This is a genomic window from Streptomyces laurentii (genome assembly GCF_040635425.1).
In the GTDB taxonomy this organism is placed as follows: domain Bacteria; phylum Actinomycetota; class Actinomycetes; order Streptomycetales; family Streptomycetaceae; genus Streptomyces; species Streptomyces laurentii.
Genome location: NZ_JBEYHT010000032.1, coordinates 1 through 84,221, shown reverse-complemented (window position 1 = coordinate 84,221; position 84,221 = coordinate 1). Strand labels below are relative to the sequence as shown.

The 84,221-nt window shown below is 72.8% G+C and carries 65 protein-coding genes and 2 pseudogenes; 32 read left to right on the top strand and 35 right to left on the bottom strand.

The genetic code is table 11. From position 1 onward, the window contains the following. Window positions 1-356 precede the first annotated feature (356 nt). Window positions 357-2,297: an N-acetylmuramoyl-L-alanine amidase gene (locus ABZ693_RS20645; protein ID WP_435842485.1), complete on the top strand. Its 1,941-nt coding sequence runs from the start codon at window positions 357-359 to the stop codon at window positions 2,295-2,297. A 171-nt stretch (window positions 2,298-2,468) separates the two neighbouring features. Next, entirely contained in the window at window positions 2,469-4,667 is a 2,199-nt protein-coding gene (locus tag ABZ693_RS20640; protein WP_359879129.1) for a terpene synthase family protein, read from the top strand. Between the two features lie 59 nt (window positions 4,668-4,726). Here ABZ693_RS20640 and ABZ693_RS20635 read toward each other — a convergent pair whose 3' ends face one another. The 8 genes from ABZ693_RS20635 to ABZ693_RS20600 all read right to left on the bottom strand — a co-directional run bounded on the left by ABZ693_RS20635 (window position 4,727) and on the right by ABZ693_RS20600 (window position 13,765). After that, window positions 4,727-5,095: an RNA-binding S4 domain-containing protein gene (locus ABZ693_RS20635; protein WP_359879126.1), complete on the bottom strand. Its 369-nt coding sequence runs from the start codon at window positions 5,093-5,095 to the stop codon at window positions 4,727-4,729. Between the two features lie 19 nt (window positions 5,096-5,114). Next, window positions 5,115-5,615 carry a hypothetical protein gene (locus ABZ693_RS20630; RefSeq protein WP_359879123.1) on the bottom strand — a complete coding sequence of 167 codons (501 nt, stop codon included), beginning with the start codon at window positions 5,613-5,615 and terminating at the stop codon, window positions 5,115-5,117. Window positions 5,616-5,688: 73 nt separating this feature from the next. Next, window positions 5,689-8,949, bottom strand: a complete 3,261-nt coding sequence (locus ABZ693_RS20625) for an ATP-binding protein (protein WP_359879121.1) — start codon at window positions 8,947-8,949, stop codon at window positions 5,689-5,691. 96 nt (window positions 8,950-9,045) lie between these two features. Next, window positions 9,046-9,501: an ACT domain-containing protein gene (locus ABZ693_RS20620; protein WP_359879118.1), complete on the bottom strand. Its 456-nt coding sequence runs from the start codon at window positions 9,499-9,501 to the stop codon at window positions 9,046-9,048. Between the two features lie 92 nt (window positions 9,502-9,593). Then, complete coding sequence (locus tag ABZ693_RS20615; protein ID WP_359879116.1) at window positions 9,594-10,760, bottom strand: thiolase family protein; 1,167 nt, start codon at window positions 10,758-10,760, stop codon at window positions 9,594-9,596. Between the two features lie 130 nt (window positions 10,761-10,890). Next, entirely contained in the window at window positions 10,891-11,964 is a 1,074-nt protein-coding gene (locus tag ABZ693_RS20610) for a thiolase family protein (RefSeq protein ID WP_359879114.1), read from the bottom strand. Beyond that, window positions 11,961-12,926 (bottom strand): OB-fold nucleic acid binding domain-containing protein, encoded by a 966-nt coding sequence (locus ABZ693_RS20605; RefSeq protein WP_359879111.1) that lies wholly within the window; start codon window positions 12,924-12,926, stop codon window positions 11,961-11,963. The genes ABZ693_RS20610 and ABZ693_RS20605 overlap by 4 nt, the downstream gene beginning before the upstream one ends. 38 nt (window positions 12,927-12,964) lie before the next feature. Further along, entirely contained in the window at window positions 12,965-13,765 is an 801-nt protein-coding gene (locus ABZ693_RS20600; RefSeq protein WP_359879108.1) for a crotonase/enoyl-CoA hydratase family protein, read from the bottom strand. Between the two features lie 167 nt (window positions 13,766-13,932). Between ABZ693_RS20600 and ABZ693_RS20595 the strand changes: the two genes are divergently transcribed. Both ABZ693_RS20595 and ABZ693_RS20590 read left to right on the top strand, forming a co-directional pair. After that, window positions 13,933-15,579, top strand: coding sequence for an acyl-CoA synthetase (locus ABZ693_RS20595; protein WP_359879106.1), 1,647 nt, complete (start codon window positions 13,933-13,935; stop codon window positions 15,577-15,579). Between the two features lie 251 nt (window positions 15,580-15,830). Next, the gene (locus ABZ693_RS20590; RefSeq protein WP_359879105.1) at window positions 15,831-16,343 is read left to right on the top strand and encodes a DinB family protein; all 513 of its coding nucleotides are present in this window, start codon (window positions 15,831-15,833) and stop codon (window positions 16,341-16,343) included. A gap of 420 nt (window positions 16,344-16,763) precedes the next feature. Here ABZ693_RS20590 and ABZ693_RS20585 read toward each other — a convergent pair whose 3' ends face one another. Beyond that, window positions 16,764-18,284, bottom strand: a complete 1,521-nt coding sequence (locus ABZ693_RS20585; protein WP_359879102.1) for an alpha/beta fold hydrolase — start codon at window positions 18,282-18,284, stop codon at window positions 16,764-16,766. Between the two features lie 101 nt (window positions 18,285-18,385). Here ABZ693_RS20585 and ABZ693_RS20580 point away from each other — a divergent pair, with 101 nt between their 5' ends. Then, window positions 18,386-19,216, top strand: a complete 831-nt coding sequence (locus ABZ693_RS20580; protein WP_359879099.1) for a pentapeptide repeat-containing protein — start codon at window positions 18,386-18,388, stop codon at window positions 19,214-19,216. Window positions 19,217-19,244: 28 nt separating this feature from the next. On the opposite strand, the gene ABZ693_RS20575 is transcribed toward ABZ693_RS20580, so the two are convergent. The 3 genes and pseudogenes from ABZ693_RS20575 to ABZ693_RS20565 all read right to left on the bottom strand — a co-directional run bounded on the left by ABZ693_RS20575 (window position 19,245) and on the right by ABZ693_RS20565 (window position 22,095). Then, window positions 19,245-20,039 carry a GNAT family N-acetyltransferase gene (locus ABZ693_RS20575; protein ID WP_359879096.1) on the bottom strand — a complete coding sequence of 265 codons (795 nt, stop codon included), beginning with the start codon at window positions 20,037-20,039 and terminating at the stop codon, window positions 19,245-19,247. A 285-nt stretch (window positions 20,040-20,324) separates the two neighbouring features. Continuing rightward, window positions 20,325-20,855 (bottom strand): annotated as a pseudogene (locus ABZ693_RS20570) (cupin domain-containing protein); the annotation flags it as partial. Between the two features lie 16 nt (window positions 20,856-20,871). Next, entirely contained in the window at window positions 20,872-22,095 is a 1,224-nt protein-coding gene (locus ABZ693_RS20565; protein ID WP_359879094.1) for a cytochrome P450, read from the bottom strand. A gap of 482 nt (window positions 22,096-22,577) precedes the next feature. On the opposite strand from ABZ693_RS20565, the gene paaK reads away from it, so the two are divergent. Further along, window positions 22,578-23,867, top strand: a complete 1,290-nt coding sequence (paaK, locus tag ABZ693_RS20560) for a phenylacetate--CoA ligase PaaK (RefSeq protein WP_359879091.1) — start codon at window positions 22,578-22,580, stop codon at window positions 23,865-23,867. Then, entirely contained in the window at window positions 23,864-24,253 is a 390-nt protein-coding gene (locus ABZ693_RS20555) for a DUF817 family protein (protein ID WP_435842483.1), read from the top strand. Before paaK ends, ABZ693_RS20555 begins: the two co-directional genes overlap by 4 nt. Before the next feature lie 33 nt (window positions 24,254-24,286). Here the strand turns inward: ABZ693_RS20555 and ABZ693_RS20550 are convergent, their stop codons facing one another. Then, window positions 24,287-25,798, bottom strand: a complete 1,512-nt coding sequence (locus tag ABZ693_RS20550; protein ID WP_359879088.1) for a fatty acyl-CoA synthetase — start codon at window positions 25,796-25,798, stop codon at window positions 24,287-24,289. A gap of 197 nt (window positions 25,799-25,995) precedes the next feature. Between ABZ693_RS20550 and ABZ693_RS20545 the strand changes: the two are divergent. Next, a pseudogene (locus ABZ693_RS20545) lies at window positions 25,996-27,231 on the top strand (penicillin acylase family protein). A 78-nt stretch (window positions 27,232-27,309) separates the two neighbouring features. Here the strand turns inward: ABZ693_RS20545 and ABZ693_RS20540 are convergent. The 3 genes from ABZ693_RS20540 to ABZ693_RS20530 form a co-directional block, all read right to left on the bottom strand. Further along, window positions 27,310-28,410 carry a calcium:cation antiporter gene (locus ABZ693_RS20540; RefSeq protein WP_359879085.1) on the bottom strand — a complete coding sequence of 367 codons (1,101 nt, stop codon included), beginning with the start codon at window positions 28,408-28,410 and terminating at the stop codon, window positions 27,310-27,312. Window positions 28,411-28,640: 230 nt separating this feature from the next. Then, window positions 28,641-30,215, bottom strand: coding sequence for an acyl-CoA synthetase (locus ABZ693_RS20535; RefSeq protein WP_359879082.1), 1,575 nt, complete (start codon window positions 30,213-30,215; stop codon window positions 28,641-28,643). After that, window positions 30,212-31,321 carry an NAD(P)H-dependent flavin oxidoreductase gene (locus tag ABZ693_RS20530; protein ID WP_359879079.1) on the bottom strand — a complete coding sequence of 370 codons (1,110 nt, stop codon included), beginning with the start codon at window positions 31,319-31,321 and terminating at the stop codon, window positions 30,212-30,214. Before ABZ693_RS20530 ends, ABZ693_RS20535 begins: the two co-directional genes overlap by 4 nt. Before the next feature lie 236 nt (window positions 31,322-31,557). Between ABZ693_RS20530 and ABZ693_RS20525 the strand changes: the two genes are divergently transcribed. From ABZ693_RS20525 to ABZ693_RS20475, 11 genes are all read left to right on the top strand, one after another. Beyond that, the gene (locus ABZ693_RS20525; protein WP_359879077.1) at window positions 31,558-33,327 is read left to right on the top strand and encodes a serine hydrolase domain-containing protein; all 1,770 of its coding nucleotides are present in this window, start codon (window positions 31,558-31,560) and stop codon (window positions 33,325-33,327) included. 416 nt (window positions 33,328-33,743) lie between these two features. Further along, complete coding sequence (locus tag ABZ693_RS20520) at window positions 33,744-34,358, top strand: helix-turn-helix domain-containing protein (RefSeq protein WP_359879074.1); 615 nt, start codon at window positions 33,744-33,746, stop codon at window positions 34,356-34,358. Window positions 34,359-34,466: 108 nt separating this feature from the next. Beyond that, on the top strand, window positions 34,467-35,666 hold the full coding sequence (locus tag ABZ693_RS20515) for an NAD(P)/FAD-dependent oxidoreductase (RefSeq protein ID WP_359879072.1): 1,200 nt from the start codon (window positions 34,467-34,469) through the stop codon (window positions 35,664-35,666). Then, window positions 35,663-36,079, top strand: coding sequence for a (2Fe-2S)-binding protein (locus ABZ693_RS20510; RefSeq protein WP_359879069.1), 417 nt, complete (start codon window positions 35,663-35,665; stop codon window positions 36,077-36,079). The genes ABZ693_RS20515 and ABZ693_RS20510 overlap by 4 nt, the downstream gene beginning before the upstream one ends. After that, window positions 36,076-37,557, top strand: coding sequence for an FAD-dependent oxidoreductase (locus tag ABZ693_RS20505; protein WP_359879067.1), 1,482 nt, complete (start codon window positions 36,076-36,078; stop codon window positions 37,555-37,557). The genes ABZ693_RS20510 and ABZ693_RS20505 overlap by 4 nt, the downstream gene beginning before the upstream one ends. A 50-nt stretch (window positions 37,558-37,607) precedes the next feature. Further along, the gene (locus tag ABZ693_RS20500) at window positions 37,608-38,540 is read left to right on the top strand and encodes a dihydrodipicolinate synthase family protein (RefSeq protein WP_359879065.1); all 933 of its coding nucleotides are present in this window, start codon (window positions 37,608-37,610) and stop codon (window positions 38,538-38,540) included. After that, window positions 38,540-39,541 carry a proline racemase family protein gene (locus ABZ693_RS20495; protein ID WP_359879062.1) on the top strand — a complete coding sequence of 334 codons (1,002 nt, stop codon included), beginning with the start codon at window positions 38,540-38,542 and terminating at the stop codon, window positions 39,539-39,541. The genes ABZ693_RS20500 and ABZ693_RS20495 overlap by 1 nt, the downstream gene beginning before the upstream one ends. Before the next feature lie 80 nt (window positions 39,542-39,621). Continuing rightward, entirely contained in the window at window positions 39,622-41,121 is a 1,500-nt protein-coding gene (locus ABZ693_RS20490; protein ID WP_359879060.1) for an amino acid permease, read from the top strand. Between the two features lie 87 nt (window positions 41,122-41,208). Further along, window positions 41,209-41,598 (top strand): MFS transporter, encoded by a 390-nt coding sequence (locus tag ABZ693_RS20485; RefSeq protein ID WP_359879057.1) that lies wholly within the window; start codon window positions 41,209-41,211, stop codon window positions 41,596-41,598. After that, window positions 41,595-43,031, top strand: coding sequence for an aldehyde dehydrogenase (NADP(+)) (locus ABZ693_RS20480; protein WP_359879055.1), 1,437 nt, complete (start codon window positions 41,595-41,597; stop codon window positions 43,029-43,031). Before ABZ693_RS20485 ends, ABZ693_RS20480 begins: the two co-directional genes overlap by 4 nt. A 418-nt stretch (window positions 43,032-43,449) precedes the next feature. Beyond that, window positions 43,450-43,854, top strand: a complete 405-nt coding sequence (locus ABZ693_RS20475) for an SgcJ/EcaC family oxidoreductase (protein ID WP_359879053.1) — start codon at window positions 43,450-43,452, stop codon at window positions 43,852-43,854. Window positions 43,855-43,902: 48 nt separating this feature from the next. Here ABZ693_RS20475 and ABZ693_RS20470 read toward each other — a convergent pair whose 3' ends face one another. Beyond that, a complete protein-coding gene (locus ABZ693_RS20470; RefSeq protein ID WP_359879050.1) occupies window positions 43,903-47,397 on the bottom strand; it encodes a hypothetical protein in 3,495 nt (1,164 codons plus the stop codon). A gap of 282 nt (window positions 47,398-47,679) precedes the next feature. On the opposite strand from ABZ693_RS20470, the gene ABZ693_RS20465 reads away from it, so the two are divergent. Then, a complete protein-coding gene (locus ABZ693_RS20465) occupies window positions 47,680-48,744 on the top strand; it encodes a 2,3-butanediol dehydrogenase (protein WP_359879047.1) in 1,065 nt (354 codons plus the stop codon). 94 nt (window positions 48,745-48,838) lie between these two features. Here the strand turns inward: ABZ693_RS20465 and ABZ693_RS20460 are convergent, their stop codons facing one another. From ABZ693_RS20460 to ABZ693_RS20435, 6 genes are all read right to left on the bottom strand, one after another. Further along, entirely contained in the window at window positions 48,839-49,759 is a 921-nt protein-coding gene (locus ABZ693_RS20460; protein ID WP_359879046.1) for a LysR family transcriptional regulator, read from the bottom strand. 4 nt (window positions 49,760-49,763) lie between these two features. Then, complete coding sequence (locus tag ABZ693_RS20455; protein ID WP_359879043.1) at window positions 49,764-50,963, bottom strand: glycine C-acetyltransferase; 1,200 nt, start codon at window positions 50,961-50,963, stop codon at window positions 49,764-49,766. A gap of 23 nt (window positions 50,964-50,986) precedes the next feature. Continuing rightward, window positions 50,987-52,018 carry an L-threonine 3-dehydrogenase gene (gene tdh, locus ABZ693_RS20450; protein ID WP_359879134.1) on the bottom strand — a complete coding sequence of 344 codons (1,032 nt, stop codon included), beginning with the start codon at window positions 52,016-52,018 and terminating at the stop codon, window positions 50,987-50,989. A 167-nt stretch (window positions 52,019-52,185) separates the two neighbouring features. Beyond that, window positions 52,186-53,769 (bottom strand): phytoene desaturase family protein, encoded by a 1,584-nt coding sequence (locus ABZ693_RS20445; RefSeq protein WP_435842482.1) that lies wholly within the window; start codon window positions 53,767-53,769, stop codon window positions 52,186-52,188. Window positions 53,770-53,855: 86 nt separating this feature from the next. Next, window positions 53,856-54,473 carry a hypothetical protein gene (locus ABZ693_RS20440; RefSeq protein WP_359879041.1) on the bottom strand — a complete coding sequence of 206 codons (618 nt, stop codon included), beginning with the start codon at window positions 54,471-54,473 and terminating at the stop codon, window positions 53,856-53,858. Between the two features lie 31 nt (window positions 54,474-54,504). Continuing rightward, window positions 54,505-56,658 carry a serine/threonine-protein kinase gene (locus tag ABZ693_RS20435; protein WP_359879039.1) on the bottom strand — a complete coding sequence of 718 codons (2,154 nt, stop codon included), beginning with the start codon at window positions 56,656-56,658 and terminating at the stop codon, window positions 54,505-54,507. Between the two features lie 503 nt (window positions 56,659-57,161). On the opposite strand from ABZ693_RS20435, the gene ABZ693_RS20430 reads away from it, so the two are divergent. Next, window positions 57,162-58,010: a S1 family peptidase gene (locus ABZ693_RS20430; RefSeq protein WP_359879038.1), complete on the top strand. Its 849-nt coding sequence runs from the start codon at window positions 57,162-57,164 to the stop codon at window positions 58,008-58,010. 331 nt (window positions 58,011-58,341) lie between these two features. On the opposite strand, the gene ABZ693_RS20420 is transcribed toward ABZ693_RS20430, so the two are convergent. The 11 genes from ABZ693_RS20420 to ABZ693_RS20370 form a co-directional block, all read right to left on the bottom strand. After that, a complete protein-coding gene (locus tag ABZ693_RS20420) occupies window positions 58,342-58,725 on the bottom strand; it encodes a VOC family protein (RefSeq protein WP_359879035.1) in 384 nt (127 codons plus the stop codon). Between the two features lie 90 nt (window positions 58,726-58,815). Then, window positions 58,816-61,575: an FAD/NAD(P)-binding protein gene (locus ABZ693_RS20415; protein WP_359879033.1), complete on the bottom strand. Its 2,760-nt coding sequence runs from the start codon at window positions 61,573-61,575 to the stop codon at window positions 58,816-58,818. A 76-nt stretch (window positions 61,576-61,651) separates the two neighbouring features. Beyond that, a complete protein-coding gene (locus tag ABZ693_RS20410) occupies window positions 61,652-62,890 on the bottom strand; it encodes an MFS transporter (protein WP_359879031.1) in 1,239 nt (412 codons plus the stop codon). A gap of 57 nt (window positions 62,891-62,947) precedes the next feature. Continuing rightward, a complete protein-coding gene (locus tag ABZ693_RS20405) occupies window positions 62,948-63,484 on the bottom strand; it encodes an NUDIX hydrolase (RefSeq protein WP_359879028.1) in 537 nt (178 codons plus the stop codon). A gap of 34 nt (window positions 63,485-63,518) precedes the next feature. Next, window positions 63,519-64,823, bottom strand: a complete 1,305-nt coding sequence (locus ABZ693_RS20400; protein ID WP_359879026.1) for a UbiD family decarboxylase — start codon at window positions 64,821-64,823, stop codon at window positions 63,519-63,521. Beyond that, complete coding sequence (locus tag ABZ693_RS20395) at window positions 64,820-65,404, bottom strand: phosphoribosyltransferase (protein ID WP_359879023.1); 585 nt, start codon at window positions 65,402-65,404, stop codon at window positions 64,820-64,822. The genes ABZ693_RS20400 and ABZ693_RS20395 overlap by 4 nt, the downstream gene beginning before the upstream one ends. A gap of 2 nt (window positions 65,405-65,406) precedes the next feature. Further along, a complete protein-coding gene (gene guaB, locus ABZ693_RS20390) occupies window positions 65,407-66,573 on the bottom strand; it encodes an IMP dehydrogenase (protein ID WP_359879020.1) in 1,167 nt (388 codons plus the stop codon). 38 nt (window positions 66,574-66,611) lie between these two features. Beyond that, a complete protein-coding gene (folE, locus tag ABZ693_RS20385; RefSeq protein ID WP_359879017.1) occupies window positions 66,612-67,172 on the bottom strand; it encodes a GTP cyclohydrolase I in 561 nt (186 codons plus the stop codon). After that, window positions 67,173-67,844: a 7-carboxy-7-deazaguanine synthase QueE gene (locus tag ABZ693_RS20380; RefSeq protein ID WP_359879015.1), complete on the bottom strand. Its 672-nt coding sequence runs from the start codon at window positions 67,842-67,844 to the stop codon at window positions 67,173-67,175. A gap of 132 nt (window positions 67,845-67,976) precedes the next feature. Then, window positions 67,977-68,345, bottom strand: a complete 369-nt coding sequence (locus ABZ693_RS20375; protein WP_359879012.1) for a 6-pyruvoyl trahydropterin synthase family protein — start codon at window positions 68,343-68,345, stop codon at window positions 67,977-67,979. 2 nt (window positions 68,346-68,347) lie between these two features. Further along, complete coding sequence (locus ABZ693_RS20370; protein ID WP_359879010.1) at window positions 68,348-69,652, bottom strand: MFS transporter; 1,305 nt, start codon at window positions 69,650-69,652, stop codon at window positions 68,348-68,350. Between the two features lie 312 nt (window positions 69,653-69,964). Between ABZ693_RS20370 and ABZ693_RS20365 the strand changes: the two genes are divergently transcribed. From ABZ693_RS20365 to ABZ693_RS20355, 3 genes are all read left to right on the top strand, one after another. Then, window positions 69,965-70,468 (top strand): DUF6027 family protein, encoded by a 504-nt coding sequence (locus ABZ693_RS20365; RefSeq protein ID WP_359879008.1) that lies wholly within the window; start codon window positions 69,965-69,967, stop codon window positions 70,466-70,468. A 143-nt stretch (window positions 70,469-70,611) separates the two neighbouring features. Then, window positions 70,612-72,033, top strand: coding sequence for a sulfatase-like hydrolase/transferase (locus ABZ693_RS20360; RefSeq protein WP_359879006.1), 1,422 nt, complete (start codon window positions 70,612-70,614; stop codon window positions 72,031-72,033). A gap of 14 nt (window positions 72,034-72,047) precedes the next feature. Further along, window positions 72,048-73,034 (top strand): dimethylarginine dimethylaminohydrolase family protein, encoded by a 987-nt coding sequence (locus ABZ693_RS20355; RefSeq protein ID WP_359879004.1) that lies wholly within the window; start codon window positions 72,048-72,050, stop codon window positions 73,032-73,034. A gap of 20 nt (window positions 73,035-73,054) precedes the next feature. On the opposite strand, the gene ABZ693_RS20350 is transcribed toward ABZ693_RS20355, so the two are convergent. After that, window positions 73,055-74,197: a sulfatase gene (locus tag ABZ693_RS20350; RefSeq protein WP_359879002.1), complete on the bottom strand. Its 1,143-nt coding sequence runs from the start codon at window positions 74,195-74,197 to the stop codon at window positions 73,055-73,057. A 379-nt stretch (window positions 74,198-74,576) separates the two neighbouring features. Between ABZ693_RS20350 and ABZ693_RS20345 the strand changes: the two genes are divergently transcribed. From ABZ693_RS20345 to cysD, 8 genes are all read left to right on the top strand, one after another. Beyond that, window positions 74,577-75,512 (top strand): ParB/RepB/Spo0J family partition protein, encoded by a 936-nt coding sequence (locus ABZ693_RS20345; protein ID WP_359879000.1) that lies wholly within the window; start codon window positions 74,577-74,579, stop codon window positions 75,510-75,512. A 254-nt stretch (window positions 75,513-75,766) separates the two neighbouring features. Next, window positions 75,767-77,368 carry a B12-binding domain-containing radical SAM protein gene (locus ABZ693_RS20340; RefSeq protein WP_359878997.1) on the top strand — a complete coding sequence of 534 codons (1,602 nt, stop codon included), beginning with the start codon at window positions 75,767-75,769 and terminating at the stop codon, window positions 77,366-77,368. Next, window positions 77,365-78,417: a sulfotransferase family protein gene (locus ABZ693_RS20335; protein ID WP_359878994.1), complete on the top strand. Its 1,053-nt coding sequence runs from the start codon at window positions 77,365-77,367 to the stop codon at window positions 78,415-78,417. The genes ABZ693_RS20340 and ABZ693_RS20335 overlap by 4 nt, the downstream gene beginning before the upstream one ends. A gap of 10 nt (window positions 78,418-78,427) precedes the next feature. After that, window positions 78,428-79,180 (top strand): class I SAM-dependent methyltransferase, encoded by a 753-nt coding sequence (locus tag ABZ693_RS20330; protein ID WP_359878991.1) that lies wholly within the window; start codon window positions 78,428-78,430, stop codon window positions 79,178-79,180. A 58-nt stretch (window positions 79,181-79,238) separates the two neighbouring features. Then, entirely contained in the window at window positions 79,239-79,712 is a 474-nt protein-coding gene (locus tag ABZ693_RS20325; protein WP_359878989.1) for a rubrerythrin family protein, read from the top strand. After that, window positions 79,705-81,696: a methyltransferase domain-containing protein gene (locus ABZ693_RS20320; RefSeq protein WP_359878985.1), complete on the top strand. Its 1,992-nt coding sequence runs from the start codon at window positions 79,705-79,707 to the stop codon at window positions 81,694-81,696. The genes ABZ693_RS20325 and ABZ693_RS20320 overlap by 8 nt, the downstream gene beginning before the upstream one ends. Window positions 81,697-81,702: 6 nt before the next feature. Next, window positions 81,703-83,073 (top strand): sulfotransferase family protein, encoded by a 1,371-nt coding sequence (locus ABZ693_RS20315; RefSeq protein ID WP_359878982.1) that lies wholly within the window; start codon window positions 81,703-81,705, stop codon window positions 83,071-83,073. Between the two features lie 6 nt (window positions 83,074-83,079). Then, window positions 83,080-84,021, top strand: coding sequence for a sulfate adenylyltransferase subunit CysD (gene cysD / locus ABZ693_RS20310; protein ID WP_359878979.1), 942 nt, complete (start codon window positions 83,080-83,082; stop codon window positions 84,019-84,021). Window positions 84,022-84,221 lie beyond the last annotated feature (200 nt).

Sequence of the window (84,221 nt, the reverse complement as noted above, 5' to 3'; positions counted from 1 at the left end):
GTCCGGAACGCCCCCGCCTACGCCCCTTCCCGTCCGCCTCACGGCCGTGCGACAGTCCCCGCATGAGTGATCAAGGCAGACGCAAGCTGGGCGGTGCCGACACACCGGGAGCGCGGCGCCGCTGTTCTCCCCGGCCTCACTCGCTCCTCATCGCCCTCTCATTGGTCCACTCCACTGACGCGGCGCAGGCGGGCGCGCCACCCGCGCGAAACTCCTGCCGCCTCGCCCTTCAAACCCCTCTGACGTGGCACATCGCCGCCAGGAACGGATGATTGACGGATCGTTCGGAAGCCGCTACCCCTGTACGGGTTCGGTTCCGCACGCCCCCGTCCTCTCCCCCATCCCTGGAGGCTGCCTTGCTCCGTTCCACGTCACTGAGACGTGTCGCGCCGGCCGTCCTGCTCCTTCCGCTGCTGTCCCTGTCCGGTACGCCGTCCGCCACCGCCGACGTGCCCGTGCCGGGCTCGCTGCAGCAGCAGTTCGCGGTGGCGGCCGAGCACCACGGTGTGCCGCAGAGCGTGCTGCTCGCCGTGTCGTACCTCCAGTCCCGCTGGGACACGCACGGCGGCGCGCCGAGTGTGACCGGCGGCTACGGCCCCATGCATCTGACCGACGCCGCGACGGCGCTCGCCGAGGCGCCGCATCACTCGGACGCCACGGAGGACGCGCGGGGCGACGAGTCCCGGCCGGCCCGGACCGGGGCCGGCGCGCGGCTGCCGGAGCCGAAGACGCTGCCGGCGAGTCTGCGGACCCTGGAGCGGGCCGCCGCGCTGTCGGGGCTGCCGGCCGAGGAACTGCGTACGAGTACGGCGGCGAACATCGAGGGCGGTGCGGCGCTCCTTGCCGCGGCGCAGCGCGACGCGGGGCTGCCGGCGAGTCCGGATCCCGCGGACTGGTACGGGGCGGTGGCGCGCTACTCGGGCGCGGACGACAGCGAGACGGCGGCGCGCTACGCCGACGACGTCTTCGACGTGATCCGCACCGGCGAGTCGCGGACCACGGACAGCGGGCAGTCGGTCGGCCTCGCGGCCGATCCGGCGGTCGCGCCGGCCACCGGGCAGGTGGCGCAGCTGGGGCTGCGGGCGCCCGCGAAGGGTCCGGTGGAGTGCCCGCCGACGGTGGCGTGCTCGTGGATCCCTGCCCCGTACGAGGAGTTCGGGGACGGCGACTACGGCAATCACGACAAGGGGGACCGGCCGGAGTCGCAGTCGGTCGACTACATCGTGATCCACGACACCGAGGCGAGCTGGGACACCACCCTGCAGCTGGTGCAGGATCCGACGTACGTGTCGTGGCAGTACTCGCTGCGTTCCTCGGACGGCAAGATCGCGCAGCACCTGGCGCTGAAGGACGTGGGGTGGCACGCGGGCAACTGGTATGTGAACGCCAAGTCGGTGGGTCTGGAGCACGAGGGGTTCCTGACCTCGCCGGACTCCTGGTACACGGAGGCGATGTACCGTTCGTCGGCGCGTCTGGTGCGGTATCTGGCGAAGCGGTTCGACATCCCGCTGGACCGTCAGCACATCCTCGGGCACGACACGGTGCCGGCGACGACCACGTCCGGCATCCCGGGCATGCACACGGACCCGGGCCCGTACTGGGACTGGGCGCATTACTTCCGGTTGCTCGGCCGGCCGATCACGCCGAGCGCGGGCCCGCACGCGGGTGTGGTGACGATCCGTCCGGACTACGCGGCGAACCAGCCGGTCTACACGGGGTGCGAGAAGGCCGGCCAGGCCTGCGCGCCGCACGGGAGCGGGGCGGTGCGGCTGTACACGGCGCCGAGCGCCGACGCGCCGCTGGTGAAGGACATCGGTCTGCGGCCGGGCGGTCAGCCGTCGACCATCGACGTGAACGACGTGGGTGCGCGGGCCTCCACCGGCCAGAGCTTCGCGGTGGCGGAGCGGCGGGGCGACTGGACGGCGGTCTGGTACCTCGGCCAGAAGGCGTGGTTCCACAACCCCGCGGCGGAGCCGACGGCGGTGAACGCGCGCGGCCGGGTGCTGACCCCGCGGGAGGGTCTGGCCTCGGTGCCGGTGTACGGGCGGGCCTATCCGGAGGCCGCGGCCTATCCGGCGGGGGTGCCGGTGCAGGCGGTCTCGCCGCTGCCGTACAAGCTGCTCGCCGGGCAGCGGTACGTGGTGGGCGGGCGTACCCCGGGCGAGTACTTCTTCGCTCCGACGTTCGACACCACGGGTCACACAGTGGTGCGCGGCCAAGAGGAGTACTACGAGATCCAGTTCGGCCACCGAGTGGCCTATGTGAAGGCCGCTGACGTGCGGGTTTCCGAGTCCTGAGTCAGGGCTCGCCGCAGGACGGAAGGTGTCGCGGGACCGGGGCGCGGGCCCTGACTCGACGACACCTTTCGTCGTTCATATGACTATTCCGGTGCCTCCGTGGATTCCGGGCTTGACGGGTCATGCTGGCCGGACGACCGCCGCCCCCGCTCACCGAGAGGCCACCCTGGCATGGCTCAGCCCTTCGTTCTGCCGGAGTTCTACGTTCCGTACCCGGCACGGCTCAATCCCCATGTGGAGGCGGCCCGCACGCACACCCGCGACTGGGCGCGGGCCATGGGCATGCTGGAGGGCTCCGGCATCTGGGAGGAGGCGGACCTCCAGGCGCACGACTACGCGCTGCTGTGCGCGTACACCCACCCGGACTGCGACGCGGAGACGCTGTCCCTGGTCACCGACTGGTACACCTGGGTGTTCTTCTTCGACGACCACTTCCTGGAGGTCTTCAAGCGGTCCCGGGACCGGGCGGACGGGAAGGCCTACCTGGACCGGCTGCCGGCGTTCATGCCGGCCGATCCGGCGGCCGGGATGCCCGAGCCGGTCCAGCCGGTCGAAGCGGGGCTCGCCGACCTGTGGCGGCGGACCGTGCCCGCGATGTCGCCGGCGTGGCGGGCGCGGTTCGCCGAGGCGACCGGACATCTGCTGTACGCGTCGCTGTGGGAGCTGGACAACATCGACGAGGGCCGGATCGCGAATCCGGTCGAGTACATCGAGATGCGCCGCAAGGTGGGCGGCGCGCCCTGGTCGGCCGGGCTCGTCGAGTACGCGGCGGGCGCCGAGGTGCCGGAGCGGGTGGCGGCGACGCGGCCGCTGCGCGTGCTGCGGGACTCCTTCTCCGACGCCGTCCATCTGCGCAACGACCTCTTCTCGTACCAGCGCGAGGTGGAGGAGGAGGGCGAGCACAGCAACGGCGTGCTGGTCCTGGAGACCTTCCTCCGCTGCTCCACACAGGAGGCGGCGGAGGCCGTCAACGACCTGCTGACCTCACGGCTCCAGCAGTTCGAGAACACGGCACTGACCGAGGTGCCCGGCATCTGCCTGGAGCAGGGGCTCGGCCCGGCCGAGGCGGCGGCCGTCGCCGCCTACACCAAGGGCCTGCAGGACTGGCAGTCCGGCGGCCACGAGTGGCATCTGCGCTCCAGCCGCTACATGAACGAGGGCCTGGTGAGCGGGACTTCACGGCCTGGTGGGTTCGGGGCCCCCGCCCTCGGCGTCCGCGGCCTGTTCGGGCGCGCCGCCACGGGCCGGCTGCGCACGCTCACCCACGTCCCGCGCGAGCCGGTGGCCCCGTCGCCGCTGCCGGAGTTCGACCTGCCCTATCCGCTGACACTCAACCCCCACCACGCGGAGGCCAAGCGCCGTTCGGAGGAGTGGGCGGAGCGGATGGGCCTGCTCGACGGCCTCTGGGACCGGCCGCTGCTGGACGGGTTCGACCTGGCGCTGCTCTCCGCGGGGACCGACCCGGACGCCTCCCTGGAGGAACTGGAGACGAGTGCCCGGTGGACACTCTGGGGCACCTACGCGGACGACTACTATCCGGCCTTCTTCGGGCGGCCGCGCGATCTGATCGGCGCGAAGGCGCAGACCGACCGGCTCAAGTCCCTCATGTCACCTGACGATCCGGCCGCGAGCACACCGCGGCCCGCGGGCAATCCGCTGGAGCGGGGCCTCGCCGACCTGTGGGCGCGTACGGCGGGTCCGCTGACCGGCGAGGCCCGGCAGGAGCTGCGGCAGGCCGTCGACGCGCTCCTCGACGCCTGGCTGTGGGAGCTGCACGGCACCGTCCAGCACCGGGTGCCCGACCCGGTCGACTACCTCGAGATGCGCCGCGGCACCTACGGCTCCGAGCTGACCATGCTGCTGCCCCGGCTGGGCCGCGACACGGGGTTGCCGCCCGAGCTGTTCCACAGCGAGACGGTGCGGGCGCTCCAGGGCACACTGGCGGACTTCGCCGGTCTGCTCAACGACCTGTTCTCGCACCGCAAGGAGGTCGAAGTCGACGGCGAGCTGCACAACGGGCTGCTGGTGCTGCGGACGTTCTTCGACTGCGACCATCCGACGGCGGTGTCGCTGGCCGAGGGGCTGATGCGCAGTCGGCTGCGCCAGTACGAGCATCTGAAGAAGCACGAAGTGCCGCTGCTGTACGCGGACTTCGGGCTCGGCCCGCGGGGCCGGGCGGCCTTCGCGCGGTATCTGCGGGAGCTGGAGGACTGGCTCGCGAGCACCCTCAACTGGCACCGGAGCACGCGGCGTTACGGGGCGGAGGACCTGCCCGCGGGGACGGGGGCGGCCGTGTGGCGGCGGGGGCCGAGGGGCCTGGGCACCTCGGCGGCGCGGCTCGCGGCGGCCTACGGCCCGTCGGCCGGATAAAGGCGACCGCCCCCGGAGCCTCGGCTCCGGGGGCGGTCGGTGCGGTCGTCGTTCCGTCGTCAGGCGCGGGGCCCGCGCAGGGCGTCCAGTTCGCGGCGGTCGCGTTTGGTGGGACGGCCCGTGCCCCGGTCGCGGATCGCGGCGACGGCGACGTGCTCCTGCGGCGGCGGGGGCGGGCTGTTGTCGACGTACGCCTCGGCGGCGGCCGGCGGTCCGACGCGCTTGACGAGCAGCTGCTTCACCTCGACGATCCGCTGCCGGCCGCCGTGGAAGACGCGCACCTCGTCGCCGGCCTTCACGGGCTGGGCGGGCTTGGCCCGCTCACCGTTGACCTTGACGTGCCCGGCCCGGCAGGCCGCGGCGGCCTGGGAGCGGGTCTTGGTGAGCCGCACGGCCCAGATCCAGCTGTCGACGCGTACCGCGCTCATCGGCCCCGCCTCTCCCCGCTCAGCCCTGCTGGAACAGCTCGGCGGGCAGCGGCTTCAGCAGCGCGTACAGATCGTCGGTGATGGGCCGGTCCCAACTGGCGATGGTCACCAGGACGTTGTCGCTGCGGTCGAACTGCACGCAGGAGATCCGGCTCTCGGAGAGCTTGAGGCGGCGCACGATCAGCAGGTTGTCACCCTGCATCACGGGCACGTCCTCGCGGTCCCGCACCTCGACCGGCTCGTCGTTGCCGAGAGCGGCGAGCAGCTGCGCCACCTCGAAGGGGACCTGGCCGTCGGCCAGCTCGCGGGCCGGGGAGCCCTCCGGCAGATTGCCGATGATCATCGCGGGGCCGCGGCCGCCGAACAGGTCGTAGCGCAGGAACACGCCCTGACAGCTGCCGTCGGGAGCCGGGAGGAGGCCGGCGCCGAGATTGCCGGGCCAGTCCCCGGGGTCCATGGCCAGGACGTCGAAGTCCGGGCCCGCGGGTGTGGCGGCGCTGCGGCGGCGGAGGAAGGACATACCGCCATGGTACGTGCCCCGGCGCACGCGGCGGCGCGCCGGGGCGGCTGTGGGCCGTGCGCTCCGGAGCGTGTCAGGACCGAGCGCCGGTGAGGGCCTCGGCGAGTCCGGCGGGGTCGGTGCCGAGCTTGCGGTACGCGGCGGACAGCAGCCGGGTGACGGTGGCCTGGTCGGTGCCGAGGACCTCGGCCGGGTCCGCGCCGCGGACGGTCAGCTCGGCGGCGGCCCGCTCACGCGCGGTGAGCGTGTCGGAGCCGGCCGGGGTCAGCGTACGGGGGCGCAGACCGGCGGTGGCGAGTTCGGCCCGGGCCTCCTCGACGAGTCGGTCGGCACCGCAGTCCTGGGCGGTCTCCAGGCCCCGGTAGAGATGCGCCGCGGCCTCGTCGGTGCGGCCGGTGCGGCGCAGCTCGGCCCCGAGGGCGACCAGGGAGCGGGCCAGCTCGTAGGCGGCGGGCGAGCGGTCGAGCCAGTCGACGGACTCTTCCAGAAGCTTCACCCGATCGGTATCGCCGCCGACCTCGGCGGTGACGCGGAGCGCCTGGCCGATCGCGGAGGGCGCACCGTACTGCCGGGCGCGGGCGACGGCTTCCAGGGCGGTGTCGCGGGCCCGCTCCGGGGCCGTGCGGGACTCGGCGAGGGCGAGATGGACCTGCCAGGGGCACCAGGCGGGATTGCGGATGCCGCGCGGGTCGAGCCGGCGTCCGACGGCCGCGAGCTCGGCGGCGGCCTCGTCGGCGCGGCCGAGCGCGAGGAGCAGTTCGGCGTGGACGGTCTGCGAGTCGGGGAAGGTGACGGCGGCGGGGAAGGGCTCACCGAAGTCGTGGGCGAGGGCGACCCGCTCGGCCTCCTCGGTGCGGCCCCGGGCCAGCAGCACCTCGATCATCACGCTGACGGCGTACCACTGGGCGGGGGCGCGCGGCCCGAGGCGTTCGGCGAGCCGGAACCCGGCCCGGACGAAGTCCTCGGCCTCGACCAGCCGGCCGCGGCGGTAGCGGATGTAGCCGAGCAGGGTGTACGCGAACGAGAGGTGGCCGCCCCGCCAGCCCTGGGTCTCGAACTCGGCGGTTCCGGCGGCGAACAGTTCCTCGGCGCGGCCGGGCCGGTCGGCATAGAGGAAGGTGAGCGCGGTCAGCACCGGGACCTCGAAGCCGCGGCTCTCGTCGGCCCAGCTCAGACCGCCGCGCAGGGCTTGTTCGGCGTGGCCGACGGCGATGCCGGAGGGTTCGCCGCGCAGGGTGGCGTCCCAGGCGCGCAGGCCGATGATGTAGCGCTCGGTGAGGTCGCGGCCGGTGAGGCGGTCGGCGAGCCGGGCGAGGCGCCGGGAGCGGGCGGGCGATTCGGGTTCGTCGGCGCGGAAGGCGTCCCACATGAACTTCTCGGACTGCATGCGGAGCCGGCTGCGGGCGTCGGTGGTGAGCCGGGCCTCGCGGGCGAGGAGTTCGGACGCCTCGACGAGGCGGTCGCTGTGCGCGAGGACCTGGGAGAGCCGGTAGACGATGCCGTGCCGCAGGGCCGGGTCGGCGATCGGCTCCTCCAGGGCGGCCCGCAGGTGGTTGACGGTGGTGGCGGGTTCGGTGAGCAGGGAGGCACTGCCGAGTTCGAAGAGGACGGCGGCGCGTTCGTCCTGGTTCGGGGGTTCGCGCAGGGCGCGCGCGAGATAGCTGCGGGCGGCGTCGGGGGCGCCGGCCCGCAGGGTCTGCCGGGCGGCGGCCCGCAGCTGCTGGACGACCCAGGGGTCGCCCTCGGGGTGGGTCTCGATGAGGTGCCGGGCCGCGACGGTGGGGCCGAGGCCCGCGTCGACGACGCACCAGGCGGCCTGGCCGTGCAGGGCGACACGGGTGGCGGCGGGGATGGCGTCGTAGACGGCGGTGGCGATGAGCGGGTGGACGAACTCCAGGGTATCCACGGCGGGTTCGGAGCCGGAGGAGCCGTCGCGGCGGGAGGAGCCTTCGGAGCCGGGCTCGGCCAGGACCCGGGCGCGGCGCAGCAGGGCGGCGCTGCGGGCGACGTCCTCGCCGCCGAGTCCGGCGACGGCGCCCGCGAGCTGCGGGGAGATCTCGGTGCCGAGGACGGCGCAGGCCCAGGCGAGACGGACGGTGGCGGGGCCGAGGCGTTCGATCCGGGAGATGAGGCCGCTGCCCTTGACGGCGGCCGCCAGGTCGCGCAGGGCGGGGGCGCGGGCGGCGGTGGGTTCGAGGCCGCGGTCGTGGATCCGGGCGGCGAGTTCGACGGCTTCGAAGGGGTTGCCGGAGGTGACGGTCCAGCAGGCGTGGCAGAAGGCGTCGTCGGCGTGGGCGCCGACGCGGTCGCGGACGAGGCGGGCGATGGCGTCGGAGGTGAGGGGCTCCAGGCCGAGCGGGCGCTGCCCGGACCTGCGTCCGGTGAACTCCTCGCCGTCGCGGGGCAGTTCGTCGGGCCGGTAGGCGACGACGAGCAGCATGGGGAGGTCCTCGGCGCGGGGTGCGAACGCGGAGAGCCAGCCGAGGGATTCGGGGTCGGCCCAGTGGGCGTCGTCGAGGACGACGACGAGCGGGGCACGGCGGACGGCGAGGTGGGTGAGGACCCAGTCGAGGCCGTCGCGCAGTCCCTGGGGGTCGGGCGGCGAGCCTTCGGCGGCGGTGCACAGACCGAGGGCGGGGGCGACGATGTCGTACCAGCCGCCGAGCCGTTCGCGCAGTTCGGCCGGGGACGCGCCGGCCAGCTGGGGCTGGAGGAGCTGGCGGGCCACGTGGAAGGCGACGCGCTGTTCCTGGTCGCCGCCGCGGGCCGACAGCACGGTGCATCCCTTGAGGGCGGCGCGGCGGCGGATCTCGGCGAGGAGGGTGGTCTTGCCGAGCCCGGCGGGGGCGGCGAACGCCAGCACCCCGCCGCGCAGGGGCGGGGGTCCGGGGTGGCGGGGCGCGACGGCGGGTATGCGGTCGGCGGACCGTCCGGGGATGGAGACGAGGCGCAGCCGCCGGGCGTTGCGCGGTTCGGGGACGCGGTCGGGGCGGCCGGGCCGGGTGGCCGTGGCGCGCGCGGCGCCCGGGGTGTCGGGGTCCGCCGCGGCCGTGGCCGTCTCGTCGGGCTGGGGCGGCTTGGTGAGGCCGGCCCGCTCGTGGCCGAAGGCGTGGACCGGGCCGGTGGGGGCGGCGTGGTCGGGCTCCGGAGCGGAGGCGGGGGCGTCGGTGGGCGTGGCGCTGACGGCGGGGGCGAGGGTGGAGGGCACGTCGGGGACGGCCGGGTCGAGGCCGGCGAGGAGGTTCAGGGCCTCCTCGGCCGCCGCGAGCTCGGCCTCGCGTTCGAAGAGGCCGAAGCCTCGTCCGGCTGGTGTGCCGGCGCGCGGTGCTGCCATCGTCTACCCCCACAACGGGGGCGCACGCCCGGCGCACAGGGTGGTGCACCGGGGCGGTCGCCCCGCGAAAACCTCAGCGTACGCCGGGACGCGCCCTCAGGGAGTAGCTTCGCGTCCACCGTGTGAAAGCGCTTCGAGAACGGCCAACGCCCGCTCCGCCTCATCGCGTTCCACGAAGAGGTGATCATGGTGGAATCCGGCGACGACGTTGCAGCTCAGCCCGGCGTCGGCCAGCGCGGTCGCGACCGCCGCCGTCAGTCCGACCGCGTCGAGCGCGGAGTGCACGCGCAGGGTGATCCAGCCCGCCACGTAGTCGTAGGCGAGCGAGGCCGCGTCGGCGTCCTCCTGCCGTACGACCAGGGTCAGGCCCTCGGGCTCGGCGACCATGACGACCGGCTCGATCCCGGCGGGCGGCGTGCCGGGGCCGGGCAGGGTGGTGAAGACGTAGCGGCCGGGGTGCAGTTCCGGCCGCATGCCGGCGAGCAGCCGGGACAGATTCCGTTCGGGCACCGGGTTTCCGGCTGTCGTCGTGGCGGGCTTCTCGGACGTCATGGCAGGTCGGGCTCCCCATCGCGGGTGGATCACGGAACCCCGCCGGTCGGCGGCGGTCCCACGGGGGACGGTACCTTCGGCCGCCGACGGCCTCACGTTCCGGGCGGGCGGTCGCCGACCAGCCACATGGAGAAGAACTGCGCGCCCCCGCCGTACGCGTGCCCGAGCGCCGTGCGCGCCCCCTCGATCTGATGCTCGCCGGCCTGGCCGCGGACCTGCAGCGCCGCCTCCGCGAACCGCAGCATGCCGGACGCGCCGATGGGGTTGCTGGACAGCACTCCCCCGGACGGGTTCACGGGCAGGTCTCCGCCGATCTCGGTGACCCCGGCCTCGGTGAGCTTCCAGCCCTCGCCCTCCTCGGCGAAGCCCAGGTTCTCCAGCCACATCGGCTCGTACCAGGAGAACGGCACGTACATCTCGACGGCGTCGATCTGGCGGCGCGGATCCGTGATCCCGGCCTGCCGGTAGACGTCGGCGGCGCAGTCCCGGCCGGCGCGCGGGGACACGAAGTCCTTGCCCGCGAAGAGCGTCGGCTCGCTGCGCATCGCGCCGCCGAGCATCCAGGCCGGCGGGCGGGGCGCGCGGGAGGCTCCCGTCCGGCCGGTGAGGACCATCGCGCAGGCGCCGTCGGAGGACGGGCAGGTCTCCGAGTAGCGGATCGGGTCCCACAGCATCGGCGACGACCGCACCTTCTCCAGGGTGAGGTCGTGCTCGTGGAGGTGGGCGAAGGGGTTCCGCAGCGCGTTGCGCCGGTCCTTGTACGCGACGAGCGAGCCGATCGTGTCGGGCGCGCCGGTGCGCCGCATGTAGGCGCGTACATGCGGGGCGAAGAAGCCGCCGGCCCCGGCGAGCAGCGGCTGCTGGAAGGGCACCGGCAGCGACAGGCCCCACATGGCGTTGGACTCGGACTGCTTCTCGAACGCGACGGTGAGCACGGTGCCGTGGACCCGGGCCGCCACCAGCTGGGCGGCGACCAGCGCCGTCGAGCCGCCGACCGAGCCCGCTGTGTGCACCCGCAGCATCGGTTTTCCGACCGCGCCGAGCGCGTCGGCCAGATACAGCTCCGGCATCATCACGCCCTCGAAGAAGTCGGGCGCCTTGCCGATCACCACCGCGTCGATGTCCGCCCATGTCAGCTCGGCGTCGTCCAGGGCGCGCCGGGCCGCCTCGCGGACCAGTCCGGCGATCGAGACGTCGCGGCGGGCGGCGGCGTGCCGGGTCTGGCCGATGCCGACGACGGCGACGGGTTCCTTGCTCACGTCGACTCCTTTGGTTCGCTTCTCCGGCCGGGCGGCGCACCGCCACGGATCCGCGGGCACGGGTACACGGTCACGGGCTCGGGTTCAGGGGCACGGGCCAGGGGCACGGGCCAGGGGCACGGGCGCGGCTTCACGCGCACGGGTCGGCTTCGAGGACGGCGACCAGGTTCTGCTGGAGGCAGGGCCCGGACGTGGCGTGGGCGAGGGCGCGGTGGGACTCGCCGCGGTGGATGCGGGCGGCCGCCTCGCCGAGCCGGATCAGGCCGGCGGCCATCAGCGGGTTGGCGGCCAGCGCGCCGCCCGACGGGTTGATCCGGACGTCGTCGCCGAGGCCGAGCGCCTTGCGGAGTACGACCTCCTGGGAGGTGAACGGCGCGTGCAGTTCGGCGGTGTCGAGCGGCCGGGCGGCGGTGGGGTCGAAGGCGCCGGCGCGTTCGGCGGCGAGCCGGGTGGAGGGCGAGTCGGTGAGGTCGCGCACGCCCAGCGCGTGGGCTTCGACACGGTGGTCCATGCCGGTGATCCAGGCGGGCCGGGCGCACAGTTCACGGGCCCGGTCGCCCGCGGCGAGGACCACGGCCGCGGCGCCGTCGCCGATCGGCGGGCAGTCGCCGGTGCGCAGGGGCGCGACGACGTGGTCGCCCTGCGGGCGCGCGCCCGGGAGCTGGGCGTGCGGGTTGGCGGCGGCGTCCTTCCGGCTGCGGCCGGCGATGGCCGCGAGGGCGGTCTCGTCGGTGTCGCCCGCGTCGATCAGGGCCTGGGCCTGCAGGGCGGCGAGCGCGACGGAGTCGGGCCACAGGGGGGCCGTGTAGTACGGGTCGAGCTGGCGGGTGAGCACGTCGCGTACGGAGCCGGGCGAGGACTTCCCGTACGCGTAGACGAGCGCCGTGTCCACCTCGCCGGTGAGGAGCTTGACCCACGCCTCGTACAGCGCCCAGGCGCCGTCCGTCTCGACATGGGACTCGGAGATCGGCGGCCAGGCGCCGACGCCGTCCAGGGTCATGGTGAAGGAGAAGGCCCGCCCGGCGAGATAGTCGGAGGAGCCGGAGCAGGTGAAGCCGATGTCCGCCGTCGTGAGGCCCGCCGCGTCCAGCACCTCGTGCAGGACCGGCATCACCATCTCGACCTCGGACAGTTCGTCGGTGCGGCGGCGGTGGTCGCTCTGCGCGAAGGCGACGATCGCGACGTCCCGGGGGCCTTCGCTCACAGCAGCTCCTTGTACGTGTCGTAGTCGGCGTCCGGTTCGCCGCTGGGCCGGTAGTGGTCGGGGTAGCGGGCGCCGTCGGTCCACACCGGCTCGACCCGCAGGCCCATGCGGACCTGGTCGTACGGGATGCCGGCGATCCGGCCGTGCAGCGCGAGCCCGGCGCCGTCGAGGGCGATGTGGGCGTAGACGTACGGCACGTCGATGTCGAGGTTCTTCGCCTTGATGTTCACGACGCAGTACGTGGTGACGGTGCCGCGCGGGCCGACCTCGACGCGTTCGGTCGTCGCGACCCCGCAGGTGGGGCAGGCGCCGCGGGGCGGCACGTACACCTGTGTGCAGGAGGGGCAGCGTTCGCCGACGGTGCGGCGTTCGGCGAGGGCGTCCAGCCAGGCGGTCTGGGCCCGTCCGGGGGTGTACGTGTAGTCGAGGCGGGCGGGGGCGACGATGCCGGTGACGGGATCGGTGAACACCCCGTCGTGCGCGCGGGGCTCAGGGTTCTCCGCGCCGTCCGCCGTGTCGTCGCAGGGTTCGAAGCAGGCGATGTCGGTGATGGCGCCGTGCCGTTCGGCGGCCCAGCGGATCCGGACGCGCAGGCCCGTGCGGACGTGGTCCGGTCCGGGGGCGTCGAGGGCGTGCAGCAGGGCGGTGCCGGCGCCGTCGAGGCGGACCAGGACCCAGGCGAACGGGGTGGTCAGCGGCTGTCCGGGGCGGGGCTCCGGATTCCAGGCCCAGGTCGTGACGGTGCCGGTGGTGCCGACCTCGACGAGGCCGCGCAGTTCGGCCGCGGTCTCGGGGTCGTACTCGACGGGCGGGACGAGCACCGTCCCGGCCTCGGTGCGCACCCCGAGCACGGTGCGTTCGCGCAGTCCGGTGAGGAACGCGGACTGGACGGGGCCGAGGGAGCGGGTGAAGGGGAAGGAGACGACGAGGGGGGCGCGCAGCACGTCGGGGTCGGCGGGCATAAGGGCTCCTTGGCGTGGGAGGGGCGGTGCCGCTTCGCTCACCGGCGGCGGTAGTCCGGGGCGCGTTTCTCCGCGAAGGCGCGGGCTCCCTCCTTCGCGTCCTCGGTCGCGAACACGGGCCAGCCGCGCTTGAGTTCGGCGGCGAGGCCGTCCTCCTCGGTCATGGCGGCGGTCTCGTAGACGGACGCCTTGACGGCCTCGACGGCGAGCGGGCCGCAGGCGTTGATCCGGTCGGCGATCTCCAGGGCCGTCTCCAGGGCCGTTCCGTCGGGGACGACGCGGCCGACGAGCCCGATGCGGGCGGCTTCCTCGGCGGGGTAGGGGCGGCCGGTGAGGAGCATTTCGAGGGCGTGGGTGCGGGGGATCTGGCGGGGCAGCCGGACGGTGGAGCCGCCGATGGGGAACAGGCCGCGGCGGACCTCGTACAGGCCGAAGGTGGCGGACGCGCCGGCCACGCGGATGTCGGTGCCCTGCAGGATCTCGGTGCCGCCCGCCACGCAGTGGCCCTCGACCGCCGCGATGACCGGTTTGCGGGGGCGATAGTGGCGCAGCATGGCCTTCCAGTGCAGGTCGGGGTCGGCGGCCATCCGGTCGCGGTACTCCTGTCCGGCCATGCCGTCGCCGGCGAGCGCCTTGAGGTCCATGCCCGCGCAGAAGGTGCCGCCGGCGCCGGTGAGGACGACGGACCGGATGCCGTCGTCGGCGTCGGCGGCGAGCCAGCCGTCGTACAGGCCGACCAGCATCGGCAGCGAGAGGGCGTTCTTGGCCTCGGGCCGGTCGAGGGTGAGGACGAGTGTGGCGCCTTCGCGCCGTACGGTGAGGTGTTCGGTGCCGCTCATCGGCGTCTCCCGTCTCCGTGTCCGGAACAGGTTGCAGCAGTCCCGTGGGCACTTCAAGGGTTTTCTGACTCTCAGTCAGATTCTTCTGCACGATCCCTTCCGACCTCCCCCCATCGGTGCTCTGATGGCCGCCGAGTCCGTGGCGGGCCACAGGATCAGGAGGAACGGTGGAGTTCAACCTTGCCGACCTTTTCGAATCGGTCGTCGACGCGGTCCCCGGCCGCGAGGCACTGGTGTACGTCGACCATCCCGGCACCGGAGCCGAGCGCCGGCTCACCTACGCGGACCTCGACACGGCCGCCAACCGGGTCGCCCACCATCTGATCGACGCGGGTCTCGGCCCGGGCGACCATGTCGGGCTCCAGTTGTACAACGGCGTGGAGTATCTGCAGACGGTGCTCGCCTGCCTCAAGTCCCGGACCGTGCCCGTCAACGTCAACTACCGTTACGTCGAGGACGAGTTGGTCTACCTCTACCGGGACGCCGACCTGGCCGCGCTGGTCTTCGACGCCGAGTTCACCGAGCGGGTCGCGGCCGCGGCACCGCAGGCGAAGACCCTGCGGCATCTGGTACGGGTCGGGGCACCGCCCGCCGGCCATCCGGCCGCGCCGCCGCACTGCGTGGAGTTCGCGGAGGCCGAGGCGGCGGGCTCTCCCGAGCGCGGTTTCGCGCCGCGTACGGCCGACGATCTGTTCATCATCTACACCGGCGGCACCACGGGCATGCCGAAGGGGGTGCTGTGGCGGCAGGAGGACCTGTTCTTCGCCGGACTGTTCGGCGGCGACCCGAGCGGCACCCCCGTCACCCGTCCGGAGGAGCTGGCGGAGCGGGTGGCCGCGGGCGGCGCGGGGCTCACCTTCTTCCCCGCTCCCCCGCTGATGCACGGCACGTCCACGCTCACCGCGTTCATCGCCCTCAACTACGGGCAGCGGGTGGCGCTCCACCGCAAGTACGTGCCCGAGGAAGTGCTGCGCACCATCGAGAAGGAGAAGGTGTCCAGCGTGTCGCTGGTCGGCGACGCGATGCTGCGCCCTCTCGTGGACGCGCTGCGCGGCCCGTTACAGGGCACCAACCTGTCGTCCCTGTTCACCCTGTCGTCCTCCGGCGCGATCATGTCGGACACCGTGCGCGCGGATCTGCGCGACCTGATGCCGAACGTCGTGCTGCTGAACAACTTCGGCTCGTCCGAGTCCGGCTCCAACGGCCGGGCGACCGACGACTCGGGCCCGGCGAAGGGCTTTCGGCTGCACGTCAACTCCCGTACGCAGGTGGTCGATCCGGGCACCCTGGAGCCCGTGACCGTCGGGACCATCGGCCGTCTCGCGCAGTGCGGCCATGTGCCGCTCGGCTACTACAACGACCCGGCGAAGACCGCCGAGACCTTCTTCCAGCGCGGCGGTCAACGCTGGGTGCTGCTCGGCGACATGGCGACCGTCGACGACGAGGGCATCGTGACCGTCCTCGGGCGCGGCTCGCAGTGCATCAACACCGGGGGCGAGAAGGTCTATCCGGAGGAGGTCGAGCAGGCGCTCAAGTCCCACCCGGACGTGTACGACGCGCTGGTCGCCGGGGTGCCCGACCCGACCTGGGGCAGCCATGTGGCGGCCGTCCTCCAACTCCGGGAGGGAGCCGAGCCGTTGGACCTGGAGGCCGTGCAGGCGCACTGCCGGAGCCGGCTCGCCGGCTACAAGGTGCCGCGCCAGCTCGTCCTCGCCGACCGGATCCAGCGCTCTCCCACGGGCAAGGCGGACTATCGCTGGGCCAAGTCGGTGGCGGTGGAAGCCGACGCCGGAACGCGCAAGCCCTTGTCCTAAGACGTCGGCGGTGGCAGATGAGGGCCGCGGAGATTCCCGCGAAGGCGAGGAAGTGCTCAGCCTTGCGCCTCTCCCACCCCACCCGACGGTCAGCCGGCTCCAGTACCAGGGGCTCGTCCACCACCTCAGCGATCCATGTCAACAGCACCACAGCGGTATCCCCGCACAGCCCGTGACCCCAGGAGCCGCCATGGGAAGCGACGCCCAAGGTCCGGTTCGTCGCCGGGCGCGAACGCGGCGATAATCGACCGATGAGCGCCCTCGAACGCCCCATGCCGCCCCTGAACGCCGACGAACGCACCACGCTCGAAAGCTGGCTGGACTTCCACCGCACCACGCTCGCCATGAAGTGCGAGGGCCTGGACGACGCGCAGGCCGCCGTCGCGTCCGTGCCGCCGTCCGGCTTCACTCTGACCGGCCTCGTCCAGCACATGGCGGAGGTGGAGCGGAACTGGTTCCGCCGCGTGCTCGCCGGAGAACAGGCCCCGCCGATCCACGACCCGGAGGCCGACCCGGACGGCCCCGACGGCGGCTTCGACCTGGCCGAGGGCGCCACCCTACGCACCGCCCTCGCCATCTGGCAGGCGGAGATCACCCACGCCCGCGCCCGCTGCGCCGACCGCGCCCTGACCGATACCGGTCTGTTCATGGGGCAGGACGTCAACCTCCGCTGGATCTATGTCCACATGATCGAGGAGTACGCCCGCCACAACGGCCACGCCGACCTGCTCCGCGAACGGATCGACGGCACGACGGGCGTGTGACAGCGGTTCGGGAGGTGCCCGCCTGCCCTGCTGGGGAAGGGAGGGCGCCTCGGCCTGGTCGACGGTGCCGTGGCGCTACGCCTTCCGGCACGCCTTGGCCTTGAACTCCTCCACAGGGACGGTGGTCGCGTAGAGCGGTCGGCGGTCCACGAGCCGACAGCCACCCGCTTGTCGACATCGTCGCTGTTCACGTAGAGGGTCACGCCGTCGATCCGGTGCCCGCAGACCATCATGACGCCCACCAGACGACCGTCGGAGGTCACCGAGACACCGCCGACGGCGTCGATGGGCACCGTGCATCCCGGAGGGTAGGGGTGGGGACCGGCCGGCCCCCACGTCGTCGCCTCATCGTCGCGCGCTCGTTGCCGTCTGCGGCGGTCTGTCCGGCGACGACGGCCGTCGTGGCCCACGGGCAGATCACTACACGCCGAACTCCCGTATCAGTGCCAGGAACTCAGTGGGCCTCTCGGTGTGGATCAGATGTCCGGTGTCGATCGTGACGTGGCGGGCGCCGGGGATCCGCCCCGTCATCCACGCCACTTGGTCCTGCGGCAGATGGCTGCGCTCCCCGCCGCCGACGAGGAGGGTGGGCGCGGTGATCGACGGCAGGTCGTCGCGCCAGGCCGGATCGGGGTCGTTCAGCTCGGCGTTGACCGCGCCGACCAGCCTCCAGTCGAAGCCGGGCGGTTCCTCGGGCGGTGCGACCGGGCCGCGGGGCGGGTCGAGGGGGAAGAAGACGGGGGTGTCCTCCAGGACGAGCCGGCCGATCAGGTCCGGCTCGCGCTGCGCGAGCAGGTACACCGCCGCACCGCCCATCGAGTGGCCGACGACCGTGGCGCCCGCCAGCCCGAGGGCCTTGAGGAATCCGCCGATGTCGTCGCGGAACAGGCCGAAGCCGTACCGCCCGGGGTGGTCGCTCAGTCCGTGGCCGCGCAGGTCGAGCGCGTACACCCGGCGGTCCGTGGCGAGTTCCGCCGCGACCTCTGCCCAGGTGGTGCCGTCCTCGCCCCGGCCGTGCACCAGTACCACCGGCGGCGCGTCCTCGGGCCCGGTGACCCGGTAGGCGAGACGCACCCCGTCCACCGTGACCGTGCGGACCGCCGGATCGAGGAAGGCGGCGACGGGGCGGCGGAAGGCCCCGACGTCGTCGACCCATGGGAAGTGCCCGGCCTCGGACTGCACGACGAGTTCGGCGTGCGGGAAGCAGGCGGCGATGGCGGCCGCCTTCGCAGGGGTCGGGCCGCCGTCGTACTCGCCCGCGAGCACGAGGACCGGCGCGTCGAGGTCCCGCAGGGCCGCCCGGGTCGCCTCGGGGTCGAAGGCACCCGGTGCGTAAAAGGCCGCGGCCGCCTCCCAGTCGGTCTGTTCGTCCGCGGCCGCGGCGTGCGCCCGCGCGGCCTCGTCCCACCGCCCGTACGCGAACGGCAGGACGACCGGGGCGGCGTCACGCGCCGGGGTGTCGGAGTCGAGGGCGTCCAGGGCGGCGCGCGCCTCGGCGTACCAGGGCCGGCCGGCGAAGACCTCGGCGGCCTTGTCCCACTCCTCGTCCGTGACGCCGCAGCCGACGGCCCGCCCGCCGGGCGTGACCAGCACCAGGGACCGGACCCGGGCGGGGTGCGCGGCGGCGTAGAGGGTGGCGAGGTTGGCGCTGCCGGAGTGGCCGAGCAGATCGATGCGCTCCAGGCCGAGATGGGCGCGCAGGGCCTCGACGTCGGCGACCTGCCGGTCGCAGCGGTAGCTGTGCGGATCGGCGGGGACGGCACTGTCCCCGGTGCCGCGCGGGTCGAGCACGATCAGGGTGCGGTGGGCGGTCAGTCCCCCGAGGTCGCCGAGGTAGGCCTGGTCCCGCATGGGGCCACCGGGCAGCACGACCAGCGGCTCGCCCTCACCTCGTATCCGGTAGGCGAGCCGGGTTCCGTCGTACGTCGTGAACTGAGGCATGCCGTTGATCATCTCCGCCCCGGGCGGACGGGGCAACGAGGTTTCCGGGGGCCGGGGTACGGTGGGCAGCCCTCCCCCAGCAGCGAAGGAATCGTTTCACTGTGTCGGAAAACCGTCAGGCAGCGCCGCACCACGACGAGTTGCGCGGCGACTGCGCGAACTGCTTCGGCCTGTGCTGTGTGGCCCTGCCGTTCGCCAAGTCCTCCGGTTTCGCGGTGAACAAGTCCGCGGGTGACCCGTGCCGCAACCTGCGAGACGACTTCCGCTGTGGCATCCACGCCCGGCTGCGGGGCAGCGGCTTCTCCGGCTGCACGGTGTACGACTGTTTCGGCGCGGGACAGAAGGTCTCGCAGGTGACCTTCGGCGGCGTGTCGTGGCGCGAGGCCCCGGACACGGCGCGCCGGATGTACGAGGTGTTCCCGGTGATGCGCCAGCTGCACGAGCTGCTGCGCTACCTCGCCGAGGCCCGCGCGCTCGACGCCACCCGCTCTCTGCGCCGCGATCTCGACCGGGCGCTGGCCCGGGTGGAGCGGCTGACCGAGGGCACGCCGGCCGAGCTGGAGACGCTGGACGTGGGTCCGGTCCGGGCGGAGATCAATCCGCTGCTCCTGAAGAGCAGTTCGCTGGTTCGGGCGGCGGCCGGCGGCAAGCCGAAGAGCCGGCGCGGCGCGGATCTGTTCGGCGCCCGGCTGCGCGGGGCGAAGCTGCGGGGCGCGGATCTGCGCGGGGCGCTGCTGATAGCGGCGGACCTGTCCGGGGCGGATCTGTCGCTGGCCGATCTGATCGGCGCCGACCTGCGGGACGCCGACCTGTCGGGCGCGGACCTGACCGGCGCGCTCTTCCTCACCCAGCCGCAGCTGAACGCGGCCCGCGGTGACGCGGCGACCCGGCTGCCGGAGGGTTTCGAGCGCCCGGCGCACTGGACCCGCTGACCTCCGGACACCGGACGCCCCTCAACGGTCAGGCCGCCGGGCCGGCACCGACCTCGTACACGTACGGCGTGGTCGTGGTCAGGGCCTCGAAGCCGAGGCGTCGCAGGATCGGGCGGCTGGTGTCGGCGGCGTCGACCTGGACGTAGCGGTAGCCGCGCGCGGCGGCGATGCGGGCCCGATAGGCGACGAGGGCGCGGTAGAGGCCGCGGCCCCGCCACTCCTCGACGGTGCCGCCCCCGTAGAGACCGGCGAAGTCGCTGTCCGGCGGGAGGTCCAGGCGGGCGGCGCTGACGGGTTCGCCGTCGTGGAAGGCGACGACGGCCACGACGGTGTCCGGCGCGTCGGCCAACTGGTCGAGCACGCGGCGGCCGAGATCCGCGCTGTCCTTGCCGAACGCCAGGTCGTGGACCCGGACCAGCAGCGCCACGCCGGCCGCGTCGGTGACCTCGCGCAGCTCGACGCCGTCGGGCAGGTCCTCGGGTCCGGACGGCGCGGCCGTCTCCCGCACCATCAGGGTCTCCGTGTCCTCCGGGACGAATCCGGCGGACACCAGCCGCGCGCCGAGGTCGGCGGGGTGGTCGTGGCCGTACGTCTTCCATTCGAAGGTGCGGCCGGCGGAGATGAAGTGCCGGATCTGCGCGGCGATGACGGCGTCGGCGTCGTCCGGGCCGAGCCCGGACCACAGGACGCCGTTCCAGCCGTGGACGGGTCCGGTCTGGCGGACGACGGGCCCGTCGTGCTCGACACGTGCGCCGGGCCCGTCGGGGCGGGCGCCGAGGCGGAGCTGACGGTCGTACTGGTCGCGGATCGCGGTGAGGTCCATGGCCGTACCTCAGCATCCGCCGGAACGGGAGCGCCACCGGATTTCCTCCCCCGTGCCCGCCGGTCCCGGCCCCGTCGCGGCCTGGTCGTCGGACGACCGGGCCGCGACGGACCGCCGAGGTCACACGGCGGGCGGTCTCTCGGGCCGCGGCCCGGTGTCGTCGCGCCGTACCTCCGCACCGTCCAGCCCTGGCACCGCGCCATCCCTCCCGGCTTCCGTGCCGTCCAGCCCCGGCACCGCGCCGTCAAGCGCCGCCTCCGTGTCGTCCGGCCGTGGTTCGCCGTCGTGCCGGAGCGGGGTGATCTGCTCGATGTCGTAGCGCAGGCGCAGCGCCTCGATGGCGTCGTGGTCGGGCGGGCCGCCGGAGCCGAGGATGTCCATCAGTTCCTCGAAGTAGCGCTCATGGTCGGGTGGCGGGGACGCCTGGAACAGCATGCGGACGGGGTCGCCGGTGAGGTTGGCGAAGGCGTGCGGACAGCCGGGCGGGACCAGGATGAGGGTGCCCGCGGTGGCGCGGACGACCCGCTGCCCGGACGGGGATTCCCACCCGTGCCAGCTGTCGCGGGTACGGACCAGCGGCTCGAAGGCGAGGACGTCGAGTTCGCCCTCCAGGACGTAGAACAGCTCCTCGCTGCGGACGTGGGCGTGCGCGCCAACGTCGAAGCCGGGAGGCACGACGACCTCGAACGTGGAGGAGGTCGGGGTGTGTTCGCCGGTCACCTTGAAGGTGACGCGCTGGGCGGCGGTGACGAGGGTCTTGCCCAGTCCGGGCGGGACGACCAGGCCGCCGCCCGGTCCGATGGCTGTGGCGGTCACGGGATGGCTCCTCCTCTCACCAGGTCACGGGCAGCGTCTCGGGGCCGCGGATCAGCGCGCCACGCTGCCAGCGGATCTCCTCGTCGGGGACGGCGATCCGGAGGTCCGGGAAGCGGGTCCACAGGGTGGAGAGGAGGATCTCGGACTCGATGCGGGCGAGGGCGGATCCGGGACAGAAGTGCGGCCCGTGGCCGAAGGCGACGTGCGGGTTGTAGCCGCGGTCGAAGTCAAGGGTCCCGGGGTCGGCGAAGACGTCCGGATCGCGGTTGGCGGTGAGGTACGAGACGTAGACGGCGTCGCCCGCGGGGATGCGGACGCCGCCGACCTCGACGTCCTCCAGCGCGATGCGGGACAGACCGACGGCGTTGCGGTGCGGGATGTAGCGCAGCAGTTCGTCGACGGCCTGCGGCAGCAGGGCGGGATCGGCGCGCAGCCTGGCCAGGTGCTCGGGGTGGGTGAGCAGCGCGTACACCATGTTGGCGCTGTTGTTGCGGACGGCGTGGGCGCCGCCGATCTGGATGAGGACGGCGAGCCCGACGGCCTCCTGCTCGTCGAGGGTGTCCTCGTCGATGGCGTCGGCGAGGACGGCGGCGAGGAACTCCTTGCCGGTGCCGTGGCTGCGGCCGATGAGTTCGGTGAAGTAGCGGGCCATCTCGCCCTTGGCCCGCTCGCTGGAGTCGCGGCCGGCGCCCGCGGAGATGATGGTGTCGGACCACTGGGCCATGAGCGGCTGGTCGCCTTCGGGGACGCCCATGAGTTCGCTGACCATGGCGAGCGGGAAGGGCCGGTTGACGAGGGCCATCAGGTCGGCGGGCGGGCCGTGCTGTTCGAGCCGGTCGAGCAGCCGGTCCATGACGTCCTGGGCGTGGTCGCGCAGCGCGCGCAGGGCGCGGGCGGAGAAGGCGCGGGCGACGACGCGGCGCATCCGGGTGTGGTCGGGCGGGTCGGCGAAGCCGACGGCGCCCTCCATGGGGATGAAGTGGGGGGCGAGCCGGGTGATGGAGCGTCCGTAGACGGCCTGCCGGCTGAACCGGGGGTCCATGGAGACGAACTTGACGTCCTCGTAGCGGGTGACGAGCCACGCGTGGCCCTCGCCGTGCGGCAGCCGGACGCGGCTGACCGGATCCTCGTGGAGCAGCCTGGCGAGGAGCGGGTCGAAGTCGAGGCCGGTGAGGTCGGGGACGGCCCAGAAGTGGACGTGGGGGTCCTCGGTGGTGTCGGAGGTCGTGGTCGACGTCATCGCGCCACCGCCTCGGCCGGGGCGGAGACGGTGTCACAAGAGGGCGCTACGGCTGGTGCGGGGGCGACGGGGCGGTGCAGGCGGTGCAGGCGGTGCAGGCAGTGCATGGTGGTCCCAGGGTCCGAGGGCGGGGCGGAAGCCGGACGGCTTCCTCTTTCGTTCCCTTTTCCCGGGTACGGACCGGTTCGCGCGCCGGGCCGGACGAACGCACCCGAACGTGTGATCGCCCCCGGGGTCCGCTGACGCCGCCGGGCGAAGGGAGACCGCCGGCCGGCCGTGCCGCCCCGCGCGCCTGACCACGCCGCCCCCGCGCGTCCGGCCGGCCCGATCCCCGTACCAGCGAAAAAACATGCCCCCACCTCTTGCCAAACCCCCGGGGCGGGCGGTTTTACTGACCCCGAAAAGATCTACCGAATGATCGGTCGTCCGTTTTACGACGGGTGCGACCGCGGTGGTACGGACGTGAGGCGAGGGAGTGGCGCATGACTGACCTGCTGGACGCGGGCGAGCGGCTCGGACGCGACGAGCTGGAGGCGCTCCAGCTGGAGCGGATGCGCGCGAGTCTGCGGCACGCCTATGACAACGTGGCGTTCTACCGGCAGTCCTTCGACCAGGCGGGAGTACGGCCCGAGGACTGCCGCACCCTCGCCGACCTGGCCCGTTTCCCCTTCACCACCAAGATCGACCTGCGCGAGCACTATCCGTACGGGATGTTCGCGGTCGACCAGTCCGAGATCCGCAGGCTGCACGCCTCCAGCGGTACGACCGGACGTCCCACGGTGGTCGGTTACACCCGGCGGGACCTGGACACCTGGGCCGACATGGTGGCGCGCTCGCTGCGCGCGGCCGGCGCCCGGCCCGGTCACAAAGTGCACGTGGCGTACGGCTACGGCCTGTTCACCGGCGGACTCGGCGCGCACTACGGGGCCGAGCGGCTGGGCTGTACCGTCATCCCGGCCTCCGGCGGCATGACCGCCCGCCAGGTCCAGCTGATCTCGGACCTGCGGCCCGAGATCATCATGGTGACGCCCTCGTACATGCTCACCCTGCTCGACGAGTTCGAGCGCCAGGGCGTCGACCCGCGCGGCACCTCCCTCAAGGTCGGGGTCTTCGGCGCCGAGCCGTGGACCGAGGAGATGCGCCGGGAGATCGAGGAGCGCTTCGCGATCGACGCGGTCGACATATACGGCCTGTCCGAGGTGATGGGCCCGGGCGTGGCGCAGGAGTGCGTGGAGACCAAGGACGGCCTGCACATCTGGGAGGACCACTTCTACCCGGAGATCGTGGACCCGATCACCGGCGAGGTGCTGCCGGACGGGGAGCAGGGCGAGCTGGTCTTCACCTCCCTGACCAAGGAGGCGATGCCGGTGATCCGGTACCGCACCCGCGACCTGACCCGGCTGCTGCCCGGCACCGCGCGCGCCTTCCGCCGGATGGAGAAGGTCACCGGCCGCAGCGACGACATGATCATCCTGCGCGGGGTGAACCTCTTCCCGACCGCGGTCGAGGAGATCGTGCTCCGTACCCCCGCCGTCGCCCCGCACTTCCAGCTCCGCCTCACCCGCGAGGACCGGCTCGACGCCCTGACCGTACGCGTCGAGGCGCGCCCCGAGGCGACGCCCGACCAGCGCGCGGAGGCGGCCCGGGTCATCACCGCGGCGGTCAAGGACGGCATCGGGGTCTCGGTGCGGGTCGAGGTGGTCGACCCGGAGACCCTGGAGCGGAGCGTGGGCAAGATCAAGCGGATCGTGGATCTGCGCGGGAAGGGATGACCGTACGGCCCTGCCGGTGCGCCCCGCATCGGCAGGGCCTCGCGCCCCTCGGCCGCCGACGCGTCGCGGCATATGCCAAGCGAGCGGGACTCGTCGTCATCGCCGTCCGCCATGTCGTCGGGCCGGCCTTCGAGCCGGTGAAGGTGTCCCTCGGCTCGTGGAGTCACCCGGAGCCGGCGGTACTGAAGTTCGCCGGCGTCCCGCTCTACGGCGGTTTCCTCTACGCGGCCGCCGGCAGCTACGTCTGCCAGGCCTGGCATCTGCTCGGCCTCGAACCGGTCCGCTACGGGCCCCGGGCGATGGCGCTGGTGGCCGCAGCCGTCTACGCCGACTTCTTCACCCACCACTGGCTGCCCGACATGCGCTGGCCGCTGGTGCCGCCCTGATCAGCGTCACCTTCGTGCTCGCGGCGATCTCCTTCAACGGTCGCCGAACCGCTCCCGCAGCTCGCGCTTGAGGATCTTGCCGCTGGCGTTGCGGGGCAGCCCGTCGACCAGGATCACCCGCTTCGGCGCCTTGAAGCCCGCGAGCCTCTCGCGGGCGTGGGCGAGGAGTTCGGCCTCGGTGACCTCGGCGCACGGGACGACGAAGGCGGTGACGGCCTCGATCCAGCGCTCGTCGGGCAGGCCGACGACGGCGGTCTCGGCGACCGCCGGGTGGGTGTAGAGGGCGTCCTCGACCTGACGGGAAGCGACCAGCACGCCACCGGAGTTGATGACGTCCTTCACCCGGTCGACGACCGTGAAGTAGCCGTCGGCGTCGCGCACCGCGAGGTCGCCGGAGCGGAACCAGCCGCCCCGGAACGCCTCCTTGGTCTCCTCCCGCTTTTCCCAGTAGCCGGCGCACAACTGCGGGCTGCGGTAGACGACTTCACCGGCGGTTCCGTCCGGGACGTCCTCGCCGTTCTCGTCGACGACCTTCGCCTCGACATGGCGGACGGGACGGCCGCAGGAGTCCATCCGCCCCTCGTGCTCGTCGGGCCCGAGGACGGTGGCCAGCGGCCCGATCTCCGACTGGCCGAAGCAGTTGTAGAAGCGCAGCTCCGGCAGCCGGTCGCGCAGTTGCTCCAGGACCGGGACGGGCATGATCGAGGCGCCGTAGTACGCCTTTCGCAGCGCCGACAGGTCGCGGGTGGCGAACTCGGGGTGCCGGGAGAGACCGATCCACACCGTCGGCGGCGCGAACAGGCTGTCGCAGCGCCCGGAGGCGACGAGGTCGAGGAGGACGGCCGGGTCGGGCCCGTCGACGATGGTGTTCTCGGCGCCCACCGCGAGGTAGGGCAGCAGGAAGACGTGCATCTGCGCCGAGTGGTAGAGCGGCAGCGAGTGCACCGGACGGTCGCCCTCGCGCAGGTCGAGGGCGTCGATCGCGCTGGCGTACTCGTGCACGAGGGCGCGGTGGGTCATCATCGCACCCTTGGGCAGGGCGGTGGTGCCCGAGGTGTAGAGCAGCTGAACGAGGTCGCGGGCGTCGCGCTCCGCCTGGTACGGGTCGGGCTCGGCGAGCGCCGTGAGGAACGAGTCCTCGGTGTCCCGCAGGGCCCGTACGGGGATGTCGTCCGGGACCCGGCCGGCCAGGTCCGGGTCGGCGAGGACCAGCGCGGTACCCGACTGGCGCAGGATGTAGTCGAGGTCCTCGCCGGTGAGGTGATGATTGACCGGCACGTGCACCAGGCCCGCGCGGGCACAGGCCAGGAACGCGATCAGGTAGGCGTCGGAGTTGTGGGCGTATGTCGCGACCCGGTCGCCCTCCTGGAGCCCCGTCCACTGCCCGGCCTCGTACAGCAGCGACGCCCCGGTCGAGACGGCGGCGTCCAGCTCGGCGTAGGTCCAGGTCCGGTCGCCGTAACGGACGGCGATCCGGTCGGGGACGCGCTGGGCGCTGCGGCGCAGCACGCCGTCGACGGTGCGGGACAGCAGCTCTCGTTCCATGGCTGGAGATCTTGGGCGGGGACCGGAGCGCTGGTCAAGTACCCGGCACGAGCCCGTTCCGCCGGTCCGTGCGCGAGTCGTGCCGCGAGTCCGTGCCGTCATCCCCTCGCGCGGTCCGGGGATGGCCTGTCCCCGTGGTCCGGCATCGACAGGACAAGCGCCCGCCTGTCTCGATAGGCCGACTTCCCCCTTCCCTGATGCTTGTTGCCCCTCGCCTGCCGGGAGACACGTTGCATCCGCGTACTTCCTCACCCACCCGCCTGAAACGCCTCGCACTGGTCGCCGCGGCCCTCGCCACCGTCGCCGCCTCGCTGCCCGCCGCCGCGGCCGCCGGCCCGGACGACCGGACGCGGCGCCCGTCGGACGGCGGTCTGTCGGCGGTCATCCGGACCACCGAGTACGGCATCCCGCACATCGTCGCCAAGGACTACGCGAGCCCGGGCTTCGGAACGGGCTGGGCGCAGGCCGCCGACGAGGTCTGCACGCCGGCCGGCGGATTCGTGACCGTGAACGGCGAACGTTCCCGCTGGTTCGGTGCCGACGCGCCGGCCGACAGCTCGATGCCGTCGGCCACGGAGAACCTCTCCAGCGACCTGTTCTTCCAGGGTGTCAAGGACGCCGGGACGGTCGAGGCGCTGCTCGCCACGCCCGCGCCGGCCGGGCCGGGTACGCGGGTGAAGGAGCTGATGCGCGGCTACGCGGCCGGTTACCACGGCTGGCTGCGCCGAAACCGGATCACCCGACCCGGCCCGCGCGGGCGCCGGGTGGGCGCGCCCGGTCACCGCCCTCGACGTGGCGCGCCACGGTTGGGCGGGGGCCGTGCTCCTCGGCCAGGGGCGCGCCCCCGGTGTGCCGATGAACCCGCACCGGCTCACCCGAACGCCGTCGACCTGCGGATGTCCGACACCGCGCTGGGCTTCGCGCGGTCCCGCTCCACCCGCGAGCTCGCCGAGACGCCGCGCCGCACCCAGGGCCTGCCGTGGGTGAACACGATCGCCGCCGACTCGGCCGGGCACACCCTGTTCACGCAGGCGCGGGTGCTGCCGCGGATCACCGACGAGCCGGCCGAGTGCTGTTCGGCGCCGCTCGGCCGGCACCAGTTCGTGGTACGGAACGGGGAGCGGATCCCGGTGAGCGGCGGCGCCGACGCACTCGGCGTCTGGAACTGCACGAACGCCCGGTGGGACCCGGCGGGCGGCGGCTATACGGAGGTCGTGGCGGGGTCGAGCCACATCCAGGCGGTCGGCTGGGACGGGAGCGGCTGCCCGGTGGCCCGCACCCTGCTGACGTACTCCCAGTCCGACGACCCGGGCTCGGCGCACTTCAGCGACCAGACCAGGCTGTTCTCGGACGGGCGCTGGGTGACCTCCCGGTACTGCGAGAAGGAAATCCTGAGCTCGCCCGCGCTGAAGGTCGTGACGGTGGGGGAGTGACCGCGGGGCCGCGGCGGGCCCGGGGACCGGGCCGCGGCCCCGCCGCCCGGTCACAACCGTCTTGTCACGGCCGTCCGGTCACGGGCTGAACGACAGGAACACGAAGGCCGCGAAGATCGAGAGGTGGACGCTGCCCTGGAGCAGGGTGGCCCGGCCGGGCACCACCGTCAGGGCGCTCACCACGGCCGTGAGCACGAACAGCACCATATGGAGGGGTCCCAGACCGAGGATCAGGGGCCCGTCCAGCCAGATCGAGGCCAGCGCGATCACCGGGATGGTGAGGCCGATGCTGGCGATGGCGGAGCCGTAGGCCAGGTTCATGCTGGTCTGCATCCGGTCGCGGCGGGCCGCCCGCACGGCGGCGAGGGTCTCGGGGAGCAGCACCATCATGGCGATGACGACGCCGACGACGGCCTTGGGCAGTCCCGCCGAGGCGACGGCGTCCTCGATGGTGGGCGAGACGAGCTTGGCGTTGCCGACGACGGCGACGAGGGCGAGCAGGAGCAGACCGAGGCTGATCCACGCCATCCGGAAACTCGGCGGCTGGGCGTGCTCGTCGTCGATCTGCTGGCCCGGGCGGGTCACGGGCAGGAAGTAGTCGCGGTGCCGGACGGTCTGGACGGCGACGAACACCCCGTACAGACAGAGCGAGGCGACGGCGGCGAAGCCCAGCTGCGCGGCGGAGAACTCGGGGCCGGGGTGGCTGGTGGTGAAGGTCGGCAGGACCAGGGTCATGGTGGTGAGGGTGCAGACGACGGCGAGTTCGCCGCCGGTGCCCTCGGCATGGAAGACGGCGGTCCGGTTGCGCAGGGCGGCGACCAGGAGGGCGAGGCCGACGATGCCGTTGCAGGTGATCATGACGGCGGCGAAGACGGTGTCCCGGGCGTAGCTGGTGGCCTTGTCGCCGCCGCCGATCATGAGGGTGACGATCAGTCCGACCTCGATGACGGTGACGGCCACGGCGAGCACGAGTGAGCCGTAGGGTTCGCCGACCCGCAGCGCGATGACCTCGGCGTGGTGGACGGCCGAGAGGACGGCGGCGAAGAGACAGAGCACGATGAGCGCCACGGCGAAGCCGGGAAGGTGGTCGCGCCCCCATCCGAGGGCGAGGCCGATGGCCGCGACGACCGGTCCCCAGGTGGTCCACTGTCGTGTCAGTCCTGCGGTAGTCGAACTCATGCCCTGAATCCTGCCACAAAGGGGAGGATTGCCCTCCGCTTGTGGCGTGCGCGCCGGAGGTGACGCTCACTCAAGTACCGGACCCCGTAAGGGATCACGCGCGATCGAGTACATCGACACCCGGACGGGCGTTCGACGTCCGACGTCCCCCTCGGGTACGTTCGAGGGGACGGCGCCACCGTGTGCGTACGGCCCCCAGGGGCCGTTCCCGGGCGTTCCCGTCGCCGGTCTCATCCCTTCCCTTCGCGGGCCTCCCCGTACGACGCGCGCAGACGTCGCTTGTACAACTTGCCGTTGGGGTCACGGGGCATCACGGCGATGAAGTCGACCGATCGCGGATGCTTGTACGAGGCCAGCCGGCCCGTGCAGTGGTCGAGGAGCGCGGCGGCGAGGTCCGGACCCGGGGCATGCCCCTCGGCCGGTTCGACGACTGCCTTGACCTCCTCACCCCAGTCGGGGTGCGGGATACCGAAGACGGCGGCGTCGGCGACGGCGGGATGGGCGAGGAGCGCGGCCTCGATCTCGGCGGGGTAGATGTTGACGCCCCCGGAGATGATCATGTCGATCTTCCGGTCGCGCAGGAAGAGGAAGCCGTCCTCGTCCAGGACGCCGAGGTCGCCGGCGGTGAAGAAGTCGCCGATGCGGCTGCGCGCGGTCTTGGCCTCGTCCTTGTGATAGCGGAAGCCGCCGCTGCGCATCGTCATGTAGACGGTGCCGAGCCGGCCGGGCGGCAGCCGGTTCCCGTCGTCGTCGAAGACTGCGAGTTCACTGATGGGCCAGGCGCGGCCGACCGTGCCGGGCTTCTTCAGCCAGTCCTCGGCGGTGGCGAACGTCCCGCCGCCCTCGCTCGCCGCGTAGTACTCCTCGACGCACGGCCCCCACCACTCGATCATGGCCCGCTTGACATGCTCGGGGCAGGGCGCGGCACCGTGCAGGGCATGGCGCATCGAGGAGACGTCGTACCGCCGGCGGATCTCCTCGGGCAGTGCGAGCAGCCGGTGGAACTGGGTGGGGACCATGTGGGTGTGAGTGCAGCCATGGCTGTCGATGAGCCGCAGCATCTCCTCCGGGGTCCACTTGTCCATGACGACAAGCGGATGGCCGAGGTGCAGGGCGGCGGCCGCGAACTGGAGGACGGCGGTGTGGTAGAGCGGCGAGCACACCAGATGGACGTTGCCGTCGAAGGGCCGGATGCCGAACATGCCGAGGAATCCGCCCAGATGGGTCTCCTCGGGCGGCACGCCGGGCAGCGGGCGGCGGATGCCGCGGGGGCGGCCGGTGGTACCGGAGGTGTAGTTCATGACCCAGCCGAGGGTGCGGTCCGCGGGAGTGTCCGCGGAGTACCCGTCGAGGAGTTCGGCGTACGGGCGGAAGCCGGGGATCCCGCCGACCGCGAACCGCCCGGCGGGCGCGAGGCCCGCCTCGTCGGCGGCGCCGGTGGCGGCCTCGGCGAAGCGCTCGTGGGCGAGCAGCACCCGGGCGCCGGAGTCGGCGACGATCCAGGCGATCTCGGGGCCGACCAGATGGTGGTTGACCGGCACCAGATAGAACCCGGCCTCGGCGGCGGCCAGATAGGCGGTGAGGAAGGCGGGGCCGTTGGGCAGCACGACGGCGAAGGCGTCGCCGCGCTCCAGTCCGGCGGCACGCAGTCCGTGCACCAGCCGGTGGGCGTCGGCGAGCAGCCGGCCGGCGGACCACCGCGTACCGTCGGGCGCGACGAGGACGATACGGCCGGGGTCGGCGGCGGCCTGGGCCCAGAACCCCGGGAGTCCTTCGATGTCCGGACGCGTCGGACCCTGGTTCATCGTGCGCTCCTTCCGGCGATGCGGTCGATCCGGTCGACGGCCTGCTCGAAGCCGCGGGTGAGGTCGTCGACGACCTGCTGGACAGAGCGTTCGGAGGTCATGCGGCCGACGATCTGGCCGACCGGGGTGCCGAGCAGTGGGGCGACCTCGTACTTCTGGATCCGGGAGACGGCCTCGGCGACGAGCAGACCCTGGAGCGGCATGGGCAGCGGGCCGGGGCCGGCCGGGTCGTCCCAGGCGTCGGTCCACGCGGTGCGCAGCTGACGGGCGGGTTTGCCGGTCAGGGCGCGGGAGCGGACGGTGTCGCCGGAGCCGGCGGCGAGGAGCTTGGCGGTGAGGGCGCGGGAGTGGAGTTCGGCCTCGGTGGTGGTGAGCCAGAGCGAGCCGAGCCAGACGCCCTGGGCGCCGAGGGCGAGGCCGGCGGCGATCTGCGCGCCGCTGCCGATGCCGCCGGCGGCGAGGACGGGCAGCGGGGCGACGGCGTCGACGACCTCGGGGGTGAGGACCATGGTGGCGATCTCGCCCGTGTGGCCGCCGGCCTCGTAGCCCTGGGCGACGACGATGTCGATGCCCGCCGCCGCGTGATGGCGGGCGTGCCGGGCGCTGCCGGCCAGGGCGGCGACGAGGACGCCGTGCTCGTGGGCGCGGGCGACGACGTCGGGGGGCGGCGAGCCGAGGGCGTTGGCGAGGAGCTTGATGGGGTAGTCGAAGGCGACGTCGAGCTGGCCGCGGGCCACCTGTTCCATCCAGCCGGTGATCCGCCAGCCGGAGGCCTCGCCCTCGGGCAGGTCGGGGACGTCGTGCTTCGCGAGGGTGTCGCGGACGAACGCGCGATGCCCCTCGGGGATCATCGCCTCGACGTCGGCCTCGGTCACCCCGTCGACCTTCTTGGCGGGCATGACGACGTCGAGTCCGTAGGGCAGCCCGTCGGTGTGCGCCTGCATCCAGTCGAGGTCGCGGGCCAGGTCGTCGGGTGCGGTGTAGCGGACCGCGCCGAGGACGCCGAGTCCGCCGGCTCTGGTGATCGCCGCGGCCACCGCGGGGAACGGCGTGAAGCCGAAGAGGGCGTGCTCGATCCCGAGGGTCCGGCTCAGCTCCGTCTGCATGGGCGGCATGGTGCCGCAGCCGGGGTGCCGAGGGAAGAGATTTCCTGATGCCGTGTCAGATTGTTTCGACGCGGGGCGGGGTGTGGGAGAGGGTGGGCATGACGGAACCGATGAGAGAGTCGAGAGCGACGGGAACGACCGGATCCACGGGGCCTGCGGGGCAGGCGGGACACGAGAGCCGGGGGCCGAGCCGACGGGCGTTCGGCGGTGGGGTCCTGGCGCTGGGAGGTGCGCTGATGATCGGTACGGTGCCGGGGGCGGCCGCGGCCGAACCGGGGCCCGGGTCCGCGGCGGGAGCGGACGGCGGGACCGCGGACGGGGCCCCGGAGCCGGGCTTCGGCAGCGGGCGGCGGACCACGCTGCGGCGCGGCACGGCCGGGCAGGCCGGACTGCTGCCGGAACACCTGGACCGGCTCGTCACGAATGCCGAATCCTTCCTGCGCCCCTCCCCCACCCATCCCTGGTACGCCGGCGCGGTGCTGCTCGCCGGGCGGGGCGGTACCGTCGCGCTGCACCGGCCGATCGGCATGGCGGCGCGCTACTCCGCGTACGACGAGAAGACCGACTCCGGTGTCGAGCTGCCGCCCGGCGAGCGGGTCCCGATGCGCGAGGACACCGTCTTCGATCTGGCGTCCGTCTCCAAGCTGTTCACCTCGATCCTGGCCGTGCGCCACATCGAGCACGGCACGCTGGAGCTGGAGGAGAAGGTCACGGCGTATCTGCCGGAGTTCGGGGGCGGCGGCAAGCAGGACGTCACGGTCCGCCAGCTGCTCACCCACACCTCGGGGTTCCGCGCCTGGATCCCGCTCTTCAAGGAGCCGACCCGCGAGGGACGACTGCGGCTGCTGTGGAACGAGGTGCCCGCGAACCCTCCGGGCACGGTCTACCTCTACTCCGACCTCAACCTGATCACGCTCCAGCTGATCCTGGAGCGGCTCACCGGCCGCCCCCTCGACGAGCTGCTGCGCACCGAGATCACCGGCCCGCTCGGGATGAACCGCACCCGGTACAACCCGCCGCCGTCCTGGCGGCCGGGCATCGCCGCGACGGAGGACGCGCGCCTGCCGTGGTCCGGCCTTGACCGGGGCTTGGTGTGGGGCGAGGTGCACGACGAGAACGCGTACGCCATGGGCGGGGTGGCCGGGCACGCCGGGGTGTTCTCCTGCGCCTGGGACCTCGCGATCCTGGCCCGGACGCTGCTCAACGGCGGCGCCTACGGCGACACCCGAATCCTCTCCCCCGCCTCCGTGGAGCTGATGTTCAGCGACTTCAACACGGCGTTCCCGGGCGACGCCCACGGCCTCGGCTTCGAGCTGTACCAGCACTGGTACATGGGCGCGATGGCCACCCCGCGCACGGCCGGGCACACCGGCTTCACCGGCACCAGTCTCGTCCTCGACCCGTCGACCGACACGTTCCTGATCGTCCTGGGCAACTCCGTGCACCCGGTACGGAACTGGCGCTCGGGCTCCGCGCCGCGCGTCGCCGCCGCCGACGCCCTGGCCCGCGCCGTACCGGTGCGCCCGGCCCGGGGCCGTACCGCCTGGTTCTCCGGGATGGCGAACGGCACCACCGCCACCCTCACCCTGCCGGACGTCACGGGCGCGGCGCGGATCGAGTGCGCGCTGTGGTGGGACACCGAGCCGGGCGCGGACGCCGCCGTCCTGGAGGCCTCGGCCGACGGCGGCGCGCACTGGGCGCCCGTCCCCTTCCGTACGTCCACTCGTGGCGCCGGCCGTCCCCGTGCCACGGATCATCCGGCGGGCTCGGCCGACGGCTGGTCGGGGCGCGCGTGGCACGACCTGTCCGCCGACCTGTCGGCCTGGTCGGCGGCGCCGGTACGGCTGCGCTGGCGGTACACCACCGACCGGCTGTACGCCGGGCGCGGGGTGTACGTGGACGGCCTGCGGCTCCTCGACGCCGCCGGCACCCCGCTCTTCGACGAGGCCCGGCCGGCGGACGGGGCGCGGATCGAGGCGCGGGGGTGGTCGGCCTCCGCCGACTGACCGGGGCGGGCCGCAACTTGCCAACGCCATCGCCGGTCCGGGTGAGCACGAGTGCCTTGTGTCGTGGAGCTTCCGGCGGCACCGCCGGCAGATCGTGGCCGCGCTCCGCCTCGCACGCGGCTGGTGCGGTGACCCGTGTGATCACAGACACCGCCGTTCCCCCACGGCGCGGGAGGCCGACCATTCCCGGTGATCCCGGCCGAAGGTGTGGCCGGCCTCCGGTCGACGACGATCGCGGCCGGCGTGGCGCACGCGCCGGCCGTGGAATCGGCTGCCGCCGACACGGCGGCGAGCCGGGCCGCCGCCCCTTTCTTGCCATGCCGCAGGGTGAGGCCCGATCCTGATCGGGATAGCGAACGATACTGCTGGACGCCCGTACGTTATATCGAACGGCGACAGAGGGAAAGGAGGGGAACGTGAGCGTCCCCGAGGGCTCGGTTCGACACATGCTGGCCGCCAATCTCAGACGGGCGAGGACGCGGCGGGGCTTGTCGATCTCCGAGTTGTCCCGGCGCTCGAAGATCGGCAAGGCGACGCTGTCGCAGCTGGAGTCGGGAGCGGGCAACCCCACCATCGAGACGGTGTTCAGTCTGTCGCGCGTGCTGGAGGTGCCCATCTCCGACCTGTTGGACACCCCGCCCGCCAGCGGGCTCACCGTGGTGCGTGCCAAGGAGGCGGAGGTGCTGAGCGGCGAGGGGGTGAATCTGCGCCCGCTACAGCGGATCGAGTCCGGCGACGCCGTCTTCGAGGTCTTTGACCAGCAGGTACGAGCTGGCGGGCGGCAGGAGTCGCTCGGCCATGTCGGGACCGAGCACACGATCGTGCAGGCCGGCCGGCTCGGTGTGCGGGTGGAGGGGCACGAGGTCGAACTGGGCCCCGGCGACTACGTCGGCTTCGACGCCGCGGCGCCGCACAGCTACACGGCGCTCGACGGCGAGGTGCGCTCGGTGCTGCTGCTCCAGTACCGCGCCGATCAGCTGCTGCACCTGTCGGACACGACACCCGATGACCCCTGCGCGACAGAAGGGTGACAGCCCGCGCCGCGGCGGCGAGAGGAATTCGGTCCGGCTGGACCGTTGACACGCTCCGCGCCGCGCCATAACTTTCCATCGTTCGGTTTAACGAACGAGGAGGGTTCGATGTACGGAACGCGGGTGGCGGTGCTGGGCGCCGGGATCGTCGGCGCCGCCTGCGCTCGCGAGCTGGCCCTGGCCGGGATCGAGGTCGTCGTCGTCGATCGCGGGGCAGCCGCTTCGGCGACCACCTCCCACGGCGAGGGCAATGTGCTCGTCTCCGACAAGGGGCCGGGCCCCGAGCTGGAACTCGCCCGGATCTCCCGGACGTTGTGGCCGCAGGTGCTCGCCGGGATCGCCGAGCGGTCCGCGCACGCGGCGCACACCGTGGAGTGGGAGCCCAAGGGCGGCATCGTCGTGGCGACAACCGGCGCCGGAGCCCAGGGGCTGGCCCGGTTCGCCGCCGGCCAGCGCGCGGCGGGGGTACGCGCCGAGGTGCTGGACGCCGAGGCGCTCGCCGAGGCCGAGCCTTACGTCACCCGTGAGCACACCGCGGCCCTGTACTACCCCGAGGACGCGCAGGTGCAGCCGGCCGGAGCGGCCGCCGCCCTGCTCGGCGACGCGCTCGCGGCCGGTGCGAGCTTGCGGACGGGCTGCGAGGTGCTCGGCGCCGTCACCCGCGGCGGGAGGATCACCGGGGTACGCACCTCGGCCGGCCTGCTGGAGGCCGATGGGTTCGTCAACGCCGCGGGCCCCTGGTCCGGTGAGCTGTCCACCCGCCTCGGCGCACCGGTGGATGTCCGGCCCCGCCGCGGTGACGTCCTGGTGACCACGCCGCTGCCGCCGATGGTCTTCCACAAGGTCTACGACGCGGACTACGTGGGCGCGGTCGGCAGCAGCGCCGAGGATCTGCAGACCTCCGCGGTCGTGGAGTCCACCCGCGGCGGCAGCGTGCTCATCGGCTCGTCGCGCCGCCGGGTCGGCTTCGACGACCGGCTGCGCCCGGAGGTGCTGTCGGCCGTCGCCGCGAAGGCGCTGCGGCTGTTCCCGGCCCTGGCCAAGGTCCCGGTGATGCGTGCGTACGGCGGATTCCGGCCGTATGTCCCCGACCATCTGCCGGTCATCGGAGCCGATCCGCGGCTGGCAGGTCTCTGGCACGCGGGCGGTCACGAGGGCGCCGGGATCGGTCTGTCGGTGGGCACCGGACGGCTTCTGCGGAATCTGATCCTCGGTGAGCCGACGGTCATGGACACCACCCCGTTCCGGGTGGACCGTCCGGCCGTGCTGGGCGAGAGCGCGCAGCCTGTCAGCGAGGAGACGGCATGAGCCCCAGGTGTGTCCGCGCCGAGTCCGACATCGTCGGGCGGCAGGACCGGCCGCTGCGGATCACTGTCGACGGCGAGCCCGTCGACGGCATCGCGGGCCAGACGATCGCGGGCGTGCTGCTCGCCGCCGGCCGGCTGGCCTGGCGACGGGGACGCTCCGGCGCGCCCCGCGGGGTGTTCTGCGGGATCGGGGTCTGCTTCGACTGTCTGGTGACGGTGGGCGACGAGCGCGACGTACGCGCCTGCCGCCGCCGGGCCCGCGACGGCGATTTGGTGACCACCCAGACCCGGCAGCCGGTGCCGGACCCGCTGCGGGATCCGGAGACCGTGTCGTCTCCGCGGCCGGAGACCGTCCAGGATCCGGCCCCGGAGACCCGGGAGAACGCCACGTCACCCGGAACGGAGGAGCGATGACGTGCCGTCATGTCGCGGTCGTCGGCGCGGGGCCCGCGGGCCTCGCAGCCGCGGAGGCCGCGCTGAGCGCCAGCGCCCGGGTGACGCTGATCGAATCGGCGGACCAGCCGGGCGGCCAGTACCACCGGATGCTGCCCGAGGCGTACGGCGCCACCCGCCCGGAGGCGCTGCAGCACGGCTGGCAGGCCTTCGACCGGCGCCGCCGCCGGGTGCTCGCCCACCCCCGGTGCGCCTGGTGGTCCGAGACCTCGGTATGGGCGCTGGAGCGCCCGGCCCCGGACCACCCCGGAGTGCCGCGGGTGCATGTGCTGCGCGGCCCGGCCGACGGCGGCGGGCGGCGGCGTCTGACACTCGACCCCGATGCGCTGGTGCTCGCCGTAGGCGCCCATGATCGCGTCCTGCCCTTCCCTGGCTGGGAGTTGCCCGGTGTCTTCACCGCCGGTGCGGCGCAGGCGTTGGCCAAGGGTGAGCGGGTCGTGATCGGTGATCGGGTGGTGGTCGCCGGCACCGGACCGTTCCTGCTTCCGGTGGCGGCCTCGCTCCTGGAGGCCGGTTCCCGGGTGCTGGAGGTACTGGAGGCCAACACCCCGAGCACCGTGGCCCGCGGCTGGTCGCAGCGTCCGTGGCGGCTGGCCGCGCAGGCCGGAAAGTCCCGTGAACTCGCCGAGTACACCGCTTCGTTGCTCCGTCACCGGGTGCCCTACCGGCTGGGCCGCACCATCGTCGAGGCCCGCGGCGACGGCCGGGTCGAAGAGGTCGTCACGGCACGGCTGCGCGCGGATTGGTCGGTGGTGCCGGGCACCGAGCGCACGGTCGCGGTCGACGCGGCGTGCGTCACGCACGGCTTCAGCCCGCAGCTGGAGCTGCCGGTGGCGGCCGGATGTGCCCTGCGCGGCACGCCGGGCGGCGAGTTCGTGGACGTCGACGACGACCAGGCCACCAGTTGTCCCGGCGTGTACGCGGCCGGCGAGATCACCGGCATCGCGGGCGCACCGGCCGCGCGGGCGGAGGGCGCGCTCGCCGGCTGGCTCGCCGCCGGCGGCGACCCGGACGCGTCCGCGCTGCGTCATCTGCGCCGCGGCCGGGATCAGGGTCGCGCGTTCGCCGAGCGGCTGGCCCGGGCGCACCCGATCGGTGCGGCCTGGCCGAAATGGCTGCGGTCCGAGACCGTCGTCTGCCGCTGCGAGGAGACCGACTACGCCTCGCTGTGCCGGGCCGCCTCGGACAAGGCAAGCGCCGCCGCGCGGGTCGCCAAGCTGGAGACCCGGGCCGGGCTCGGCCCCTGCCAGGCCCGGATCTGCGGGCCCACGGTCGCCGAGCTGAACGCCAGGCTGTCCCGTGAGCCCGCCGACCGGCCGGTCGAGGGTCTGCCGGCGCCCGCACCACACCGGCGTCCGATCGCCCAGCCCATCCGGATCGGCGAACTGGCCACCGCCCCTGATCCGTCCCCCCAGGACCCCACCGCTCATCACCCCTGAGATCTCGACTGTCCGCGAAGGTCGACCCCCCTTTCCAAGGAGCAGCGTTCATGAGTGACACCAAGAAGCAGGCCCTGTCTCTCGGAGGCGTGGTCGTGGCCACCGCCCTTCCCTACTCCGAGAACGCGTCCGCCCCGGGCGGTCTGGCTGTGGACTACGACCGATACGCCGAGCACTGCCGCTGGCTGGTGGAGAACGGCTGCCACGGCGTCGGCCCGAACGGCTCGCTGGGCGAGTACTCCTCCCTGACGGACGACGAGCGCCGCAAGGTCGCACAGACGGCGATCGAGGCAGTCGGCGACTCGGGCATCGTGGTCGTCGGCGTGCACGGCGCCGGCTCGCACCAGGCCAAGCACTGGGCCGAGGTCGCGGCCGAGGACGGGGCCGACGGGCTGCTGTGCCTGCCGCCGACCATGTACCGCGCCAACCGCGGTGAGGTCCTCGCCCACTTCGAGGCCGTGGCCTCCGTCGGCCTGCCGGTCATGGTCTACAACAACCCGATCGACACCAAGGTCGACCTGACCCCGGACCTGGTCGCCGAGATCGCCCGGATCGACAACGTCGTCGCGATCAAGGAGTTCTCCGGCGACGTCCGGCGCGTCCTGGAGATCAAGGAGCAGGCGCCCGGCCTCGAGGTCATCAGCGGCGCCGACGACGTGGTTCTGGAAAGCCTTCTGATGGGAGCCACCGGCTGGTTCGCCGGCTTCCCGAACGTCTTCCCCGCGGAGTCGGCGCGCCTGTACGACCTCGCCGTCGCCGGCGAACTCGAAGCGGCGCGGGCCCTGTACGAACCGCTCGTCGCTGCCTTCCGCTGGGACTCGCGCACCGAGTTCGTCCAGGCCATCAAGCTCGGCATGGAACAGGTCGGCCGGTACGGCGGCCCCTGCCGCCCGCCGCGCGGCCCGCTCACCCCGCAGATGCGCGAGCAGATCCAGGCCGACATGTCCCGCGCCATCGCCGCCCTCGAGAAGCAGTCCGCCTGATGCGTACCATCCGTACGCTCAGCGCCGTCGACTCGCACACCGAGGGCATGCCCACCCGCGTCGTCACCGGCGGGGTGGGCCCCATCCCTGGCGACACCATGGCCGAGCGCCGCCGCTACGCCATGGAGAACCTGGAGGGATTGCGTCGGTTCCTGGTCGACGAGCCGCGCGGGCACTCCGCGATGAGCGGTGCGATCCTGCAGCCGCCCACCCGCCCGGACGCCGACTGGGGCGTGCTCTACATCGAGGTCAGTGGCTTTCTGCCGATGTGCGGTCACGGCACCATCGGTGTGGCCACCGTCCTGGTGGAGACCGGGATGGTCGAGGTCACCGAGCCGGAGACCACGGTCCGTCTCGACACGCCGGCCGGGCTGGTCGAGGCTCGGGTGACGGTCACCGACGGCCGCGCCGAGAAGGTCACCCTGCGCAACGTGGACGCCTTCGCGCTCGAACTCGACGCGATGGCCGAGGTCCCGGGCCTCGGCGAGGTCCGCTACGACATGGCGTACGGCGGCAACTTCTACGCCATCGTCGAACTCGACCGGCTCAGGCTGCCGTTCGACCGGGCACGCAAGGACGAGATCCTCTCCGCCGGGCTGTCGATCATGCGGTCCATCAACGAGCGGAACCGGCCGGTGCACCCGGTCGACACACTCATCCACGGCTGCAAGCACGTACAGTTCCTGGCTCCGGACTCCACCGCCCGGCACTCGCGCAACGCCATGGCCATCGACCCCGGCTGGTTCGACCGCTCCCCCTGTGGCACCGGCACCTCCGCCCGGATGGCCCAGTTGTACGCGCGCGGTGAACTGCCGCTGAACACCGATTTCATCAACGAGTCGTTCATCGGAACCCAGTTCACCGGCCGGCTGGTCGGCACGGCCGAGGTAGGTGGACTGCCCGCGGTCGTTCCCGAGTTCTCCGGCCGGGCCTGGATCACCGCCACCGCGAACTACCTGCTCGACCCGAGCGACCCCTTCCCGCACGGATTCGTGCTCTAGAGCACCCCGCACGGTTGCGTTCCCCGGAGCACGCGACCGTGCGCCCCTCACCCCCGTACGTATTCACCGGAGGGACCGTCATGTCCCGTTCGATTCCAGCAATACCCAGGGAAGGAAAGGCCCCCGGCGGGAGGCTGCTCTCCCGGCAGGGAATCTTCCGCCTCAAGCCCGTCGACTCCTCCGAGGAGGAGACCACGGGTGGGCTGCGCCGGACCATGGGACTGTGGCAGCTCGTCGCCCTCAGCCTCGGCGGCCTGGTCGGCGCGGGAGTCTTCTCGCTCGCCGGCGTCGTAGCCCACGAGGACGCCGGGCCCGGCGTGATGATCTCCTTCCTCGTCGCCATCATCGCCAGCACCGCCGCCGCACTGTGCTACGCCGAGTTCGCCGGCGCCATCCCCAAGGCCGGATCCGCCTACACGTACTCCTACGCCGCGCTCGGCGAGATCGTCGGCTGGGCGATCGGCTGGGACCTGCTCCTCGAATACACCGCCATCGTGGCGGTGGTGGCCATCGCCGTGTCCGGCTACTTCTCCTACATCCTGGAGCGCATCGGGATCGACTTGCCCTCGTGGATGCTCGGCGCGCCCGGCACCGGAGCCGGCCACAAGGTCGACCTGTTCGCCGCCCTGCTGTGCGTGTTCCTGGCCTTCGTGCTTTCCCGCGGCACCAAGGAGTCGGCCCGCTTCGAGACCATCCTGGTGGTGGTCAAGCTCGGCATCGTCGCACTGGTGATCATCGCCGGCGCCTTCCACATCTCCTCGGGCAACTACAGCCCGTTCCTTCCCTTCGGCATCGGCGGCGCGTTCACCGGCGCCGCGACCGCGTTCTTCGCCGTCTACGGGTACGACGCGATGAGCGCCGCGGCGGAGGAGAGCGCCGAGGCGAAGAAGGTGCTGCCGAAGGCGATCGTGATCTCGCTGGCCATCGCCGCGGTCGTCTATCTGCTGGTCTGTGTCGTGCTGCTGGGCATGCAGGACTACCGGGACATCGACACGAAGAGCCCGTTCTCCAGCGCGCTCGCCTCGGTGGGCCTGGGCGGGCTCGGCATCGTGGTCGCGGTCGGCGCCATCATCGGCATCACCACCTCCGCGTTCGCCAACATGCTGGCGGTCTCCCGGGTCTGGTTCTCCATGAGCCGCGACGGGCTGCTGCCGCGCTGCTTCGCGAAGAACCACCCCAAGCGGCACGTGCCGACCCGGGTGATCTGGCCGGTCGGCATCGGCTCGGCGCTGATCGCCGGGTTCCTGCCCATCCGGGAGGCCGCCGACCTCACCAACATCGGCATCCTGGCGGCCTTCACCGTCGTCGCCATCGCCGTCGTGGTCCTGCGCAGGACCCGGCCCGATCTGCCCCGATCGTTCCGCACCCCGCTGGTACCGCTGGTCCCGGCCATCGGCGTGGCCTTCTCCGTCTGGCTCATCGCCAACCTGGACTGGATCACCTGGGTCCGGTTCGCGGGCTGGATGGCCCTCGGCCTGATCGTCTACTTCGTGTTCGGCGTCCGTCACTCGGAGGAGAACAAGCTCCGCACATCAGCCGAGCACAAGCCTTCCGGGCAGAGCGAAGGAGGCCCCGTATGACCGGCAAGCCGGCCGCGGTCCGCTCTGCCCTCCTCGGCGAGGCGGACGGCGGGCACGACCCGCGGACCGTCGGACGGGTGATGACGGATGAACGGGTTGTTCGCCGTGCCCGCCCATCTGCCGGCCGGCCAGGGAAGCCTGGCCGGCGCGGTCACCGGCCAAGGGCTGCTCGCGCTGAGCCTGGGCATGCTCTTCGGCCTGGCCGGTGCGGCCTTCGTTGAGCCGTTCCCCGCCCGCACCCGCTACACGGGCGCCTCCCTCGGCTCCAACCTGGCGTTCACGATCCTCGGTGGCACCGCGCCGCTCCTGCCGATCCTCCTGATCGAGCAGACCGGAGACACCATCGCACCGGCGTGGTACGTCGTCGCCGGCTCTGTCGCGGCCCTGCCGGTCGTCGCCCGCATGACGAAGACCAGCCGGCACTCGATGCTCCCCGACACCCACCGCTCCATGGAAAGAGAGAAGGAAACACCTTGAACACCGTCGCACTCGAACCCGACCGGGCGGTGACCGCGGCCGCCGCCGCATCCCGGGAATGGGCAGAGGCGGCGCCGACAGCCCGGGCACATGCCCTGGAAGCCGTCGCCGATGCCCTGGAGACCGAGCGGACGGAGCTGGTCGCGCTGGCCGACGCCGAAACCCACCTGGGCGTGCCCCGGCTGAACGGCGAGCTGTCACGCACCACCTTCCAACTGCGGCTCTTCGCCGACCAGGTGCGGACAGGCGAGTTCCTCGACGTCCGCATCGACCGCCCCGACCAGCAGTGGCCCACCGGGCCGCGGCCCGAACTGCGCCGCTACCGCACCGCGATCGGCCCGATCCTGGTGTTCACGGCCAGCAACTTCCCCTTCGCCTTCAGCGTGGCCGGCGGCGACACCGCCTCGGCCTGGGCCGCCGGCTGCCCCGTGGTCGTCAAGGCGCACCCGGGCCACCCCGAACTGTCCCGCCGCACCGCCGAGATCATCCAGAAGGCGTTGGCTCAGGTCGACGCACCGGCAGGCGTGTTCGCCCTGATCGAGGGGCAGCAGGCCGGGATCGACGCGCTGCGCCACCCGGCCCTGCGCGCCGCCACGTTCACCGGCTCCGAGCGTGGCGGTCTGGCGCTCGCCCGCATCGCCGGCGAACGCCCCCAGCCGATCCCGTTCTACGGGGAGATGGGCAGTGTCAACCCCGTCGTGGTGACCCCGGCCGCCGCCCACGCTCGTGGCGCGGAGATCGCCGCGGGATACGTCGGCTCGCTCACGCAGGGCGCGGGCCAGTTCTGCACCAACCCTGGTCTGCTGTTCGTCCCGGTCGGCGACGGCCTGGTGGACGAGATCGTCCGTGTGCTGAGCGAGGTCCCGGCCGCTCCGATGCTCGGCGACTGGATCTCCGACGCGTACGTCGACGGCGCGCGCCGGCTGGCAGGACGCCCTGGAACGCGCACCCTGGTGTGGCCCGATGACGAAGCGTCAGCGGCACCGAGGCTGCTGACAACGGACCTGGCGTCGTTCGCCGCCGACATCGAGACCGCGGCCGAGGAGTGCTTCGGCCCGCTCGGCCTGGTGGTGACATATGAACGTCTGGAGGACCTGGCCGAGGCGGTGGCGGCGCTGCCGGGCCAGCTCACCGCGTCACTGCACGGCGAGCCCGGCGAGACCGCCGGCCTCGCCGTCCTGACCGCGGCGTTGGCCGAACGCAGCGGCCGGGTGCTGTGGAATGAGTGGCCCACGGGCGTGGCGGTCACCCACGCGATGCAGCACGGCGGCCCCTTCCCCGCCACCACCGCGCCCACCACGACGTCCGTCGGTACCGCCGCGATCGAGCGGTTCCTCCGGCCGGTGGCCTACCAGTCGTGGCCGCAGCCGCTGCTGCCCCCGCCGCTGCGTGACGACAATCCCTGGGGCGTGCCCCAGCGGGTACGCGAGTAGCGGAGCGGCTGCGGGCGGCCTTCGTGCGGCGAACCGGCCGCCGCCGTGACATCCGGGGGGGGTGCACCACGGAAGGAACCCCCACGGAGACCCGCACCAGCGCGATCGACACCCGGGGTCCACGACCTCTGTTCGTGGCTCACGCTGGCGACGGGGCCCGCTGGGGCCGGCTGGCGAAAGCGCCGGCACCTCCCAGGAGCTTGCCGGCGACTTCGACGGCGACGGCATGACCGACACCGCGGTCCTGCACAAGTACGCCCCGCCACGACCGGATCGCGCCGCTCCTGTCGGCCGACCCGGTCCGCGGGGGCGACGGTCGCCCGCTGCATCCGGACGTCCTCTCCGCACGCGTGCAGCCGACCCGTGGGCCGATCGCTCTCTTGATCTCGACTGTGCTTGAGGTTGCAGCCTGGTCGGCATGACCACGGAATCCACGGCGCGCGCCGCAGACATCGACGCCCTCAAGCGGGTCGTCGCCACCGTCGAGCACTCCCAGCAGCACAAGGACCCCGAGGCGTTCCTCGCGCTCTTCCACCCCGACGCGATCTGGACGACGGCCCATGGCAAGGTGCTCATCGGCCTCGACGCGATCGCGGAGTTCACCCGTGCGGTGCTCCCCTCGGCCGACTGGGACGGCAAGGTCAGCTACGAGGTGGTCCACGTGCTCTTCCTCCGCCCCGACGTCGCGGCGGTCAAGGTGCGGCAGCGCTACCTGAGCCCGGACGACGAGAGCGAGGGGGCCCCGCTGTACGTGATGACCAAGCAGGACGACGGCCGTTGGCTGCTGACCGCCTGCCAGAACACGGGGGTCGTCGTCGGCTGATCGACGCGGCCGGACCGCCCCGGGAGCCGGCTCCCGGGGCCCGCCCTCTCATACGGTGAGCAGGGCCTCCACCGTCGAGACCGGGTCCCACGCGGTGTCGAGGCCGGTCAGCCGCTCGGCGACCCGGCGCCAGGCCGCCGGGTCCGTGGCGAGCCGGGTGCGTACGAGGTCCGCGAGGACGGCGCGGGCTTCGGCGGCCTCGGGCGGGGCATCCGTGCGGCGGCCGGCGGCGTCCAGGTAGGCGAGCATGAGGGCAGCCGGGGCGGCGAGGCGTACCACGTCCGCTGCGTCGAGGAGTCCCTCCGTGAGCAGCCAGTCCAGTTGGGTGGACAGCGCGCAGTGGTACAGACCGCCGAGCCCGTGCCGGGCCCGCTCCCGGGTGAGCCGCGGGCTGCCGGGCGCGTCTTCGGGGCCGGGCTCGGGCAGCAGCGCCGCGTGCCGCAACCGTACGTCCTCGGGGACGCCGTCCAGCCGGACGAGGTCCTCCCAGTACGGGAGTGGTTCCCGGGCGTGGAAGGCTTCGAGCGCGGCCCAGTCCACGGGCTCCCCCGGGGGGAGGGACTCGACGACGTCACGTGCCTGATGGCTGTAGCGGGCCCGCCGAAGCTTTCGGACGAGCTTCTCCGGTGCCAGTTCGCGATCCAGCCGGGCACGGAGGACGGCGGCGGGGTCGGCGGATGCCAGGGCCTTCACGCAGAGGGTGGTGGCGGAGCGGCCCAGCGCGTCCCGCCCCACGAGCCGCGCAAGCCGGTCGGCTCCGCCGTGCTCGAACAGACCGATGCAGCCGAGGATTTGATGCGCGAAGCCGAGCTTGGAGCCGCGCTTGTCGAGAAGTTCCTCCACCAGGTCGGGTTCGGCGGAGCACAGCCACATCAGGCCGCCGGCCGGCCACGCGGACCCCTCGGCACGCCAGTCGGCGAGCACCCGTGCGCCGAGGGACAGCCGTCCGGCGCCGGGGCGCGACCGGGTCACGATCCGGTGGGCGACGGGGCGCGGGGCCCACTCTCGCAGCAGGGTACGGTCGGTCTCGGGGTCGTCGAGATCGACGAGGCGCTCCACCGCGCCGCTCCGCCTCATCCAGCGGGACTGGGCGGCGAGGACGCGCAGCGCGTCAGGGTCGCGGTCCGCGAGCAGCCGGTCGAGTGCGACGCGCGGGGTGCGGTCGTGGCGCAGCAGGTACGCGGCGAGCAGCCAGGGCCCGTCGGGGCCGAGCCGGGGCAGTACGGCCTCGACCACGTCGGCGTCGGCGAGGCAGAGCAGGGTGCCCTCCGGCCAGCCCCACAGATGGTCGCCGTGCTCCAGCAGCCTGATCGCCTCGGCGGGCGTGCCCGGCCGGGCTCGGCCGAGGACGGCTCGGGTACTTGACGCCGGGCCGACCCCCGACTGGGCGCGCCGCACCAACTCGTCCCAGGTCAGGCCCTCTTCCGCGGCTTCGGACGCCGTCACGGCCGCGGCCAGGCGGAGCCAGGCGTCGGGGTCGGCGCCGAGTGCGGCGCGCAGCCGGCGGGCGAGCGCGGCCCGCCACGCGTCGGCGAAGGCGAGCCGCCGCCAGTCGTGGGGCAGCAGGAGCAGCCGCCGGGCGGGCAGCAGGGTGAGCAGTTCCTCGGCGGGCAGCATGCCCTGCGCGTAGGCGCGCTCGATGTGCTGTGCGCTGGATCCGTAGGACTCGGGGAGCCGTGCGCGGACCTGCGCGAGGCTGGGTGCCTCGTGGACGTGGCCGCACTCGGACGGGGGGATGTCGTGGACGGAGCAGGCGGCGGCGAACCAGTGCGGGGTGGCGAGGCCGGGCAGGGTCGCCGCCTCGTTCACGGCCAGCGCACGCAGCACCTCGGGCCCCTCGGGCCGGGGCGCGCCGTCCGGGGCCAGGGAGTACAGCAGGTCGAGCGCCGCCAGGGCGTGCACATGGTCGCGTCGCATCAGCCGGGAGGAGGCCGGTGGTTCGGGCTCGGACGATGGCTCGGGGCCGGCGGGCTCCTCCGGTTCTTCGTCCACGGCCTTCCCCGCCTCGGCGATCAACTCCGCGACGGTGCCCCGGTGTTCGGGAAGCAGGGCGTCGAGCGCCGCCCAGCTCGCCGTCCTCTCCCCCAGGTGCTCGTCCGTCAGCGCGCGCAGTCGGTCGGCCGCCACCGCGCCCAGCAGATCACGTTCGGCAAGGCGGTCGAGCGCGGCCAGGGCGTGGGCGGCGGGGCGCGCGGTGCCGATCAGCCCGACCGGGTCGAGAAGGCCCGCCACCGCCATGCCCTCCGCCCAGACGGCGGCGCTGTCGTCGAGTTCCTCCTCCGCGAGGCGCTGTGCGGGCGGGGTGGGGTTGCCCGCGCGGCGGCCGCCGGCCCGCCACGGCTCGTTGAGGGCGCTCAGCCGGAACGCGTGGCGCTGCGCGTCGCTCGCCGCCTCGTGGCGGGCCAGCTCCTCGCACGCCTTGGGCATGAACGGGCTCTCCGCGTGGGCCGCGGCGAGGGCGTCGAGATCGTGGGCGTACGGCTCGGACAGCAGGTCGCGCAGGGTGCTGGTGCCCCGGGCGGCGGCGAGCAGCGCGGGGAGCCGGGCGGGGTCCTCGTAGGGTTCGCCCTGCGCGCGCAGGAGGCCCGGCCCGTCACCGTCCGGGGCCGCCAGGGCCTCGGTGACCGCGTCCACGGTGGCCCGGCCCAGCCAGGGCGCCGCGGCCGGATCGTCGAGCAGGGCACGTACGGCGTCCGGCCCGAACCGCTCCCATATCTTCGACAGGGCGTATTGCTGGGCGACTTGGCGCACTCCCCACCTCAGGGCGGGCAGGACGAGCCCGGGGTCGCCCGAGCCGAGCAGCGGGGCGAGCCAGACGCGCGGGACGTCACGGCGCGAGGCCGTCAGCTCGGCGCGCAGCGTGTCGTCGAGCGGCACCGTGTCGAGGCGTTCCGCGATGGTGCGGCGCAGGGACGGGGTGGTGCGGGGGTTGCGGTAGACGGCCGCGGAGACCTGCTCGTCACCGACCTCGACCAGCCGGGCGAGGACCCGGGTGTCGAGCCGGGCGTGGCGGGCCAGGGCCGTCCGGGTCCGGGTGTCGCCGTGCTCGACGACCGCGGCGGCGAGGGCGGGGGCCGGCAGCGGCCCGCCCGCCAGCAGTTCCGTCGTCACCCGCTCGGGCAGGGCGGCGAGCGCGGCCGCGGCATGCCGCGGCTCCGCGTGCGTGAGGAGCAGGCCGAGCGTGCGGTCGACGCTGCGGGGCGCGGGCGGGCGGAGCGCGTCGTCGGAGGCAGGCGGCACCAGCGGCTCGGCGAGCAGGTCGGGCAGACCGCCTCGGCAGGTGACCAGTGCGTCGTACAGCGCGCACCAGCGGGCCGCGTCCGCACCGAGGTGGCACTCCGTCAACTCCCTGAGGAGAGCGGCCGCTTCGCCGTCGACTCCGCCCGCGGCGGTGACCTTGGCCGCCACTGAACGTGCGGGCCGCGCCCGTTGCACCGCGTGCAGCGCTGCACTGCTCGGCGGCTCCGCGTCCGGCTTGCCCCGGCCGGCCCCGGCTATCGCGCGCAACAGCCGTTCCGCCGCCCCCACCTGCGTCTTCGTCATGGCCGTCATGCTAGAGACGGGCACTGACAATCCCGCTTGGCGCGGGCGCGAGAACCCGCACCGATGCGTGCCTCGCCTGCCGCCCTGGCAGCAGGCCAGCGCCGGCCGGGCCATCGAGACGGTTCACGAGGTGTACGGCCCCCGCCCCTACGGGCCCCGGTCGCCCGCACCTGGCGGATCGGCCTTCAGGTGCCCTGCCAGGGCCCCCTCCTTTATCGCTCCTATCAGCTGATTGTTAGCATCGAAGGGAATTCGGGCAATAAGCGAAGGAGCCAGCACAAAATGAAGGCTGCACGCTACTACGACCGCGGCGACATCCGTATCGAGGACATCCCCGAGCCCACCGTCCGCCCGGGCACCGTCGGCATCGATGTCGCGTTCTGCGGCATCTGCGGTACCGACCTGCACGAATACCTCGACGGACCGATCTTCGTCCCACCGGCCGGCCACCCGCACCCCGTCTCCGGCGAGGCCGCCCCCGTCACGCTCGGCCACGAGATGTCCGGCGTGGTGTACGCGGTGGGCGAGGGCGTCGAGGACCTGAAGCCGGGCGACCGGGTCGTCGTCGAGCCCTACATCCTGCGCCCCGACGTCGACACCAGCGAGAACAACCCGACCTACCACCTCTCCCCCGACATGAACTTCATCGGGCTCGGAGGCCGGGGCGGCGGTCTCGCCGAGAAGATCGTCGTCGAGCGCCGGTGGGTGCACCCGGTCGGTGACGTCCCCCTGGACCAGGCGGCCCTCATCGAGCCGCTGTCCGTGGGCTACCACGCCTTCGACCGCTCGGGCGCGAAGGCGGGCGACTTCGCCCTGGTCGGCGGTGCGGGCCCCATCGGGCTGCTGACCTGCGCGGTGCTCAAGGCGATGGGCGTCGAGGTCGCGGTCAGCGAGCTCAGCCCGCTGCGCCGCCAGAAGGCCCTGGACGCCAAGGTCGCCGACCATGTCATCGACCCGGCCACCACCGATGTCACCGCCGAGGTCCAGCGCCTCACGGGCGGCAAGGGCGCGGACGTCGCGTTCGAGGCCACGTCCGTGAACGTCGTCCTCGACACCCTGTTCGACGCGGTCAAGCCGGGCGGTGTCATCACCGTCATCTCGATCTGGGGCAAGCCGGCGACGATCGACATGCAGAAGCTCGTCCTCAAGGAGGTCGACCTGCGCGGCACCATCGCCTACGTGAACTCCCACCCGCAGACCATCAAACTGGTCCAGGAGGGACGGATCGACCTGTCGCCGTTCATCACCAAGACGATCGGGCTGGACGGCCTCGTGGACGAGGGCTTCGAGACCCTCATCCACCACAACGAGACGGCCGTCAAGATCCTCGTGGACCCGCGCCGCTGACCGGCTCGGTCCGCGGGCCGGCCCGTACCGCCGACCGGCCTGACCAGCCGAAAGTGCCTCCCCGACCGGGAGGCACTTTCCCGTTTCCGGCCCTTTACGGTTCGCGCACTGCGCCCGGTCCGGCGGCCTCGCGCAGGGCGTCGAGCACCGGGCGGATCAGCGGGTGTTCCTCGGCGCCGCGGCGCACGGCCGCGAAGACACGGCGGGTGGGGGCGACACCGTCGACCGGGCGCACCACCACGTCGGTGAGGTCGGTGCCGCGCAGGGCGGAGCGGGGCACGAGGGCTACCCCCGCCCCGGCGCCGACGAGGGCGACGACGGCCCGGAAGTCGTCAGAGATGTGCTCCAGAGTGGGCGCGAATCCGGCGTACTCGCAGGCCAGCACCGTCACGTCATGGCACGGATTGCCGGCGGACTGCCCGATCCACGCGTCCTTGGCGAGGTCGGCGAGCGCCGTCCGCTCGTCGTCGGCGAGCCGGTGACCGCGCGGCAGGACCGCGTCGAACGGCTCCGCGTAGAGCGGTACGCGGGTGACGCGGGCGTCGTCCTCGCCGGGGGCGCCCCGGTACTCGACGGCCACGGCGACGTCCACCTGCCGGTCGAGGACCATGAGCAGGCTCTCGTCGCCCTCGGCGTCGCGCACCCGGACCCGGATGCCGGGCGCCTCGCGCGCGAGGGCGCCGAGAGCCGGGGCGACGACCAGGCCGATGCCGGTGGCGAACGCGGCCAGCGTGACCGTCCCGGCCTCGCCCGAGCCGTACGCCGCCAGCTCCGCCTCGGCGCGCTCCAGCTGGGCCATGACGGCGTTGGCATGGCTCAGCAGGATCTCGCCGGCCGGAGTCAGCCGGGTGCCCCGTGCGTTGCGGTCCACGAGGCGGTGGCCGGTCTCCTGCTCCAGCGCCGCAAGCTGCTGGGAGACGGCCGAGGGGGTGAGATAGAGCGCGGCGGCAGCCGCCGTGACGGTACGGTGGTCGGCCACCGCCCGGAGGATGTGCAGCCGCCGCGCTTCGATCATTCCCCTAGTTTCGCAGGGCGGCGCGCGCGGCGACGAACGCGTCCACAGCCTGGTTCACATCATCCGACGAATGCGCGGCGGAGAGCTGGACCCGGATGCGGGCCTGGCCCTGCGGGACGACCGGGTACGAGAAGCCGATCACGTACACCCCGCGCTCGAGCAGCAGCTCGGCCATCCGGCCCGCCTCGGAGGCGTCGCCGATCATGACGGGGGCGATCGCGTGGTCGCCGGGGAGGATGTCGAAGCCCTCCTCGGTCATCCGGCTGCGGAACAGCGCGGTATTCGCGTTCAGCCGCTCGCGCAGGTCGCCGGCCGACTCCAGCAGGTCGAGCACCTTGAGGGAGGCGGCGGCGATCACCGGGGCGAGGGTGTTGGAGAACAGGTACGGGCGCGAGCGCTGGCGCAGCAGGGCGACGATCTCGGCGCGGGCGGCCACGTAGCCGCCGGAGGCGCCGCCGAGGGCCTTGCCGAGGGTGCCGGTGATGATGTCGACCCGGTCCATGACCCCGTGCAGCTCGGGCGTGCCGCGTCCGCCGGGGCCGACGAAGCCGACGGCGTGCGAGTCGTCGACCATCACCATGGCGTCGTAGCGCTCGGCCAGGTCGCAGATCTCGTCGAGCGGCGCGACGTAGCCGTCCATGGAGAACACGCCGTCGGTGACGATCAGCTTGCGCCGGGCGCCGCCCTCCGTGGCCTCCTTGAGCTGCTGCTCCAGGTCGGCCATGTCGCGGTTGGCGTAGCGGAAGCGGCGGGCCTTGGACAGACGGATGCCGTCGATGATGGAGGCGTGGTTGAGGGCGTCGGAGATCACCGCGTCCTCGGCGCCGAGCAGGGTCTCGAAGACACCGCCGTTGGCGTCGAAACAGGAGGAGTAGAGGATCGTGTCCTCCTGGCCGAGGAACGCCGACAGCCGCGCCTCCAGCTCCTTGTGCACCTCCTGGGTGCCGCAGATGAAGCGGACGGAGGCCATGCCATAGCCCCAGCGGTCCAGGGCGGTGTGGGCGGCGGCCACGACCTCGGGGTGGTCGGCGAGGCCGAGGTAGTTGTTGGCGCAGAAGTTGAGGACCTCGCCGGGGCGGCCGCCGGCGGTGACCTCGACGGTCGCCGACTGCGGGCTGCCGATGACCCGCTCGGGCTTGTGCAGCCCGGCCTGCCGGATCTCGTCGAGGGTGGTGCGGATGTCGTCGCGTACGGAATCGAACATGGTGGAGGCTCCCGGAGGGGTGGTCAGACGGTCCAGTCGAGGATGATCTTGCCGCCCTGGCCGGACGCGGCGTCGTCGAAGGCCGCTTCGAAGTCACGGTAGTCGTAGCGCCCGGTGATCACGGGGGCGAGGTCGAGACCGCCCTCCAGGAGGACCGACATGGCGTACCAGGTCTCGAACATCTCCCGGCCGTAGATGCCCTTGATGGTGATCATCGAGGTGACGATCCGCGACCAGTCGACGGAGAAGTCCTCGCTGGGCAGGCCGAGCATGGCGATCTTGCCGCCGTGGGTCATGTTGGCGACCATGTCGCGCATCGCGTGCGGGTTGCCGGACATCTCCAGGCCGACGTCGAAGCCCTCCTTGAGACCGAGGGTGCGCTGGCCGTCGGCGATGGTCTGCTCGGCGACGTTGAGCGCGAGCGAGACACCCGTCTTGCGGGCGAGGGCCAGGCGCTCCTCGCTGACGTCGGTGATGACGACGTTGCGCGCGCCGGCGTGCTTGGCGACGGCCGCGGCCATGATGCCGATCGGGCCGGCGCCGGTGACCAGCACGTCCTCGCCGACGAGCGGGAAGGACAGCGCGGTGTGCACCGCGTTGCCGAACGGGTCGAAGATCGCGGCGACGTCGAGGTCGACCGGGACCCGGTGCACCCACACGTTGGAGGCGGGCAGCACCACGTACTCGGCGAAGGCGCCGTCGCGGCCCACGCCGAGGCCGACGGTGGCGCGGCACAGGTGACGGCGGCCGGCCAGACAGTTGCGGCACTTGCCGCAGACCAGGTGGCCCTCGCCGCTGACCAGGTCGCCGACCTTGATGTCGTCGGAGACGTCGCGCCCAGTCTCGACGACCTCGCCGACGAACTCGTGGCCGAGGGTGAGCGGGGTGTCGATCGTCTTCTGCGCCCAGCCGTCCCAGGAGCGGATGTGCAGATCGGTGCCGCAGATCCCGGTCCGCTTGACCTTGATCAGGACGTCACCGGGTCCGGTCTCCGGCTCGGGAACGTCCGCGAGCCAGAGTCCCGGTTCCGCCTTCTGCTTGACCAGCGCCTTCAATGTCACGGCTCCCGACGTGCGTGTCCTGTGTTCCCGGGGATCCGGGCACGCGAAAGCGCCAAGATCCCCGGACGCAATCTTCCTTACGCGGGGCCCGCGGTCCATCGAGGATTTCTTAAGCGCCCTCGCAGATCAGCTTCACGCCGCTGGCGGGGCGGGGTCGGGCGTCAACCCGCGAGCCCTTCGAGTACCGCCATGGCCGCGTTGTGTCCGGGCACGCCGCTCACCCCGCCGCCGCGCACGGCGCCGGCGCCGCAGAGCAGGACGTTGGGGTGGCGGGTGCCGACGCCCCAGCGGGCGGCGCCGCGGGCCTCCGCCGCGTCCCCGTCGCCCCCGTCGTCGCCGTACGGGAAGGAGAGATCGCGGTGGAAGATGTGCCCGCCGGGCAGCCGCAGCTCGTTCTCGAGGTCGACGGGGCTCTTGGCCTCGATGCACGGCCGGCCGTCGGCGTCGCGGGCGAGGCAGTCGGTGATCGGCTCGTCGAGGACGGCGTCGAGCTGGGCCAGGGTGGCCTTGAGCAGCTCCTCGCGGGCGCCGTCCGGGTCGTCGGCGAAGAGCCGGGCGGGCGCGTGCAGCCCGAAGAGGGTGAGGGTCTGGTAGCCGCGGGCGGTGGCCTCGGGGCCGAGGATGCTGGGGTCGGTGAGGCTGTGGCAGTAGATCTCGGCCGGCGGGGCGGTGGGCAGCCGGCCGGCGGCGGCCTCGGCGTACGCGGTGGCCAACTGGCCGTATCCCTCGGCGATGTGGAAGGTGCCGGAGAACGCCTCGCGCGGGTCGACGCCACGGTCACGGAGCCGGGGCAGCCGGCTGAGCACCATGTTGACCTTGAGCTGGGCGCCCTCGGCGGGGACGGCCGGGGCCGGGTCGCCGAGCAGCTCGGCGAGGGCCTGCGGGGAGGCGTTCACCAGGGCGTGTTCCGCCTCGACGACGCCTTCGCCGTCGGCGGTGCGGTAGGCGACGGCGACGCGGGTGCCGTCGGTGTCGATACGGGTGACCTCGTGGCCGGTCAGCAGGGTCGCGCCGGCCGCGCGGGCGGCGTCGGCGAGGGCGGTGGTGAGCGCGCCCATGCCGCCCACGGGGACGTCCCAGTCGCCGGTGCCGCCGCCGATGACGTGGTACAGGAAGCAGCGGTTCTGGATCAGCGAGGGATCGTGCGCGTCGGCGAAGGTGCCGATGAGGGCGTCGGTGAGGACGACACCGCGGACCAGGTCGTCGGCGAAGTGCCGTTCGACGGCGGCGCCGATGGGCTGTTCGAAGAGCATCTCCCAGGTCGCGTCGTCGTCGAGGCGGGCGCGCAGGGCCGCGCGGCTCGGCAGCGGTTCGGTGAGGGTCGGGAAGATCCGCCGGGCGGCGCGCGCGGTGCGGCCGTAGAACTCCTGCCAGGCCGCGTACTCGCGCTCGGAGCCGGTGAGCGCGGCGAAGGAGGCGCGGGTGCGCTCCTGGTCGCCGCCGACGAGCAGACCGGTGTCGCGGTACGGCGTGTACGAGGAGACGGAACGTTTCTGCACCGCGAAGCGCAGCCCGAGATCGCGCACGATCTTGTCGGGAAGGAGCGAGACGAGATACGAGTAACGGGACAGCCGCACGTCCACCCCGCTGAACGGCAGGGTCGAGACGGCGGCGCCACCGGTGGTGCCGAGCCGTTCGAGAACGACCACCCGGCGCCCGGCGCGGGCGAGGTAGGCGGCGGCGACCAGGCCGTTGTGTCCACCGCCGACGATGACTGCGTCGTAGGAGCTCTGCGTATCGATCACGCTCCTTGCTAGCACCCCGGAGGCGGGTTCCACCAGGTCTCGGACGCCGGGAGAGTCGCCGGTGGCCCTTCCCCGCCGATGCCGCCCTACGGCGTCGGGACCCGGCCCGCGAGCCAGCGGGCGATCCATGCGGTCAACTCGCGGTGCACGTACCGGCTGTCGTCGGCCACGACCCGCTCCAGATGGCGCAGCACGTTCTCCGAGCGGTCCGGCCGACGCACCGCCAGCACGTCGACACCCCGCTCGCCGGTCGAACACCGCACGTACACGCCGCCGTCGAGCGCCAGCATGCCGAAACCCGGGTGTCCCGCGTGCACACCGAGGAACGCCGTGTCGGCGCCCCGGCCCATGAGGTCCCAGCGCTCCAGGAGCCGGACCCGGGTCCACCGCCACGGGGCACTGCCGCCGTCGTGCTCGTGGCGCAGGGCCGCCCGATGCGTCCGGGTGCCCTGCGGGAGCTGGAGGAGGAACTCGCGCCGGTGGTCGAGAAGCCCCACGGAGACGGCGAGGTCGTACCAGTCCTCGTTGAGCCGTTCCACGAGCCGCGGGGTGTCGTACGCGTGGGAGAACCCGCCGACGATGTCCTCCGTGCCGTATCCGAAACAGAACGGGATCGTGCCCTCCGGCACGGCGTCCGGAATCACCTGGAGACCGGCCCGCCACAGCGGCCTGTATACCTTGCGCTCACGCTCCTGCGTTCCCATCGAACGCTGTTCTATCAGAACGGACGGGACGTCAGTCCCCGGCGCCGCCGCCCAGCCGATCCCGGCAGTGGTTCTCGTCGGCGAGGGCGGCGCGGGTCGCCGGGTGGCCGGGGCCGAGCAGGCGGGTGCGGGTCGCGGTGATGTGGCGGTACTCGGCCAGGGCCTCCGGCCAGCGGCCCAGGTGCCCGAGCGCGATGCCGGCCTCGCGGTGGCTGGCGAGGGTGTCGGGATGGTCCGAGCCGAGCACCCGGGCGCGGCCGGAGCGGACCGTACGGGCCTCGGCCAGCGCGTCGTCCCAGGAGCCGAGCCGCCCCAGGTTGACGCCCAGGCCGTGCCGGGCCCGCAGGGTCTCCGGGTGGTCGGGGCCGTTCGCGCGCGTACGGGCGCCGACGAGGTCGCGGTAGAGCACGGTGGCCTCCTCGGCGCGCCCGAGACGGCCCAGGCAGATGCCGGTCTCGTAACGCGCGGCGAGGGTGTCCGGGTGGTCGTCGCCGAGGACGGCGCGGCGGGCCTCGGCGACCTCGCGGTGCTGGGCGAGCGCGTCCGACCAGCGGCCGAGCCGGCCGAGCGCGTGGCCGATCTCGTGGCGGGTGGCGAGGGTGTCGGGATGGTCGGCGCCGAGCAGCCGGGTGCGGGCGTCGGCGACCTCGCGGGCGGTCGCGTACGCCTCGGTGACGCGACCGATCCGGCCGAGGGTGAAGGCCAGGTTGTGGCGGCAGCGCAGGGTGTCGGGGTGCTCGGCGCCCATGGCGCGTTCGCGGGCGGCGAGCACCGTCTCGTAGACGTCGTGCGCCTCGGCGTGACGGCCGAGTCCGCCGAGGACGTACGCGGACTCCTGGCGGGCCGCCAGGGTGTCGGGGTGATCGCCGCCCAGGGTGCGGGCGCGGCCTTCGGCGACCGCCGCGAACCGGTCCAGGGCGTCGGTGGCGCGGCCGAGGCGGGAGAGCGCGAAGCCGAGTTCGTAGCCGCTGGCGAGGGTGTCGGGGTGGTCGTCGCCGAGGACGTGCGCCCGGTCGCGTACCACCGTGCGGAGCAGATCGGCGGCCTCCGTCCAGCGGCCGAGCCGGCCGAGCCCGAGCCCGGCGCGGTGCCGGCCGGCGAGGACGGCGACGATCTCGGTGGTGGAGGTGCCGGAAGGGGGCGTGCCGGCGGGATTTCCCGGGCCGGCCTGGGTCCAGGCGGTGGTGAGCGTGGCGGCCGGGTCGTGCGCCGGGGCGGCCTGCCCGGCCGGGCTGGAGGCGGCGGGGCGGCCGGGGGCCAGGGTGCGGGCCCACGCGGGCAGCGGGTGGACGGGCGCCGCGGCGGACGGCACGGCGGGGGTGTGGCCGGTCCGGCCGGAGACGAGCCGCCGGCCCAGCTCCGCCGCGTCGGCCGGGCGCGCCTCCGGCGCCTTGGCGAGCAGGTCGAGGACGGCCAGGTCCAGATAGCCGGGCAGTTCGGGGCGGCGGCTGCGCAGCGGGGCGGGGATGGTGTCGCGGTGCCCGATGAGGATCGCCCAGGTGTCGTCCATGTCGAACGGGGGCAGGCCGGTGGCCACTTCGTAGAGCACACAGCCGAGGGAGTACAGGTCGCTGCGGTGGTCGACCTCGCCGCCCCCGCCGATCTGCTCGGGCGACATGTAGTGCGGGGTGCCCATGGCGATGCCGGTGCCGGTGAGGCGGGAGGTGAAGTCCATGTCGGCGCCGAGCCGCGCGATGCCGAAGTCGCAGATCTTCACGGTGCCGTCGGTGAGCCGCATGATGTTGGCGGGCTTGAGGTCGCGGTGCACGACGCCCTGACGGTGGGTGTAGGCGAGGGCGTCGGCGACCTGCTCGGCGATGTCGACGACCTCGCCGACCGGCAGCGGCCGCTTGCCGTTGTCGGTCATCAGCTGGCTGAGGTTGCGCCCGTCGAGGAGCTCCATCACGAGGAAGAGGCAGCCGTCGGACTCGCCGAAGTCGTGGACGACGGTGATGCCGCGGTGCTGGAGCGCGGCGGCCACCCGGGCCTCGCGCCGGAAGCGCTCGCGCAGGACGGCGAGATGGGCTGGGTCGCGCTGCTGGCCGAGCGGCCGCAGGCACTTGACGGCGACGCGCCGCTCCAGCGACTCGTCGGTGGCCCGCCACACCTCGCCCATGCCGCCGCGGCCGATCACTTCCTGCAGCCGGTACCGGCCCTGGATCAGCCTGGTGTCCGTCTCCGCCATCGCGTGCTGTCGCCCCCGAGTACCCCGTCGTCGTGCCGCTCCCTCCCCGGCCCGTCCAGTATGGCGGCACCGGTCCGCAGACTGTACGACATGAGCCGGGTGTCCGGTCCGGGCCGGTCCACGCACGTCCGATATGCCGCCGGGGAAGCCGCGGCACGTCGGACGGGGTCGCGGTGGCGGGCACGGCGGTGACGGTCGCGGATGGTCCCGGACGGGGCGTACGGGCCGGGTGTACGGCGCAGGGGGCGTACGGGGGCCGGGAGTCGTGCGCGGGCACGGCCACGCGCCGTCGGATCGCCTCGCGCGCGGGGCGCGGCGCCGGGGCACGAAGCGCCGCACAGTCGGCGGAGCCCTCGCCTCCGGACAGCCCGGCGCCGGGGCCGATCGGTGCGGCGCGGGGAGCGGTACGGCACGCCCTCTTGTCAGCCGGGGTCCGGACTTCCAAGAATGCACATGACAAAGACAGCTCTTCGAACGCACCGTCACCAGAGGGGAACCCCCACATGAACAAGCCTCTCGCCGGCACGCTGCTCGCCCTCGTCCTGGCAGGAGCGACGACGGCCCCGGCCATGGCGTCCGCCCCGCGGGACGGAAGCGCCCCGGCCAAGGCCACGCCCGCCGCCGTCGACTTCGCGGGAACGGTCGCGCTCAGCAACTGTTCCGGCTCGGTCGTCCGCACCCCCGCCTCCCTGTCGACCGACCCCGCGCTCGTCCTCTCGAACGGTCACTGCCTGGAGACCGGCATGCCGGCGGCCGGGCAGGTCGTCAAGGACCGGGCGTCCAGCCGCACCTTCTCCCTGCTCAACTCGGCGGGCTCCAGTGTCGGCACGCTCCAGGCGAGCAAGATCGCGTACGCCACGATGACCGACACGGACGTCTCGGTCTACCAGCTCACCAAGACGTACGCGCAGATCCAGAGCCAGTACGGGATCAGCGCGCTCACCCTCAACGACGTCCGGCCGGCCCAGGGTTCGTCGATCAAGGTGGTGTCCGGGTACTGGAAGCGGACCTACAGCTGCAACGTCGACGGGTTCGCGTACCGCCTCAAGGAGGGCGGGTGGACCTGGAAGGATTCGGTCCGCTACACCTCGTCCTGCAACACCATCGGCGGTACCTCCGGCTCGCCGGTGATCGACACGACCACCGGCAAGGTCGTCGCCGTCAACAACACGGGCAACGAGAGCGGCGGCAGCTGCACCGTGAACAACCCGTGCGAGGTCGACGAGAACGGCACCGTCACGGTCCGCCAGGGCATCAACTACGCCCAGCAGACGTACACGATGATCCCGTGCATCGGCCCCGGGAACGTGTTCGACCTGAACCGGGCCGGCTGCACCCTGCCCAAGCCGTAACGGGACGGCGGCGCGGGCCGGCGGCGACCCGCGCCGCCACCACGAGAGGGCCGGACGAGGCGGCCGGGCGACGTGCCCTGGATCCTCGCCCAGCACCGGCGGATCGCCGGGGTCCGCGGGGTGGAGCCGCAGTCCCGGATCCGGTACGACGACGGCGACGCCGTACGCCGCGCGGGCCTGTCGGGGCTCCCGGTCACCCGCCATCAGGTGCGCTGGAGCCGTACGGTCCCGCTCGCCACCCACCTGGCGAACATCGGGACCCGCTCGGGTCAGGCGCCGGCATCACGTCGGACACCGGCGTCGGGTCGCACACCGGGGTCGGGTCCGCTGCTCAGAGGGGCAGGAGCCGACGGCGCAGCAGGCAGAACTCGTTCCCCTCCGGGTCGGCGAGCACATGCCAGTGCGCGTCCTCGCCCTGGCCGATGTCGACCTTCCGCGCGCCGAGCGCGAGCAGCCGCTCCAGCTCGGCGTCCTGGTCGCGGTCGGTCGCGTTGACGTCGAAGTGCAGCCGGAGCTTCCCGGTGGTCGGGGTGTCCACGGGCAGGAAGACAAGGGTGGGCTGCGGGCCTCCGAACCCGGGGTCGGCCGGGCCGATCTCGATGACTCCGCCCTCCTCCCGGTCGAGTTCCACGAAGCCGAGGACCTCGCTCCAGAAGGTGGCGAGTCGTTCGGGGTCGGCGCTGTCGATGACGATTTCACTGATGCGGCATGCCATGCCGTCACTGTAAAACGATCATCCAAGTCACGCTCGGAATAATGCGGTTGCGTGGCCGGGAACCGCCCGGCCCGTGGGCGATGTCGTGTCTCACCGCCCCGGGTGCGTCGTCGGCGGGGAGGCAGGGCGGGTCCGGTCGTACGGGGAGGGGCGCCGGTCCGGACGGGCCTCCAAGCGGGCGCGGGCCGCCTCGTGACGTCCGGCGGCGGTCAGCGCGTACAGCAGCGTCTCCTCGACCACCTCGCGCTGGACGTCACTCCCGCCGACCGTGCGCACGGCGGGAAGGATCCGTTCCAGTTCGTCGGCGGCCTCGGCCCAGCGTTCCTCGACGGCGTACTCCAGGGCGTCGCAGAGCGGTGCGATCACCTGGCGCCGCACTCCGCCGGAGCCCCGGGCGTGGGCGTGCAGTCGGCGCAGCCCCGGCACGCTGTCCGCGGCGGCGAAGGCGAGCGCCGCGTGGAGGGCGAGGAACGCGGTGGGCGGGCGTTCCAGGAGGTCGGGCGGCACCGCTTCGAGTACGTCGTCGACCGACGAGACGGGCTGTCGGCCGCCGGCCAGCCGGATCCGCCAGGCGAGGGAGCACGTGTCGATCAGGGCTCCGGCCCCGCGTACCTGGGTGGGCGCCAGTCGGGTGGCCCACCGGCGGCGGACCGCGGCCTCGTCTCCGAGTGCCAGGTCGTGCAGGGCGGCGTGCCAGGCGAAGTGGCCGCGGTGCGCGCCGCCGTACTCCGGCCGGCTGCCGAGCCACTGGTCGACGCGCTCACGGCCCGCCTGGTGCCGGCCGCGGGCGTAGTCGGCGTGGGCGAGCGCGTGCAGGGCGTTCCCCGACGCCGGTTCGGCCGCCAGGGCCTGCTCGGCGAGCGAGGCCGCCTCCTCGTACCGCCCCTCCTCCTGACGCAGGAAGGCGAGGAGGGAGGTGGGGAACCAGTGTTCCTGGTGGGCGGCCCGGGTCTGTTCCAGCACCCGCAGGACGGCGGAGCCGCCCCGGTCGTGCACGCCGGAGAACGCGAGGCCCGGCACGGTGGCGGCGAGCGCCAGCAGGTCGCCGGGCCAGTCGTCCAGATGCCGCAGGAGGGCCTTGTCCGCGCCGGTGCCCTCGATCCGGCAGGCGACGGCCTCGACCCAGGAGAGTTCGCGCGCGTCGGCACGGTCCCGGGCCGCGCGCCGGGCTCCGGCGAGGGCGCCGAGGGCGTCGGCCCCGCACTCGTGGTCGAGCAGGGCGAGGGCGCCGTGGGCGAGCGCGAAGCCGGGGTCGAGTGCCGCGGCGCGGCGGAACGCGGACGCGGCACCGGCCCGCACCGTCAACAGCCGGTCCAGGCCCAGGCGGTAGGCCGCGGCGGCCTCGTCGTGGGTGCTGAGCGCGAGCCCCGAGCCGTCGCACGGCCGCTTCCGGACGAGGTGCGGGGCAGGGGTCAGGGTGGCGAGGTGGTCGAGTACCGCGGTGGCGACGGCTTCGGCCTGGACCCGGATCTCGGGGACCGCGGTGGTCTCCCACAGTTCACCGCGGCGCGGCGCGCCGAGCGTCCACAGCGGTCGTACGGCTCGTCCGCCGGCGTCGCGCAGCCGGCCCTCGTCGGTGGCCACGCCCATGCCGAGCGGGCCGGGCACCGCGCCGCCCGTGTCGAGCAGCCCCCGCCACAGCGGGTCGGCCGAATCCCTCAGCAGTGGATCCGGGCCGGTGCAGTTCACCACCCAGCCCACGGACAGCTCCCGTGTGCCACCGTCCCCGGCCAGGGCGACGGTGACGGTGACCGGCCCGAACCGCCCGATCCGGCCGACCCGCGCGTCCGGGCCGGTGCGGACGGCGGTGATCCGTCCCGCGTACGGCCGGAGGCGCCGCATCCGGCACATCCGCGCGACCGCCTCGGCGGTGGCGGGAGGCATCCGGTGCCGGTGCACGTTCCACAGTGAACTGTCCTGCTCCAGGAACGCGGCCCGCTCCTCGACGGACAGCGCGCCCCACAACCGCGCGGTGAGGGGACGCAGTCCGTCGAAGGCGGGGCGCCAGTCCCCGTGGGTGCGCAGGACCTGGCCGATGTGCCGGCGGATCCCGGCCCGCAGCCCGGTCAGGGGCAGTCCGTGCAGGTCTTCCGGGCAGGCCACGGCGGGCAGAGGGGTCAGCGCGTGGGGCTGCGGCAGGCGTCCGCCGCGCGAGAGCGCGTGCACCGTACGGCCGGGGCGGCCCAGGCGCAGCGCGACGTCGACCGCGGTCAGCCCGGTGCCGACCAGGAGCACGTCGTCCGTCCGCCCCTCGGCCAGGAGCGGGTCCAGGGCGCCGGGAGCCCAGGGGTCGACGATGAGGCGGTCGCTCTCGCGGAGCGCGGGTGCGGCCCAGCCGGCGGCGGACGAGGGGTTCGGCCCGGTCGCGAGGACGACGCCGTCGGCGTCCACCGTGCCGCCGTCGGCGAGCTCCAGCCGTGCTGTCGGCCCGCGCCAGCGGAGGCCGGCGGCGCGGGTGCGCAGCCTGCGGACGGTGACGGTGCCATGGGCCTCCACGATGGCCCGGCCCAGCGTGTCGGCCAGGTAGGAGCCGTACCGGTGCCGGGCGACGAAGTCGGCGGCCGACGCCTCCGTACCGCCGTGTCCGCGCAGCCAGCGCAGGAAGTGGCCGGGGTCGTCCGGGTGGCAACTCATATGACCGGCGGGGACGTTCAGGAGGTGGCGCGGATCCGTGGTGGCGTAGGCGGTGCCGCGGCCGGCCTCCGGCGCCGGGTCGATCAGGACGAGGTCGAGGGCGGATCGGCGGCGGACAGCCGTCCCGCAGAGCTGGAGGGCGACCAGGGCGCCCGCCGCGCCCGCCCCCACCACGGCGACGGTCCGGCGCGGCGGTGACGCGCGGTGCCCTTGCATGGACAAGCCTCCTGTCGGATGCGGTGCGGGGCCGGCGCCGCGGACGGGGCACGTCCGGGGCGACGGCCCGCGAGGGTCAGGCCGGAGCCGCCGATGCCGTGCCCGAGGGGCGCACCGTCGGCGCCATGAGGAGCCAGCACACGGCCATGCCGGCGGTGGAGAACCAGCCGACGGCGTGCCAACCCCAGTGTTCCACCCCGGCGTTGAACAGCGGAGGGCCCAGCAGCGAACCGAGGCTGCCGCCTTGGGTCACGATGCCGTTGGCCAGCCCGAGATCCCCGGACTCGGCGGCGAGCCGGGGAACCGAGGCGAGGATCAGCCCCACCATGACGCCGTTGAGCCCGGAGATGGTGGCGGCCCCCGCGATGAAGAGGACGGTCCCGACGCCGGCCCGGAACGCCACCCAGGCGGCGATCACGACGAGGAACGAGCCGAGGGCCACCGGGCGGACATCCTGTTTGCGGTGCATGAGCCAGCCGATGAGGAAGCCGCCGCCGACGCTGACAAGGGAGATGAACCCGGCCGTGGCCCCGGCATCCGCCCGGCTGTAGCCCAGCTCGCGCTGGAGGAAGATCGGGATCAGCACGAAGACGGCCACCGTGACCAGGGAGACCATGCAGAAGCCGAGGGCCAGGAGCACCACCAGGGGCCGGTTGCCAGGCCGGGCCGTACGGTGTTTCGCCGACGGCCGCGGAGTGGCCGGGGCCAGCGTGCCGAGCCGGGTGAACGTCAGGACGGTGGCCGGCAGCGCGGTGAGCGCGGCCATGACGAACATCCAGCCCCGCCAGTCCGTCACCGAACCGACCGCGCCGCCGAGCGCCGTGCTCAGCGCCAGCCCCACGGGGACGAAGGTGCCCCACAGGGCCAGCGCGGGACCGCGGTCGCGGGGTGCGGACAGCCGGACGATCAGGGTGGGGCAGGCGATGACCACCATGAGGTAGCCGATGCCTTCCGCCGCGCGCAGCGGCAGCAGGGCGCCCAGGCCGGGCGCCAGTCCGCCACCCGCGCCCGCCGCCGCCACGCACCACAGCCCGGTCAGCAGGGTGCCGCGCATGGACCGCCGGCCCAGCCACAGCCCGGCCGGGGTGCCGAGCAGGGCGGAGATCCCCGTGATGGCGGAGACGACCCAGCCGACCTGTCCCAGCGAAATCTCCAGGTCGTCCTGGAGTTGCACGGCGAAAACGTCGAATTTGCCCAGTCCCATGGCCGCGATGACGCCTGCCGCGTAGACGAGGGCGAGGGGCAGCCGGCGGGTGGACTCCACAGGGTCGGGCCCGGTGCCGGATCCGTTGTGCGCGTCGCGGAGCTCTGACATCTTGGGTACCTCCTCCACGAGTGGTACGTCGCTGGATGCGCTGCTCTCCGGTCCGGCTCAGCGCACGCCCAGGCCCGCCGACGCCGGTGCCCCGGGGGCGTGGGTGGGGCCGCTGACCCGGTGGGCCGTCATGGAGATGCCGTCGGCGGACAGGGCGCGGGCGATCTCGGGGTCGCCGTAGGAGGCCAGACCGGCGTCGGTGAGGATCTGCAAGTCGGTGGAATGGAGGGGAAGTTCACCGATCCTGGCCTGCCGGACGGCTCCGACGTTGTGGCCTTCGAACCCTTCCGGCACCCGGTACGGGCGGTCTGCGAGGAAGCCGAACAGCAGGAGGTGATAGGGGCCTTGCTCCCAGGTTCCGGTGAACTCGTAGACGGCGAAGGGGGAGCACGCGGACACGTGGCACCCGGTCTCCTCGGCCGTCTCCCGGACGGCCGCCGCCGCGAGGCCCTCACCCGGTTCGACGCCGCCGCCCGGAAGCAGCCAGTTGCCGGCGTAGGGGCCCTTGAGCTGGTGCACGAAGGTGACGGTGCCGTCCGGTCCGGGGAGGACCATGAGCGCCACGGGCAGGATCCGGGAGAAGCGATCGGTCACGGTGCGGCGCCCTTCGGGGATCTCGGCGTCTGGATCAGTATTCGACGGGACGGCCCACGGGCGGAATGACGAGCGCGAGGCCGATCCGCTCGCCCTCGATTCTGCCTTTGCGATAGTACGGCTCATGGTGCGTGATGAACCCGTACGTCGCCAAGGCCTGTGGCACGTCGCCGAGTTCGGGACCACAGATGACCAGCTTGGATCGCACGTCGAACTTCATCGCCTCGCAAACGAGTTCGAGACTGGGCCGCTCCGTCTCGATGAGGGCGACGAACTCCCCGCGCGCCCGTACCGAGTAGCGGACATCGGTCACCGGGTGACCCTGGACCCTCAGATGGGCGTACAGGAGGTACTCGTTCTGGAAGCTCATGAGGGTGAGCCCGGACTCGGCGCCCGCGACGATGCTGGGGAACGGCGCGCCGGGCCGGGCGGCGACGCCGGTGATGTCGAGGACGTTCCCCTGGCGTTCCTCGACGTAGTACCCCTTGAACTCGCCGAACGGGCCCTCCGTCTCGTTCGCGTGGCCGACCAGGCCGGTGAGGACGTGCGTGGCGTCGGCGGGGACCGGAGGCGACCCGCCCACCCGGACGTCCGCGCGGAGGAGGCGTGAGGCGATCTGGTAGTCGTCCCCGGTCGCGGGCAGCCGGGTCGCCGCCACCACGGCGTACGAGGGGTCGGCGCCCAGGAAGACGGAGATCGGCATGGGCCGGCCCACGGCCCGCCATTCCAGGAGGTTGCGGTGGGCGTCGGTGCGGGGGTCGAGGAAGATCCGGGCGCGGTACGCCGAGACCACCTGGACGCAGTAGAAGCCGAGGTTGACGGCCGAGCCGTCCGGCCGGGTCGTGACGCCGATGCCGGCGGTGACGTACCGGCCGCCGTCGCCGGGGCGGTGCTGGAGCACGGGCAGGGCATGCAGCCCGTCGAGCTCCCGCCGGGCCGGGGCGCCGGTCGTGCCGGCGGCCGCCTCGGGGGCCGCGTCCGCCCGTACCCGGAACGGCTCGCCGGACAACCGGGCGGCCAGTTCCGGCAGATGCGCGCCCTCGGCCGTGCCCAGGGCGGCGAGCAGGACGGAGCGGGGATACGGGTGGCCCAGGACGCGGCTACCGGGCCGGTCGGTGAGGTGGGTGAAGACCGTGGTGGGTCTCGTCCCCAGCCGGTGCTCCAGCCCGGCCAGTGTCCGGGCCGCCTCGATCACCGTGCCGACCGGGCGGTCGTACCGGTAGAGCCCGGTGGCGGCGTAGTACGGGGGCAGCCCGACCTCGGCCGGGTCCACGGGTACCAGCCCGCTGTCCGCGAGCGCCGGAGGGGACGGCGGGGAGGGGGCGGGACGCGGGATCACGCCCCGCCCTCCGGGAGGGGCAGCGGCCGGGCGCCCGCCGTCCGGCCCCAGCCCTCCTCCCACGGGAAGACGATCCAGTCGTCGATGACCGCCGGGCAGTGGTCGGGGCGGTAGTCCGCACGATGGTTGCGGACCAGTGCGGCGAAGCGCAGGTCCCGCCCGGCCACGCCGAGTCCGAGCAGATGGGCGCGGACGGCCTCCGCGGTGGCGCCGGTGCCGACGATGTCGTCCACGACGAGGACCTTCGTGCCCGCACCGACACCCGGCAGCTCCGCGGCCTCCAGCTCCGGAGCCCGCTTGGCCGCGTACTGGCCGTCGTCGCGGGTCCGGCGCACCCGCACCGTACGCAGGACGGGCGCGTCGAGGACGCAGGTCAGATAGCTCGCGGCGGGCAGGCCGCCGCGTGCCACGCCGAGGACGACGTCGGGGGCGAACCCCGCGGCCCTGACGCCGGCGGCGATCCGTTCGAGCATCCTGCCGAGGGTCTCCCAGCTCAGTTCGTACGGGCCTCGCCGGGTCCACATGCCGGGCACCTCGCCGGGCGCTTGGTCGGGGACGGCCGCGGGGGCCGGCTCACGCACGCTCATCCCTCCACCGCCCGGGCCACGTGATCGATGGCGATGTGCGCGGTCCGTTCGCGGGCGTGCGGTCCGTTCTCGCTCCGGCCCGCCGCGGTGACCTGGATGAACTCGGCCCGCTCCCGGAACTCGTCGAGGTTCGTGGCGCCCGAGTAGCTCAGCGCGGACTGCACTCCCCCGGTCAGCTGGCGCAGGGTCGTGGCGAGCGGGCCGGTGGCGGGGAAGGTGGCCTCCACCCCTTCGGGCACGTAGTCGTCGACCTCCTGCCGGGTGACGGGCAGTCCGGCGGCCCGGCGCAGGGTCAGTTCCATCCCGAGGGAGACGAAGCCGTTGCTGGTCTTGTAGCGGCGGCCGTCCTTCTCCACCGGCTGCGCCTCGCTCTCGTCGGCTCCCGCCAGCAGGCTGCCGAGCATCACGGCGCGGGCCCCGGCCGCCAGGGACTTGGCGATGTCCCCGGCCTGGCGGATCCCGCCGTCGGCGATCACCCCGACCCCGTACCGGGCCGCCTCGGCGGCGCAGTCGAGGACGGCGGTGAGCTGGGGGACACCGGTGCCGGCGACCAGCCGGGTGGTGCACACGCCGCCCGGGCCGATCCCCACCTTGACCAGATCCGCACCGGCCGAGACGAGGTCCCGGGTGCCGGCGGCGGTCGCGACGTTGCCCGCCATCAGCGGGACGCCGGGGTACGCCTTGCGCAGGGTGGTGACCGCGGACAGCACCTGGTCGCTGTGGCCGTGGGCGACGTCGATCACCAGCAGGTCGGCCCCGTGGTCGACGAGCCGGGCCGCGCGTTCCCGCCAGTCCCCGGTGACGCCGACGGCCACGCCGGCGAACAGCCGGCCGTCGGCGGAGCGGGTCGCCCGCGGTCCGGCGTCCTCCGTCTCGCCTCCGGTCGGCTCGGCTTTGACCAGCTGGAGGTGCGCGAGCTGCTGGTCGATCGTCTGCATGCGGTGGAGGACGCCCAGGCCGCCGCATCGGGCCATGGCGGCGGCCATCCGGCCACCGGTGCACCACTGGGTGTTGGCGGACACGACGGGAGCCGCCGGCGTGAGGCCGGGGAGGAGCTCGGTGGTCAGGTCGGCGTGCCGGCGGCTGCGGAGCGCGGTGCGCTGGGGCACGAGCAGGACGTCGTCGAAGCTGAGGCCGGTTCGCCGCGGACGGGAGATGCGCACGTGGGATTCGGTTCCTTCCTGCGGGGCGTGGTCCGTGGTCATCGCCCGGCGCTGTGGGGGCGGGCGGGCTGGAGTGCGAGGAACTCGGCCCGTACGGCGGCGTCCCGGAAGGCTCCGCGCCAGGTCGCGGTGGTCATCGTGGCGGGGGTGCGGATGCCGCGCATGGCCATGCAGAGGTGCTCGCCGTGGCAGACGACGGCGACGTCGGCGGAGCCGGTCAGTTTCTCGACGGAGTCGGCGATGTCCGCCGTCAGCCGTTCCTGTACCTGCAGCCGGTGCGCGTGCTGCTGGGCGATCCTGGCGAACTTGCTGAGACCGAGGACCTGTTCGCGGGGAAGGTAGCCGATCGTCACCTCGCACGAGAACGGCAGCAGATGGTGTTCGCACAGCGACCACAGGTGGATTCCGGAGACGGACACGGCCTCGGCACTCGACGCGCAGAGGAAGGAGGTGTCCAGGGTGCCGGGGTCGTAGTCGCTGAACTCCCGCCACCAGCGCGCGTATCGTGCCGGTGTGTCGCGAAGTCCCTCGCGGTCGGGGTCCTCGCCGATGGCGAGCAGAAGCTCCCGGGCGATGCGCTCCAGTGGATCAGGTGACATTCATACCCCCCGTTGATTTCCCCATAACGTCACGTGCAGCCGGCCGGTCAGATTCCATTTCCGCTGGATCACCGGGTCGGCCAGCCGCCGGAGACCGTCGGTGATCTCCTCCGGTTCCTGACCGCAGGGCATGATCCAGACGTCGCGCAGCGCGAATCGCTCCACCAGCTCATCGACCTCCTTCAGGTCGGACGGATCGGCGCACACGAATTTGAAGCAGGTCCCGTCGATCGCGGCGAGCGCCCGCAGCGCCGCGGGAACGACGCGGCGTCGCTCCGCCACGGCGGAGTGGGCGAGTTTCGGCGAGACGTTGAAGCGCACCCCCGCCGCGACGAGAGCGGCGGAGGGGACGACGGTCCCGTTGGTCTCGATCTCGACGTCGGCGCCGCGCGCGCGGATCTCCTCGATCACCGGGAGCAGCCGGTCCTGCTGGCTCAGCGGCTCACCGCCGGAGACGACGACCAGGCCGGTGCCGAGTTCCCGGAGCCGCCGGGTGACCTCGGTGACGGTCATCGCGTGCAGTTCGTCCGTCGGCCGGTACGCGGTCCGGCCCTGCGAGACGCCCGTCCAGTCCCAGGTGTACGGGGTGTCGCACCACCGGCAGGTCAGGTTGCACCCGCCGAGTCTGAGGAAGGAACACGACCTTCCGGTGGACCGCCCCTCGCCCTGCACGGACTAGGTCGGGCCGAAGATCTCGTTGACGACGAGTTTCGACCGTTCCATGTGCCTCACCCCTTCCCGTGATCCGCGGCATGGTGCCGTATCCGGTGACTTTCGGTGACTTTTGGTGACGGTGTACGGAAGTCAGGGGGCCGGCCGGTACGTGGCCCAGGTCTTGGGGGTCTCCGACACGCGGACCGCGGTCAGCTCCGGGAGGTCGCGGCGCCAGTTCTCGTAGACCCATCTCGCGATGTTCTCGGCCGACGGATTGCGGTCCTTCATGACGTCGTTGAGGTGCCGGTGGTCCAGGAACTCGTCGATCCATTTCTTGAGCGCGTCCAGGTCGCCGTAGTCCCGGACGAATCCGGCCGGGGTCAACTCGGATTCCCGCGCGGAGAGTTCCACCATGAGCACGTAGTTGTGCCCGTGCAGTCTTCCGCACGGATGGTCGGCGGCCAGGTGGGCGAGCCGGTGACTCGCGGAGAAGTGGAATTCCTTGGTGATGGACAGCATGTCTACTCCCTTCCGCCCCGCGCGCCCGGCCTTCGGGTGGCGAGCACGGCGAGGGCGGCGACCGTGAGTGTGCCGAGCAGGATCGAGATCCCGGGCCCCGCGGTGCGCCCCGATCCGGCGAGCGCGCCGGCGATCAGAGGACCGAAGCTGGCCAGGGTCGCGCCGAGTTGATAGGTGACGGCCAGGGCGGAATAGCGGTGCCGGGTCGGGAACTGCTCCACCATGAAGGCGGCGATGCCGCCGTACACGGCCGCGTGCCCGACGCCCATGGCCAGGGTGAAGGTGAGGACGGTCTGAGCGGTACTGCCCGAGGTCAGCCAGAGCGGCGCCGGAAGGGCCACCAGGGCGCACACGGCGTACCCGAAGACGATGACCCGTCGACGGCCGAAGCGGTCGGACAGCGCACCGAACACCGGCAGCAGGGCGGCTTCCACGAGGGCCCCGGCCACCATGCCGGTCAGCACCCGGTCGCGGTCGGCCCCGTGACCGGCCGCGTAGGCGGGCAGATAGACGGAGAAGACGCTGACGATCATGGCGAGGCCCAGCGAGGCGAGCGCTCCCTTGGCCACCGGGCCGGGGCGCTGCCGCAGCACCTCGGCGACCGGCACCCGGGGCGACGGGCCGTCGCGGCGGCCCCGCAGGAACTCGGGGCTCTCGGCGACTCCCCGCCGTACGAACACCCCGACCACCACGAGAAGACCCGAGGCCAGGAACGGCACCCGCCAGCCCCAGGACAGCAGGTCGTCCCGCGGCAGCCGGGTGATCAGCGCGACCACGGCCGTGCTCCCGGCCAGCCCGAGCGGGAACCCGGCCGCGGCACCGCTGCTGAACAGCCCGCGCCGGTGGGCGGGGGCGTACTCCGTGGTCATCAGGACCCCGCCGCCCCACTCCCCGCCGATGCCGATGCCCTGCAGCACCCGCAGCGTGACGAGCAGGGCCGGGGCCCAGGCGCCGGCCTGCGCGTAGGTGGGGAGCACTCCGACCAGCAGCGTGGCGACGCCCATGATCATCAGGGTCAGCACCAGCATCGACTTGCGGCCGATCCGGTCCCCGAAGTGGCCGATGACCACACCCCCGAGGGGGCGGGCGACGAACCCCGCGGCGTAGGTGGCGAAGCCCGCCAGGGTGGCCGCCGTCGCGGACTGCTGGGGGAAGAACAGCGGACCCAGCAGCAGGGTGGACGCCGTGGAATAGAGATAGAAGTCATACCACTCGATGGTGCTTCCGATAGTGCCGGCGACCAGGACCCGCCGGGTCATCCCGTCCCGCGGCCGGACACCGGGAGAGACCTCCTTCGTGAATGTCACGCGTATCCCCTCGGCAGGACGTCCCGAGCGCACGGCGTGGTGACGAGTTTCCTCAAGGCGCCCTGTCCAATCCGCCCATGGGCATGGCGAGTCCGGCGTGCCGAAGACAAATGAGAAAGAGAGAGCGGGCGCGCCCGGCATCGGCTGATCCCGACCGGCTGACGCAGCCACGGACTTCTGGTCTACCGGTCCCGATTCCCTTTGTCCAGCGCCGAGTCGGCGCGTTCCGAACGCGGGGCGGGGTGCCTTGCGCGCGGGGCGCGTCCGGCGTAGAACTCGTGCTTCCCGTCGCATTTCCGGAAGGAAGCTCAGGTGGACGAAGAGGTCGCGGGCGATGTCTGGACCGGCCCGGACGGGGACGAGGTGGTGCGCCTCCGTCGCTGGAAGGGGGACTGGGCCGCGAACGATCCCCACGCCAACTTCAAGTCCGACGTCGTCGGTTACGGACTGCTCGATCCCCTGGAGACGCTGCGCGGGATGTCCCGCAACCTGGACATCCCCATCGGCGCGATCGCCCGGTACGTGCTGGCCCGATGGGCCACCGGGGGCAGCGGCGGGCTGCTCGAGATCGGGCCGGTGATGGTGCACCGGCTGTGGGCCCCGGTCGAGGAGGCGGAGCGGGAGGGGACCGACGAGGAGCGGCTGCGCGCCTACCACCAGCTGCGGCAGATGCTGTCCTGGCTCAAGCTCCCCCTCGACGACCCGACCGTCTATCCGCCGCAGGCCGAGGACCGGACGGAGGACAACACACCGGACCCGGCGGAGGACGGGACGCCGGGCCACCGGTCGGAGTACGGGACACCGGACCGGAACTGACGGATCGGGCGCGGCCGGCCCGTGCCGGCCGGGCGTTCGACCGCGTCTTCTCCACAGTCGTACACAGCCGCCGGCGGACCTCACCGGGCGGCCGCACGCCCCCTGCCCGAGCGCATGCCACTCTCACGGAGGCGAAGACAACCGTGCACGATTCCAGCCACTACGATCACGTCGTCCTCATCTCGATCGACACGCTCCGCAGCGACGCGCTGTCGGCGCATCCGCATCCGCTCTGGCCGCACACATACAAGAACGCGCACGCGGTGCGTACCACACTTCTGGACGAACTCGCGCGTGACGGCGCCTATTTCCCGAACACCATCAGCGCCGCCCCGTACACGGCCGCTTCGCACGGCGCGATATTCACCGGCCAATATCCGTTGCACAACGGACTGCACGAATTCTATAACGGGTCACTGCGCGCTCCTTCGGTGTTCACCTATGGCCGCCGGGCCGGCCGCAGCACGATCCTGAAGGTCGACTTCCCCATCATCCTCGGCCCCGAACTCGGCTTCACCCGGGACGTCGACACCTACCTGGTCGAGGAGGACGACGCCTTCATCGACGCGGTGGCGGCCGCCGAATCCACCCTGGCCTGCGCCCACTTCGGTGCGGTGCACCTGCCGTACGGGTTCCACAATCTGACCTTCGGCGGGGACGCGTACCGGGCCAAGGTCGCCGAGCTGGAGGAGGGACTGCCGCAGGCGCTCCCGTTCGTCGACCGGCTGGTCGAGAGCTACCGGGGCCCGGAGGACACCGAGCTGCTGATGCGCTACAAGCGGGTGGCCACCCATCTGCACGCGGAGAAGCAGTACGACCGCCTCTTCCAGCTCTACCTGGACGGTGTCGAGCACTTCCTCGCCACTCGCCTGACCTCGTTCCTGGAGCGGCTGAGGGAGCGGGTCGCGGCCACCGGCAAGCGGATGCTCCTGGTGCTCTTCGCCGACCACGGCGAGGAGTTCGACGAGCAGACCAACGGCCACTTCAACTCGATGGCGGAGGGGGTGCTGCGGGTCCCGCTGATCATCGCCGGGGACGGCGTCGTCCCGGGAACGCACGAGCAGCGGATCCGGACGGTCGACATCGCCCCCACCGTCATGGAGCTGTCCGGTGTCCCGGCGCCCGCCACCGGTGTCTTCGACGGCAGGTCGCTGGCCGGGGTCGTCCGGGGGAAGGAGGCGCCCGACGGCGACGCCCCCGCGCTCGCCGAGTCCTACAACGCCGAGCTCAACGACTTCATCGCCTTCCAGGAAAGGCAGTTGAGCGGCCGCCCGCCGGGGCCCCTCCCGCACTTCCTCGTCGGGCACACGGCCTACCTCGGCGACCGCCGGGTGGTACGGATGTTCCGGCACTACTCCGATGGGTTCCAGCGGGCGGCCCGGCAGGACCACACCTGGGTGGAGCGGTTCGACGACTCCCGGGTGCCCCACCGTGACCCGCACGACGACGGGGCCGACCTGCTGGCGATGCTCGACGACTACCGCAGCGCGCTGCGCCGGCCGGAGCAGGTGCCCTTCACCGAGGAGATGCGAGCCCAACTGCGCTCCCTGGGCTACTCGGTGTGAGCGGGAGGGAAGCGATGTCCACGGACTCCCGGGCCTCCTCTCCCCCGGCCCTGCCCAGTACCCTCGGCGGCACCGGATGGACGCCGCGCCCGGCCGGCCACCGGGCCGAGGTCGCGGCGGGCGGCATCTGGTCGCGGTGCGGCTACCGTTCCGAGGTGGCGCCCCTGCGCGCGGTCCTGCTCGCCCGGCCACCGGACAGCCTCGCCTCCGTCGCCGACGACCCCCGCGCCCACCTGATGACCGAGCCGGTCGATCTCGGGCGGCTGCGCGCCGAGACGGAGGCGGTGGCCGAGGCGTACCGCGCCCACGGCGTGACCGTACGCCTGGCGGCCCCGCCGCCCTCCTGCCCGCCCAACGTGATCTTCCAGCGGGATCTGTTCCTGGTGACGCCCGAGGGGGCCGTGCTGGGGCGCACCGCGTCGGCGCAGCGGGCGGGCGAGGAGCGGTACGCGGCGGCGGCGCTGGCCGAGGCCGGCATCCCGGTGCTGCACACCGTCCGGGGCGAGGCCACGTTCGAAGGGGCCGACGCGCTCTGGGTGGACGAGCGCACCGTCCTGGTCGGCAGCGGCTTCCGTACCAACGAGGCGGGCGTCCGCGCCGTCCGGGAGGTGCTGGCCGAGCAGGGCGCCGAGGTGGTGCCGGTGCCGCTCGGGCCCGGTGTCCAGCATCTGCTGGGCGCGTTGATGCTCGTCGACCACCGCCGGGCCCTGCTGAACACGCGTGCGGTCGGGGACCGGCTGCGCGGCCTGCTACGCGCGCTGGACTACGACCTGCTGGAGTTCGGGCCCGACGAGGAAGTGGTGCGCGGCCGGAGCCTGAACGTGGTGACGCTGCGGCCCGGGCACGTGCTGATGCCCGCCGGCCGCCCCCGCACCCGGCGCCGGCTGGAGACGGCCGGCATCGAGGTGTCGGAGGTGGGAGTGGGCGAGTACGTGAAGGCCGCGGGCGCGCTCGGCTGCCTCACCGGAATCCTGCACCGAGAGGCGGACGGGGAGGTCTGACCCGGCACCCCGCGCCCGGCTCAGCCTTCGACCAGTGGCTTTCCTCGCTGCTCATGGGGGTCGGCGAGGAGGTCGTACACGTCGACCGCCTCGCCGCCGACGTGCCAGATCACCTTCCGCCGGTCCCCCTCCTCGCTGAGCCGCACCGCCTTGAGCGGCAGCAGGTCCGGGTACTCGCCCGACTGACGGCGCTCCTCCGGGTAGTACGTCTCGCTGTACGCCGGCCGGGACGGCCCCGACCCGGCGGCGAGGTGACCGGCCAGGGACTCGCCGTCCGTCTCGATCTTCGGCAGCCCCAGCAGGTCGAGCACGGTGGGGGCGATGTCCACCAGCCGGACCTGACTGGTGATCTCCGTGCCCCTCGGCAGCCCGGGGCCGCACACGATCAACGGCACGTGCTGGGTGGTGTCGAACAGCAGACAGCCGTGGCCCTCCTCGTAGGGATGCCCGAGCTCGCCCGCGTGGTCGTTGGGGTACCAGCCGGCCAGGTCCTCGCCGTGGTCGGAGAAGAGCACCACCAGCGTGTCGTCGAGGGAGTGTCCCGACTCCTCCACCCGGCCGAGGAGTCGGCGGAGGTAGTGGTCGCTGTACGCCACCTCTCCCTCGTACGGGTTGTCGACGTCGGCGCCCACGTCCTCGGGCGGCTCGTATGGCCAGTGGGCGTCGAAGAAGTGGGCGAAGAGGAAGAACGGACGCTCCCCCTGGGAGGACAGCCAGGCTGCCGCCCGTTCGGTCACCAGGGGCGCCCGCTTGAGAGCGAGGCCGCGCAGCTTGACGTCCGGGACGGTCAACGGGTCGCTGCCGTCGGGGAGTCTCGGGATCTCGTCGTCGTAGAAGTCGAACCCCCGGTCCAGGCCGTACCAGCGGTTCAGCCCGGGGCAGGAGACCACGGCGCCGGTGGCGTAGCCGGCCGCGCGCAATTGCTCAGCGAGCGTGGTCACCCCGGGGTTCAGCGTCTCCCGCAGCAGATGGCGGATGCCGTGTCCGGCGGGCTGCCGTCCGGTGAACACGCTGGCGTGACTGATCGGAGTGAGAGGAGAGGAGGAGATGGCCTGTCGAAACGTCACCCCGGCCGAGCGCAGGGATTCGATACCCGCCATCTTCCCCGAGTAGGCGACATCGGCGCGCAGTGTGTCGAGGGACACGAGCAGCACATTCCGCATGGGACTTCCTTCCTGGCGCGTGGGGCCGGGGCGCTCCGGGCCGCTGCGCGATTACCGCCGGGGAGCGGAGCTGACAAGACGTCCGACACGGTGCGGCCGCGACGGAACCCGAGCGGCGTGAATCCGACGGTCGGTCTGCCTCCCCGGTGGTGGACCGGGCGAAAAAGCGATAGGAAGCTGTTTGCATCCGGCTCGCGCGTATCGAATGCAGCACACCTCCCCCACAGCGCACATCGACTATTCAGCGGCCCTCGTTGCACCGACAGCCGGTAATCCTGTGCGGGGCGATCCATTCCTGCGTAATCGAGGATTCGAGGATCTTGTGGCGAGTGAAGAGAACCGCACCCCCGTACCTTCGGATGACGTTCACCTGATTCCGGTGACCGATCTGGTCGACGCCGACTCTCCTCGGCTCCGGGGGGAAAGCATCGAGCACATCGAGTTGCTTCTGACCTCGCACGCCGAACTGCCGCCCATCCTGGTCCACCGTCAGACCATGCGGGTCATCGACGGGATGCACCGGCTGCGGGTGGCGGCGCTGCGCGGCCAGCGGGACATAGCGGTCCGGTTCTTCGACGGGCCCGACGCGGACGCGTTCATCCTCGCCGTCAGCACCAATGTGTCCCACGGGCTGCCGCTCAGCCTCTCGGACCGCACCGCCGCCGCCGAGCGCATCGTGACGCACAGCCCCCAACTGTCGGACCGGTCGATCGCCTCCTCCACCGGGCTGTCCCCGAAGACGGTAGCGGCCATCCGCAGGCGTACAAACCCCGACCGTCCCCAGTTGAACGCCCGTGTCGGCCGGGACGGCCGGGTCCGTCCCATCGACTCCGGCGACGGGCGCCGGCACGCGGCCCGGATCATGCGGGCGAACCCCGACGCCTCGCTGCGGGCGGTGGCCAAGGCGGCCGGCATCTCGCTGGGCACCGCGCACGACGTCCGCGAGCGGCTGCGCGAAGGCCAGGATCCGGTGCCCGCCCATCGCCGCGCCCCCCGTGCGGGCACGGGGGGCGCGAACCAGGAGGCGTCCTGCCGGCGGGCCGGGGTCTGCCCGCACGTGAGCCCGCCTCCGTATCCGGACCGGGACACGGCCCTGCGGAATCTCCGGCAGGATCCGTCGATGCGTTTCTCCGGCACCGGACGCATGCTGCTCCGGCTTCTCACCGCGCAGGCCCTGGACAATGAGAATTGGGCAAAACTGATCGACCATGTGCCGCCCCACCGGGCCGACGCCATTGCCGCGCTGGCGCTGGACTTCGCCCGATCGTGGCAGGAGTTCGCGGAACGGCTCCAAAGGCGGGTCACCCACGTTTAACGGCGCGCACTCCGTATCGCCCGGACGGGGAGGCCCTTTACGGCCTCAACACCCTGTGTCATGGTGGGGAACACCCTGCGGCCGTGACCTTTTCCCGTGATCTTCCGGTGCGCGTACGACAGATACGAGTCGCAGGAGCGATCCACCCTCGCACGTTCTCACCCTGAAAGGGTTTGTTCATGGCGCGTAAATCCCTCGCGTTGGAACTGTATGCGAACGCCGATGACGCGACAGACCGGCAGTACATCGATCAAATGCGTCAGCAGGACGTCACACCGGTCCCGACGGACCCGTCCCTCCCGCGTTTCACTCTGCTCGTCGGCCCTTCTCCTTTCACCATGCCGCGCGGCTGGGAGTTCTTCCTGACCTCGCCCTACGAGGGGGCCACGTACATCTCGACGGTGCTGCACAACGCGGGCTATCCGGTCCGGATCGTCGACGTCCGCTACGACCTGGACCCGCTGAAGTCCGCGTACGACCAGATCGTCGGGCAGACCGACGTCCTGGGGGTGTGCACCTTCGAGGACAACTTCCCCTTCTGCCGGGAGCTGATGGCGAAGGTCAAGGAGGCCGAGCCCGAGGTGCCGATCCTCTGCGGCGGATCGCTGGTCACCTCGGTGCCGCACATCTTCATGGAGGAGACCGCCTGCGACATCGCGGTCATCAGCGAGGGCGAACTCACCATCCTGGAGCTGATGGAAAGTCACGCCGCCGGCCGCTGGAGCGAGGACCTGCCGAGGATCAAGGGCATCTGCTACCGGGATCCCGAGGGCCGCGCCAAGCGCACCCCCGCCCGCGGCCAGATGATGGACCTGGACGCGCTGCCCCGGATGCGGCTGGACCTGTGGCCGCAGGCGCAGAGCCCGATGGGCCTGCAGCCGCAGATCATCTCCTCGTACAGCCGCGGCTGCAAGATGGACTGTTCCTTCTGCTACCGCACGACTCCCCAGGTCAGGGCCAAGTCGCCGGAGAAGATGGACCGCGACATGGCCTGGCTGAAGAGCCAGTACCACATCGACTTCAGCTTCTTCGTCGATCTGACCTTCAGCTCGCACCGCGGGCAGACCCTGGAGATCTGCGACGTCATCAAGGACCACGACATCCGGTGGACCTGTCTGACGCGGTGCGCCGACATGGACGAGCCGCGGATCAACGCGATGCGCGACTCCGGGTGCGACATCGTCCTCTACGGCGTCGAGTCGCTGGGCAAGGACGTGCTGCGCGAGGCCAGGAAGGGCAGCAGCGAGAACCTGACGGTGCGGGCGATGCGCACCACCTTCGACGCCGGCGTCCGGTTCGGCTCGCTGCTGATCGTGGGGCTGCCCAACGAGAGCGAGGAATCGCTGGGCCACATGGTGGAGTTCGCCGAGACGTACAACCACGTCACCCGCGTGAAGTACCTGTCGGCGATGCCCGGCACCACGGTCTACCAGCAGGCGGTCGCCGCCGGGACGATCCGCTCGGAGATCGACCACCTGAACTGGCTGTCGGTCGAACAGGCCCTGCACGAGGACGAGTTCCTCAACGTCAGCGGGCTGCCGGAGCAGACCTGCCGGGACGCGTACAAGCGCATCTACGACGCCTACCAGCCGGGCCCGGTCATGGACTTCCGGCACTACCCGGAGAACTTCCAGTACTTCCACCCGCAGCCCGACGACGGCTCGGAACGCTCGACCTCCTACGGCGGGACGAAGTGGCGTACCGACTGGAGCTCCGCGGCCGGCCCGCTGGTCCCGCTCTCCGACCGGTTCACCCTGGACAAGTGCGCGGATCCCGAGGTGGCGGCCGCGGGCAGCAGCCTGATGGACTGCGGGGCCAAGCAGATGGCGGACACGGTGTCCCCGGACGCTCCATGAGCCCTGACGGCGCGCGTCCCGTCTTCATCATCGGCACGGAGCGGTCGGGGTCCAATCTGCTGCGGCTGATCCTGAACGCCCACTCGCGGATCACGGTGCCGCACCCTCCGCACTTCATGCGGTTCCTGGCACCGCTGGCGGCGGGTTACGGCGATCTCTCGGTCGAGCGCAACCGCCGGCGGCTGGTGGACGACGCGCTCGGGCTGCTGGCCCGGCACATCCACCCGTGGCCCCATCCCGTCGACCGCGACCGGGTGGTGGCCTCGGCCGGCCCGACGGTGTTCGGGGTGGTGGCCGCGATCTACGAGCAGCACCGGGCGGCCGAGGGCAAGGCGCGCTGGGGCTGCAAGAGCACCTTCATGGTGGACCATGTCGACGAGGCGCTCGCCGAGTTCCCCGCCGCCCGGTTCGTCTGGCTGGTCAGGAATCCGCAGGACGTGGCCAGCTCGGCGAAGACCGCCGTGTTCGGCCACTGCCACCCGTACCGGATGGCCCGGTTGTGGCGGACCCAGCAGGAGCGGGCGATCGCCGCCCACACTCGCTGGGGCCCCGGCGTCGTCCATCTGCTGCGCTACGAGGATCTGGTGGAGCGGCCGGAGAAGGAACTGCGCGCGCTCTGCGCCTTCCTCGGCGAGGAGTTCGAGCCGGCGATGCTGGCGCACCACACCTCGCCGGCGGCCCGCCGGACGGCCCGGCTGTCGGAGTCCTGGCGGCTGGCCGGCCGGCCCATCAGCACGGGGCGGGTCGGGGCGCATCTGACCGGTCTGTCGCCGACGGAGCGCCTGCTCGTCGACAAGGTGACGGCGCCACTCAAGAAGCGGCTCGGGTACCCGGTCGACGAGCGCGCGCGGCTCGTACCCGTTCCGTCGCCACCGGCGGTCGCCCTCCGGTCGGCTCTGCTGCGCTCCCGCGTCGAGTTGCGCTCGGCGCGGCAGGACGAGAACCACCGCCTGCGGCTCGCCAGGGACGGCTACGTCCGGTGGCTGCGGGTGAAGTCCCTGGTGCGCCGGGCGGTTCCGGCGCCGAGGAAGTCCGTGTCCCCGGCATGAAGGGATTCCCGTGACCACGAGTCCGAAGGACGTGACCGGCCACTTCGCCGCCCGTTCCGCCACGTACGACCGGTCGAGCTCCTGGTGCACCGACTCCGAACTCGGTGACTTGGTGCTGGAGTTGACGAGGCCGACGGCCACCGACCGGGTGCTCGACGTCGCCTGTGGCACCGGTCTGGTCTCCCGCCTGTTCACCGGGCGGGTCGCGGAAGTGACCGGGGTGGACATCACCCCGGAGATGGCCGAGCAGGCCCGTCCCCATCTGGACCGGCTGGTGATCTCGCCCGCCGAGGACCTGCCCTTCCCCGACGGCACCTTCGACATCGTGGTGTGCCGGCAGGGAATCCAGTTCATGACCCTGCCCGACGCGGTCGCCTCCATGGTCCGGGTGCTCAAGCCCGGCGGCCGGATCGTCCTGGTCAATCTGTGCGCCTACGGCCCGCTGGACCGCGACGAGTACTTCGAGGTGCTACGGCTGCGCAACCCGGTCCGGCGGCACTTCTTCCTGCCCGCGGACCTGGAGGCGCTGATGCGCGACGCCGGATGCGCGGACGTCGCGCTGCACCGGTACGTCTCGGCCGAGGACGTCGACGTCTGGTCCGACAACGGGGCCATCGAGGAGTCCCGCCGGGAGGCCATCCGCGAGGTCTACCGCAACGCCTCCGAGAGCTTCCTGTCCCTGCACGCGGTCAAGGAGTCGGACGGCGGCTTCGTGGACCAGATGCTGTTCGTCGCCGCCGCCGGGCGCAAGCCCCGCCCCTGACCCCGCCCCCGTCCGCGTTCGTCCATTGGCCACGTACGCACCACCACCGAGGAGTTCCATGGCACAGCTGAGTGAGGGCCTCGCGATCGGCCTGCGGTCGGTGTTCGCCGCGGAGGCGGCGTCCGTCCAGCGGTACACCTATTTCGCGCAGGTGGCCGAGATCGAGGGCCATGGGGAGATCGCCCGGCTCTTCAGCGATCTGGCCGAGAGCATCGGGTGCGTCGCGCACGGGCACATCGACGCCCTCCAGGACATCGCCGATCCGCACACCCGGAAGACGGTCGGCGAGACCCGCCTCAACCTCGCCGCGTCCGCCGCCGAGGCACTGACCGAGGCGAACGAGGTCTATCCCCGGCTCACGGCGCGCGCCCACGAGGAGGGTCACCCCGACGTGGCCAGCTGGCTCACCACCCTCGCCGCCCTCAAGCACGCGCATCTCGGAAAGCTCGACGCCCTGCTCACCACGGTGACCACGCCGTCCGCCCCCGGACCCCGGGACGGCGCGCCGGCCGACGGAGGCAGCGATGACTGAGCGCTTGACGACGCCGGCGACCGGGTCGGCGACCGCGTACGACGCCTCGTCGATCGTCGTGTTCACGGGCCTTCAGGCCGTACGGCGCACCCCGTCGATGTACATCGGCTCGACGAACGCGGACGGCCTGCACCACCTGCTGTACGAGGTGCTCGACAACGCCGTCGACGAGGCGGAGGCCGGCCACTGTACGACGGTGACGGTCACCGTCCAGGCCGACGGCGCGGTCTGCGTACGGGACGACGGCCGGGGCATCCCGGTCGATCCGCACCCGGAGTCCGGGCGGCCGGCCTGCGAGGTCGTGCTGACCACGCTCCACGCGGGCGGCAAGTTCGCCGGGGCCGCCTACACGCGCTCGGCGGGTCTGCACGGCGTCGGCCTGTCCTGCGTCAACGCGCTCTCCGAGCGGCTGCGCCTGGACGTCTGGCGCGGCGCGCGGCACCACTGGCAGGAATTCACCCGGGGCGAGCCGGAGGACGACCTCGCCACCGGCCCGGCCGAGGCCGCGCCGGACGGCCGGCGGGGCACCGCCGTCACGTTCCGGCCCGATCCGAAGATCTTCGACACCGTCGAGTTCTCCGCGCCGACGATCACCACCCGGCTTGAGGAGATCGCCTTCCTCCACCCCGGTCTGGCCCTGCACTTCTCGGACGAACGCACCGGCGAGCGGGCCGACTTCCGCTTCGACGGCGGCGTGCGCGCCTTCCTGGCCCATCACAACCGGAACGCCACCACCGTGCACCCCGAGCCGGTGGTCGTCTCCGCCGCCACCCACCAGGCCTCCTTCGACCTCGCGTTCCAGTGGACGGAGGGGTACGCGGAGGAGATCCGGGCCTTCGTCAACGGCGTCCGCACCGACCAGGGCGGCGCGCACGTCGACGGTCTGCGGGTGGCCCTCGCGGCCGCCATCAACCGGTACGCGACCGAGCGCGGCCTGCTCGACCCGCGGACCGGGGAGCGGATCAACACGGTCGACATCCTCGAAGGGCTCACCGCGATCGTCTCCCTGCGCATGGACGATCCCCGGTTCGACGGGCAGACGAAGAAACGGCTGCAGAGCCCGGAGGCCGGCCGGTTCGTCCAGGAGCGGGCGGAGGCGGAGTTCGGCCGCCGGCTCGCGGCCGACGACGAGCTCGGCCGCCGGGTCGTCGCCCGCGCGCTGGACGCCAGCCGGGCCCGGACGGCCGCCCGGATGGCCGGCCGTACCGCCCGCTTCCAGCAGCGTGAACTCTCCATCGACTACGGCGTCTACCAGCGCCAGTTCGGCACCCGGTCCCGCGACTGGCACGACTCCTGCGCCTGGCTCACCGACGACGGGCTGCTCGCCCGGCACGCCGCGCTGTGCGACGTGCCGAAGGACGCCAGGATGCTGGACGTGTGCTGCGGCAGCGGCGTGGTCGGCGGGGCCTTCAAGGACCGGGTCGGCGAGAGCGTCGGCCTCGACCTCACGCCGGAGATGGTCGCGCTCGCCTCCACCCGGCTCGACCGGGTCGACCAGGGCACGGTGTACGACCTGCCGTACGCGGACGCCAGCTTCGACCTGGTGGTCACCCGCGAGGTGCTGCATCTGCTGCCCCAGCCGGAGCGGCCGCTGTCCGAGATCTTCCGGGTGCTGCGCCCCGGCGGGCAGTTCATCGTCGGCCAGATCGTCCCGTACGCCGACGAGGACGCGTACTGGATGTACCGCGTCTTCAAGAAGAAACAGCCCCTCCTGCACCAGATGTTCAGCGAGCGGGAGTTCCGGGAGCTGCTGCTCGGCGCCGGCTTCGGCGGCCTGGAGATGCGGGAGTACCTCCTGTGGGAGTCCATCGACCGGTGGATCGACACCCACGAGACCTCGCCGTCCCACCGCCGGGAGATCCAGCGGCTGTTCCGGGAGGCACCCAAGGAGGTGCGTGAGGTCCATCCCTTCGAGATCCTGTCCGACGGGTCGATCCGCGATCAGTGGCGCTGGTGCGTCTATTCGCTCAGGAAGGCCGGGTGACCTCGGATGAGCCCCCACGCCCCCACTCGTACGGGGGCCTCGGCGCCGCGGCCGGACCTGGACGGACGGCTGGCCGCGGCGCGCGGACTGCGCCCTCCGGCGACGGAGGGGCTGACCGGCCGGATCCGGGACGTGGTGGTGCTGGCCTCCAGCTCGCGCGGCGGGTCGAGCATGGTCGCGGAGACCCTGCGCGCGTCGGAGGCCCTGCTCCACATGCAGGGCGAGATCAATCCGTTTCTGCGCATGACAGGGCTGGGAGCTCCCGACAGTGGGGACTGCGACCGGCTCGACGCGGGTCATCTGGCCGGTCTCGCCCCGGACCGGCGCACGCTTCTCGACACCGAACTCGCCCATGACATCGGGTCGCCCGCGCCCTGGGGCGACCCGCGTGACGACGAGCGGTTCGTGACGGACGTGGCCGCCCGGCTCGTCATGCAGTGGCCCGATGTCCCGGTGGATCCAGTGGTGTTGGCGCGGACCGCCGGGTCCGTCCTGGCCCGGCTGAGGGCCGAATCGCCGGCGTCCGGAGCCGTACTGCCCTGCCCTGAAAGCTATTTCCTTACGCTCCTCACCGAACTGACCAGGCTTGGGCTGCCGTTCAATCCGTGGTGTTACGACCTGCCCGCCCGGCTGCTTCGCGCCGAGACGGCGGACACCCGGTCCACCGCCGTGCCCGGCGGGACGCTCATCGAGGAGCCCCCGTTCATCCTGCCCCGCCCCTGGCGTCCGGCGACGGCGCACGACGCCGCGACCCGGCCTCTGGTGGTCAAGACCCCCAGCAACGCCTACCGGTTCGGCTTCCTGCGGGCGCTGTTCCCGCGGGCCCGGTTCCGTATCGTCCACCTCACCCGTAATCCCGCCGCCGCCGTCAACGGGCTCCACGACGGCTGGCTGCACCACGGGTTCCACGCGCACCGGATGTCCCGACCGCTCGGGATCGACGGATACGTGGACCGGCACCCGGAGAACCGCTGGTGGTGGAAGTTCGATCTGCCGTACGGATGGCAGGAGTTCACCCGGGCTCCGCTGCTCGACGTGTGCGCCTTCCAGTGGCGCAGCGCGCATCGGGCGGTACTCGACGAACCGCACGGCGCCGACGGCCCGGTCGAGCGGATCACCGTACGCTTCGAGGACCTGATCGGTACGGCCGCCGGGCGCGTCGCGTGCTTCGAGCGGCTGGCCGACCGGCTCGGCATCCCGTTCGACGGCGCGTTCCGGCGGGCTGCCCATGACGGGATCGGTCCGGTGGTCGCCACCGCCCCGCCGCGGGCGGGCCGGTGGCGGGACCGCGCCGACGCGATCCGGGCCGCCCTGGGACCGGAGGACAAGGAAGTGGCCGAGCGCCTCGGCTACACCGACGAAGCGGAATGGATCTGAGGGCCCGTGTCCCCACAGCCGCCGGCCGGTGACGCGACGGGGTCGGGCCCGCCGGCCGCCTGGTCGCATCTGGACGCCCTCGAGTCCGAGGCGGTGCACATCGTCCGGGAGGTGGCGGGCGAGTTCGAGAACCCGGTGCTCCTGTTCTCCGGCGGCAAGGACTCCATCGTCATGCTGCACCTGGCGCTGAAGGCGTTCACCCCGGCGCCGGTGCCGTTCGGACTGCTGCACGTGGACACCGGGCACAACTTCCCCGAGGTCCTCGCCTACCGCGACCGCGCCGTCGAGAAGCACGGACTGCGGCTGCACGTCGCCTCCGTCCAGGAGTACATCGACGCGGGCGCGCTGCGCGAGCGGCCGGACGGCACCCGCAATCCGCTGCAGACGCTGCCGCTGACCGAGACGATCCGGCAGCGGAAGTACGACGCGGTCTTCGGCGGCGGGCGGCGCGACGAGGAGAAGGCCCGCGCCAAGGAACGGGTGTTCTCTCTACGGGACGCGTTCTCGCAGTGGGACCCGCGCCGCCAGCGGCCCGAGCTGTGGCAGCTGTACAACGGCCGGCACGCCCCCGGGGAGCACGTGCGCGTGTTCCCGCTGTCCAACTGGACCGAGCTGGACGTCTGGCAGTACATCCGGCGCGAGAGCATCGAGTTGCCGGAGATCTACTTCGCCCACGTCCGCGAGGTGTTCCGCCGCGACGGCATGTGGCTGACGGCCGGTGACTGGGGCGGGCCGCGGGCGGGCGAGCCGGTCGAGCGGCGGCGGATCCGCTACCGCACCGTCGGCGACATGTCCTGTACCGGCGCGATCGACTCCGACGCGGTGACCCTGGACCAGGTGATCGCCGAGATCGCCGTGTCCCGCCTCACCGAGCGGGGTGCGACCCGCGCCGACGACAAGCTGTCCGAGGCGGCCATGGAGGACCGTAAGCGCGAGGGGTACTTCTGAGCGGTGGCGGTGGCGGTGCCGGTCGGGTGCGACCAGGCGCTGCCGGTCGGGCCGGCCCGGTCGGCCCGGTCGGCCCGGTCGGACGCGTACGCCGGAAGCCGGCGGCCCCGGGGAGTTCCTTCCCCCCGGGGCGGCCGCGTCCGGGGCACCCCGGGCCGGCCCGCCCCCCCAGGCCCCCCCGGCCGCGAGCGGCAGGGCGG

Excerpts from the sequence above, each read along its gene's own strand:
- ABZ693_RS20640 (WP_359879129.1), top strand. The coding sequence starts at position 2,469 with ATGGCTCAGCCCTTCGTTCTGCCGGAGTTCTACGTTCCGTACCCGGCA.
- ABZ693_RS20635 (WP_359879126.1), bottom strand. The coding sequence starts at position 5,095 with ATGAGCGCGGTACGCGTCGACAGCTGGATCTGGGCCGTGCGGCTCACC.
- ABZ693_RS20630 (WP_359879123.1), bottom strand. The coding sequence starts at position 5,615 with ATGTCCTTCCTCCGCCGCCGCAGCGCCGCCACACCCGCGGGCCCGGAC.
- ABZ693_RS20625 (WP_359879121.1), bottom strand. The coding sequence starts at position 8,949 with ATGGCAGCACCGCGCGCCGGCACACCAGCCGGACGAGGCTTCGGCCTC.
- ABZ693_RS20620 (WP_359879118.1), bottom strand. The coding sequence starts at position 9,501 with ATGACGTCCGAGAAGCCCGCCACGACGACAGCCGGAAACCCGGTGCCC.
- ABZ693_RS20605 (WP_359879111.1), bottom strand. The coding sequence starts at position 12,926 with ATGCCCGCCGACCCCGACGTGCTGCGCGCCCCCCTCGTCGTCTCCTTC.
- ABZ693_RS20600 (WP_359879108.1), bottom strand. The coding sequence starts at position 13,765 with ATGAGCGGCACCGAACACCTCACCGTACGGCGCGAAGGCGCCACACTC.
- ABZ693_RS20590 (WP_359879105.1), top strand. The coding sequence starts at position 15,831 with ATGAGCGCCCTCGAACGCCCCATGCCGCCCCTGAACGCCGACGAACGC.
- ABZ693_RS20585 (WP_359879102.1), bottom strand. The coding sequence starts at position 18,284 with ATGCCTCAGTTCACGACGTACGACGGAACCCGGCTCGCCTACCGGATA.
- ABZ693_RS20575 (WP_359879096.1), bottom strand. The coding sequence starts at position 20,039 with ATGGACCTCACCGCGATCCGCGACCAGTACGACCGTCAGCTCCGCCTC.
- ABZ693_RS20565 (WP_359879094.1), bottom strand. The coding sequence starts at position 22,095 with ATGACGTCGACCACGACCTCCGACACCACCGAGGACCCCCACGTCCAC.
- paaK (WP_359879091.1), top strand. The coding sequence starts at position 22,578 with ATGACTGACCTGCTGGACGCGGGCGAGCGGCTCGGACGCGACGAGCTG.
- ABZ693_RS20555 (WP_435842483.1), top strand. The coding sequence starts at position 23,864 with ATGACCGTACGGCCCTGCCGGTGCGCCCCGCATCGGCAGGGCCTCGCG.
- ABZ693_RS20550 (WP_359879088.1), bottom strand. The coding sequence starts at position 25,798 with ATGGAACGAGAGCTGCTGTCCCGCACCGTCGACGGCGTGCTGCGCCGC.
- ABZ693_RS20540 (WP_359879085.1), bottom strand. The coding sequence starts at position 28,410 with ATGAGTTCGACTACCGCAGGACTGACACGACAGTGGACCACCTGGGGA.
- ABZ693_RS20535 (WP_359879082.1), bottom strand. The coding sequence starts at position 30,215 with ATGAACCAGGGTCCGACGCGTCCGGACATCGAAGGACTCCCGGGGTTC.
- ABZ693_RS20530 (WP_359879079.1), bottom strand. The coding sequence starts at position 31,321 with ATGCAGACGGAGCTGAGCCGGACCCTCGGGATCGAGCACGCCCTCTTC.
- ABZ693_RS20525 (WP_359879077.1), top strand. The coding sequence starts at position 31,558 with ATGATCGGTACGGTGCCGGGGGCGGCCGCGGCCGAACCGGGGCCCGGG.
- ABZ693_RS20515 (WP_359879072.1), top strand. The coding sequence starts at position 34,467 with ATGTACGGAACGCGGGTGGCGGTGCTGGGCGCCGGGATCGTCGGCGCC.
- ABZ693_RS20510 (WP_359879069.1), top strand. The coding sequence starts at position 35,663 with ATGAGCCCCAGGTGTGTCCGCGCCGAGTCCGACATCGTCGGGCGGCAG.
- ABZ693_RS20505 (WP_359879067.1), top strand. The coding sequence starts at position 36,076 with ATGACGTGCCGTCATGTCGCGGTCGTCGGCGCGGGGCCCGCGGGCCTC.
- ABZ693_RS20500 (WP_359879065.1), top strand. The coding sequence starts at position 37,608 with ATGAGTGACACCAAGAAGCAGGCCCTGTCTCTCGGAGGCGTGGTCGTG.
- ABZ693_RS20495 (WP_359879062.1), top strand. The coding sequence starts at position 38,540 with ATGCGTACCATCCGTACGCTCAGCGCCGTCGACTCGCACACCGAGGGC.
- ABZ693_RS20490 (WP_359879060.1), top strand. The coding sequence starts at position 39,622 with ATGTCCCGTTCGATTCCAGCAATACCCAGGGAAGGAAAGGCCCCCGGC.
- ABZ693_RS20485 (WP_359879057.1), top strand. The coding sequence starts at position 41,209 with ATGAACGGGTTGTTCGCCGTGCCCGCCCATCTGCCGGCCGGCCAGGGA.
- ABZ693_RS20475 (WP_359879053.1), top strand. The coding sequence starts at position 43,450 with ATGACCACGGAATCCACGGCGCGCGCCGCAGACATCGACGCCCTCAAG.
- ABZ693_RS20470 (WP_359879050.1), bottom strand. The coding sequence starts at position 47,397 with ATGACGAAGACGCAGGTGGGGGCGGCGGAACGGCTGTTGCGCGCGATA.
- ABZ693_RS20465 (WP_359879047.1), top strand. The coding sequence starts at position 47,680 with ATGAAGGCTGCACGCTACTACGACCGCGGCGACATCCGTATCGAGGAC.
- ABZ693_RS20460 (WP_359879046.1), bottom strand. The coding sequence starts at position 49,759 with ATGATCGAAGCGCGGCGGCTGCACATCCTCCGGGCGGTGGCCGACCAC.
- ABZ693_RS20455 (WP_359879043.1), bottom strand. The coding sequence starts at position 50,963 with ATGTTCGATTCCGTACGCGACGACATCCGCACCACCCTCGACGAGATC.
- ABZ693_RS20440 (WP_359879041.1), bottom strand. The coding sequence starts at position 54,473 with ATGGGAACGCAGGAGCGTGAGCGCAAGGTATACAGGCCGCTGTGGCGG.
- ABZ693_RS20435 (WP_359879039.1), bottom strand. The coding sequence starts at position 56,658 with ATGGCGGAGACGGACACCAGGCTGATCCAGGGCCGGTACCGGCTGCAG.
- ABZ693_RS20430 (WP_359879038.1), top strand. The coding sequence starts at position 57,162 with ATGAACAAGCCTCTCGCCGGCACGCTGCTCGCCCTCGTCCTGGCAGGA.
- ABZ693_RS20420 (WP_359879035.1), bottom strand. The coding sequence starts at position 58,725 with ATGGCATGCCGCATCAGTGAAATCGTCATCGACAGCGCCGACCCCGAA.
- ABZ693_RS20415 (WP_359879033.1), bottom strand. The coding sequence starts at position 61,575 with ATGCAAGGGCACCGCGCGTCACCGCCGCGCCGGACCGTCGCCGTGGTG.
- ABZ693_RS20410 (WP_359879031.1), bottom strand. The coding sequence starts at position 62,890 with ATGTCAGAGCTCCGCGACGCGCACAACGGATCCGGCACCGGGCCCGAC.
- folE (WP_359879017.1), bottom strand. The coding sequence starts at position 67,172 with ATGTCACCTGATCCACTGGAGCGCATCGCCCGGGAGCTTCTGCTCGCC.
- ABZ693_RS20375 (WP_359879012.1), bottom strand. The coding sequence starts at position 68,345 with ATGCTGTCCATCACCAAGGAATTCCACTTCTCCGCGAGTCACCGGCTC.
- ABZ693_RS20355 (WP_359879004.1), top strand. The coding sequence starts at position 72,048 with ATGTCCACGGACTCCCGGGCCTCCTCTCCCCCGGCCCTGCCCAGTACC.
- ABZ693_RS20350 (WP_359879002.1), bottom strand. The coding sequence starts at position 74,197 with ATGCGGAATGTGCTGCTCGTGTCCCTCGACACACTGCGCGCCGATGTC.
- ABZ693_RS20340 (WP_359878997.1), top strand. The coding sequence starts at position 75,767 with ATGCGTCAGCAGGACGTCACACCGGTCCCGACGGACCCGTCCCTCCCG.
- ABZ693_RS20335 (WP_359878994.1), top strand. The coding sequence starts at position 77,365 with ATGAGCCCTGACGGCGCGCGTCCCGTCTTCATCATCGGCACGGAGCGG.
- ABZ693_RS20325 (WP_359878989.1), top strand. The coding sequence starts at position 79,239 with ATGGCACAGCTGAGTGAGGGCCTCGCGATCGGCCTGCGGTCGGTGTTC.
- ABZ693_RS20320 (WP_359878985.1), top strand. The coding sequence starts at position 79,705 with ATGACTGAGCGCTTGACGACGCCGGCGACCGGGTCGGCGACCGCGTAC.
- ABZ693_RS20315 (WP_359878982.1), top strand. The coding sequence starts at position 81,703 with ATGAGCCCCCACGCCCCCACTCGTACGGGGGCCTCGGCGCCGCGGCCG.